This window comes from Ferrovibrio sp. MS7 (genome assembly GCF_038404985.1).
Lineage (GTDB): Bacteria > Pseudomonadota > Alphaproteobacteria > Ferrovibrionales > Ferrovibrionaceae > Ferrovibrio > Ferrovibrio plantarum.
Window position 1 is genome coordinate 284,218 of sequence record NZ_JBBKBA010000001.1, and the last position, 110,783, is coordinate 395,000.

Sequence of the window (110,783 nt, forward strand, 5' to 3'; positions counted from 1 at the left end):
GACGGCCTCTTCATCATCTATACCAGCGGCACCACCGGCCTGCCCAAAGGCGCATTGCTGAGCCAGCGCGCCATGCTGGCGCGCCTGATGGTCTATGTCACCGATTATGGCGTCGATGGCGGCGACACTTTCCTCGCCTGGTCGCCGCTCTTTCATATGGCTTCGGTGGAGCTGGGCCTCGGCACCCTGCTGCTTGGCGGCAAGGTGGCGGTGCTGGATGGTGCCGAGCTGCCGGTGATCTGCGACTATCTGGAACGCGAGCCGCTGAGCAACCTGATCTTCTTCCCCGGCATGGTGGAGCAGACCCTGGCCTATCTGCGACAACGACGGCCCCAGGTGAAGCGGCTGAAGAAATTCGGCGCGCTTGCTGATCTGTTTGCGCCGCGCGAGATCGCGGAAATGACCGCGCTGCTCGGCGTGCCTTTCACCAACACCTTCGGTTCCACCGAAACCGGCATGCCCCCGGCCTCCGCTGGGCGCCTGGCCGCTGGCGTGGCACCGACCGATTTCGCCAAGACCGAAAGCCTGCTCTGCGACGTGCTGCTGGTGGATGAAGCCGGCCAGCCGGTGCCGGATGGTGAACCGGGTGAATTGCTGATGCGCGGGCCGACCCTGTTCAGCGGCTACTGGAACGCGCCGGAAGCGACAGCGGAGGCCTTCGCCGGTGGCTGGTATCATACCGGCGACGTGTTCGTGCGCCGCCCGGATGGCCGGCTCGATTATGTCGACCGCCGCAAATACCTGATCAAGTCCGGCGGCGAGAATATCTATCCCGCCGAGATCGAGCGGGTGGCGCTGCTGCATCCCAATATCGCTGAAGCCGTGGTGGTGCGGCGGCGCGATGCGCGCTGGGGTGAAGTGCCGGTGCTGGTGGTGGCGGCGGAAGGCGAGGCGCCGGCAGCCGAAGAACTGATCGCGCTCTGCCGCCAGGAACTGGCGCCCTACAAGCGCCCGAAGCAGGTGTTGTTCGTGCCCAAGGGCAGCCTGCCGCGCAACAATACCGGCAAGGTGATCCGCCCCGAGGTGGAAAGCTGGGTAGCGGCGCAGGCGGCCGAGGAAATCAGTGCCTGAAGGCGTTCAGCGCGGGCGCCGCTTGTACATGATGGTGACTTCCATTTCCTGCACTTCCTCATTGCGCTGATTGAGGAAGGCGCGGGCGAAAGTGACCACGCCGCGATCCGGCTGGCTGGTCTCCTTCTTGGCGGTAACCGTGGTGCGCACGCGGATCGTGTCGCCATGCTTCACCGGCAGCTTCATGCGCCACTTGTCGATGCCGAGCAGCGCGATCAGCGTGCCGTCATTGATGCCGGAAGCGTAGTTCAGGCCGGCGGCAACCGCGAAGACCAGCGGGCCATGGGCGATGGGCTCGCCGAACGGCGTGTTCCTGGCATATTCGAAATTGGTATGCACGTCGTTGAAGTCGCCGGACAGGCAGGCGAAATTCACGATATCCGTGGAAGTCACCGTGCGCTGGCCGGTATAGAGCACCTCGCCGATGGTGAAATCCTCGAAATAGCGCCCACGCGGCGCCGGCTTCTGTTCGCTCATCGTCGGTCTCTCCTGCCCCATACGCCTATCCGTATTATAGGCCCATCAGCTTGGCGATGATATTGCGCTGGATTTCGTTGCTGCCGCCGCCGATCGGCCCAAGCCGCGAATCGCGGAACAGGCGCTGCATGTCATGCTCCATGGAATAGCCGGCGCCACCCATGATCTGCATGCCAATATTGGCACAGTCAAAATCGTTATCGGTGGCAACCAGCTTGCAGATGGCGGTTTCCATCCGCGCATCATAACCGGCATCGAGCATTTCCGCCGTGCGGTAGGTGACCAGGCGCGCCACCTCGGCCTTGATCCGCATATCGGCCAGCTTGTGCTGGATCACCTGATGACTGCTGATCGCCTGGCCGAACTGCACGCGCTCCATGGCATAGTTCTGCGCGATATCGATGGCCTTCTGGGCATTGCCGGCGCCACAGGCGGCGATGCTCATGCGTTCGAGATTGAGACCGCGCATCAGCTTGCGCCAGCCCTTGTTCTCCTCGCCGATCAGATTGCAGGCCGGCACCCGCACTTCGTCGAAGAAGATCTGGTTGGTATGGGTGGTGTGGCGGCCCAGGGTCTCGATCGGGCGGATGGTGACGCCCGGCGCCTTGGCATCGACCAGGAACATGCTGAAGCCGTTATAGGCCGGCTGCGCATCGGGATCGGTCTTCACCACCAGCACGATATAGTCGGCGACATGGGCCGAGGTGATGAACCATTTCTGACCGCGGATGATGTAGTCGTCGCCATCGCGCACAGCGTAGGTCTTGATCGCGGCGGCATCCGAACCAGTCTGCGGCTCGGTCAGCGCGAAGGCGATGTAGATCTCGCCCTTGATCATCGGCATCATGTATTGCCGCTTGAGATACTCGCTGCCGTTATGCAGCAATTGCAGACCGGCATAGATCACGCTGGTCATATACGTGGTGCCGAGGCAGGCATAATGATAGGACAGCGTTTCCAGCAGCACCGCGATATCCTTGTAGCCGCCGCCGAGGCCGCCATATTCCTCGGGATAAGGCAGGCCGAGCCAGCCATCGCGGGCCATCGCCTGATAGGCCTCGGTGGGCCAGCCGGCGGTATTGTCGAGTTCGCGAATCTTCTCGTTCGGCAAATGCTTTTCGGCCAGCGCCAGCAGGCTGCGGCGCATCATCTTCTGCTCGTCAGTGAAGCCGAAATCGTTAAATAAAGGCATTTTCCTTCCCCTTACGTGACGTACTGGCGCGTAATTCCCGGGCGCATAGCGTACTGGCTGGCCGCTTAGCAGCCTACATACACCGGCCATCTCAACATGTCATCTGCTTACTGTTGACATTTTGACCCTTGCCCGTTACCAAGGCTAAGGGATCGAAACGCCGTGATGTGCCGGGAGTCCAGCCTTTGACCACGCCAGAGCCTGACCGCCGCATGGGCGGCTGGGAGGGAACCGGTTACGACGCCATCGCGGTCGGCCAGACTTTTCCCCCCTATCGCCTGGCCGTGGACGCCACCGCCATCGCCGATTTCCGGCGCTGCCTGGGCGAAAAAGTGGACGGCATCGGCCCCGGCACCCGGATTCCGTCCTTCCTGCTCAACGAGCTGCGTGCTTTCAAGAGCAATGTCTACTTTCCGCCCGGCGTGCTGCATGCGCAAGAGGAACTGGAGATGCGCGGCGCCGCCCTGCTCGGCGAGGGATTGATCACCATCGTGCGGGTGGCCGACAAATACATCCGCAACGGCAAACGCTTCATCGTCATCGAACAGGCCGTGCAGGCTGGTACTGAACGCCGCGACGTGCTGCTGGTGCGCCACATCCTGTATTGGCCATGCTGAACCCCGCCAGCCTCACCCCCATCAGCCTCACGGTCGGCCAGCGCCTGGAGCGCCCTGGCCCAGCGCTTACCCAGTGGAGCTTCACCACATTCGGCCGCCTGCATGGCACCGATGCGCCAATCCATACCGATCCGGAATACGCAGCGAAAACACCGTTCGGCGGCACCATCGCCCATGGCATGATGCTGCTGGCGGTATTCGAATCCTGGCTCTGCGACCTGTTTGGTGCTGCCGCCTGGGATAATGGTGCCAATTTCCGCGCCAAGCTGCTCAACACCGTGAAGGCCGGCGAGCCGACCACCTACAGCCTGGAAGTGACCGGCCGCGATGCCACCGGCATTACCCTGGCACTGGCGCTGCATAGCGGCGAGCGCCTGCTGGCCATCGGCGAGGCACGGCTGGCATGGCCGGGAGGCGAACCATGATGAAAGCCAATCTGCCGCGCCTGATGCGGCCGCGCTCGGTGGCGGTGATCGGCGCCTCCGAGAATGCCACGCGCATCGGCGGCCGGCCGATCCGCTACCTGCTGGATGCCGGCTTTGAAGGCCCGATCTATCCGGTGAATCCGAATTACCAGACCGTGCAGGGCCTCACCGCCTATGCCTCGCTGCGCGATGTGCCGGGCCCGGTCGACATGGCGATCATCGCGCTGCCCGCCGTGCCGGCTATGGCGGCGATCCGCGATTGCGCCGCGAAACAGGTGGGGGGTGCTGTACTGTTCAGCGCCGATTTCGCCGAGGCCGGCGCAGAAGGCCGTACGCGGCAGGATGAGCTGAGCCGCATCCTGCGCGACGCCGGCATCGCGCTGCTGGGGCCGAACTGCCTCGGCGCCTTCAATGTCGCGCACCGTTTCTATGCCAGTTTCTCCGCGATCTTTGAGAGCGGCTTTCCGCAAGGTGGCGATGCTGGCATCATCAGCCAGAGCGGCGGCTTCGGCAGCCATCTGGCGAAAATCGCGTTGCAGCGCGGCGTCAAGGTCGGGCAATGGCTCACCACCGGCAATGAAGCCGGCATCGATGTCGGCATGGGCATCGAATGGCTGGCCAGCCAGCCCGATATCCGCATCATCATGGCCTATGCCGAGGGCGTGCATGCGCGCGAGACCCTGGTGGATGGCCTGGAAGCGGCACGCCGCGCTGGCAAGCCGGTGCTGTTCATGAAATCCGGCACCAGCGCTGTGGGTGCGGCGGCGGCGCAGACCCACACGGCGGCGATGAGCGGCAGCGACGCGGTGTTCAGCGGCATGCTGGAACAATATGGCGCGGTGCGCATCCCGCATACCGAGGCGATGGTGGATGCCGCCTACCTGCTGCAGCGCGCGCCGCGCCCGCGCGGCAACCGCGTCGGCCTGATCAGCATTTCCGGCGCCGTCGGCGTGCAGATGGCCGATACCGCCGCGCAATGCGGCCTGGAGGTGCCGCCGTTGCCCGATGCAGCCCAGGCCGCGCTCAAGGCGATCAATCCTTATGCCGCAACGCGCAATCCGGTGGATGTGACGGCGCAGGCTTTCAACAATCTCGATCTGGTGCGCGACAATCTGGATGTGGTGCTGCGCCAGGAGGGGCTGGATGCCCTGGTTGCCTTCTTCACCGTCACCGCCGGCTCCAAAAGCATCGCGCCGAAACTGTCACAGATTCTCTCGCCGCTGCCGCACCAATATCCCGACAAGCCGATGGTGCTGTGCATCGTTGCCGATACGGAAACCGTGGCGCGCTATGAAGCCGCCGGCTTCGCGGTATTCGAGGACCAGTATCGTGCGGTGAGCGCGCTGGGTGTGATGGCGCGGCTGCGGCCCGCACCCGAACCGACGCTACCCACGCCCGATTTCGCGGCGGCAACGGCTGCCCTGCGCCGCCATGACGGCACCGAATTCTCCGGCAAGGCGGTGCTGGCGGCACTCGGAATCAATGTACCGAAGGGCGGCGTTGCCAGCGATAGCGGCCGCGCTGTAGGCATCGCGCTGGAAGCCGGCTTGCCGGTGGCGGTGAAAATCCACAGCGCCACGATCCTGCATAAGAGCGATATCGGCGGCGTGGCGCTCAATCTCGCCACGCCCGATGCCGTGGCGGCGGCGGCCTCCGGCATGCTCGACCGTTTCGGCGGTGCCGTGCTGGTGGAAAAGATGGCGCCGAAAGCCGCGGAAGTGATTCTGGGTTTCCAGCATGACGCCGAACTCGGCCCCATCGCCATGATCGGCATCGGCGGTGTGCAGGCGGAAATCTACCAGGATGTCGCCTGCCGGCTGGCGCCAGTGAGTGCGGCGGAAGCCTTGCGCGCATTGCAAAGCCTGCGCGGTCGGCGGATTTTCGAGGGCTTCCGTGGCCTGCCGGCGGCCGACCTGCCGGCATTGGCCGCGATGATCGAGCGCCTGTCGCTATTCTTCGCCGCCCATGCCGCCGAGATCGACTCGCTGGAGATCAACCCGGTGCGCGTGCTGGCGCCGGGCCAGGGCGCCATCGCCTGCGACGCCGTGCTGCTGCGGCGCTAGCTTAAATTTTCGAAAGTACCTTGACGATCTTGGCGGCGTCGTTGCCTTGCTCGTTATCCACCAGCTTGTCCTGCGCCTCGCGCACATCGATATGGGCGCGGGCATTGCGCAGGTGGCGGCGCATTGCCGCCTCGGCCATGTCCGGATCGCGGCTGGCAATCGCCTCGACGATGGCCTTGTGCTCGTTCAACGCCTGCTGCGCGCGGCCGGTGCGGGTGCTGGACTTGAAGCGGTAGACGCGAAGCAGGTCGTAGAGGCCATCGCACAGCATCTCGGTGAGCCACTTGTTGCGCGAGCCCTTGGCAATGCAGAAGTGGAAATCCTCATCCTTCGGATTCTGGTAATAACCGGTACCGCCCTGCAGGCCCTTCTGCCGCTCATGCTCCGAGAGCAGGTTCTTCAGTTCCTCGATATCGCTATCGGTCATCTCGGTGGCGGCAAGGCGGCAGGCCATGCCTTCCAGCGCCTCGCGCACTTCCAGCAGCTGCTTCAGATCATGGATCGAGATATTGGCGACGCGGACACCGATATTCGGCGTGCGCTCCAGCAGGCGGCGGCCTTCCAGGCGGCGGATCGCCTCGCGCAGCGGGCCACGGCTGACGCCGAGCGCACTGGCCAGCGCCTGCTCGCTGATGCGGCGGCCGGGCTCAAGCTCGCCGGCAACGATGGCGGCTTCCAACCGTTCGGTCACGGTATCCACCAGCGATTGCCGCTGAACCTGATTGGTCAGAATACTGCTCATGGCTGTATAACCACTTCATTGTCCCCCGCGTCGCGGTTGGGTCCGCCGACCGCGCCGATTCCTGGTCGAGTATATAGTACCCTTGTCGGCAGTTTGCACCCTGTTTCGGTCACATCCCAGTCATCAGGCCTGCCGCATCACACCCGGTATAACACCTCGCCCTGAAACAGCCGGCGTGCCGTGCGGTAAAGGCTGGCCTGCGGCACGAAGGCAGCGCCGTCGCGCAGTTCCGCCGCCGCATCCACCAGCAGCATGCCGGAGGGATGGCCGACCCGCAGCGGCCCGGACTGGTCCGGTCGCAGCATCTGTTCCGCCAGGCTGCCTGGCACCCGACAGGCCGCCGCCAGGCAGAGCCCGCCGGTGATCGGCACCGCGCGGTGCGGCTGGCCGACCGAGATCATCCGCACCAGGATATCGGTTTCCTGGGCGCCATAGACCCGACCCGACAGGGCGGTGAATGCCTGGCTTGGCGCAATCGCGGCGATCTTCGGAATGCTGGGCATACGCGCCGCCGCCGCCAGGTCGGGCGTCAGCCCCATGGCCACGGAACCGGCCAACCGGATCGCCTCCAGCCGCTGCATCAGCGTGGCATCCTTTTCGAGCGCCGAGGGGGTTTCGGTGCCACTCAAGCCGAGATCCGCGGCACGCACGAAAATGCAGGGATTGGCGGCATCGATCAGGCTGGCCTCGATTACACTGCCATCCGAGAGGGTCAGGCGATCCACCGCATTGCCGCTCGGCAGCAGCTTGCCGGTCTTGGAACCGCCGGGCGCCAAAAAATCCAGACGGATCGGCGCACCGCTGCCGGCCACGCCATCGATCTCGCAATCGCCATCCACCGCCGCCATGCCGCCCTGCACCGGGAAGGTGGCGACAATGATCTTGCTGGTATTGGTGTTGTGCACACGCACGCTGACCATGCCATCGGCCGGGGCGCGGATGATGCCTTCATCGATGGCGAAGGGACCGACCGCGGACGACATGTTGCCGCAATTGCCGGCATAGTCGACCACTGCCTGATCCACCGATACCTGGGCGAAGGTGTAGTCGATATCGGCATCGGGTCGGCTTGGCGGGCCGATGATGCAGATCTTGGACAGCGACGAGACGCCGCCACCCATGCCATCGAGCTGGCGCCCATTCGGATCCGGCGAACCGATGGCGGCGAGAAAGATCGGCGCCCAGTCGTCGCGCCGTGCCGGCAGGTCGGCCTGGTGGAAGATCAGCGCCTTGGATGTACCGCCGCGCATGAAAACCGCCTTGAGCCGCCGCTGCATGCCCGCCTCCGCTTCAGCTTTGCGCGTTGCGCCAGGCAATATAGCGCCGGATGCCTTCCTTGGCATCGATCTTCGGCTTCCAGCCGATTTCCTTCTCGGCCTTGGCGCGACTGAAATTCAGCTTGTCCACCGCCGAGGAACGCACCGCGCGCTTGTCTTCCTGGTAGACCGGCTTGAGATTCTTGGCGCCATAGGCATCCAGCACGATGGACACCACCTCGGTCAGCGTGGTGTCGACACTGGTGCAGATATTCAGCACATGATTGCACGACTGGCTGATCATGGCATCGCGGCAGGCCTCGGCCACGTCGGTGACATAGATATAGTCATGCACTTCGCTGCCATCGCCGACGATCACCGGCGCCTCGCCACGCCGCACCTTCTCGCAAGTCTCGGCAATGAACACGGCATTCACCGCGCGCCAATGCTGGCGTTCGCCATAGACAGAAGAGAAGCGCAGCGCATTGAACTGCAGGCCATGGCTGCGGGCATACTGCGCGCAGAGCCCCTCACCCATGATCTTGCTGGTGCCGTACATGATCGAGGCTGGCGGCAGGCCGGCCATGGTGAAGGGGGTTTCCTCGGTGATGACATCGGCGGTGGAGCCGCCATAGGTGGAAACCGAGGACGAGAAGATGATGCGGCGCACCTTGGCAATGCGGCAGGCTTCCAGCGTGTTGACCAGGCCGCTGGTATTCACCGCGATGCCGAGCGACGGGTTCTGCGACATCGGCAAAGTGAGGAAGCCGGCCAGCGCGAAGACGCCATCGACACCCTGCAGCGCATCAATCAGTTCGTTCAGCCGCAGGATATCACCACGGATCAGCTTGACGCGCGGATCATTCAGCAGATGCGCAATGGTCTCGGGCGTGCCGAGCGAGAAATTGTCGAATAGCCGCACCTCACGCGCGCCATCGGCGAGCAGCACATCGGCGATATGCGAGCCGATCAGGCTGGCACCGCCGGTGATCAGATAGACGGCATCCTTGACACTGTAAGCCATTCCCGTTTCTCCCGAACCTACTGCTTTATGCTGTCTTACTTCTTGTTTTTATCCTGAGGCATGCCCTGCGGCGTGATGGTCTTCACGATGCTGGCATCCAGGGCTTCATACTCATGGTAGCCGATGGCGTCGTAAAGCTCGGCGCGGGTCTGCATCTTGTCCATGATCTTGTGCGTGCCACCATCGCGTTGGATCGCGGCATAGAGTTCTTCCTGGGCCTTGGCGGCGACGCGCAGTGCGCTCACCGGCCAGATCACCATGCGGTAGCCCATCTCCTCGAATTCCTTCGCGGTGAAGAAGGGCGTGCGGCCGAACTCGGTCATATTGGCTAGCAGCGGCGCCTTCACCTGGCGGGAGAATTCGCGGAACATCTCGGCGGAAGTCAGTGCCTCGCAGAAAATCGCGTCGGCGCCGGCCTCAAGATACATCTTGGCCCGCGCCACGGCGCCATCCAGGCCTTCGCTGGCCACCGCATCGGTGCGCGCCACAATCACCAGGTGCTTCCGCGCCTTGGCCGCCGCTGCGACCTTGGCCGCCATGTCAAAGGCGCTGGCCAGCTTCTTGTCATTCAGGTGGCCGCATTTCTTCGGCAGTAACTGATCTTCGATCTGCACCGCGCCGGCACCGGCTTCCTCGAAATTCTGCACCATGTGCATGACATTGAGGACTTCGCCATAGCCGGTATCGCCATCCACCAGCACCGGCAGGCCTGAAGCCCGGGCAATCTGGCGCAGGAAGAAGCAGACATCGTTGATCGAGATGATGCCGAGATCGGGCAGGCCCATCGAGGCAGTCATGGCCGCGCCGGAGAGATAGAGGGCCTCGAAACCGGCAGCCTTCGCTTGCAGGGCGGCGAGGCCGTTATGGGCGCCGGGAATCTGCAGGATCTGCGGCCTGGCGAGCAGGTTGCGGAATGCCAGGCCAGCCGGTGTATCGGGACGTTCGGCGCCGATCAGATAGGGCATGAAGCGTCTTCTTTCGCTGATTTCACGTCTTGAGCACGAATGGATCGCGTTCCTGCGACGAGAAATCGATCATCACGTTCTTGGTCGTTGTGTATTCCTGCAAGGCCTGTTCGCCGCGCTCGCGGCCGAAGCCGCTTTCCTTCATGCCGCCGAACGGAGCCTGCGCCGCCAGGGCACGGTAGGTATTCACCCACACCACGCCGCTTTCCAGTGCCCGCACCATGCGGTGCACGCGGCCGACATCGCGGGTCCAGACGCCGGAAGCCAGGCCATAGGCAGTACCGTTGGCAATCTGAATCGCCTCGGCCTCATCCTTGAATTTGATGATCGCCAGCACCGGGCCGAAGATTTCCTCCTGCGCCAGGCGGGCATCGGGCGCCACGCCGGTGAAGATGGTCGGCTGCACGAAGAAGCCCTGCGCCAGGACGCCATCGCGCGCCGCGTCGCCGCCAGCCACCAGCTTGGTGCCGGCCTGCTTCGCCGCCGCAATGAAATCCAGGATGCGGTTGAACTGCTGCTCATTGGCAGCCGTACCCATCTCGGTCGCCGGATCCATCGGATCGCCGAGCTTGATCGCGGCGGCACGCTTCACCAGGCGGTCCACCACCTCGTCATGCACCGCCTCATGCACCAGCAGGCGCGAGCCGGCGATGCAGGTCTGGCCGGTGGCACCGAAAATGCCCGCCAGCGCGCCGGCCACCGCCTTGTTGAGATCGGCATCCTCGAAAATGATGTTCGGCGATTTGCCGCCGAGCTCCATCGTTACCGGCACCAGGTTGCGACCGGCGGCGGCGGCGATCTGGCGCCCGACCTGGGCGCTGCCGGTGAAGCTGATGCGGTTGAGCCCCGGCAGTTCGGTGAGTGCACGGCCGGTTTCGCCATCACCCGTCACCACATTGATCACGCCCTTGGGAAAACCGGCCCTCTCCGCCAGGGCAGCGAATTCCAGGGTCGTCGCCGAGGCATGTTCGGACGGCTTGATCACGGCGCAATTGCCCGCCGCCAGCGCTGGCGCCAACTTGTTGGCGAGCAGCGAGATCGGCGAATTCCAGGCGGTGATCAGCGCCACGACGCCGATCGGCACCCGCATCACATAATCGAATACATCCGGCTGATCGAGCGGAATCACGCTGCCGTAGATCTTGTCGGCATAGCCGGCGAAGAAGCGGTATTGCCGCGCTGCGAACAGCATCTGCGGCTTGGTCTCGCGGATCACCTTGCCGTTGTCGGTGGTTTCCAGCCGCGCCATGCGGTCGGCGTCCGCCTCCAGCAATTCAGCCAATTTCAGCATCAGGCGCTGGCGCTCGAGACCAGAGCGCGCACTCCAGTCCGGAAAGGCACGCCGCGCCGCCGCCACCGCATCGGCCACATCGCTGGCCTCGGCCTGGGGAATCGATGCCCAGGCCTGGCGGTTGAAGGGATTCACCGCTGGAAAGCGGCGCCCCTTCGCGCCATCGCGCCAGGCGCCATCGATGAATAGCTGATACTGCTTCGGCTCACTCATAACGCGGCGTCCCGTGCCTCAGTTCTTGCCCTGCACATAGGCAGAAGCGCTTTCACCGGCCAGCTTGCCGAACACCGAGCCCGACATCAGGCCGGTGCCACCCGGATAATTCTCGAAGAACAGGCCGCCCACCAACTCACCGGCGGCATAGAGGCCGGGGATCGACTGATCGGTCATATCCTGCACTTCGCCCTTGGTGTTCACCTGCAGGCCACCGAAGGTGAAGGTGATGCCGGTGGTGGTGACATAGGCGACATAGGGCGGCTTGTTGATCGGCAAAGCCCAGTTCGACTTCGGGACCGGCAGACCGGTGGTCTTCTTGCCGTCCAGAATCGCCGGGTTATACGGCTCCGGGCCGCAGGCGGCATTATATTCGTTGATGGTCTTTTCCAGCGCCGCCGGATCGAGGTCGAGCTGCTCGGCGAGGCCGGCAATTGTGTCGGATTCCGCCTTGGTCACTTCCTTGATGCGGTATTCATCGCGCAGCATCTTCACCGTCTGCTGGTCGAAGATCTGGATCGCGGTGCGGCGCGGCTGCTTCATGATCTCGCGGCCGAACTTGGCGTAGGTCAGGTTGCGGTAATTCTCGCCTTCATCGACGAAGCGCTCGCAATCGAGATTGACCATGATGCCGAGCGGGTAGGAATGCTTCTGGAAATTATCCAGCACCCAGCGGTCGCCATAGGGCGGTGCCGAGATATCCCATTCGCAGGCATGGCAACTCGACCAGTTGCCATAAGGGCGCGCGCCGATCGCCAGCGCCATGTTGATGCCTTCGCCCATATTATGCCGGGTGCCGCGCACGCGGCAGAGGTCCCAGCCCGGGCCGAGATAGCGCACGCGCATTTCCGGATTGGATTCGAAGCCACCGCAGGCCAGGATCACGGCCTTGGTCTTGATCTCGGAATAGCCATCCTTGCTGCGCACCTTGACGCCGGTGATGACGCGGTTCGGCTCCTGGATCAGGCCCACCGCCGCGGTGCCATAGCGGATTTCGATGCCGAGCTTCTCGGCGCGGGCGATTTCGGCTTCCACCAGGCCGGCGCCGCCGCCCACAGCCTCGATATTCACACCGCCGTAGAAGTGATGCTTGCCATCGACAATATAGGACTGGCGGCCGAACATCGGCACGAACCGGATGCCATGGCTGCGCAGCCAGGCCATGGTCGGGCGCGAGCGGTCGACCAGCAGGTTGGCCAGCGATTCATCCGACTGGTGATGGGTGATTTCCATGAGCTGATCGTAGAAGAACTGCCGCGTATGCTTGGGCAGCACGATCTGGTTGCGCTCGGCATCGGAAAGGTCGGTCAGGATGTCCTGGCATACATCCTCAAGGCCATCATGGGCGAAGCGGAAACCGCCGGCGGTGAAGTAGGAATTGCCGCCGCGCTCGGACTCAGGCGCACGCTCCAGCACCAGAACCTTGGCGCCATTCTCGCGTGCCGACAAAGCCGCGCACAAAGCCGCATTGCCGGCGCCAGCCACAACTACATCATACTCCATCGCTTCCTCTCCCTTTCGTCGCTTTCTCCGAGCCCCGGTGCAGGATAGGCTCGCGCAATTCGGTGATTCCGGATACTAGAACAATATCGCAAACTGTCAACAGTTTTCAGTCTGTCGGTCCTCTGGCGGGCCAGGCAGTGAAACTCTCCCGCGTCGCCGGGCCATCGCCGAGCGCCGCCAGCATGGTTTTCAGCTTCGCCTTGGCGATCTTCTCCACATTGGCGCGGGGGAATTCCTCCACCACATGCACTTCGCGCGGCACCTTGAAGTCGGCCAGGAGCTTACGGCATTGCGCCGTCACCAGGGCCGCCACCGTATCCGGCGCTGCATCGGCCAACGGCCCGCCGAGGCGAACGAAAGCCACCGGCACCTCGTCCAGCATGGCATGGGCCTTGGCCACCACCGCCACTTCCTCCACGCCCGGGATGCCGGCAATAACCCGTTCGATCTCGGACGAGGCGACATTCTCGCCACCGACCTTCAGCATGTCCTTGAGCCGGTCGGCGAAACGCACCGAGCCATCCTCCAGCAGCGTCACCTGATCACCGGTATTGAAGAAACCCTCTGCATCGAAGGCCGCCGCGGTGGCCACCGGGTCGCGGTAATATTCCTGGAACAGCGACACGCCGCGCTGGCCGGCGATATGGATCGTGCCGGTCTCGCCGCGCTGCACCGGACGGCCATCGGCATCGAGGATGCGGATCGAGTATTCCGGCGCGGCGCGGCCGATGGCGCCATAGGTCACTGGCAGATGCGGATAGCCGATGATACCCTGGGTCAGGGTCTCGGTCATGCCCCACCAGCTCAGCGGCTTGATGTTGAACTTATTCACTACCAGGGGATCGGAGAAAGCCACACCCCAGCAGCGGAAGTAATGCGCGCGCGGCACTTCCACATTGGCCAGCGCGCGGTAGCAGAAGCCGGTGATCGAACTCCAAGTGCAGCGGTTCTTCAGCGCCACCGCCCAGAAACGGCTGGAACTGAAACGTGGCTGCAAGACCAGGGTGGCACCCGCCCAGAAACTGGCCAGCCAGGAATAGGACAGCGCATTGGTATGGAACAGCGGCAGCACACAATGATGCACATCGCTCGGCAGCAGGCCTTCATGGCTGGCACTGACCCGCGCCGCCCAGAGTGCATTGGCATGGGTCCACAGCACCGCCTTGGGCCGGGACGTCGTGCCGGAGGTATATTGCACCGCCAGCGGCGATGAAGGCAGGACCGGGGCGCGGCTTTCCGGTGTGACCGCAGACAGCAAGCTGTCGAACCGTTCCGAACCGGCCTGTCGCGCGGCGAAGCTGGCCGGCTCGCCGGAGTCATTGTCCGTCACCACGATCCAGCGCGCGTCGCGGCAGGCGGCCTGCACCATGGCGGCATGGCGTGGCTGAGTGATCGCCGCGATGGTACCGCTATGCTCGAAGAAATAGCCCAGTTCCTCGGCCGAACAGCGCGTGTTGGTGGTCACCGCCACGGCGCCAGCGATGCCGCAGGCACACCAGCTCAGCAGGAATTCCGGGCAATTGTCGAGATGCACAATGATGCGGTCGCCCGGCCGTACGCCGCGCTGGCGCAACCCTTGAGCCAGCCGCTGCGCCAGGTCGTAGAATTCGGCATAGCCGATGCTGCGGGCCGGACGCTCGAAGGGCTCAAAGACGATGAAGGGGTGATCGCCGCGCTGCTTCGCCTGGGTGGCGAGCAGCCATTCCAGATTCTGGCCCTCGAAGGGGCTGAAGCAATCGGCGAAAGGTCCCACGGTGTGACTATGCTCTCAGGCTTCAGGCATCCGGCTCGAAGACCGGCAGCTTGCCACCTTCGAAGGGCAGGAATTGCAGCCGCACCCGCTGGCCGATGCGCAGCGTATCGAAATCGCAATTGACGATATTGCTCAGCATCATCGCGCCTTCATCCAGCGCGATATAGGCCATGGCATAGGGCACCGGCGCCTTGCGCATCACCGAGAGCGAGTAGATTTCGCCCTTGCCGGCGCTGTCGCGCCATTCGGTCTGGTCGCTGAAGCAGAGCGGGCAGATCGAACGCGGATAGTAATGGTACTGCTGGCAGGCGTTGCAGTAGCGCAGCACCAGGCGTTCCTCGCGCGCAGCAGCCCAGAAATGCTCGGTCTCCGGGCTAAGCGTCGGCACCATGATGTCGCGGATGGCAGCGGCTTTGCTCATGGCTGGTTCACTCCCGCTCGAGGATCAAGGTGGCACTGCAATGGCGGTTGGTAAGTGCCGAACCGCCGATGGCATTGGCCAGGGCCAGGCGGCAATCCTTCACCTGCACCTTGGGATGCGCCTCACCGCGCAACTGGCGCACCGCTTCGATCACCTTGGTCATGCCGCCGCGATTGGCCGGGTGGTTGTTGCACAGGCCGCCGCCATCGGTGTTGAACGGCAGCTTGCCAATGCCGGAAATCAGGTTGCCATCGGCAACGAAGCGACCACCCTCGCCCTTGGCGCAGAACCCGAGATCCTCGATCTGGATCAGCGTGGTAATGGTGAAGCTGTCGTAGAGCGAGGCATAATTGATGTCGGACGGCCTGATGCCAGCCTCGGCGAAAGCGGTGGCGCCAGACTTGGCCGCCGCCGAGACGGTGGCATTAATGCGACCGCCGGCGCTGTGCTTCACCGACTCACCGGTGCCGCGCACCTTGATCAGCGGCCGCTTCAGGCTGCGGGCGATTTCCTCCCGCGCTACGATCAATGCACCACCGCCATCGGTGATGACGCAGCAATCCAGCCGGCGCAGCGGATCGGCGATCACCGGCGAATTCACCACATCCTCCACCGTCACCACCTCGCGCAGCAAGGCGTTCGGATTGTGCTGGGCGTGATGGGAGGCCGCCACCTTGACCCAGGCGAGTTGCTCGCCGGTGGTGCCGAATTCATGCATGTGGCGCGCCGCCGACATGGCATACATGTTGACGACGGTGGCACCGAAAGTGGCCTCGAACGGCACATCGGGCGAAGAGGCATTATAGATGCGCGGCGTGGTGCCAGTGGCGACGCCTTCCGAACGCGGCCGGCCGCCCAAAGTGATCAAGGCGACATTGCACTTGCCCGCCGCGATTGCCTCTGCGGCATGGCCGACATCCATGACATAGCTGGCGCCGCCGGCCTCGGTGGCATCGAAATGCCGCAGGTTGAGGCCGAGATATTCCACCGTCTGCAGGCCGCCCGGCGTATCGCCGGCGCAGAAATAGCCATCGACATCAGCAATCGACAGGCCGGCATCGCGCAGCGCACCTAATGCCGATTCGGCATGCAGTTGCACCACCGACTTGTCGGCGGCCTTGCGCGTCGGGTGCTCATAAATTCCCGCGATATACGAGGCGCTGCGTAAGCTCATGGGCAATGGCCTTGTGCAAGCCCCGCTCCGATGCGGGAGCGGGGCATGTGGGGAGGGAAAGACTCAGATCGGATCCCAGCCGATGACGTCGGCGGTGCGGCTGAGGGGCAGGAAATTCGCCTGCATCGCCGGCATGCCATGCTCGGCAATGGTCTGCGGCGTCCAGCCTTCGCCGCGATGCACCGAGCGGATCGGGCGATGCTGGCTGAAGAGATAAATCTCGTTCATGCGCGAGGCAAAGATTTGCCCGGTAACATGGATGGAAAGATCGCTGGCGAGATAGACCGCCAGCGGCGCGACCTTCTCCGGCCCCATCTGCTGCAGGCGCTCGACGCGGCGTTCCTTCTCCGGGTCTCCCTCGGTGGGGATGGTGCCGATCAGGCGGCTCCAGGCGAACGGCGAAATGCAGTTGGAGCGCACGTTGAAGCGCTGCATATCGAGCGCGATGCCCTTGGACAGGCCGATGACGCCGAGCTTGGCGGCGGCATAGTTGCTCTGGCCGATATTGCCGATCAGGCCCGAGGTGGAGGTGAAATGCACATAGGAGCCGCTGTTCTGCTCCTTGAAATACGGCGCGGCGGCACGCGCGACATAGAAGCTGCCGAGCAGATGGACCTTGATCACCATCTCGAAATCCACCACCGACATGCGGTGGAAGATGCGGTCGCGCAGGATGCCGGCGTTGTTCACCACGCAGTCGATGCGGCCAAAATTGTCGATGGCGGTCTTGATGATGTTGTTGGCGCCAGCCGGCTCGGCGACGCTGTCGGTGTTGGCGGCGGCAATACCGCCGGCCTTGCGGATCTCATCCACCACCGACTGGGCCGGCGAGGCATCGGCACCATCGCCTTCCGGCGAACCGCCGAGATCGTTCACCACCACCTTGGCGCCTTGTTCTGCCGCCAGCACGGCGATGGAGCGGCCAATGCCGCGGCCGGCGCCGGTAACAACGATCACCTTGTCCTTGAGACACTGCTCGGATGCCATGTTTTCCTCCTCACGCATCGTTTGGCCGGCAACAGAAGCATATCCGTCCGGCTGTATTGTAAACTGTAATCTGTCTACAATCTTGAATCCTGTCAACCAATCGACTGCTCAAATCCGCCGCTCGGCATTCTGCCAATAGGGTTCACGCAGCCGCCGCTTCAGCAGCTTGCCGGCATCGTCGCGCGGCAGGTTGTCGCGGAACTCGATCACCTTGGGCAGTTTGAAGCGGGCCAGGCGGGCGGCGAGGATGGCGCGGATCGCGGCCTCGCTGCTGCTGCCGTCCTGCACCACGATGGCCATCAGCGCCTCGCCGAATTCCGCATCCGGGATGCCGAACACGGCACAATCCTGCACGGCGGGAATCGAAAGCAGCGCCGACTCGATCTCGGTCGGGTAGATATTGACGCCGCCGGAAATCACCATGTCCTTCTTGCGGTCGCAGAGGAACAGGAAGCCATCGCCATCGAGATAGCCGATATCCCCGCCGGTGATCAGGCCATTGCGGCCGATCTGGCGGCGGTCTTCATCGCGGTTGTGGTAGGTGAAGTCGGGCAGGAAATCGAGGCCGACATAAAGTTCGCCCGGCTGGTCCGGCGGCAGCAAAGCCCCATCCTCGCCCACCACCTCGATCCGCGCACCGGCAATGGCGCGGCCGACCGTGCCGGGATGCGCCAGCCATTCGGTGCTGTCGCAGACCGCGACGACACTGGATTCGGTGGTGCCATACCATTCATGGATGATCGGGCCGAACCAGTCGATCATCGCCCGCTTCACATCCGGCGGGCAGGGCGCGGCGGCATGATGCACGGCGCGCAGCGAACTGAGATCGTAGCGCCGCCGCACCGCTTCCGGCAGCCGCAGCAGGCGCACGAACATGGTCGGCACCATCACGATATTGGTCAGGCGGTGCTTTTCCACCAGCCGCAGCAAATCCTCGGCATCGAATTTCGGCATCAGCACCAGACAATCGGCCACCTTTGCACCGGCGATGGCGAATACATTTGGCGCGGCATGATAGAGCGGTGCCGGCACCAGCAGGCGGATGCCGGCGCGCAGGCCATAGACCTCCTCGCGCATCCGCTCGAGCCGCGCGCGCTGCTCAGGCGTCGGTGGATTGCGCCGCACACCCTTCGGCTTGCCGGTGGTGCCCGAGGTATAGATGATGCTTTCCGGCGCCGGCACTGGCGGCTTGTCCCATACTGGCTGCGCCGCCAGCCATTCCTCGAAGCGCGTCATTCCGGCCGGCGCTGCAATCTTGGCGGCCGGTACGCCATAGGCCTCGCGCACTTCCGCCGGCACATCCGCGACAATCACCGCGAAACGGCCACTGTTCAGCACAGCCGCCGGCACCAGGTCGAGCAAGTCGGCATGCACCAGCAGCACCTTGGCGGCGCAATCGCCCAGCACATACTCGATTTCCGGCGGCGCCAGATGCCAGTTCAGCGGCACGGCCCAGGCACCGAGCATGGCGGTGCCGAGACTGCATTCGATAAACGAGATTTCATTGCGCATCAGGATCGCCACCGCCGTGCCCGGCCCGATGCCAAGCGCGGCAAGACCGGAAGCGATACGCGCCGCGCGCTCATTCACCGTCGCTATCGGCCGAACCGTGGCGCCTGAAACAATCGCCCTGGTCATGCGTAGACCATCTTGCCGTTATCCAGCACCACCACATTGCGCTCGACCACGCGGCAGCGGAAACCGGCCAGGCCGCTCTCCTGCTTCCAGATTTCGGTGCGGATCGTCTCGCCCGGATAGACCGGGGCCGAGAAACGCACATTGAGCTGCTTCAGCCGCGTCGCATCATTGTCGCAAAGGCTGCGGATCAGCGCCCGACCGGCCACGCCATAGGTGCAGAGGCCATGCAGGATCGGGCGTTCGAAACCGGCTGCCGTGGCAATCGCCGGATCGGCATGCAGTGGGTTGTAGTCGCCATTCAGGCGATAGATCAGCGCCGAGTGTTTCCAGGTCGGCAGGTCGCAGACCAGATCCGGGGTGCCTTCCGGCAGCTTGTGCACCGGCTTGGCCGGGCCGGACGGACCACCGAAGCCGCCATCGGCGCGGGCGAAGCTGGAAAGGCCGACGGTGCAGACCAGTTCGCCGCTAACGGCATCGCTCAATTCACGCTTGATGTAGATCAGCGCCCCACGGCCCTGGCCCTTGTCGATGATCTCCTCGATATGCTGGCGGCCGACCAGCTTGCCGCTCGGCGGCAGCGGACGATGGATGGTGAGGAACTGCTCGCCATGCAACACATGGCGCCAGTCGACACCGGTATCGGGCTGCTTCAGCCAGAAGCCCGGCGAACACAGCACTGTCGCCATGGTCGGTAGCGCCTGGATATTCTCCTCATAGGCAAAGCGAAGGTCGCGCGGATCGGTGGGATCATCGCCGCAGCAGGTGCCCACCGCATAGAGCAGGGTGTCGCGCGTGCCGTATTCCTGCACGATCGGCTCAAATTTGCGGTTCTTCAATGCTTCGTAGGAAATCGCCATGACTATAGCCTCGCCTTACACCGCTGCCTGGATCGCCACCTTGTCGTCGATCAGCGCCTGGATCTCGTTTTCCGGGATGCCCCATTGCGCCAGGCCGGCGCGGGTTTTCTGCCCGGCACGCGAAGCCGGACCGGCGATTTCCGGCTTGGTGCGACTGAAGCGCGGCGCCGGCACTGGCTGCAGCACACCATCCACCTCGGTGAAGTTGCCGCGCGCCACGTTATGCGGATGCAATGGCGCCTCCAGCGGACTCAGCACCGGCGCGAAACAGGCATCGGTGCTTTCCAGCAACGCGCACCATTCGTCGCGCGTGCGGGTCTTGAACAGGGCCGTGAAACGCTCGCGCAAAACCGGCCAGCTGGCGGGATCGTTCTGGTCCGGCAGGCCGGCATCGGCAAGGCCGACCTTCTCCAGGAAAAGCTGGTAGAACCGCGCCTCGATGGGGCCGATGCAGATATAGCCGCCATCCTTGGTCTCGTAGCTGTCGTACCACGGGCGGCCGCCATCCAGCACATTCTTGCCGCGCTCGTTGACCCAGCCTTTGCGTGCCAGGGCGCCGAACAGGAAACTGGCCAGCGAATTGACACCATCGACGATGGCGGCATCCACCACCTGGCCCTTGCCGGAACGCTCGCGCTCCCACAGGGCGCAGAGAATGCCGAACAGCATGTAGAGCGAACCGCCACCGAAATCGCCGATCAGATTGAGCGGTGGCACCGGGGCGCCGCCGGCGCGGCCGATGGCATGCAGCGCGCCGGTGATGGCAATATAGTTGATGTCATGGCCGGCGGCCTGGGAGAGCGGCCCATCCTGACCCCAGCCGGTGATGCGGCCATAGACCAGCTTCGGATTGACCTTGGCGCAATCCTCCGGTCCAAGGCCGAGACGCTCCATCACACCGGGACGGAACCCTTCGATCAGCACATCGGCCTGCTGCACCAGGCGGCGCACCGTTTCCACCGCCTGCGGCTTCTTGAGATCGAGCGCGATGGACGGCCGGCCACGGTTCAGCACTTCGAAACGCGGATCGCGCTCGCCCTTGGCGCCGACGGCATCGGCGCGGTCGATGCGCAGCACCTCGGCGCCCATATCGGACAGCATCATGGCGCAGAACGGCCCCGGCCCGATGCCGGCCATCTCGATCACTTTCAGCCCTTTTAACGGTCCCATACGCTTCAAGCTCCTCTGGAAAATCAGGTGACGGCGCCGGGCAGGACCAGTTCGCGCGCGCGGAAGCAGCGCACGCGGCCCTGGTCCAATGCCTCGATTTCAGGCCGCGCCACGCAGGCCGGCTGGGCATGGCCGCAGCGTTCGCGGAAACGGCAGCCCTGCGGCATGTTGGCGAAACTCGGCACCCGCCCGCCGATGGACGGCAGTGGTTTGCCGCGCAGGCTCAAGCGCGGCATCGACTGGAACAGGGCCGAGGTATAGGGATGGCGCGGCGTGCGGTAGACGCTCTCGATCGAGGCATCCTCGACGATCTGGCCGGCATAGAGGATCAGCACGCGGGTGCAGAGTTCCGCCACCACGCCGAGATCATGGGTGATGAACAACAGCGCCGTGCCGGTATCCTCGCTGATCTTGTAGAGCAGATCGATGATCTGCGCCTGCACCGTCACGTCCAGCGCCGTGGTCGGCTCGTCGGCGATCAGCAGCTTGGGCCGGCAGACCAGCGCCATGGCGATCATCACACGCTGCTGCATGCCGCCGGAAAGCTGGTGCGGGTAATCATCATAGCGCCGCGCCGGCGACGGGATGCCAACCTCGGCCAGCGCCTCGATGGTGCGGGCGCGCGCCTCGCGCCTGCCGATGCCGGTATGGGCGCGCAGCGTTTCGGTAATCTGCTCGCCGATGGTGAAGACCGGATCAAGCGCGCGCATCGGCTCCTGGAAGATCATGCCAATGCGCGAGCCAGAAATCTGGCGCAGCTTCTCGCGCGGCATGTCGAGCAGGTTCTGCCCATCAAAATCGGCCCGCCCAGTGACGCGGGTGATCGGACGCGGCAGCAGGCCAAGCAGGGACAGGCCGGTGACGGTCTTGCCACAGCCGCTTTCGCCGACGATGCCGACGCGCTCGCCGGCATGCACCGTGAAGCTGATATCGTTGGCGGCCTGCATCAGGCCATGGGCCATGTCGAAATAGATATTCAGCTTGTCGACCACCAACAGGGGATCGGCGGCGCCGGACAAGGAAAGAGAGGGCGGGGTGTGTATCTGGCTGCTCATGGCTGCCTCAGCGCCGCTTCTGGGTGGGATCGAGGATCACGCGCAGATTCTCACCAAGCGCGTTGAAGGTCAGTGCCGTCACCAGGATGGCAATGCCCGGCGCATACATCTGCGAGGGCGCGATTTCCATGTAGTGGTAAGCCCGGGCCAGCATGGCACCCCAACTCGGCTGCGGCGGCTGCACACCGAGGCCGAGAAAGCTGAGGCTGGCTTCCGCCAGCAGAGCGGTGGCCAGCAGCAAGGTCACCTGCACGATCACCGGCTGCACGGCATTCGGCAGAATGTGGCGCACGATCAGACGCGTGTTGCTGGCGCCGAAGCAGCGCGCGGCATCGACATAGAGTGCCTCGCGGCCGATCAGCGTCTGGCCGCGCACCAGGCGCGCGATGGTGGGCGAGAACACGATGCCGATGGCGATCATGCTGTTGGTCTGACCGACACCGAGCACGCCGGTGACGCCGATGGCGAGCACGATGGCCGGGAAGGACAGCATGGTGTCGATGGTGCGGCTGATGGCGGCATCAATCCAGCCGCCGCTGAAGCCGGCGATGAGGCCGAACGGCAAGCCGATGGCACAGGCCACCAGCACCGCCAGCACACTGCCATACAATGTCAACGGCGCGCCCCAGATCAGGCGGCTCAGCACGTCGCGGCCGAGATCGTCGGTGCCGAGGATATAGACCGGACCGGCCGGAAGCAGCACATTGGCCGGGTTCTGCAGTGTCGGCGAGAACGGTGCCACCCAGGGCGCCGAGATCGACAGCGCCACCAGGAACAGCAGATAGGCGATGCTGAGATAGAAGCCGGCGCGGCGCAGCACGGCATAGACGCCCGGCATCAGGCTGGCATTGCTCTGCAGCGTAGTGGGCTGGTTCATTTCTTCAACACCCGGGGGTCGAACACGGCGTAGAGGATTTCGATGATCAGGTTCACGGTGATGACGATCAGCACCATGGTGAGCATCACGCCCTGGATCACCGGATAGTCCTTGCCGGTGGCGGCACTCACCACCAGGCTGCCCATGCCGGAGATAGCGAACACCGCCTCGATCACCACGGTGCCGCCGAGCAGGCGATTGAACAGCAGTCCGATGACGGTGAGCAGCGTGACGCTGATATTCTTCAGGCCGTGCTTCCAGAAGATCAGGCGGCGCGGCAGGCCCTTGGCCAGCAGCGTGCGCATGTATTGCGAGGATTGCACTTCAAGCAGGGCCGACCGGGTCTGGCGGGCGACTTCGGCGACGCCGCTGGCGGCCAGCGCGATGGCTGGCAGGATGGCATGCCACACCGCGCCCCAGGGATTCACCGCCGGGCGCACCATGCCGGAAACCGGGAACCAGCCAAAGCCCATGGCGAAGATCGACACCAGAATCATGGCCAGCCAGAAGCTCGGCAACGCGATGCCGAGGGAAGCGAAGACCGTGACAAAGGAATCGACCGCCGAGCGCGGCCGCACCGAGGCGGTGATGCCGAGCGGGATACCAACCACCAGCGACAGCAGCATGGCCAGCGACACGACCAGCAGCGTGACCGGCAGGCGGCGCAGGATCGATTCCAGCACCGGCTCGCCAGACAGCATGGAGACAGACATGTCTCCCTGCATCATCTTCCAGAGCCAGCTTGTGTATTGTTCCCAGAGCGGCCGGTCGAGGCCGTAGAGTACGCGGATTTCCTCGACACGCTCGCGGGTGGCATTCTCACCCGCGAGCGCAATGGCAACGTCGCCGGGGACAAGTTGCATCATCGCGAAGACCAGGAATGTCGCCACGATCAGCACCGGCCCGGCCTGGAACAGGCCGTGCAGGAGCAACCGTGCAATTCGCTTCGCTTTCATGCCGCTTCCCTCCCCGGTATCCGGTCAGCCTTCGAGGGAGACGTCTTCGAAGCGTGGCTTGCCGAGCATGTTCGGCTTGTAGCCGCGCACCTTGGGCTGCATCGCCGCGATATCGGTCTGCAGGATCACCGGCACATAGAGCGCGTTGTCGCTGATGATCTTCAGCGCCCGGCCGATGGCTTTCTTGCGCTCTTCGAGATCGAAGGTGGTGCGGCAATCCGCCATCGCCTTCTCCAGTTCCGGCACGCCCCACTTGCGCGCGGCGTTGATGAACGACTTGGGGTCGAACATGATGGAGAAGAACTGGCTCGGATCGGTGCGGCCGGTATAGACCGAGAAGGCGGCATTGCCGAGCTGCTCGCCCATATACTTGGCGCCAAGTTCGTTGCCGGGCACGGCGCGGAGCTGGATGCGGATGTTGGAGCGCTTGTACTGCTCCACCAGCACCTCGCCGCGCTGCTGCGAGCGCTGGTCGTTGTAGATATACATCTCGATATCGACGCCATTCGGATAGCCGGCTTCGGCCAGCAGCTTGCGCGCCAGTTCGGGATCGTACTTGTAGGTGCCATCCAGTTCCTTGTTATAGGCCCAGTGCGAGCGCGGCAGGGTCTGGATGGTCGGCTCGGCGACCCCGGCCATGGTCAGCTTGTTGAACTCGTCGCGGTCGATGCCGTGGCACATGGCGAGGCGGACCTTGACGTTATCCAGCGGCGGCTTGGCGTAGTTGAGATAAAGGTGATAAGTCGCCACCGTCTGGCCCATCGCCAGGGTGAGGCCGGAACGCTCGACAATCGGAATCTGCTGCGGCGCGAGCTGGAACACGAAGTCGTTCTGCTTCGAGGTGACGGTGCGGAGCGCGGTATTCACTTCCGGGATGATCGAGACCACCAGTTCGTCGACCGGCGCTGCCTTCTTGTCCCAGTAATCGGCGAAGCGGGCATAGGTGATCTTCTCGGCGTCGAGCCAGCTCGTCACGCGCCAGGGGCCGGTGCCCACCGGATTGCGGTCGGAGCGGTCACCGGATTCCTTCACCGCCTTGGGCGACGACATCATGCCCGGACGGTCCGAGAGCACGGCGAGCAGCACCACGTCCGGCTCGGACAGCCTGAGCGTGATCTGGTAGGGACCGGTGACTTCGATGCTCTTGACGAAGATCAGGTCGATCTTGACGCGCGAGCGATCGTCGGTGCGGGCCCGTTCCAGGTTGAAACGCGCGGCTTCGGCATCGAATGGTGTGCCGTCATGGAACTTCACGCCCTGGCGCAGGTTCAGCACCAGGGTGGTGGGATCGGGATTGGACCAGGAAGTCGCCAGGCCCGGCTTCGGCATCAGGGTGTCGAGATCGATATTGATCAGCGACTCGAAGGCCGGGAACAGCAGGATATGGTCGCTGCCATGGCGCCCGGTGATCGGATCCATGCTGGTGGGATTATGCGGCGAGGCGATCTTCAGCGTGCCGCCGCGCTTCTGCGCCTGGGCGTCACCGCCGAAGATCGGCAGGCCGCCGGCCATGCTGCCGCCGGCGGCAAGGCCGAGCACCTGGAGCCATTGCCGGCGCGTCATGCTGTAGCGGCCAACGACTTCCTGCTCACCTGTGAAATGCTGTTCGTTGCTCGACATGTTCCTCTCCTTGATCCGTTGTTTGGTTGTTATTGGTCAGTTACGACTTCAATTGGCCCCGGCGGACGGGGTACTCCCTGCGAAATGACAGGCAACCCAGCGGCCAGGCGCAGCATTCTCCCAGGCCGGCACTTTTTCCTCGCAAAGCTGCACTGCCTTTGGGCAGCGGGTGCGGAAGCGGCAGCCCGATGGCGGCGCCAGCGCGCTTGGAATCTCGCCCTTCAGGGTCATGCGCTGGGTGGTGCGCAGCGAGGCCGGCACCGGATCAGGCCGCGATTGCAGCAGGCTGAGCGTGTAGGGATGCAGCGGCTGGGCCAGCAATTCCTCCACCGGCCCCAGTTCCATGATGACGCCGAGATACATCACCGCGATGCGGTTGCTCATATGCGCCACGATGTTGAGATCGTGCGAGATGAATACATAGGTGAGGCCGAGTTCGCGCTGCAGCTTGGCGAACAGGTTGATGATCTCGGCCTGGATCGAGACATCGAGCGCCGCCACCGCCTCGTCGCAGACCACCACGCGCGGTTTCATGGTCAGCACGCGGGCGATGATAACGCGCTGCTTCTGGCCGCCGGAAAGCTGATGCGGATAGCGGCTGGCGAAACCCGGGCCGAGGCCGACCTGGTCGAGGCATTTCAGTGCCGCGCGATTACGTTCCTCCAGGCTGGCACCGCCCTCGATATCCAGCGGCTCGCGCACACTTTGCAGGATGGTGAGGCGTGGATTGAGCGCGCCATCGGGATCCTGGAACACGATCTGGTAGGCACGGCGGCGCTCGCGCAACGCGGCGCCCTTCAGCGCGCCAAGCTCGGTGCCGTCGCAGAGAATCCGGCCTGACGTAATGCGTTGCAGCGCGACGATGGCACGGCCCAATGTCGACTTGCCCGAGCCGGATTCGCCGATGATGCCGAGCACTTCCCCTTCCAGAACCTGCAGGCTGACGCCATCGATGGCGCGCAGCACATCGCGGCGCCCGACCGGGAAATGCACTTTCACATCTTCGACGCTGACCACCGGCTGTTTGCCCGTCACGCCCATCCCTCCCTCAGCCGACCCAGGCCGAGCCGAACGGCTCCGGCTCTTGCAGGGCACGCCGGTGTTCCCCAAGCGCGCCGCGCTGGCGCACCACCTGCAGGCCACCGAGCAGCCAGCGGCGGGTGTCGAGTGGGTCGATCACATCGTCAATCGAGAGATATGGCGCGGTGTTTAGCGCGCTGCCGCGATCATGCAGGTCTGCCACCATCTGCCGGATGCGTGCCTCGCGTTCGGCTTCATCGGCGATGGCATCCAGTTCCTTGCGGTAAGCCAGCTTGACCTGGCCTTCCAGGCCCATCTTGCCGAAATGGCCGGTGGGCCAGGCGACGCAGAAGAGTGGCTCGAAGGAATTGCCGCCGACCATGGCCAGTGCGCCGAGGCCATAAGCTTTGCGCACCACGATCATGAATTGCGGCACCGTGCGCTTGGAGCCGCTGACGAACATGCGGCCGGAGCGGCGTACCAGGGCTTCCTTCTCCGCATCAGGCCCGACCATGAAGCCGGGCGTGTCGCAAAGCGTGAGTAAAGGCAACCGCAGGGTTTCCGCCAGATCGGAGAATTGCGCCGCCTTGTCGGCAGCCTCGGCATCGATCGCGCCGGAAAGATGCGCCGGATTGTTGGCGATCACCGCGAAGGGCTGGCCCTCGATGCGGATCAGCGCGGTGATCATGCCATGGCCGAAATTCGGTCGCAGTTCCAGCACCGAATCAATATCGGCCAGCGCCTTGATCACTGCACGCATGTCATAGGCGCGGCGCGGCTCTTCCGGCACCACATGGCGTAGCCAGCGCTGGTCCGGCGCCTGCCAATCGGTCGCCACGCCCTGGAAATAGCCCATGAACTTCTTAGCTGCCGCCACCGCCTCGGCTTCGTCGCGCACCACGATATCGACAACGCCATTGCGCGCCTGCACCGATACCGGCCCGACTTCCTCCGGCGCGAAAACGCCCAGGCCACCGCCCTCGATCATCGCCGGGCCACCCATGCCGATGGAGGCATTCTCGCAGGCAATCACCACATCGGCACAGGAGGCCAGCGCGGCATTGCCGGCAAAGCAGCGGCCAGACACGATGGCGACGATCGGCACTTCGCCATGCAGCCGCGCCAGCGACCAGAAGCTGCCATTGTAGAGCTTGAGATGGCCGTGATCGTCGGTATCACCCGGCCGTCCGCCACCACCCTCGGCGAACATCAGCACCGGCAAGCGCCACTTGGTCGCCAGGCGGAAGATGCGGCGCTTCTTGGCATGCGCCATCACACCCTGGGTGCCGGCGAATACTGTGTAATCATAGGCCAGCACCACGCATTGCGTGCGGTCGGTACCGAAAGTTTCCGCATTCACGGTGCCGACACCGGTGATCAGGCCATCGGCCGGGCTGATGCGCTGCAATTCCTCGGGTTCACGGCGGCTGGTCTGCGCCGCCACGGCAAGGCCACCATATTCGCGGAAGCTGCCGGCATCGCAGAGGTCGGCGACATTCTCGCGTGCGGTACGCTGTCCGCTCTTGCGCCGGCGGGCCACCGCGTCGGGGCGGGCCGCATCCTCCAGCTTTGCATGCGCGGCCAGCACCTCGGCAAGATCCTTGCGGATCAGGTCGAGATCCTGCTCCGCCTCGCTGCGCACCGCGCCGTCATCGGCATTACCATCGGGCAGCAGGAACAATACAGCGCCGCCTTCCGCCACGGCACCGCCCTTGGCGACCGCAAGCAGCGCCACCGTGCCGCTGCATGGCGCCTCGACGACGAATTCCATCTTCATCGCCTCGGTGATCGCCAGTGGCTGCCCGGCCCGCACCACATCACCGGCCTGCACCAGCAGGTCCATAACGCGGCAGGTCATCGGCACCGTCACCGGCTGGCTACCAACCGGGCCCTGCAGCTCGGCCACCGCCACCGCCTGCCGACTCGTCGCGGCATTGGCGAAATAGAGCGTCGGATGCGGCGCGGCGGCTGCCGCCACCAGATCGGCCACATGCTCGTCGATGAAACGGGTATGGATATGGTTGGCGGCCAAATCGGGATGCTGCAGCAAAGCCTGCAGAAAAGAGAGATTGGTGGCGACACCATCGATGCGCATTTCGCAAAGCGCGCGATACGCCTTGCGCACCAGGGCGGTGAAGTCACCAGCCCCGGTATGCACGATCACCTTGGCCAGCAGCGAATCGAAGCTGACGCCGGATTGATGCCCGACATAGGCGGCGGTATCGACGCGAATGCCGGGCCCCGCCGGCATCTCGAAGGCGCTGAGCGTGCCGAGCGAAGGCGAGGCCATGCCATCGGACCGCATCGTCTCAGCATTGATGCGCAACTGCATCGCCATGCCGCGTGGCTGCTTCGGGTCCGGCAATTCCTTCGGGTTCACCTTGACGCCGGCAGCAATACGGAGCTGCAACTGCACCAGATCGATGCCAGTGACTTCCTCGGTCACCGTATGCTCCACCTGCAGGCGCGGATTCACCTCCAGAAAACGGAAATACTCCATGCCGGCTTCGCCGCGCGTGCCAACCAGGAATTCAAACGTGCCGAGGCTGCGGTAATTCACCTTCCTGGCCATGCGCAGCGTGGCCTCGTAGAGCTCGCGACGGATTTCCGCCGTAAGGCCCGGCGATGGCGCCACCTCGATCAGCTTCTGCTGCCGGCGCTGCAGGCTGCATTCGCGCTCACCCAGCACCGCCACATGGCCCTGGCCATCGCCGACGAGTTGCACTTCCACATGCCGGGCATGCTCGATCAGTTCCTCGGCATAGACGCCGCCATCGCCAAACGAAGCCCGCGCCTCGGAGCTGCAGCGCTCGAAATCATTGGCCAGGCTGGCTGCGTCACGCACGATGCGGATGCCGCGTCCGCCACCGCCGGCCGCCGCTTTAAGCATAATTGCCGGGTTTTCACCCAGGCTCTGCATGAAGGCCAGCGCCGGCTCGGGCGATGGCAACAGACCGGTGCCGCGCGGCAACGGCACGTCGCAGGCGGCGGCCAATTGCCGCGCCGCCGCCTTGTTGCCGAAGGTCTCGAGGGTTTCCGGCTGCGGGCCGACGAAGATCAGCCCGGCCTGCTCGCAGCGGCGGGAGAAGTCGGCACGCTCGCTGAGAAAGCCATAGCCCGGATGGACCATGGTGCAGCCCTGCTGGCGGGCAACGGCGATCAGGGCATCGATATCGAGATAGGCGGCACTGCCAGCGCCGGCCAAAGCAACGGCCACATCGCCCTTGCGGCCATGTAGCGAGGCGGCGTCGTCCTGGGAATAGACCACGACGCTGCGCCAGCCCAACTCGGCCACTGCACGGCAGATCCGCACCGCGATCTCGCCGCGATTGGCCACCAGCACTGTATGCGCGGTCTGGCTATCCCGAACTGCCTTACTCATACCCGATTGCCTGCCTTATCGGTGCCGCATGCTTTGGCGACGCGGTTGGTTTCCTCTCCAGTTGCAGAGGAAAAAAACACAGCAGGCGCATAATGTCAACAGTTTACATACTACTGTCGGATGCCAGGTAACCCTTCCGAAAAACTACAAAATTCAGCCTTAAAGAACCTGTCAACAGTGATACAGATTGGCAAAGCAGTGGCCAAAACTGGCCATGAAAAACCCCGGCGACCAGGGGCCGCCAGGGCAATTTGCCGGCGAACTGCCGGCCCAGGATGAGGAAAGCACCTGCTTTGGCGTTACGGCTTGGCCGCCTGCTTTTGTTTGTTCTCTTCATACAGGCGCAATACCGCCTCGCGGACCAATGGATCGAGTCCTTCGCCGCCATTCTCCAGATGCGCGAAAATCTGGGCGCGCATGCGGGGATCCCAGAATTTCTTCAAATGATCGACAATGCCATCGACCGGGTTCATGGCAGCCTGCGGCGCGAAGAAACGGCCGATCTGGTTCGCCATCATCACCAGCTTGTCATGCGACATGATCACTCACTCCGGGCAGCAGTCGGTCCGGCCGCGAGAACACCTCGAATTCCGCGCCGCGCGCCACGGCGATCAAGGTGATACCAGCCGCTGTCGCCATGCTGAGCGCCATCGAGGTCGGTGCCGATACCGCCACAATCGCCGCCACGCCAAGCCGGGCCGCCTTCTGCACCATCTCCACCGAAACCCGGCTGGTCAGCAGCAGCAGGCCGCGTTGCGCAGTCTGCTCGTCGCGCGCCAGCGCGCCAGCCAGCTTGTCGAGTGCATTGTGGCGACCGACATCCTCGCGTAACGCAACAAGACCGACGCCGGGTTCCCAATAGCCGGCGGCATGCATGGCGCGGGTTTCGGCATTGAGCCGCTGTGCCGCCGGCAGGCTAGCCAACGCCTCGGCGATCATCTCCGGCGTGAAACGCGGCTCGGCACTCACTGCCGTTGGTGGCTTCACCGCCTGCTCCAGACTCTCGATGCCGCAGAGACCGCAACCGGTAGGCCCGGCCATGAAGCGACGCCGTGCCGCATGAAGCTCCGCCAGGACCGGATTGAGCCACATTTGCAGGTCAATGCCATGCGGCCCCTCGACCGGCCGCAAATCCTCGATATCGCCCGGCGCATCGATGATGCCTTCCGCCAGGCTGAAGCCGATGGCGAAATCCTCGAGATCGGCAGGGCTTGCCATCATCACCGCATGCGTCGAGCCGTTATAGGTCAGCGCCACCGCGCTCTCCACCGGCAGGGCGCGATAGCTGTCATGCAGCCTGCCGTCGCGCCAGGCCAGGCCCGGGACTCGCAGCAAAGCGGGCATGCGCAGAATGGCGCGCGGCGTGCTCATTCCGCCGCCTCCTTGCCGCCTGTTGCCTTGCCGGCAATGCGGCGGCTTTTCTCGGTCATGCCACGGTATTCGGTCTGCCATTCCGACGGGCCGTTGGAGAGCCCGACCTGCACCGCCGTCACCTTGTATTCCGGGCAGTTGGTCGCCCAGTCGGAGAAATCGGTGGTGATGACATTGGCCTGCGTATTGGGGTGATGAAAGGTGGTGTAGACCACGCCCGGCGCCACCCGGTCGGTGATCAGTGCGCGCAAGGTCGTCTCACCGGCGCGGCTTTGCAGCTTCACCCAGACGCCATCGCGGATGCCGCGCTGTTCGGCATCATGCGGATGAATTTCCAGCGCATCCTCGTCATGCCACACCACATTCTCGGTCCGCCGGGTCTGCGCACCGACATTGTATTGCGACAGGATGCGGCCGGTGGTGAGCAGCAGCGGGAATCGCGCCGTCGATTTCTCGTCGGTCGGCACATAGGCCGTGATCATGAAATTACCCTTGCCGCGCACGAAGCCATCCACATGCACGATTGGCGTGCCAAGCGGCGCCTTCTCGTTGCAGGGCCATTGCACCGAGCCCATCTTCTCCAGGTAGTCATAAGAGACGCCGGCAAAACCCGGCGTGGTCCTGGCGACCTCGTCCATGATCTCGGCTGGATGCTTGTAGGTCATCGGGAAGCCCATGGCATTCGACAGCATCATGGTGATCTGCCAGTCGGCATAACCGCCATTCTTCGGCGTCATCACACGGCGCACGCGGTTGATGCGGCGCTCGGCATTGGTGAAAGTGCCGTCCTTCTCCAGGAAGGTGGAGCCGGGCAGGAAGACATGGGCGTAGTTCGCCGTCTCGTTCAGAAACAAATCCTGCACCACCACGCATTCCATCGCCTTCAGGCCGGCGGCGACATGTTGCGTGTTGGGATCGGATTGCACGATGTCCTCGCCCTGCACATAGATGCCCTTGAAGCTGCCATCCACGGCGGCATCCAGCATGTTCGGGATGCGCAGGCCAGGCTCGGGATCGAGCGTGCGGCCCCAGAGATCTTCGAAGATGGCACGGGTGGCATCATCCGACATATGACGGTAGCCAGGCAATTCATGCGGGAAGCTGCCCATGTCGCAGGCGCCCTGCACATTGTTCTGGCCGCGCAGTGGATTCACGCCGACGCCTTCGCGGCCGATATTGCCGGTAAGCATGGCGAGATTGGCAATCGCGATGACAGTGGTGGTCCCTTGGCTATGCTCGGTGACGCCGAGACCATAATAAATCGCGCCGTTGCCGCCGGTGGCATAAAGCCGGGCGGCGCCACGAATGGTTTCCGCCGGCACGCCGGAAATCTTTTCTACCGCCTCCGGGCTGTTCTCCGGCTGCAAGACAAAATCGACCCAGTACTGGAAGGCATCGAGATCGCAGCGCTCGCGGATGAATTGCTCGTTCTGCAAGCCTTCACTGACGATCACATGCGCCAGGGCGTTCATCACCGCCGCATTGGTGCCGGGGCGCAATGCCAGATGATAGGCCGCTTCGATATGCGCCGATTTCACCATCTCGGTGCGGCGCGGATCGATCACGATCAGCTTGGCGCCCTGGCGCAGGCGCTTTTTCAGCCGCGAGGCGAAAACCGGATGTGCCACGGCCGGGTTGGCGCCGATCACCACCGCCACATCGGTATGTTCCACCGAATCGAAATTCTGCGTGCCGGCGGAGGTGCCGTAGGTCTTGCTCAAGCCATAGCCGGTGGGCGAATGACAGACGCGGGCGCAGGTATCGACATTGTTGTTGCCGAAGCCGCCACGGACCAGCTTCTGCACCAGATAGGTTTCCTCATTGGTACAGCGCGACGAGGTGATGCCGCCGATGGAACCCTGGCCATACTTGGCCTGGATGCGCTTGAATTCGGCAGCGGCATAGGAAATCGCCTCCTCCCAACTCACCTCGCGCCAGGGCTGGTCTATGCTCTCGCGGATCATCGGCTTGAGGATGCGTTCGCGGTGATTGGCATAACCCCAGGCGAAGCGGCCCTTGACGCAGGAATGGCCGCGATTGGCCTGGCCGTCCTTGTAGGGCACCATGCGCACCAGCTCCTCGCCGCGCATCTCGGCCTTGAAGCTGCAGCCGACACCGCAATAGGCGCAGGTGGTGACCACCGAATGCTCCGGCTGGCCGATCTCGATCACCGATTTTTCCATCAATGTCGCCGTCGGGCAGGCCTGCACGCAGGCACCACAGGAAACACATTCGGAATTGAGGAAATTTTCCGCCATGCCGGCGGAGACCTTGGAATCGAAGCCGCGCGCCTGGATGGTCAGCGCGAAGGTGCCCTGCACTTCCTCGCAGGCCCGCACACAGCGCGAGCAGACGATGCATTTGGACGCATCGAAGGTGAAATAGGGATTCGACTCGTCTTTCTGCTGCTTGAGGTGGTTCTCGCCCTCATAGCCATAGCGCACCTCGCGCAGGCCAACCGCACCGGCCATGTCCTGCAATTCGCAATTGCCATTGGCCGGGCAGGTCAGGCAATCCAGCGGATGATCCGAGATATAAAGCTCCATGACGCCCCGGCGCAGTTTCGCCAGGCGGTCATTCTGCGTCGTCACCTTCATGCCCGGTGCCACCGGCGTGGTGCAGGAAGCCGGCGTACCGGCGCGGCCTTCTATCTCCACCAGGCAGAGGCGGCAGGAGCCGAAGGCATCCAGCATATCCGTGGCGCAGAGCTTGGGAATCTGGGTACCGGCCTGCATCGCCGCCCGCATCACCGAGGTGCCTTCCGGCACAGTGACCGACACGCCATCGATGCTGAGCGTGACCATCGCTTCGGAAGCGCTGGCTGGAGTGCCGTAGTCGATTTCGTCAATCAAGGGCATGAGGGGCGCCTCGCTATTCCGCAGCAGCGTTTAAAGGGTCACGGCCGAAATCCTCGGGGAAATGTTTCAGGGCGCTGAGTACCGGATAGGGCGTGAAGCCACCCAGCGCACAAAGCGAGCCGAATTTCAGTGTCTGGCAGAGGTCTTCCAGCAGTGTCAGGTTTGCCTCGCGCCGCTCGCCGCGCAGCACGCGGTCCATCACCTCGGTGCCACGCGTCGAGCCGATGCGGCAGGGCGTGCATTTGCCGCAGGATTCGATGGCGCAGAATTCCAGCGCGAAACGGGCCATGCGCGCCATGTCGACGCTATCGTCGAACACCACCAGGCCGCCATGGCCGATCAGGCCGTCGCGCGCCGCGAAGGCTTCGTAATCATAGGGCGTGTCGAACAAGCCGACCGGGAAATAGGCGCCAAGCGGGCCACCTGCCTGCACCGCGCGGACTGGCTTGCCAGAGGCAGTGCCGCCGCCGATATCTTCGACGATCTCGCCCAGGCTGAGCCCGAATGCTGCTTCGAACAGGCCGCCGCGCTTCACATTGCCGGCAATCTGGATCGGCATCGTGCCGCGCGAACGGCCCATGCCAAAATCGGCATACGCAGCAGCTCCGTCGCTCAAGATCACCGGTACAGTGGCGAGTGAGATCAGGTTATTGATCACGGTGGGCTTGGCGAACAACCCCTTATGCGCCGGCAGCGGGGGTTTGGCGCGGACCATGCCGCGCCGGCCTTCGATGCTTTCCAGCAAGGCGGTTTCCTCGCCGCAGACATAGGCGCCGGCACCAACCCGGATTTCGAGATCGAAGCTGAAACTGCCGCCCGCCACCTTGGCACCGAGATAGCCGGCCTCACGGGCAATGCCGATTGCCTGGTCCATCACCCGCACCGCATCGGGATATTCCGAGCGGATATAGATGAAGCCCTTGGCCGCACCAACCGCAAAACCGGCGATGGTCATGCCTTCGATCAGCACGAAGGGATCGCCTTCCAGGATCATGCGGTCAGCGAAAGTGCCGGAGTCGCCCTCGTCGGCATTACAGACAATGTATTTGCGCTCCGACTTGGCCTCGGCCACGGTTTTCCATTTGATGCCGGTGGGGAAGCCGGCGCCACCGCGCCCGCGCAACCCGGATTTGGTCACTTCCTCCACCGTCGCCGCCGGGCCGAGGCTCAAGGCGCGCTGCAGGCCGCGATAGCCGCCATGCTTGCGGTAATCCTCCAGCGAGAGCGGATCGACAATGCCGCAACGGGCAAAGGTCAGGCGGTTCTGGCGCTTGAGGAAGGGAATATCCTCGGGCCGGCCAAGCCGCAGCGGATGCGCGGCGCCGATCAGCAGCCCGGCATCGAACAGGCTCGGGACATCGGCTTCGCTGACCGGACCATAGGCGATGCGGCCAGCCGGCGTTTCCACCTCGATCATGGTTTCAAGCCAGAGCAGGCCGCGCGAACCGGTACGCACAATCTCGATATGTTGACGGCGCCTGGCTGCGGCGGCCTTGATCGCGGCCGCCACCTTCTCGGCACCCACCGCCTTGGCGGCGGCATCGCGCGGGATATAGATGCGCGGTGTCATCGCCGCATCTCCCGCGCCAATTCATCGAGCCGGGCATCATCCAGCCGCCCGACCACCTCGCCATCCAGCATCGCCGCTGGGGCGCAGGCACAGAGCCCGAGACAATAAGTGGCCTCGATGGTAAGCCTGCCATCGCGCGTGGTCTCGCCCCAGCCGAGCCCGAGCCGATCCAGGAATTGCTTGGCCATCGCCTCGCTGCCCATCGACTGGCAGGCTTCGGCGCGGCACAGCTTGAGCACATGGCGGCCTGCCGGCTGCTCGCGGAAATCATGGTAGAAGCTGACCACACCATGCACTTCGGCGCGCGAAATGTTCAGCGCCTCGGCGATCAGCGGCAAGGCTGGCTTCGGCACATGACCGAATTCCGCCTGCAAGGCATGCAGGATCGGCAGAAGTGGCCCTTCCAGGCCCCGCAGATGGTTAATGATGTCCCCGGCACGCGTCGGGTCCCAAGTGGCGTACATTGCTGGTGTCCCACACTGCCTGTTCACCGGGGAATGATGGGGGCAAGGGCTGGGCACGGCAATAAAGCTATTATGTGCTGCGATAGAACATATCTATCAAAAAGCACCAGTTGCCCAGCAAAAGCAGGGTAACTCCCCCGTATCAGGCCAGTTCGGCGGCCAGCAGCTTGGCCTCCGCCACCAGGGCGGCAGTAAACGGCGTCATCGGCTCGCGGCTCGGCACCACCAGGCCGATCATGTGCACCGCCGCCGGCTCAATGATCGGGATCGAGCGCAGCTTCTCGGTCAGGCCCAGAGTGTCGGCAAGCTTTTCCGGCATCACGCTGGCCCAGCGTCCGGTACGCACATGGGAGAACAACACGATCATCGAATTCGATTCCAGCGTCGGCTCCGGCTCGCCGCCGGCAGCGCGCAGCAGGCGGTTGATGATGCGGCGATTCTGCATATCCGGCGTCAGCAGGCAGAGCGGAATCCTGCTCACCTCTTCCCAGGTCACCGTGTCGCGGTCGCCAAGCGGGCTGCTTTCAGATGTCAGCAGGCGGTATTGCTCTGGATAGAGCGGCACGCTGCGAGCCCGGCCCAGCGGCTCGTTATCGACATAGGTGAGCCCGGCATCAACCTCCAGATTCTCAAGCATGGAAAGAATCTCGACCGAGGTGCTGGAGAGGATGGTGAATTTCACATTCGGATGCTTGGCGCGGTAGGGCGTGGTAAGCGCCGAGACCATGGCCAGCGCGGTAGGAATCGCCGCAATCCTGAGATGCCCGGCCAGACCATGCTTCAATGCCGCGACTTCCTGGCGCATGGCGCGGGTGTCGCCGACAATACGCCGCGCCCAATCCAGCACGCGCTCACCCTCGGCGGTGAAGCCGAGGAAGCGTGAAGAGCGCTGCACCAGCATCACGCCCAGGGTATCCTCAAGGCTCTTGATGCCGGCAGAGAAAGTCGGCTGTGTCACGCCGCATTGCTCCGCGGCCTTGCCGAAATTCTGCTCGCGCGCCAGCGCCATGAGGAATTCGAGCTTGTCGATCATGCCGGGATTGTGGCGCCAGAGCGACGAGAATTGCAATCGCCTTGCAGCGCGCCCGGGCCACAGCCAAAGCCCCTTGGGCGGAAACCGCACCCTTCCGGACCACTTCGGCCAGGGCGGTCGCCGTGACGCCAAGATAATCAGACTGATTCGTGACGCTTCTTCTAGGCGTAACGGGACACGGCCAGATCGGCGATATCGATCTCGGGTTTGCGGCCACTGATCAGATCGGCAATCACGCGTGCCGAGCCGGCAGCCATGGTCCAACCCAGCGTGCCATGCCCGGTATTGGTGAACAGGTTGGCGTAGCGGGTGGCACCGACAATCGGCGTGCCATCGGGCGTCATCGGCCGCAGGCCGGACCAGAAGCTGGCGGATTTCACATCGCCCGAACCGCCAAACAGATCAGAGACGGAATGCTCCAGCGTTGCCCGGCGCCGCTCCGGCAGGTCATTGGTATAACCGGAAATTTCCGCCATGCCGCCGACGCGGACACGGTCCCCGAGCCGCGTGATGGCAATCTTGAAGGTCTCATCCATCACCGTGGATTCCGGCGCCCGCGTTGCATCGGTAATCGGATAGGTGAGCGAATAGCCCTTGACCGGATAGACCGGCAGCGAAACGCCGATATCGCGGCTGAGCCGGGGCGAGAAACTGCCCAGCGCCAGCACATAGGCATCGGCCTGGAGCGGGCCGGCCGAGGTTTCCACGCCGCTCACCCGGCCCGCTTCAGCGCGCAGGCCAAGGATGGTACGGCCGAAATCGAACCTCACGCCAAGCTCGGCTGCCATACGGTACAGCGCATTGGTGAATTTGAAGCAATCCCCGGTTTCATCATTGGGCAGGCGCAAGCCGCCGGCAATCTTCTCCCGTACATGGGCCAATGCCGGCTCGGCGCGGATGCAGCCGGCGGCATCGAGCAGTTCATAGGGTACGCCATCGGCCTTCAGCACCTCGATATCCTTGGCGGTGCCATCAAGCTGTGCCTGGCTGCGGAAAAGCTGCAATGTGCCCTGCATGCGCTCGTCATAACCAATGCCGGTCGCGGCACGCAGCTCGATCAGGCAGTCGCGACTGTATTCCGCCAGCCGCACCATGCGGCTCTTGTTGATGGCATAGCGGGCAGAGGTGCAGTTCAGCAGCATCCGGGCAATCCACTCGACCATGTGGACATCGATCTTCATGCGCAGAATCAGCGGCGCATGCTGCATGAACAGCCACTTCATGGCCTTCACCGGGATACCGGGAGCAGCCCAGGGCGAGGCATAACCTGGCGATATTTCGCCGGCATTGGCGAAGCTGGTTTCAAGTGCAGGACCATGCTGGCGGTCCAGCACTGTCACGTCATGGCCCTGACGGGCCAGATAATAGGCGGTGCTGACACCAATGACACCCGCGCCCAGGACAGCGATTTTCATCTCACGCCTCGCTGAATTTCATACCCCGACTCTCACGCCGCACCTGATACCTTGATCAAGCATCCTTCAAGGAGTCACATGCTTCGTCCAGCAGAGTATCGCTGATATTGAGGGGTATCTGGAAGTGGATTACATTGCCATTGACACCACAGGACAGGATGATCTAGCCGTCATCCATGGCCTCGCGGGTGAGGCGTGTCGTCATCTGGCCGTCCGGCTCTCCCGTTTCATTGCCCGCAAACCGGTATGGCGAGCATGGCATGCGCTTCGATATCGCCAAGGGCGAAATGATGACGCTGCAGGGCCGCCTGTTCCGGCAGCCCTAACGTTTGGGATCAGTCTTCGCCCCCAGCGCTCAAGCGGTTTGCTCGATCAAACGGGTGCGGCGGTCGAGGAAGCGGCCAAAGGCGGTAATGAAGGCTGAGCAATCGTCATCCGTCACCGGCAGGCTCAGCGCGATCATGGCTCGGCGGGCAAACCAGAAACGTTCGGTCAGCAGATCGAAGAACAATAATTCCTTCAACAGTTGTTGCGTCTCGGCTGCCGGCGGCGCACTGCTGAACGGCTGCGCACTGAAATGCACCGTCATCAGCGAACCGAGGCCAGTGACCTGCACCGCCAGGCCGCGCTGTGCCGCTTCCGCATTGAGGCCATGGCGCAAGGCATCGCCACGCCGATTCAGGGCAACCAGCGCTTCTTCGGTGAGAATTTCGCTTAAGCCGACGATGCCGGCAGCCATCGAGAGCACGTTGTTATTGAACGTGCCGGCATGGGGCAGTGCGCCGGGCCGCGTCGGATCGTAATGCTCCATGATGGCCCGCTTGCCACCGAAAGCACCAAACGACATGCCGCCGCCGAGATATTTGCCGAAGCTGGTGAGATCGGGCTTGAGGCCATGCAGCGCCTGCAGGCCGCCCGGATGCAGCCGCGAGGTCATCACCTCATCCAGCACGAACAAAGCCCCAATACGCTGCGCGGCATCCTGCAGCATGTGCAGGAAGGCAGCATCAGCGGGAATAGAACCGCCGGCGCCCAGCATTGGCTCCACCAGGATGGCGGCGATTTCGCCGGCATGGCGCTGGATCAGCGCAGCAGTGCCGGCCTGATCGTTATAGCTGCCGACAATGAAATGATAGGGCGCGTTGATCGGACTGCCGCCGCCGGCGAAGGAGAACACACCGCCATGATAGCCGCCTTCGAAGACCAGAACGCCACGCCGGCCGGTGAGCGCTGACGCCGTGGCCAGCGCCATCAGATTCGATTCCGTACCCGAATTGGTGAAACGGACCAGATCGAGCGATGGGAACCGCGCGCAGAACAGCGCCGCCAACTGGCCTTCGAGCAGATTATGGCCGCCAAAGCTGATGCCATTGGCCAGCACTTCATGCAGGGTCTGCATGATGCGCGGATGCGAATGGCCATAAAGGCCAGCGGTGTAGTCGCCGAGGAAATCAGTGTAGCGATGGCCATCCGCAGACCATAGGTGGCAGCCCTCGCCGCGCTCGAAAGCCAGCGGAAACGGCGCGTAATGCAACACGCTGCGGGTGTTGCCACCGGGCATGTGAGCCGCCGCTTCCTGCTGGCGCTCGGCCGATTTCGGGTTTTCGGCGCGGTAGCGGTCATGCGCTTCCGCCACCGCCTGCCGCAAAGCCGAGGCGGTGTCGATGGTATCCAGCATGGTCATGCCTCGTTTGTCTCTGTCTGCCGCAGCAACGCCACCATCTTCTCGCCGTCCGGCGTGTTGTGGTCGCGCGCCAGATGCTCGGCGGCCACGTCGTCGCCGGCAGCAATCGCCTCCACCAAGGCGCGGTGGATGCCGAGGATTTCCGGGAAATCGTAATCCAGCCCGGCGGTATGGCGCAGATAGAGCTGAGTCTGGCCTTCCAGCAGCTTGTATTCCGCCTGCAGCCGGCTGTGGTCGGTGAGGCCGAAGATGCAGCGGTGAATGCCATAATCGGCGTCGATCATCTCACCACGCTGGCCACTGGCGGCGGCACGTTCCATCACCTGCAAAGCGGCGCCGAGCGCTGCCTTGCCGCGGCCATCGATGCGCCGCGCCGCGAGCCGCGCCGCCATCGCCTCCAGCGTGTTGCGCAGGGTGTAAATCTCGTAGGCATCGCGCGCACTCAGCGCCGCCACGAAGGTGCTGTGGAAACGCTTCTGCACGATCAGGCCTTCGAAGGCGAGTTGCTGCAGGGCGGCGCGCAGGGTGCCACGGCTGACGCCCAGGTCCTGCGCCAGTTCGACTTCCACCACCCGGCTGCCCGGCGGCATCTCGCCGGAGAAGATGCGCTGCTTCAACAGCAGGGTGACCTGGTCATTGAGGGCGCCGATCACGCTGAGATGCTGTGCCAATTGCCAACCTTTCGAAATTTAGATTGTTGACAATCTTATAATCTGGCCGGATAGTGGGGTCAAGGCAAAAGCGGGGGCGCAATGCAAAAAGTCGAAAAATGGGTGAGTTTTGATTGCTTTGGCACGCTGGTGGACTGGCAGACCGGGTTCCGCCGCCTGCTTCAGGGCATTGCCGGCGAGCGTACCGACGCCCTGGTCCATGCTTATCACGAGGCCGAAATCGCCACCGAAGGCGAAGCGCCCTCGCGCTCCTACAAAGAGGTGCTGCGGCTGACCATCGAGCGTGCCGCCCTGGCCATCGGCCTGGAATTGAAGCCCGGCGATTCCTCGGTGCTGGCGCGGCAATGGGGCAGCCTGCCCTTCTTCGCCGATACCGGCCCTGCCCTGGCCGCCCTGCGCGCCGACGGCTGGCGCCTGGCGGTGCTGACCAATTGCGACGACGACCTCTTCGCCGAAACCCGCGCCGTTTTCCCGGTGCCGCTCGACCTGGTGGTCACGGCACAGCAGGTCGGTAGCTACAAGCCGGCGATGGGGCATTTCGAGCGTTTCGAGCAGATCACCGGCGTCGCCCGCGAACGTTGGGTGCATGCCGGCGTGAGCTGGTGGCACGACATGCGGCCGGCGCATGAACTCGGCATCCGCCGCGTCTGGGTCGACCGTGAAAATTCCGGCCACGATCCGGCACTGGTCACCGCCCATATCCATGACATGGCGAGCCTGCCGCCGACGCTGCGCGGCTTCGGCGTCACTTAAATCCAGTTGTCCAATCCCCAGACATCCACTCCCCAGGAGAAAGCCATGCAACGACAGTCCATGCTTGCCCTGATGTTCTGTGCAACTCTTGCCACAGGCCTCAATTCCGCCGCCCAGGCCCAGATTTCCGGCGATGCGGTGATCATCGGCGTGCTCAACGACCGTTCCAGCGTCTTCGCCGATGTGACCGGCGAAGGCTCGGCCATCGCGGCGCGGCTGGCGGTGGAGGATTACGGCGGCAAGGTACTGGGCAAGCGCATCGAGGTGGTTTCCGCCGACCACCAGAACAAGCCCGATATCGTCGGCAGTGTTGCCGGCCGCTGGATGGATGTGGATGGCGTCGACGCTATCCTCGATGGCGGTTCCTCGGCCGCTGGCCTGCTGATCCAGAAGATGGCGCAGGATCGCGGCAAGATTGCCATTCTCTCCGGCCCCGCCACCTCCGACCTCACCGGCAAGGCCTGCTCGCCCACCGGCTTTCACTGGACCTACGACACCTATGCCCTGGGCAGCGGCACGGCCCGTGCCTTGACCACACAAGGCGCCGATACATGGTTCTTCGTCACCAGTGATTATGCCTTCGGCCACGCGCTGGAGCGCGATGCCACGCGCTTCATCACCGAATCCGGCGGCAAGGTAGTGGGTGGCGTGCGCCATCCACTGAACAATCCCGACTTCTCCTCTTTCCTGCTGCAGGCGCAAAGCTCGAAGGCCAAGATCATCGGCCTGGCCAATTCCGGCGATGATGCGCTGAACGCGGTGAAACAGGCGGCGGAATTCGGCATCGCACAGGGCGGCCAGCGCCTTGGCGGCCTGCTGCTGCTGATCAACCAGATTCATGGCCTGGGCCTCAAGGCGGCGCAGGGCGTGATCGTTTCGGAAGCCTTCTACTGGGATCAGAGCGACCAGACCCGCGCCTTCACCGCGCGTTTCGAGGCGCAGGCGCGCAAGAAGCCAAACATGCTCCAGGCCGGCGTCTACAGCGCCACGATGCATTTCCTGAAAGCGGTGGAGAAAAGCGGCACCGATGACGGCGTGAAGGTGGCCGATGCCATGCGCGCACTGCCGGTGAACGATTTCATGAGCAAGGATGTCGTCGTCCGCGCCGATGGTCGCGTGATGCGCAACATGTATCTGTTCGAGGTGAAATCGCCGGCCGAATCCAAGGCGCCGTGGGATTACTACAAGCAGATCGGCGTCATTCCCGGTGACAAGGCCTTCCGCCCGGCGGCGGAAAGCGAATGCCCGCTGCTGAAGAAATCCTGAACTAACAAAACAGGCCAAATGACAAGATAGGCCGAGTGAAAGGGCTGCCGTTCCGCACGGCAGCCCTTTTTGGTTTCACCGCTTGGCGGCTGCCCGCAAGGTGCGGGCGATGAAGTTGGCGTAGGAATCTTCCGCCACCTGGAACCACGGCGTGGTCAGGGCCTGGAACGCACTGTAGGAAGCCAGAAGCGTCTTGAACTCGGGATTCTTCTCCGCCAGTTCGGCATAGAGCGCCTGCGCTGTGCGGTAGGCGGCATCAATCAGGTCGTTGGGATAGGCGCGCAGCTTGGTGCCACCGGCCAGCAGCCGGCGCAACGCCGCCGGATTCTCGGCATCGTAGCGCGCCGTCATCCAGGTATGCGCTTCCGCCGCCGCCGTCTCCACCACCGCCTGATAGAGCGGCGGCAGGGCAGCCCAGGCTTCCTGGTTGACGAACAGGTGGATCACCGTGCTGCTCTCGTTGAAGCCCGGATAATAATAGAACGGCGCCACTTTCTGGAAACCGAGTTTCTCGTCATCGTAAGGCCCGACCCATTCGGCGGCGTCGATAGTGCCTTTCTCCAGGGCGGTATAGATATCGCCCGCGGCGATCTGCTGCGGCACCAGGCCCAGCCTGGCCATGATCTGGCCGGCAATGCCGCCGACGCGCATTTTCAGGCCGTTGAGATCGGCGGCCGATCTCAGTTCCTTGCGGAACCAGCCGCCCATCTGTGCCCCGGTATTGCCCAGCGGAATGGCGTGGATCTTGTATTGCTTATAGAAGGCATTGAGCAATTCGTTGCCGCCGCCATGGTAGAGCCAGGCATTATGCTGGCGCATGTTCATACCGAAGGGGATGGCGGTGCCGAAGGCAAAAGCCGGATTCTTGCCGATATAGTAGAAACTGCCGGTATGGCCGCATTCCACGGTGTTGGTCGAGACTGCGTCCATCACCTGCAAGGCCGGCACAATCTCGCCGGCGGCGAAGGGACGGATCTCGAAACGGCCCTCGGTGAGCTGTGCCACCCGCTTGGTGAAATACTCGGTGGCGCCGAAAATCGTGTTCAACGACTTCGGAAAACTGGAGGCAAGGCGCCAGCGCAGGCGCGGCATTTCCTGTGCCCACGTGACGCCGGGCAACAGCGCGGCACTGCCCGCCCCGGCACCCAGCAGCGCCAGGGCGGTGCGGCGGTTGGTATTGGTCATGGTGATTTTTCCTCCCGGATTTTTGTGAGGCCACCAGAAACCGGTATATCGCGGAGGCTGTATTGGCCCGGATTGCTTGCAAGGCGGCAATTTTCGCCAATACCCCCACCGGCTGGCCTGCTATTTCCCGGTGCTGGGAGCCCCTCCGGGAAACGGGCCGGGCCATATCGGGAAAGACGCCGGGATGTCATCGATTTACGGCCTGATGCAGGACAGGCCCCTGCTGATCAGCCAGTTCCTCACCTACGCCGAAACCTATCATGGCGGCCGCGAGATCGTGTCGCGCGACGGCGAGGGCAATGAATTCCGCTACGATTACCGCCAAGCGGCCCGCCGCGCCCGCCAGCTCGCCAAGGCGCTGATCCGTTTAGGGATAAAGTCCGGCGACCGCGTTGCCACCCTGGCCGCCAGCCATCACCGTCATTTCGAGATGTTCTACGGCGTTTCCGGCTTCGGCGCCGTGCTGCACACGGTCAATCCCCGCCTGCATGACGATCAGATCGTCTATATCTGCGAGCATGCCGAGGACCGCATCCTGTTCCTCGACCCGGAATTCCTGCCGCTGGTGGCGCGCATCGCGCCACGACTGACATGTATCGAGCATTTCGTGTTGCTGGGCGGCAGCGATGAGATTCCCGCCGATTGCCCGCTGCCGCTGAATGACTACGAGTCAATGCTGGCCTGCTTCGACGATGATTTCGCCTGGCCGGATTTCGACGAACGCACCGCCTCCTCGCTCTGCTACACGTCGGGCACCACCGGCAATCCCAAGGGCGTGCTGTATTCGCACCGCTCGACATCGCTGCATGCCTTCGCCGTCTGCCAGAATGCGGCGATGGGCCTGAGCTGCCTGGACGCGCTGATGCCGATCGCGCCGATGTATCACGCCAATGCCTGGAGCCTGCCCTATCTCGGCCCCATGCTGGGCGCCAAGCTGGTGCTGCCGGGAAGGCGGCTGGACGCGGAATCGCTGCATGGCCTGATCGAACGCGAACAGGTGAGCTTCTGCGCTGCGGTCCCCACCATCTTCATCAGCCTGCTTGATTACCTGGAGCGCAGCGGCAAACGCATCGACAGCCTGCGCAAGGCGACCATCGGCGGCACCGCCGTGCCACCCGACATGATCAAGCTGCTGCGCGACAAATATGGCTGCTTCGTCGCCCAGGTCTGGGGCATGACCGAACTCAGCCCGCTCGGCACCATGACGACGCTGACCCACGCAGTGGCCAGCCTGCCCGAGCCGGATCGGCTGCGTTTCCTGGCCCTGCAGGGCCGCGTGCAATTCGGCCTCGAGATCAAGCTGCTGGACGATGCCGGCCAGCGTGTGGCGCATGACGGCACTACGCCGGGCGCCATGTGGGTGCGCGGCCCCTGGGCGGCAGCAGGCTATTTCAAGAATGAAGGCGGGCCGGTGCTGGATGGCGATGGCTGGATGCCCACCGGCGATGTCGGCACCATCAACCCGGAAGGCTATCTGCGCATCACCGACCGCATGAAGGACATGATCAAGTCCGGCGGCGAATGGATCAGTTCGGTGGATCTCGAGAATGCCGCCTACGCCTTGCCGGAAGTGCGGCTGGCCGCCGCCGTGGCGGTGCATCATCCGCGCTGGGATGAGCGGCCGCTGCTGGTGCTGCAACTGCATCCCGGCGCAAGCCTGGACAAGGAAACCGTGCGGCACCAGTTAGCCGGGCGTTTCGCCAAATGGTGGCTGCCCGACGACGTGGTATTCATCGACGACATGCCGATGACCGCGACCGGGAAGATCCGCAAAGCCGATTTGCGCAGCCGTTTCGCCGACCATCTCAGCCAGGCCGGCCTGATCGAAACCGCCGGCTGACTTGCATCAGGACAAAAACAGATGACCACCCCACAGATCAGCACCCATGAAGTCCTGAACCAGTCCGGCGCCTTCACCGGCGTGAACAGTTTCACCAAGGACCGCATCCTGAGCGCCGCCGTGACGCGCGAGGGCGGTGGCTGGGTGGCCGAGCGCGCGACACGGCTGGGCGCTGCCGTGGCCGATCCAGCCTGGCAGGAGCATGCCCATCTCGCCAACACCCATACGCCCGAACTGCACAGCCATGACCGCTTCGGCCATCGCGTCGACCGCGTGGATTTCCACCCCAGCTATCATGCCCTGATGGGCCTGGCTTTCGGCTCCGGCGTGCATTCGTTGGCCTGGACAGCCCAGCGCAAGGGCGCGCATGTGGCCCGCGCCGCCCTGAGCTATCTCTGGAACCAGCTCGAAAACGGCATCGGCTGCCCCACCGGCATGGCTTATTCCTCGATCCCGAGTCTGGGCCGCGTGGCGCCGATCCGCGAGCATTTTCTGCCCAAGGTGCTGGCCGAGGATTATGACCCGCGCATTCTGCCAGTGGCAGAGAAACGCGCCGCCACCATCGGCATGGCACTGACCGAGAAGCAGGGCGGTTCGGACCTGCGTGCCAACATGACCCGTGCGGTGCCGGTGAATGGCGGCGGCGAGGGTGGCGAATACCGCCTCACCGGCCACAAATGGTTCTGCTCGGCGCCGATGAGCGATGCCTTCCTCACCCTGGCGCAGGCGCCCGGCGGATTGGGCTGTTTCTTCGTACCGCGCTCGCTGCCCGATGGTAGCCGCAACCGCTTCTTCATCCAACGCCTGAAGGAGAAATGCGGCAACCGCTCGAATGCCTCCAGCGAGATCGAATATGCCGATACCTATGCCATCCTGATCGGCGAGGAAGGTCGCGGTATCCGCACCTCGCTGGAAATGGCGCATCTCACGCGGCTGGATTTCGCCATCGGCTCGGCTGGCCTGATGCGCCAGGCGCTGAACCTCACCTTGCACCATACATTCAACCGCCGCGCCTTCCAGCGCACCCTGGCCGACCAGCCGCTGATGCAGGCGGTGCTGGCCGATCTCTGCCTGGAATCCGAGGCCGCCACCTTGCTCGCCTTCCGCGTCGCACGGGCCGTGGATGAATCGCCGGACTCCGAGAATGCCCGCCTGCTGGAACGCATCCTGACCCCGGTGGCGAAATTCTGGAATGCCAAGCGCGCGCCGCCTTTTGTCGCCGAATGCGTCGAATGCCATGGCGGCAATGGTTTCATCGAGGAGCAGCCGATGCCCCGGCTTTACCGCGAGGCGCCACTGAACGGCATCTGGGAAGGCGCTGGCAACCTGATCTGTCTGGACGTGCTGCGGGCGCTGGAACGCGAGCCGGATTGCGCCGAGGCATTGATGGCCGAATTCCTCCTGGTGAAAGGCGCCGACGCCACGCTCGATGCCCATATCGCGGCGCTGGATGCATCGCTGCATGACCGCCAGGATTGGGAACGCCGGGCCCGGCATATCACCATCGCCATTGCTACCGCCATGGAAGCCGCGCTGATGGTGCAATTCTCGCATCCGGCGGCAGCACAGGCGTTTATCGACTCACGCTGCAGCGGCCTTGCCAACCGCGCCTATGGCAGTCTGGCCGCACAGGCGCGGCTGCGCGACATCGTCGAGCGTTCGCGCCTGGATTGACGGGGGAGAAAACATGCCGCGTCTCGATCAGGACAACCGCACGCGCTACTGGCGGCATCGCGGCATCGCCGGCCTCAGCCTGATGCAGGCGGATTTCACCACCCATGAATATGCCCCGCATAGCCATGATGCCCTGGTGGTGGCGATCACCGAGCTGGGCGGATCGGAATTCAAGAGCGGCGGCGTCAGCCAGGAGGCGCTGCCCGGCGAGGTATTGGTGTTCAATCCGCAGGAGCCGCATTCCGGCCATATGGGGCGGAGCAAGCGCTGGCGCTACCGCAGCTTCTACCTCACCGAACCGGCGCTGGCCGCCATTGGCCGCCTTACGGGCTGCGGTGCCCTGCCCTATTTCCGCAGCAACCGCCTGGCCGATCCATCGCTGGTGCGGCTGCTGGCGGCGCTGCATGAGCAGATGGATATTGGCGGCGATGCCGAGCGCGAGGAGGAATTGCTGGTGAGCAGCTTCGGCCAGCTTTACCAGGCGCATGGCGAGGGTGACCGCAAGCCGGACCTGATGTTCCGCGATGAAGGGCTGTTGCGCCGGGCGATGCGGATCATGGACGAACGCCACAGCGACACGGTGCGGCTTGAACATGTGGGCGATGAACTGGGCCTGACGCCGTTCCAACTCATTCACCTGTTCAAGCGTGGCATTGGCCTGACGCCGCATACCTATCTCACCAAGATACGGTTGCATGCGGCAATCAAGGCAATGAAAGACGGCCTGCCGATTGCCGATGCGGCAACCCAGGCCGGCTTCTACGACCAAAGCGCCCTGACACATCATTTCAAGCGCGCCTATGGCCTCACCCCCAGGCAATACGTTCTGGCGGCACGACGCATCCTGCCACGCCGGAGCAATTTCTATCAATAACCTGGCCCCGCAATACGGGTCATTAGGAAGCAACCGATGTCACCAGTTACAAGCCAGCCCGATGATGATGCGCGTATTGTCGCGGTCGAGGTCGGCTTCAACATCAAGCGGCCAAACCTGCGGCCAACAGTATTCGCCAGCGAATACATGGCCGCCACTGCCGACACCGCGCCCAGCGGCTTCACGCTGCTTGATTGCAGCGACGTGCTGCTCTGCGACTATCCTGCCACCACGCCGACCCTGCTGGCACGCTATCTCCGTCTGCGCCCGGGCGGTAGCGTGACAGAATCCAGCCGGTCCAGCGGCGACATTTTCTATGTATTGCGTGGTCAAGGGGAAAGCAGCCTGGGCGAGAGCAGCCAAGGTACTGATCGTATTGCCTGGAATGCCGGAGACATCTTCTGCCTGCCGGGCGGCACCGCTACCCACCAGGCGATGCCGGGCAGCGATTGCCTGCTCTACACCGTCGGCAATCAACCGATGCTGGCTTTTCTTGGCGCCGATGCGGCAACCGGTGCGATGCCGGTGGTGCGCTACCGTGCCGCGATGCTGAATGCCGAGATCGAACGTCTGCGCCGTCGCCAGTTGGAGGCCGATACCGCCGGGCGGGCGGTATTCCTCACCAGCCTGGCGATGCAGAATCACCAGACCTGCCTGCCGGGCCTAACCCTGACCCTCAACCTGGTGCTGCCCGGCGAACGCCAACGGCCGCATCGCCACAATGCCGCCGCTCTGGTGCTGGGCATGCAAGGCGGCGACGTACATTCCACCATCGACGGCCAGCGTTTCCCCTGGCACGAGGGCCAGGTGCTGCTGACGCCGCCCGGCGCGGTGCATGATCATGATAATCCCGGCAGCCAGCCGGGCCTGGCCCTGATCGTGCAGGATGGCGGCTTGCATTATTACATGCGAACCATGGGTTTCGCTTTCGCCTGAAGCAGTAAACTCAGGCGAGGCTGCCGCGATAAAAAAAGAAGCGCGGCCCGCATGAGCCGCGCTTCCCATAAAACCGTCTTGATAATCAGCGGATCGGATAGGCGTATTGCAGGCCGCCCTGATTCCACAACGCGTTATAGCCACGGTCGAGCTTCAGCGGCGAGGACTTGCCGACATTGCGCTCGAACATCTCGCCGTAATTGCCGAGCTGCTTGATCACGTTGTAGGCCCAGCTTTCCGGGATGCCGACCGCCTCGCCCATGCCCGGCGTCTTGCCGGTAAGGCGCTGAATGGTTGGATCGGTGCTATCCTTGAAGCTGTCGATATTCTTGCTGGTGACGCCACTTTCCTCGGCCTGGATCAGCGCATGGATCACCCAGCGCACGGTCTGGGCCCACTGGTTGTCGCCGATCCGCACGGTGAAGGCCAGCGGCTCCTTGGAGATCAGTTCCGGCAGGATGATGTATTCGTCGTCACCCTTGGCGAAGCGGGCACGGGTGGAGCCGAGCTTCGCCGCCACCGTGGTATAGGCATCGCAACGGCCGGCGAAGAAGGCATTCTCCACTTCGTCCAGCTTCTCGATCACCACCGGCTTGAAGGTCATCTTGTTGGCGCGGAAATAATCGGTGACATTCAGTTCCAGCGTGGTGCCCGGCTGCACGCAGATGGTGGCGCCGTTCAGTTCCTTGGCGCTCTTCACGCCCAGCTTCTTCGGCACCATGAAGCCCTGGCCGTCATAGAAGGTGATGGCGGAGAAGAAGATGCCGAGCGTGGCATCGCGGCTCATGGTCCAGGTGACATTCGGCGCCAGCACATCGACTTCGCCGGACTGCAACGCCGGGAAGCGCTGCGCCGCAGTGAGCGACACGAAGCGCACCTTGTCGGCATCGCCAAACACCGCCGCCGCCAGGCTGCGGCAGAAATCCACATCAAGGCCGGCCCACTTGCCCTGGCTGTCCAGCATCACGAAGCCCGGCGTGCCTGGGCTGGCGCCGCATTGTACGTAGCCACGCTGCTTGATCGCATCCAGGGTGGCGCCGGCTTTGGCCGGCTGAGCGGCGAAAGTGGCGGCGAACAGGCCGGCAGCCAGCGTGAGAAGGCGGAAAGGTGTCACCGTTAGTCACTCCTGTTGATTGATTATGCCAATATGATGATACTTATAATTTCTGCCGTCTAGTATAATTTTCGACATTATTGGCTTTTGCTGAATTTCCATTCGAATGTCGTTGACACGCCTGATAATTGAGCCGATACAGAATCCATATCGCGCGATATCTGCCATCGGAGCCTCTTGTGCAAGTTTTACGAATGATTGACCCGGGTCGTGAGGCTGCCGAGCTGGAGCCCAAGACTCTGGTCGAGGCGATCTACAAGCAGATTCGCCAGGATGTGCTCAGCGGCAAGCTAAAGCCCGGCAGCAAGCTGCGCTTCACCGACCTGAAAGCCAATTACGACGCTGGCACCAGCACGCTCCGCGAGGCGCTCTCACGCCTCACCGCCGACCGGCTGGTGACCGCCGAAGGCCAGCGCGGCTTCCGCGTTGCGCCGATCTCGCTCACCGAATTGTGGGACATCACCAAGCTGCGCTCGGAAATCGAATCCGCAGCCCTGGCCGATGCCATCGATGCCGGCAACGATGCCTGGGAGGCCAATATCCTGGCCTGCCTGCACCGCTTGTCGAAATACGAGGAACGCGACGCCACCACGCCGGCCCTGCTGGGCGAGGAAGGCGCGCTGCTGCATAAGCTGTTCCACATGTCGCTGCTCAGCGCCTGCCCTTCGGTGTGGCGCCTGCGCGTGGTCGACCTGCTTTACGATCAGTCGGAGCGTTATCGCCGGCTGCAGACCTCCTACCTGCCCGATTACCGCAATTCACCGCAGGAACACCGCGAACTGATGGAGGCCACCATCGGCCGCCATAAGCAGCGTGCCGTGGCCCTGCTCACCCTGCATCTGGAGAAAACAGCGCAGAGCCTCTCCACGGTGGAGGAATTGTGGGGCAGCGAAGCGCGGCGCTAGCTCAATCGTAGATTTCCGGATTGGCGAAATTGTGCGGCCGTTCGCCGCGCAACATGCGCAGCATCTCGGCCACCGCGCCCTGGCTCATCTGGCGCAGGCTGTCGCTGGTCAGGCCGGCGATATGCGGTGTCAGCAGCAGATTCGGCAGGCCGAAGAACGGATGATCCGGCGCCAGCGGCTGCATGGTGAACACATCCAGCGCCGCGCCGCCCAGTTGCCCGCTGCGCAGGGCATCGGCCAGCGCCGCCTCATCCACCACCGCGCCGCGCGCCACATTCACCAGCACCGCGCCCGGCCGCATCTGGCGCAGCAAGGCCGCATCCACCATGCCGCGCGTCTGCTCATTCAGCGGACAGCACAGCACGATCCGGTCGGCCTCACGGAACAGTTCGGGCAGTTCGGCTGGCAGCACGCCTTCCGGCAGCAGGCCGGGCCGTGGCGTATGAACCATAACCCGCAGGCCGAAACCGGCACCGATAGCGGCAACACGGCGGCCGATATTGCCGAAACCGACGATGCCGAGCGTACGGCCCGAAAGCTCACCCGCACCATCGGCAAGCTGCCGCGCCGCTCCCCAGCCATCGCGGCGCAAGACGGCATCGATACCGCCCAGCCGACGGTTCAACTGCATCAATGCGGCAAAGCAGTATTCCGCCACGGCGGCGGCATTGGCGCCGGGTACAAAGGCCACCGGAATCCGCCGCGCCGTCGCTGCCGCCATCGGGATCATGTCGAGGCCGGCGCCATGGCGCGCGATGGCCCGCAGACTTGGCGCATGATCGATAATATCCGGCGGCAAGGCGACCCGCACGATCAACCCCTCCGCCTCGCGCACCAGGCGGTTGAGCGTGGCCGGTGAGGCATCGGGGGCCACCAGCAAGCGGGCATGGCCCTGCAGCATCGCCTCACCACTGGGATCGAGCGGGTTGGTCGCCAGCACCAGCGGCAGTTCAGCCATGCCTATTCGACCGCGTAGCGTTTCACGGTGGCTTCGTTCAGCGTCACGCCGAGGCCCGGCCCTTCCGGCACCGCGATCTTGCCCTTCTCCGCCATCAGCGGCGGATCGGTAAGCTCGAAGCGGATCGGATCGAAGGCAACCGGGTATTCGCAAAGCTGGTAGTTATCGATGCTGGCCAGCACCTGTACCTGGGCGGCGAAACGGATCGCCGGGCCGAAGAAATGCGGGATGCAGGGAATGTCCCAGGCGCTGGCGAGATGCGCGATCTTCACCACTTCGGAAATGCCTTGGCGCAGATCGGGCTGCAGAATATCGGCGGCGCCGGCCAGCAGGATGTCGCGGGCATCGTAGCGGTTGAAGATTTCATGCTCGCCCATCGCCACCGGCGTATCGAGATTTGCCGCGAGATGGGCATAGCCGGTAAGGTCATAGGGCGGCAGTGGCTCTTCCAGCCAATGCAGCTCATGCTTCTCCAGCCGCTTGCCATACTGCACGGCATGGGCGCGGTTCCAGCCGGAATTGGCATCAGCCATCAGCTTGGTACGGTCGGTCGGCTTCAGCACGCCGCGCGCTTCCGACACGATGGCATCATCCTGCTCGGGCTGGAAACCGATGCGGATCTTCACGCCGCTGAAACCTTCCTCGGCCCGCTTGCCGACTTCCTCGGCGATCTTGCCCAGCGGCAGCTGGCCAAGGCTGGCATAGAGGTTGATCTCGCTGCGCCGGCTGCCAAGCAGACGGTGAATCGGCTGGTTCGTCACCTTGCCGAGAATGTCCCACAAAGCGGTGTCGATGGCGCCGAGTACATAGGATTCCAGGCTGCGGTAGCGGCCAAGCTTGTCCAGAACGTAGAACATGTCCTTGTTGCGCGCGCCGATATCCAGCGGATCCTTGCCCACCAGCAGCGGCTTGAAGGTATCACGGATCAGCTGCACGCAGGCCATGTCGCCTGCCGGCGGGCCATCCACATCGGCCAGGCCGACAACACCCTGATCGGTATAGACCCGCACCAGGATAATGCGCCGCTCGGTCAGTTCCATATGAGCGAAATGGATCGGTCGGTCGTAGCGGCTGGCCAGCACGGTGGCCGTGACATCGGTAATCTTCATTGCTGTTTCCTCGTTACTGCCCGATCAGCCCAGGGCTTCAGCCAAGGGCCTGGGCCGCGGCCAGCAGTTCTTCGTAATTGCCCACGGTCTCTTGCGGAATCCGCACCTGCTTGGCGATCTGATCGAAATCCTTGAAGCCCGAGCCGGTGACAACACAGACCACGCGCTCATCCGGCGAAGCTTCGCCGGCGGCGATCATGCGCTTGATGCCGGCAATCGCCACGGCGCCGCTCGGCTCGATGAAGATGCCTTCCATGGCCAGCAGGCGCATCGCTTCCAGCGTCTCCTCGTCGGTAACGCCCACGGCCGCACCGCCGGATTCGCGCATCGCCACCATGGCCCGGTTGCCGAGCAGGCCGGGATCGGCACCGGCCAGCGCGCTGGCAATCGTCGGCCCCTTCTCGATCGGCGCCACGGTATTGGCACCGGAACGCATGGCACGCACGATGGGATCGCAATTCGCCGCCTGCACGCCCACCATCTTCGGCAGGCCCTTCAGCCAGCCGATGCGCTGCAATTCATTGAAGCCCTTCCAGGCCTTCACGATCGACATGCCGCCATTGGCCGGATGCACAACACGGTCCGGCGCCTGCCAATTGAAATGCTGGGCGATCTCGTAGGCGTAGGATTTCTTGCCTTCGTAACGGAAGGGATTGTCCGTGCCGCAATCATACCATTTCACCGCACCGCTATGGATCAGCTTGCGGTACATGGCGTTGATCTGCGAGTAATGCCCGCGCACGCGGATCAGCTTGGCGCCGAAATAAAGCGCCTGCGTCACCTTCGGGATTGGGGTGTCATCCGGGCAGAAGACCACGCTTTCAAGGCCGGCGCGGGCCGCATAGGCAGCCACCGATGACGCCTTGTTGCCGGTGGAATCGCAGGACAGTATCTTGTAGCCGAATTCCACGGCCTTGGTCGCCGATACGGTGATCGAGCGGTCTTTCAGCGATCCAGTGGGATTGCTGGCATCGGACTTCACCCATAGTTCGCGCACGCCAACCGCCTTGGCAATACGGTCGCAGCGCAGCATCGGCCCATCGCCTTCGCCCAGCGACACGATTGCATTGTCATCCAGCACCGGCATGAATTCGCGCCAGCGCCACACGCCAGGGGAGCGCGCGGCCACGGTTTCGGGGCGCAGATCGCGGGCGATGGCGGCATAATCGTATTGCGCGTCGAGCAGATTATGGCAGGCCGGGCAAAGCAGTAGATCCTGGTTCGGCTGATACTCGGCGCCACAGCCGAAGCAGGTAAAGCCGGTGAAGTACATTCAAGTCACCTTTGGTTGACGAGACGAATCGAGGCGCTGGCGGAGCAGCAGCAGGGGCAGCAGCAAGGCCAGCGTTGCCAGGATAACGAGGGTGGAAATCGCCGGCAGGATCGGCGTGATCTCATACTGGATCGCATCCCATACCTTCACCGGCAGGGTCTTGCTGCGCACGCCACTGATGAACAAGGTCACCACCACCTCGTCGAACGAGATGTTGAAGGCGAACAAGGCACTGCCGATCAGCGACAGGCGGATCTGCGGCAGGATGATGCGGAAGAAGGTGGTGACCGGCCCAGCGCCCAGGCTGCGCGAGGCTTCCACCAGGCTGCGGTCGAGACCACGCAGGGCACTGCCGACGAACACCACCACGAACGGCGTCGCCAGCACGCTATGGGCCAGCACCAGGCCGAGTACGCTGCCGACCAGGCCGAATTTCAGGAATACGCTGTAGGCCGCCACGGCAAAGACGATAGTGGGGACAATACGCGGCAGGATCAGCACGGCCTCGATCAGCATGCGCCAGCGTGGCGCAAGGCGCGACAGGCCAAGGGCGGCGGCGGTGCCGATGACAGTGGCCAATACCGTGGTGCCGAGCGCCACCTGCACCGAGATCCACAAAGCCGTCATCCATTCGGCGCTGGAAAAGAAGCGGGTATACTGGCTCCAGGTCGGCTTGTCCGGAATCAGCATCAGCGGCCCGGCCGAGCCGAAAGACATCGGGATCACCGCCAGTACCGGTGCCGCCAGGAAGAACAGCACCAGTGCGCCGGGCGCAGCGACCGAGATACGGCGCAGCTTCTCCATTGCCTGCCTGCGTTTCATGGCAGGACTCTTCATGGCATGTTGGCGCGGGTGCCGCGCCCCTCCACCAGCCGCACATGGAAATAGTAGATCACCAGCGTGCCCCAGAGCAGCACATTGGCGAGCGCGAAGGCGAACGGCCAGTTCAGCACCTCGCGCACATTGAAGTCGATGAGATTGGAAATCATCATCTGCTTCGGACCACCGACCAAAGCCGGTGTGATGAAGAAGCCGAGCGCAACGATAAAGACCAGCAGGCCGCCGGCGGCAACGCCCGGCATGCTGAGCGGCAAGGTGATACGGAAAAAGCTGCGCAGCCGGTTGGCCCCTAAGCTGGCCGAGGCATTATGCAGTTCCGGCGGTATGGCCAGCAGCGAGGACAGAATCGGGAAGATCGTGTAGGGCAGCAGCATGTTGGTCATCGTCACCAGCATGCCGAATTCATTATACATCAGTGCCAGCGGCGCATCGATCACGCCCCATTCCAGCAAGTAGCGGTTGATCAGGCCGGAACGCTGCAGCAGGGCCATCCAGATATAGTTGCGGATCAGCATGCTGAGAAAGAACGGGATCACCACGCAGAGCATGAGATATTGCCGCGCGCGCGGACCGCATTGCGCCAGGAACAAAGCCGCGGCATAGCCGAGCAGCACGCAGAGCCCGGTGGTACAGAAGGCGACATAGAGTGTGCGCCAGAAAACCTGCAGATAGACCGGTGTGTTCCAGATGCGGGCGTAATGCGTCGGGGTGAAATTGGGCGTGAATAGACTGCCCCAGATCACCTGGGCCAATGGCACCAGGAACAGCAGCAGGATGAACAGCAAAGGCGGCCCGAGCAGGATCAGACGATCCAGCTTCGCCGCACCAAGTCGCCGGGTGAAAGCCGTGTTCATGGCCGGGCCGCATTCATGGCTGACCCTCACTCATGGCTGAATGGGCAGGCAATGCTCGGTGCGCCAGCCAATCACCGTGCTGTCGCCCACCTGCCAGGGCTGGCCGGCAGAAGCCAGCGCCTTGATGCTGAATTGCGCGCCGGTTTCCGTCTCCACCCGATATTTCAGCAGATCGCCGACATAGAGTGCCTCGCGTACACTGGCGCGGTAATGATTCGGCAACGCCTCGGCACCGGCACCGATCTGGATATTCTCCGGTCGCACCACCAGCCAGGATGCCGCGGCAGCATCGGCTGCTGCGGGTGCCGCCAGGGTCTCCAGGCCATTGCCCGCCCGACAGCGCAGGACACCTGCCTCGGTCACCGCCGAAGCGATATCGATCAGATTGGATTCACCCAGGAAGTCCGCCACGAAGCGGTTCACCGGCTTCTGGTAGACTTCCAGCGGCGGCCCGAGTTGCTGCAACACACCGCCATCCAACACGGCGATGAGATCGGACATCACCAATGCCTCTACCTGGTCATGCGTGACCGACACGGTGGTGATGCCGAGCTGGCGCTGCAACTGGCGGATTTCCACCTGCATCAACTCACGTAGCCGCTTGTCCAGCGCGCCCATGGGTTCATCCATCAGCAGCAGGCGGGGCTCGAACACAATGGCGCGGGCCAGCGCCACGCGCTGCTGCTGGCCACCGGAAAGTTCGCGCGGCAATCGGCCCTCGAAGCCGCCAAGCCGCACCATGGCCAGCGCCTTTTCCACCCGGCTGGCGATTTCCGCCTTGCGCAGCCCACGCATCTCCAGCGGATAAGCCAGGTTACGGAATACGCTGAGATGCGGGAACAGGGCATATTGCTGAAACACCACGCCGATATCGCGCTTATGCACCGGGCGGTCGACAATGCTTTCGCCGGCAACCCGCACATCGCCCGCCGTCGGTTCCTCGAAACCGGCGATCATGCGCATGGTGGTGGTCTTGCCCGAGCCGCTGGGGCCGAGCAGGGTCAGCAATTCGCCGCCCTTGAGCGAGAAGGACACATCGCGGACGACAACCTGTTTGTCGAACACCTTCATCAAATGCTCGACATCGAGCGTGGCAGCCTGCCCCTGCATCGCCTACGGATCTCCTAACTAACTATGCTGGTCGGACTCAATCGGCTTCGAAAACAATCTCGAGTTCGACCGAGACATTGGATGGCAGCGCATTGACGCCAATGGCCGAGCGGGCATGGGCGGCGCTGGCGCCGAACAGCTTTTCGATCAGATCGGATGCCCCATTGATCACCTGTGGCTGCTTCTCATAGCCATCGATGCAATTGACAAAGCCGGTCACCTTGATCACGTCGCGCAGCCGATCAAGCCCACCGGCGGCCCAGGCACCACAGGCGATGCAGTTCAGCGCCGCGTCGCGGGCGGAGAGATAGGCCTCTTCGTCGTTCACGTCCCGGCCCACTTTGCCGACATAGCGCCGCACGCCATTGATGCGGGCGGTCTGGCCGGAGGTGAAAATCAGGTTGCCGCTGCGCTTGGCCGGACGGTAGGTGCCGACCGGCTGGGGCAGGTTGGGCAATTCCAGGCCCAACGCCGCCAGCTTTTCCAAAATGCTCATCGCGTCACTCTTTCGCACTACAGGCCGATCAGCGCAGGCGCCACTCGTTCCAGCGCTCGGTCACCTTGTCCAGATTCGGACCCCAGTAATCGCCGCTGAGCAGGAAGCCCTTGGCGGCATTCTCCGGATTCGATGACAGGAACGGCCGCGCCTTCGGATCGATGAAATCGGTGGCTTCGGTGTTGGTCGGGCCATAGGCGATATACTTGGTCAGTTCCGCCTGCGGCCGGGCCTGCAGTGCGAAATTGATGAACTTCATCGCATTGGCGGCATTCTTGGTGCCCTTCGGCACCACCCAGGCTTCATAGGTCAGCGCCGCGCCGTCATAGCTCACACCCAGCGGCTCGCCGGCCAGCATGGCGGTGATCGCACGCACCGAGGGAGTGAGATGAATCTCGCCCGCCGCCAGCATCGGACCAGGCTGCGCCATCTGGCTCCACCAGATCAGCTTCGACTTGATCTTGTCCAGGCTGCGGAAGGCACGGTCGAGATCCAGCGGATAGAGCTTGTCCTTCGGCACGCCATCGGCGATCAGCGCGAATTCCAGCGTATAGACGGCGCCGTTATACATGCCGCGCTGGCCCGGAAAGCCACCGATATTCCAGTAATCGAACCAGGTCTTCGGCGCCTTGTCCGGGGTGTAGTACTTGGTGGAATAGGCCATCAGCATGGGAATAGTGACGCAGCCCACGGCATGCGGGGTTACCAGCGCCTTCACGATCTTGCTGGCGTCGATCACGCTGTAATCCAGCGGCATCACCAGTTCATCGCGCACCGCCGTGTAGCGCAGCCGGTCCGGCAGGGCGAGGAAATCCCATTCGAGATTGCCCGACTGCACCTGGGCGCGCAGCTTGGCCAGGTCGACGCCGGTGGTCTGCACGATCTTGATGCCGGTCTGCTTCTCGAACGGCTCAAACAGGGCCTTGGCCTGGCCTTCCTGATAGGCGCCACCGAAGCCGGCGAAGACCAGCTGCCCGGCGGCCCGGGCCGAACTGGCGATAAAGGGGGCGCCGAAACTGGCGGCAGCGCCGAGCGCGCTGGCGGTCTGGATAAAGCGGCGGCGATTCGGGCGGATAATCGGCATGGCTGGCTCCCCTCTCTGCGGTTGATAAGACACAGTAGAGAGGAGAAATGTCGACTGTCAATATAATTTCGACATTTTATATTTTATCTGCAATATCAAATATTACCTGGAGCGATTCAGCCGGCGCGGCAGGACAGGCCGCCATCCACAGGCAGGGCAATGCCGGTGATATAGCGGGCCTCGTCGGAGGCCAGGAACAGCGAGGCTTTGGCGACATCCCAGGCATCGCCCATATGCCCCATCGGGCAGGCGGCATGGCGCTTCGCCACCATGTCGTCGATGCTGTTATAGACCCGCCGGTAAGGCTCGATGATCATCGGCGTATGCATCAGGCCGGGCAGCACGGCATTGCAGCGGATGCCATGGGCGGCATGTTCGATGGCAATGGTCTGGGTGAACTGGTTGATCGCCGCCTTCGAGGCCGCGTAGCTGCCGGCGGCGACGCTGAAGAAACGGATGCTGGCCACCGAGGAGACGTTGATGATGGCGCCACCGCCCTGGCGCTGCATCACCGGCAGCACGGCGCGGCAGGACAGGAACACGCTTTTCAGATTGACCCGGATCACCCGGTCCCAGCTTTCCTCGCTGGTTTCCTCGGTGGGGCTGATCTCCATGATGCCGACATTGTTGTGCAGCAGATCGATGCGGCCATGCTTCGCCACGGCTTCCGCGACAAACCCGGCCACCGCCTCGGCCTCGGACACATCGGCGGCAACCGCCTCGGCGCGGCCGCCTTCGCCCTGGATGATCGCGACGGTCTCTTCCGCCGCCGCCAGATTGCGGTCTACGGCCACCACGATCGCGCCTTCGCGCGCGAAGGTGACTGCCGCCGCCTTGCCATTACCCCAGCCTGGCCCGATGGAACCGGCGCCCAGCACCAGCGCCACCTTGTCCTGCAAGCGCCCCAAAGCCGCCTCCTGTGGTTTCACCGCTTCAGACGGAAGCGCGGCAGCATCTGCGCTTCCGCGCCTGCCTCCCAGACCAGTTCGAGTTCAGTGCCGACCTGCAAAGTCTGCGGCGTTGCATCAATGACGTTGCTGACCAGCTTGACGCCGCCGCATGCCGGGAACTGCACCAGCACGACATTGTAGGGCAGGCTGCCGCGCACCTCCGGGTGCGCCGGATGATGCACCCAGGTATAGGTGAAAACCCGCATCGGGCCGCTGGCTGGGCGCCATTCATGGCGCTCGCTGTGACAATGCGGGCAGATCGGCATTGGCGGATGGCGGAAGGCGCCGCAATCGCTGCAGGCCTGGAAACGCAGCGACTGCGCATTGCAATGCTGCCAGAAGGCGCGGTCATCCAGGGTGGGTTGCACCGCCGGCAGGCTGGTGGGCAGATAAGCCATGATCACGCACTCCCGAGAATGATGCCGCTGGTCGGCGTGACACTAGGGCCGCCGCAGACCAGGCAGAGTTCCGCGTCCGGCACTTGCGACGTGGAGGAACCACGAATCTGCCGCACCCCTTCCAGCACCAGATTGAAGCCGTGGATATAGGCTTCCGCCATGTTGCCGCCAGACGTGTTCACCGGCAGGCTGCCGCCACGCTGGATATGGCCATCGGCAACGAAACGCCCGCCCTCGCCGCGTGGGCAGAAGCCGTAATCCTCCAGTGCCATCAGCACCGTGCAACTGAAAGCATCGTAAAGCTCGGCGACATCGATATCGGCGGCCGTGACACCGGCGCGGCGATAGAGATCGCCGGCAAGCTGTACTGCATTGGCCGAAGCATAGATGGGATCCGGCATGTTATGGCCGGCCAGCAGCCCCGTGCCCCAGCCCGGCTCACTGCCCTGGCCATAGGACAGGATCTGCACCGCCTCGCCTTTGAGATCGCGCGCCCGCTCCAGCGTGGTAACGATCACGGCACAGGCGCCATCGCTTTCCAGGCAGCAATCATACAGGCCCAGCGGATCGGCGATCATGCGGGCATTGAGATAATCATCCATGGTCAGCCGGCGGTCGCGCATCACGGCATGCGGATTGCGGCTGGCATTGTCGTAGGCCGAGAGCGAGATACGGCCAAGCTGCTCGCGCGTGGTGCCGAATTCCGCCATGTGTCGCCGGGTGAGCAAAGCCGCCATCTGCGGCGGTGCGAACAGGCCGAAGGGTGCAATGAAATTGCTGTCGGGCGTCCAGGGATGGAACTGGCCAAAGCGGAAATACTGGCCCTGGCAAAGGCCGCGATAGGCGACCACATATTCCGCCATGCCGGATTGCACCGCTGCCGCCGCCTGTGCCACGGCACCACAGGCACCGCCGCCGCCACCGCCCCAGACCATCGACGCGAAACGGAGCTGCCGCGTGCCAAGCGTGGCATGCATCACGGATGGTTCGTTGCGGTCGCCGGAATAGGAAGCGAAGCCATCGATACGATCCGGCGCCAGGCCGGCATCGCGCGCGGCGCCCAGGATAGCACGGGCGGCAAGGTGAAATTCGCTGACCTCGGTGATGCCGCCCCATTTGGTGAATTCGGTATGACCAATACCGACGATGCAAGGTTGATTGGCGCTACTCACTCCGCACTCCTTCGCGATCTGGGGGATGTTTGTTTCTTGCTTGTCGGCTTGTCGCCGAGAAAATTGCGCGTGCCGCTGCGGAATTCAGTACTATCGAAGGCGCCAAGCAAAAGCCGGCGCAGTTGCCGGCTTTCGCGCGGCAATTGCTGCGCCGCCAGCAAAACCGCCTTGGCCTTGGCATAGGCAGGGCCAGCGGCTGCAATGCAATCCGCAGCCAGGGCATCAACCCTGGCATCCAATCGCCGCAGCGGCACCACGTCATCCAGCAGGCCGACACGCAAGGCTGCCTTTGCATCCAGCTTCTCGCCACGCAGGATCATGGCGCGCAGGGCCGGCAGGCCGGCGATATGCAGCAGATCGGCGGCTTCGGTTACAGGGTAGACCAAGCCACGCCGCACCGCCGTGATACCGAAGCTGGCCTTGGGCGAGCCGATGCGGAAATCGCAGCAGGCGGCAAGCGCCAAACCTGCGCCAAGGCAATGGCCCGGAATCGCGGCCATGCTGGCAAAAGGCAGCGCGCGGATATTGGCGAATACCTCGCGATAAAGATCATGATAGGCAGCAGCGCGCGGCGCATCCTCGGCCAAAGCAGCGTATTCAGTGATATCGCCGCCGGCACAGAAGGCCAGATCGCCTTCGCCGCGCAGGCAAAGTACCGCCACATCGCGGCGTTTATGCAGCGACTTTATCGCGCGCAGCAGCTCGCCCCAGGATTTCTGGCTCAGCGCGTTCATGCGTTTCGGATTATCGAGCCGGATATCGGCCCGGCCATCGGCGACGCTGAAATGGATCATGCCGCCGCCTCCAGGCTGGCACCGAATAGCGGCCCATCGCTGTATTGCAGCACCACCAGCGAGATACGGCGGCCGATGGCGCTTGGCCCGTCATCGGGCAGCGGCTCCAGCAGCGGCAACATCAGGCGCAACCCGGCATCGAGATCGACCAGGGCCAGGCTATAGGGCGCCTCGATACGGAAGCGGCGCGGCACGATATGCACCGTGGTGTGGCTGTAGATGCGCCCGCCTGGCGGCAGGTCTTCCCAGGCCACCTGTTCCGACCAGCAATGCGGGCAGAAATCCTTTGGCGGGAAACTCAGCTTGCCGCAGGCCTGGCAGCGTGTGGTGCAGAAACGGCCCTGCTCCAGCCCTTGCCAGAAAGGCTGGGTGATGGCGGAAACGCGCGGCGGCATCGGGCGGGCATATTCGCGGCGATGAATGGCGAGCCGGGTCATCGCACCGCCTCCAGAATCTGCACCAAAGCGGCGTTGTATTTGCCCAACTCGCAGACCGCCATGCCGAAACGGGCATCGCGCACCTGTCGTGCGCCGCCACGGCCAAGCAACTGCTCGCAAACCTCGACGATATCGTAAAGCGGCGTAGCCTCGGGTGGATGGCCGCGCGACATGGCACCGCCGGACGTATTCAAGGGAATACGGCCGCCGAGCGTGGTGTCGCCGGCCAGCGCAATCGCGGCGCCCTGGCCCGGCGCGGCAAAGCCCAGCGCCTCGCTGGCCAGAGCCTCGACGATGGTGCAGGGCGCATAGATTTCCGCGAGGTCGATATCCTCGCGGCTGATCCCGGCCATGGCGAGAGCACGGTCGAAGGCGATGCGGGCCGTCTGGTAATACAGCGGCTGGCCGGCCTGATCATCAAGCTGATGCAGGCCTTCATGCTGGAAACCACGGCCGCGCAGCAGCAGATAGGGCTTGCCCAGGCTGCGCGCCACCTCGGCATCGGCCAGCACCAGGCAGACGGCGCCATCGGCACGGCCCGGCACTTCCAGCAAACCAAGCGGGCTGACGATCAGGCGCTGCGCCAGGATGGTATCGACATCGATTGGGTCGCTGAACTGGGCCAGTGGATTGAGTGCGGCATGGCGACGGTTCTTCACCGCGATATGCGCCAGTTGGCGCCGCGTGACACCATGGTCATGCATGTAGCGCTGCGCATCCATGGCATACCAGGCAATCGGCACGCAGCCGAACACGGACTGGAAATTGATATCGCCGGTCAGCCGGATGCTGTTTTCAAGATGCAGATCGGTTGGCGTACCAGTCTCGAAATGCGCCGCCACGGCCAACGCAACACGGGCCTGGCCAGAGCGGATCTGCTGCGCCGCCTGATCGAAAGTATGGCCGCCAGTCATGCCGTTGCCGATCACTTCCAGCGTCACCGCCCGCGTCGGCAGCCGCAGGTAATTGGCCAGGAAGGTGTTGAAATATCCCTGGCGCGCATAGGCGCCCGGGAAAGCCACCACCAATGCCTCGATATCCTTCCGCTCCAGGCCGGCATCGCGCACCGCCTGGCGGATCACCCGGGCGCCGAATTCATGCTCCATCGGGCCGATGCCGGCATCATTCGCCGCGCCGGCAGGGGCTTCATAGCGCCCGACCGGCGTGGCGGCATAGCCGATGATTGCAACGTCACGCACGCGCCTGCTCCCTTGCCAGCACTTACTGAGCCGCCGCCAGTTTCTTGGCGCGATCCTGGTCGCGCAGCGTGCGGCGCAGGATCTTGCCCGTGGTGGTCATCGGGAAATCGGTGACGAATTCGATTTCGCGCGGATACTGATAGGCCGCCAGATGCTTGCGCACATGTTCCTGGATCGAACGGATCAGGTCGTCGCTGCCGCTCTCGCCTTCGCGCAGCTTCACGAAGGCCTTGACGATTTCGCCGCGCACCTTGTCCGGGCTGCCGACCACCGCAACCAGCGCCACCGCCGGGTGGCGCATGATGCATTCCTCGATCTCGGTCGGCCCGATACGGTAGGCGCCGCTGGAAATGATGTCGTCGTCGCGGCCCTGGAACCAGAAATAGCCATCGTCGTCCTTGTAGCCGACATCGCCGGTGAGCAGCCAATCGCCCTTGAATTTCTTCGCCGTGCCTTCCGGATTCTTCCAGTAGCCGAGGAAGAAGATCGGATCCGGGCCGCGCGCCGCCAGCACGCCGGGCTTGCCCGGCGGCAGGATGTTGCCCTCCTCGTCCAGCACCTCGACATGGTGGCCCGGAATCGGGCGCCCCATCGAGCCGGCCCGCGCCGGCATCACGATGGCGCAATTGCCGGTGAGCAGGTTGGCCTCGGTCTGGCCCCAGAATTCGTTGATCACCAGGCCGAATACCTCGCGGCCCCATTCCAGGGTTTCCGCACCCAGCGCCTCGCCACCGCTGGCAATCGAGCGCATGTTGAGCTTGAAGCGGCTCGGGTTCGGCACCTGGCGCATCATCTTCAGGGCCGTCGGCGGCATGAAGGAATTGCGGACATTGTGATCCGCAATCAGTTTCAGCGCCTGCTCCGGATCGTATTTGCGGAAGCGATGCGCCACCACCGGCATGCCGCATTGCCAGCTCGGGAACAGCGCGTCGAACAAGCCGCCGCCCCAAGCCCAGTCAGCCGGCGTCCAGAAGCAATCGCCCTTGTGCGGGAAGAAGTCATGGGTGAAGGAGATTGCCGGCCGGTGCGCAAACAGAAACCGGTGGGCATGCAAGGCGCCCTTCGGATTGCCGGTGGTGCCGGAGGTATAGATGATGATGGCCGGATCTTCGGCATGGGTATCCAGCGGCGTGAGCTGGTCCGAAGAGCGCGACAGCAGATCCCAGAATTCCAGATCCGGCGACGTGCCCAGCGGCTGCGTGACGATGATGTGCTTCAGGGCCGGCAACTGGTCGCGGATCTGCAGCACCTTGTGCACGTTCTCGCCATCGGTGACCACCACCTTGGCTTCGCTATTCGAGAGCCGGAAAACCAGACCATCGGGTCCGAACTGGGTGAACAGCGGCAGCGAGATGATGCCGGTCTTGAAGCAGGCGGTATGGGTGATGGCAGTTTCAGGCCGCTGCGACAGGATGATGCCGACGCGGTCGCCACGCTGCAGGCCGAGGCCGAGCAGGGCATTGCCGAGCTGGTTGGAATAGCGCTTGATCTGCTGGAAGGTATATTCCTTCACTGAACCGTCGATATCGACATAGATCAGCGCCACACGCGACGGATCGTCGGCATGGCGGTCGCAGATTTCCACGCCCATATTGTAGCGTTCCGGAACCTGCCAGCGGAAGTTGTTGTAGATTTCGTCGTAAGTCTTGGCATTGCCGAACATGATTTCACTCCGGGGACATCAGGTTGAAGTGCGCAGCACCGTCGTGATTTCGGGAAACACGATCAGGATGCCGATAACGATGATCTCGAGCAGGATGAAGAAGCCGCAGCCACGGAAGATTTCACCGAGTGGTATCGATGGCGCGACATTCTTGACCACGAAGGCATTCAGCCCCACCGGCGGCGTGAGGCAGCCGATCTCCACCGTCTTGGTGACGATGATGCCGAACCAGATCGGATCGATGCCGGCCTGTTTGATCACCGGAAACACGATCGGCATGGTGAGCAGGATCATCGAGATACCATCCACGAACATGCCGAGGATGATGTAGGGCACCAGCAGGATCAGCAGCAGCAGCAGCCGGTTATCGGTGAACGACACCATCCAGGCGGCAAAGCGGGTTGGAATCTGCGTAGTGGATAGGCCCAGGCTGAAAAGCCCGGCGCCGATGATCAGCAGGAAGATCGCCGCCGTAGCGGAGCCGGTTTCGCGCAGCCCCTCGGCCAGCAGCGCCTTGCGGTTCTTGCTGCGACGGGCGGCGATCAGCAGCGCGATTAGGGCTCCGACGGCCGCGGATTCGGTTGGCGTGGCGATACCGAGATAGATCGTGCCCATCACCACGGCAAATAGCAGCATCACCTCCCAGGAGGAGAAAGCGACCCGGAACGCGCCTCTGACGCCGAGTTTCTCGCGCCGCTCGGCGCGCGGCGCCAGTTCCGGCTTCCATTGCGTGATGCCCCAGATGCCGATGGCATAGATCGCCGCCGTAACCAGGCCGGGCAGGATGGCGGCGAGCAGCAGGTCGACCATCGAAGCCTGGGTGACGATGGCATAAATCACCAGGATGCCGCTCGGCGGAATCAGCACGCCCAGCGTACCGCCAGCGGCGACGCAACCGGCGGCCAGGCGCGGCGCATAGCCACGCTTGAGCATTTCCGGCATCGCGACACGGCCCATGGTGGAGGCAGTGGCGACGCTGGAACCGCAGACCATGGCGAAGGCAGCGCAGCCGAAAACGGTGGCGATGGCGAGGCCGCCTGAGATATGGCCGATCAGCTTTTCAGCCGCCGCGAATGCCTTTTCCGAGATGCCACTGACAAAGGCCATATGGCCCATGAACAGAAACAGCGGCAAGACGATGTAAGAGAGGTTGGCGGTATAGGAATAGGTGAAGGTGGAGAGCAGGAATTCCAGCGGCATGAAGCCACGCGTCATCGCCAGGCCGGAAATGCCGGAGATGGCCAGCGCCAGTCCAATCGGTGTGCCGATCAGCAGCAGCACGCCGAGGAAGGCGATCATCAGAATGCCAGCGGTAGTGATGTCCATGATGGCGTTTTCTCGGGCAATGGGTCTATTGAGGGGAAATCAGGCGGAGCGGACGGCGGCGGCGTGGCCGAGACTGGCGAGCGCTTCAAGCAGCAATTGCAGGGTCAATGTGGCCCAGCCAAAGGCGATCAGCACGCGCGCCGGCCAGATCGGGAATGGCACCACGCCATAATCCACCTCCCATTCCAGCAATGAATCGATCGCCTTGATCCAGGAGAGATAGCAAAGCAGACCGATGGCTATGGCCGAGAGCAGCATGGCAATGCCATGCAGCAGATGATTCGCCCGCACCGATAATAAGCGGATCAAAATGTCGACATTGAAATTCGCCTTGTCGGCCTGCGCCCCGCCCAGTCCGAAGAAAATGAGCGTCACCAGCATCACCACGGCAAGTTCGCTGGCGCCCTGGATCGAGAAGCCAAGCACCGACCGGCAAAAGATATCGGCCAGGATGGCCACCATCATCAGGCCAGTGGCGATGCCGGACCATACCGCCAGCAAGCGATTGGCATTCGACACCCAGGACAGAATCTGAGTCATTGCGGAACCTCGGGGGCAGGGAAATGGCCGGCCGGCGCAGTGCCGGCCGGCCAGCAGGGTCAGGACTTCGGCGCCGTAACGCGGGTCAGGCCCGGCCTATGCGTGGAGGTCTTGTTGTACTTCTCCACCAGCGCCAGATATTGATCCAGCAGCTCCTTGCCATCGACGCCGGCTTCCTTGGCTACGGCATACCATTCCTTCCACAGCTCGCTGCCGATGGTGTCGCGCATCTGCTTGGTATCGGCGTCGCTGAAGCTGGAAACCTGGAGCTGACCGGCGGCAACCCGCACCGCCACCTTCTTCGCCGCACTGTCGAACACTTCGTCGACGAATTTCAGATATTGCTCCGGCACTTCCTTGGCGACATCGAGCATCACCTTCTGGGTATCCGCATCCAGGCTGTTGAAGGTCTTGAGGCTGACCGCCGTCAGCGCCATGGCATAGACGCCCATGCGGCCGATATCGCTGGCGTATTTCGCCACTTCATGCAGGCCGGAATCGACGCCAGTATCGAACGGCGCACCAGACATGGCGTCGACCACGCCGCGCTGCATGCCTTCCACCGCATCCGGCCACGGTATCGCCAGAGTGGAGGCACCAAGCTTGTTCAGCGCATCGCCGATGCCAAGCACGGCGCGGACCTTGAGGCCCTTGATATCCGCCGGCTTCAGCAGCGGCTTGTTCGACCAGATGGTATTTTCGCCGAAGCCCATGGCATAGAGCAGCCGCAGATTCTTGCTCTCGAATTCCTTGCGCAGCGCGGCATTGGCGCCATAAAGCTCGGTGAAAGCGCGGGTGGCGGTGTCCACCCGGTCGGTGGTGAACGGCAGCGTCACCTGGCTCAACGGATAATTCTTGCGGTTATAGGCCGTGGGCGCACCCATGCCGATATCCGCCGCACCGCCGCTGATACCCGGCATCACGTCGGACGCCTTGAGCAGCGAGCCGCCGTAATAGGTTTCGAACTTCACCTTGCCGTTGGTGCGCTTTTCCACTTCACCCATGAACCATTTGTCGGCGCGGGTGACGGCATAGACGTCGGTGAGATAGGTGGCATAGACCAGCTTGCGCTGCGCCTGGGCATCATTGTGATAGCCGAAAGTTGCCAATGCCGCTGCGGCAAGGGGCAACATGCGGAGTACGAGACGCTTCATGATTTCCTCCTGATTTGGTTCTTGTTGTGTTGTGAAAGAGTTATTTTGTCGCCGGCTTCCCGGCGCCGGCTGTGGCGCGCCGGCCGATCCCGTCGAACAGGGTATCGGCATATCGGCGCGAGACTTCCTCGAGGTCGAACTTGCCCTCGCGGTACCACTCGATGGTCCAGTTCATGAACCCGAAGATGTAGAGGCTGTATGACAGGCTATCCTGGTTCGCCTCGATCTCGCCGTTATCGACACCAGCCTGGATGAGCTGGCGCCAGTAGCGCTCATAGGGCCGGCGGGTGCGCTTGTAATGCTGGCGAATCGCTTCCGGCAGCGTGTTGGTACAGCGGATGTTGACCTTGGTGTAATGGCCAAGCGCCAGCGCCGAGAAAAGATGCGCATGAATCGCTGCCGCCAGCTTCGCCCGCACACTGCTTTCTGGCGGCAGGCTGTTCACGGCGATCTTCACCTGATCAAAAACCCGCTCGACGCCGATTCGCATCACCTCGTCGAGCAATTGTTCCTTGGCGGAGAAATGGTAGTAGATGCTGCCGGCCTTGATTCCGGTTTCCTCGGCGATGTCACGCATCGTGGTGGCGACATAGCCATGCTCGGCGAACAGCTTGGCGGCAGCATCAAGGATGTGCTTGCGCGCGTTTTCCGGCGGCGCCTTCACCTTTGCTATCTTGCCCTGTGCGTTCATGCCGAGGCGTCCTCCATCCCTAACTATTGTTAGGTTGGATGCATCACCTCGCTTCGTCAAATTCAAAATTCTAACAAGAATGTACCGCAGCGCAGCGCGAGACGGCTTCGCGACGCAATATGCCTACCTGGCCGCGCAGCCAGCTGTATCGGTACTGTGTATCGGTATGGAAAATCGCCGGCGATGGAACGGCGCGGCCGAAACAGCAGCCACAACAGCCCAAGAAAAAAATGCCGGACGCATTCGCCGCGGTGGAACTTCAGCGCCTGGCGGATCCGCGCCGCGCCAGCAAGCGGAGAGGGCGGCCGCAAAACAAAAAAACGCCGCCGGGCGAAAACCCAGGCGGCGTTTTGATTTGGTTGCGGGGGCAGGATTTGAACCTGCGACCTTCAGGTTATGAGCCTGACGAAAACTCATTTTTGGCCATCATCGCCAACAAGCCCCAACACGAAAACCCAATGATTTCAGCACTCCGGCTCTTGACGCCTGTTGGCGGGAGTGGCCAGATATTGGCGTCAACTGTCCCCAAAGTGTCCCCAGAGGGCACTTTTCATGGCCCTTCAGGTTGGCTTTCCTGAAGGTCGCACGAGGCCCCTCATGGCAACCATCGAAAAGCGTGAGCGCAGGAACGGCACGGTTTTCAAGGCGGTCGTCCGCATTCACGGGTTCCCGCCTCAGCGGCGGACCTTCAAACGGCTTACGGACGCCAAAATCTGGGTTCAGCAGACCGAGGCGGACATCCGGCGCGGAGAATTCCGCAACGTGATTTCGACCGCGAAGAGCAAGACGCTCCAGGATGCCATCGACCGCTACCGATCCGAGGTCTTTGCTCGGAAAGCCGAGACGACCCAGCGGGCCGAAGGCTCCTTTCTGGCTTATTGGGAGCGGGAGCTTGGCGAGTACGCCCTCGCCTATATCGACGCGGAACTGATCTCGAAGAAGCTGGGCGAACTCGAAACCGCCGGCGATCAGCGCCGGAAAACCGCGCCAGTTGCGACAACCGAAGGTGCCGACACCAAGCAGAAGCGCGGTCGCAAGGCGACACGCCCGGCGCCGGAAAAATTGCCGCCCAAGAGCCCGAAAACGATGAAGCACTATCGGGACATGATTGCGCTTCTCTTCAAGTACGCCCGGCAATGGGGTTGGACCGGGAGCAGCCCGGTCGATGGCGTGAACAAGATCACAAAAATTCGGAACGAGCGGACCCGCTTCTTGGGCGATGACGAGCGCGCTGCCCTGCTGGCGGCCTGCAAGGCGAGCGAGAACGAACACCTCTATCCCGTCGTGGTGTTCGCCCTATCGACGGGCGCGCGGAAAGGCGAAGTCCTGGACCTCACCTTCAATGATCTCGATTTGAAGCGGGGGTCGGCGATCCTCCGGGACACGAAGAACGGCGAAACGCGGGCCGTTCCCATCGTGAAGAGTCTGAACGGTCTCCTGGAGGATCATCTGGAGAAGGTGAAAGCCGCCTACGAAAAGCTCGAAAAGGCCCCGCCCCAACGCTGGGTGTTCCCCCGCGCGGACGGCCAAGCGCCGATCGACATCCGCACGGCCTGGGAAACGGCGCGTGACAGGGCGAAAATCTCGGATTTTCGGTTCCACGATCTGCGGCATTCGACGGCGAGTTATCTCGCCATGAACGGCGCCAGCCTCGTCGAGATCGCCGAGGTCCTCGGGCACAAGACGCTTCAGATGGTGAAGCGCTACGCCCATCTATCGGAAAGCCACGTCAAAGACCTGGTCGAACGGGTCAACGACAAGATACTGCCGAACCAGCTTTAGCTCGCTCGCCAGCTCGACGCAGCTCCGCACGATCTCGGCGCCCGAGCGCGGAATAGATGCTTAAGCTCGATCATTCGATTACTATCAGATTAAGAAAGGATCGAAAGGGAGTGTAGTCGTTGAACCAAATGACTTCAGGAGAACCGTTGAATTCGGGCTCACGGTGGCACCGTTGGGAGCCGCATATCCACGCACCCGGCACACTCTTCAACAATCAGTTCAAGGGGCCGAACGCCTGGGCCGACTATCTCAGCAGCCTTGAACAAGCGACCCCGGTCATCCGGGCTATCGCGGTCACCGACTACTACTGCACGGACACGTATCAACACGTTGTTCGTGAAATGAAGGAAAGCCGCCGCCTCCCCCAGGTGGCGCTCGTATTTCCCAATGTTGAACTTCGCTTGGACGTGGCGACCGTCAAGGAGCGCTGGACCAACATCCATTTGTTGGTTAGCCCTGATGATCCGAATCACGTCGCGGAGATCGACCGCTTCCTGAGCCGACTCCGCTTCGAGGCGTTCGGCGACAATTTCGCCTGCACGCGCGCCGACCTTATCAAGTTGGGGCGCAAGTCGAAGCCGGAGATGAGTGACGAGCGTGCCGCGTTCCGTCATGGCGCATCTCAGTTCAAGGTCAACTTCGCGCAGCTTCGCGAGGAGTTCGGCAAGAGCGATTGGGCGCAAGCGCATATGCTGATTGCCGTCGCCGGCGCAGAAACGGATGGAACGTCCGGTATCCGCGATACGGCCGATGCGACGCTCCGTCAAGAAATCGAGAAGTTCGCTCATGTCATCTTCGCTAGCAGCCCAGCGCAACGTGATTTTTGGCTGGCTCGCAAGGCCGGCGTTGGCGAGGACATTCTGCGCGAGCGATACGGAGGCTGCAAGCCGTGCCTGCATGGCAGTGACGCCCATGATCAGGGCGCCGTCGCTAAGCCTGACGGAGACCGCTTCTCTTGGATCAAGGGCGACTTAACGTTCGATGCTTTGCGCCAAGCGTGTATCGACCCCGCCGGAAGGGCGTATGTCGGCGTGCGTCCGCCGTTCCGCGCCACACCAGCACGGGTGATTTCCACAGTCGAATTGAAGGACGCGGATTGGGCGCAGACGCCGAAGCTGGCCCTCAATCCTGGCCTTGTCGCGATTATCGGCGCGCGCGGGTCGGGCAAGACGGCACTCGCCGATGCAGTCGCCGCAGGCTGCGACGCGACCGATGATCGCCTGAGCAGCGCATCATTTATCGTTCGTGCCCGTGAACATCTCGATGGTGTCGGCGTTCGGCTGTCTTGGGAGACTGGAGATCCGTCGGAGCGAAACCTCTTGGATGGTAGGCGTGATCCGTCGATTTATCCCCGCGCGCGATACCTTTCACAAAAGTTCGTAGAAGAACTTTGTTCGGCGGACGGTATCAAGGATGACTTGTTGACGGAGATTGAACGCGTCATCTTCGAGGCCCATACGACCCTCGAACGCGACGGCGCCACCGATTTCAAGGAACTTTTGAACTTGCGGACGACTGTCCTCAGGGACAATCGCGCTCGCGACGAAGAAGCCATCGCCACTCTTTCGGACGAAATTGGCATAGAGCGAGAAAAGCAGACCCAGATCGCCGGACTCAAGTCTCAGATCACCCAGAAAGAAGTCTTGCTCGCCGGGTACATGAAAAGTCGCGACGCTCTGGTGACGGCTGGGAGCGCCGACCGCGTCGCACGCTTGAACGCCCTCACCGAGGCTGCCGACCATGTGCGGAATCAGATCCGCCTATGGTCGCTCGAGAGCCAGGCACTCCGCTCGTTGCAGAATGACGTGTCGGATTTTCGAACCAACCGCGCGCCGATGGCCCTGCGCACAGCAAGGCAATCCTTTGCCGGTGCACATCTGGAAGACAAGGAATGGGAGGTCTTCCGGCAGACCTACTCGGGCAACGTCGATGGCACCTTGACCGAGCGCTTGGCAAAGGCCGAACGCGCGGCCGCAGGTTGGCGCGGGACAGAACAGCCGAGGAAGGCTTCTGACCAGGAGCCTTATGTGGCCGCCGACGCGACTTTGAATCAATTGTCGCTCGGCGTATTGGAGGCGGAAATCGGCCGTATCCAACGCCTCATCAACATCGACACTGACACCGCCAATCGGCTGCGGACCATCACGGCAAAGATCGGCGATGAAAACGCGGCGCTCAAACGGCTGCGGGACTCACTGGCCGATTGCGAAGGCGCGGAAGAGCGCACGAAGCAGCTCGCCGCCGATCGGGAGCAAGCCTATCTACGCGTGTTTGAATCCATCGTCGGCGAGGAGCAGGTCTTACACGAGCTGTATCGCCCCCTCATGGATCGGCTCGCAAAAGCGTCCGGCACACTTCGCAAGTTGTCCTTCTCGGTATCACGACATGCCGATATCCACCGCTGGGCGACCGAAGGCGAGGGGCTCTTCGACAAGCGTCGAACCGGGCCCTTCAAAGGCGTGGGAACCCTGGAAGGCTGGGCGGAATCGCTGTTGAGACCAGCGTGGGAGTCCGGCGATCCCGCCGCTGTCGCCGCCGCCATGGCGGAATTCCGCCAGGCGCATCAAACGGAATTGCTGGAGTTATCGGAAGTGCCGCGTTCGCAGCAATCCGATTATCGGTCTTGGCTGCGGCGGTTTGCGAAATGGCTCTATGGCACGAGCCATATCGAGATTAGTTATAGCATCGACTACGAAGCCGTCGATATTCGCAAGCTGTCACCGGGCACACGCGGCATCGTCTTGCTGTTGCTCTATCTCGCGCTCGATGATGCGGACGATCGTCCGCTAATCATCGATCAGCCCGAGGAGAACCTGGACCCGAAGTCGATTTTCGATGAGCTGGTCGAGTTGTTTATCGCGGCGAAGAATACGCGGCAAGTGATTATGGTGACGCACAACGCAAACCTCGTCGTCAACACGGACGCCGATCAGGTCATCGTCGCGTTTGCTGGCACTCATACACCCGGCAAGCTGCCGCCCATCCGCTATCTGTCGGGCGGTTTGGAAAGCGCAGAGATGCGCAAGCATGTCTGCGATATCCTCGAAGGCGGCGAGCGCGCATTCAAGGAGCGCGCTCGCCGCCTGCGGGTACGCCTGGAGCGGTGATGTAATGGCAAATCGCCCTACATCACGCCAGGAGACATGAACTGCTTGAAACGGGCATTCCCCGGGCATACCCTTTCGGCCTCCTTCTCTTTTTTTCATCCGAGAGACGAAGGGGTAATCGCTTGGTCGATTATCAGGAGCTGCGCACGGTCAGGCAGCTTGCGTCGGAGGCTCCGTGGCTCACGGAGAATAAGCTGCGGTGGTGGATCTTCCACGCCGAACGGAACGGCCTCGCGGCCGCTCTGATCAAGATCTCGGGGCGGGTCTATGTGGACCGTGCCGAGTTTAACAAGTGGCTTGAACGCCAGCGTATGATGCCTCTCAAGGGCACCAAGGCCGCCTGAATCACGCAACACCGGAGGGCCTCGTCGCAAGACGAGGCCTTTTTTTCATGCTAACGTCATCAAGGTGCTGCTCGGTGCTCTTCAAGCCAGGCTTCCAAGGCGACGCGATCGATGAAAACTCGGCCGCCGACGCGGATCAGGCATTTATTGAAGCCGTTGACCTCAGCATTGAATATCCACCAGCGAAGTGTGGCTTGGCTTAGCGCGGGGTTCAACTCTTCGACTTGTGCGACAGTCAGTAAATCTCGCAGTTCCATATGTGCTCATGCTGGCTCCCCTCGCCTAGCCGAACATCCTCTTGTTCATTCGCGCTACGACGGCTGTCGTGTGTTGTTCGCTCAGGTGGGCGTAACGCTTCACCATCTGAAGTGTTTTGTGGCCAAGAACCTCGGCGATCTCCGCGACCGTCGCCCCGCTCATTGCAAGATAGGAGGCAGCCGTGTGCCTGAGGTCATGAAAGCGGAAATCTTCGATACCGGCGGCAGCTAAAGCGCGCTTCCATTCCTTTTGGATATGCATGGGCTTCTTGCCATCGGCACGGGCGAAGACGTACTTCGAGACGATGACGCGGTTCCGAGAAAGTTCGGCTATCAACTCGTGGGCATGGCCAACGAGGGGAAGCGCCCGTCGCTCTCCGTTCTTGGTTACATCCAGAACAATGATGTTGCGGGCCAAATCGACGTTCTTCCACTCGATGGACATGATTTCACCGTAGCGGGCCCCCGTGGATAGGGTCAGCACGACGATCGGATAGAGAAATTGGTTTCGGCTCTTCTTGCAGGCCGCCAATAGCGCATCCCGCTCGCTGTCGGACAAGAATCGAACCCGCCCTCTTGGTTCCTGCGGTTTGCGGACACGCTCGACCGGGTTCTCCCGCGTCCATTCCCATTCGTTGACGGCCGTCGTGAACATCACCGACAAGCTCGCAAAATAGCGCACCACGGTAGATGCCGATCGCAGCTTCCCTTCCTCGCCGTTCTTGGCCTCTAAGGGTTTACCGACCGAGTTCAACGGCGGGGTGCTGAGTAGGAGGTCACGACATTCGATAAGCCGCGCGGGTGTCACGTCGGTGATGAAGCAGTCACCTAGTTGGGCTTTCCACCAAAGCAGATGTTTGACGACTTTGCGCTTCGCTGTCGGATTTTTGTGGCGAACCGGCACGACCGTGGCGATGTATCGATCAACCATATCGGCGAGTGTTTTTCGGCGCGCTTCCGGGGTTTTGATATATCGCCCCTCGCGCATCGCCACTTCGGTCTGCTGCGCCCACGCCTTCGCATCGGTTTTCCGCTCGAAGGTCGCTGTTTGCGAGGGATACCCCTTGATTCTTACAATAGCTTGATACCGAGTTCCCTCGTCAGTAACACGCTCACAAATCGTCGCCAAAATACTTTACTCTATAGATATACTAATACTCTTATTGTAATCTTCTTATACTGTTAGTTCAACTTTGGCGCTGCACTTTTGCTGCACTTAGTATTGATTTTCTACTGATTTATACATAATTAATTACATAATACATACTTTTTACTATTGTATTTCAATGAGATAATTTTTTACAGTAACCAGTGGAAACCACCCTCACCGATTGAAAATCCCCGTGTCGGCGGTTCGATTCCGTCCCTGGCCACCACTCAAAACCCCCGGAGTACCGGGGGTTTTGACGTTTCCGGGAAGGCGGCGCTCACCATTTAGAATGGCCCGGCGCTGCACTTTCGCTGCACTAGCTTCAAAAGGCTACATGTCGGCAGCTCAACCATTCTACGGGCCTCAAGTATGTTGCAACTTAGCGCCGGGCAATGCTCAACCGAGCGAACTTCATAAATATAGCGAATTGTCACGACCGCCTCACAATTACCCCAGTGGTAATTAAAGCATTTAGATGCTTGTTCAGGGTGGCCGGCAATTCACCACCCTTTATCAATACTCCCGCCTCAATGTTTCTTTCCATCGCGTAGCCGGTCAGATTCGCACTGCTCAAAAATGCAAGTGCTAGATCTGCAACAGCAACTTTAGCGTGGACTTTGCCCCCAAGAAACCTGCCTTGTTTATCAACCCAAGTATAAAGCCTCGCAGCAGGGACACTCGATCTCATCGTAGCGATCGGGTCGACTTGCAGTGACCCCCCATCGCTATTAGACGCTTCCAGCAGAATATCAATATCGACACCCCGCTCTGCGGCCAGGTTGAGCTCGCCCGCTATCGCGGGCACATCGTACGCAACAAAGCTAACTAAGAATATCTGGGTGTGGGCCGCGCGGATCAAATCCAATAAGACCTGCTCAGTCCTGCGAACGGCAACAAATGGCGTGGTTGGTCCAGTCCAAACAAGGTCTACATGCGTCTCATCTAGGGTACGGAGACGTGCATGACAAGCTCCCAAGAGCATACCTGCCAGTACTTCGTCAGAGACGCTAGATTCCCTCCACTCGCGACAGAGTGTCATCAAGGAACTCTTTGCTGAAGGTGTTGCCACCAATTGACGCAAAGCTTTCTCTGCATCTGCGGGAGCTACGCCTTTGACTGCATGAGCGATGGCAATCAGTCTTTCCGGCGGGAGCAAAGCGGCAAGATCGCATACCGAATTAAGTAAGCCTTTCATCATCTGCACTCAAAAAACGCTGCGCTGGCATTCTCTAAAGTCGGAACGACCAAGGCGCGATCAAGGTATCGGTTGCCGCTCTCACAAGAAGTTTCGGAAACAAAGGAGCAAGCGTGACAGGCGGCGCCATGTACAGATTGATCTTTGCCAGGATCATGCTCTGCACAGAGCGGATCGGACGCACAGATGTGTGCGCGGTCAAGCGCTTGTCGCAGAAGCCGTTCAAGATTCTCAGGCTTGCCTAGCTCTACGAGTCCCCCGAGAGTTCCGTCGGAGTCCGCCGCAGCAGTATAGATGAGAAGCCCCGCTTGATCGTTTCCATCTTCGACGTCCGCATAAATGCGCTCACGAATACTTGCGGCATTGTAACCGCACTCCAATGCCAGCTCTCGGATCAGCATGTGCGCGAGGGTGTGTAGCATGGCATAACGAACCCCCGGATATCCTTGGTCTGGGTTTAGGTTCCGTTTGTGTCGCCATCCGCGATGGCCTCTATTCAGACGCGCGTCGAGTAGTTTCACGGGATCCTTATCCGCCCAAGTCCGCAAAGCACCCGTATCGAACTGAATAAAGATACCTTCCCCGTGCACTTGTGTAGCTGGCACCCAGTTCGGTGCGGTGCGTGCAATAGGAGCCCTTGGCGCAGCCTCGTCCTTCGTGCCTTCGCTAGGGGATTCGACTCGTGTGAAACCCAGGAGGGCGTTCACCTCACGAAGCCGCTCCAGCAGCAGAACGCGTGTGATCACCGCACCGAAACCCGACGGCACGCCAACCTTCTTGCTCATGAAATGCGGATAGTCGGTGGGTGGGTTCTCGGCCGTAAGCACATCCCATTCCGGGCCTTTGAGGTCGCTCTGTTCGACGCCCGGTCCGCCATTGCGATGGGTTTCGATTGCGGACCAAATCTGATCGTAAGTGAACTGCTCGATGCCAGGCAGTTGCGCCGTCTTCTTCAGGGTCTTGACGACGAGCGCCACTTCGGTCGCCGAAGTGACGTCTTCAAAGAACGTCCAGCCATCCGCGACCAGTTGCGCCAGAGGGCTTCCCACTTGTGGGATCGCGAGAACCGAGAGTGTGACCGGGAACCAGCTATTGGTTGCGCCTAGGAGAATTGCGCGAGGTTCCTCGGCGCAATCGTCCTCAAAGCGATCCACGTGCGGATGTCGCCCTCGGCAAGCTGGAAGGTTCTCTCGACCTGCCTGACCAAAAGCCTGCGCCATGTTCTTCGATGCGCCGCAGTCATCGCATTTAACCCACAGGTTCTCGGTTTGCAGTGATGCGCCGCTCTCGAAAAACCTCAGCGTCGCACGACAGATGCTAGGCCCACCGTGAACGAACCAGTGCCAGGCAAAATCGTCGAGGTGGCCAGCCCGACACGCCATGAGAAAGCGTGCCGGGACAGCATCGGCATCCCTGGCCCTTTGATCATTGTTCGATCCACGACAGCCCTCATGGACGAAACGCGTCAATTCAGGGCGATATCTGTTTTCCTTGAGCTTGAACAAGCCGGCGTCATAGGGTGATAGCAAGCCACACTTGACGCAGCGCAGCCACCTCGGGAAGGGCTTGACGGGCACGCCGATCAGTGCGGCGGCCGAAAATGGGTCTACTATGTCCCTATCGCCCACGGGCGGCATGCGCAACGATTCGACTTGAGGCCCGAGCACGCTCCGTACGTTGGAGAGTAGTCGTGCCTCTTGTATCGGCTGGCACCTGTCTTTCTCCCAGCGGTCGATCCCCATCGTGACCACCGACATGTTCGGGAGATCGATTAGAGCTCCCGGGCCGTAGGTCCAAAGCAACTGGCTCGGTCGAATTTCTCCAACGGGTGTCTTGCTCATTGCTGATCCTCCTGAGGCTCAGTCACCCGCACCCGCCAAGTCGGATCACTTGTCGATCGGTCGTCCTCCATCACGAGCCTTACACCAGGCTCGACTTCGCGCATGGACATCGGGACCGTCCAATCGGTCCAAGGCCTGATGCCCGGCGCCGAAAGCAGCGGATAGGCGGTGGGTCCTGCGCCATGCTTCTGGTATACGAGCGTGCGGCCGCCGACGCCCGCTTCATTAGCCCAATCGTCAGCGCGGCTCTTCATCTCGGCTTCGGTCAGGGTCTTCTTTCCCGAGTCTTCCGTGACTTCCCAGGTGCGAGCGGCGACGGCACCTATCGTATCCAACATCTCTTTGCGGCTAGGACTGTTCATGGCGCCAGCGCCGTCATTTGCCGCGAAGGGATCGTAGGAGTGACGCATGATGGAGAGCATCGCGCCGGTGAGCCCTCGGTCCAACGCCCGTGGCGAGAACGGGGTGACGGATTGAGCTTCGACGTGTTGATAGAAGGTCGCGTGGTAATGCTCGAAGGTCTCGTAGTGCGACAAGTCCCGAGGCCGCGCCCATGTCAGCACAGTGGCCACCAGTCCTGGCGGCGTTCGGCCCACACGGCTCGTCGCCTGGATGTACTCGGCCGTTCCCTTGGGTTGGCCGTTTACGACCATCACTCCGAGACGATTCACGTCGACGCCGACCGACAGCATGTTCGTGGCGAGAACGGCATCAATCGGCCGGGCCTCCCCTGGCTTCCTGTTGGTCACCCATTTGCCTAGTGCCGGATCGAAGGTGCCATCGAAAGGAACCTCGAGCTGATCGAGGTACCTCGGGATGTCCTGACTGGAGACCCGCGATGTCAGTTCGCTGATTTCCTCGACCCGCCGCTGCGCGAGCCCCGGTCGGTCCACCAGGCTCATATCGACACGGAAGGAACGCGTTTGAACGTCGTCCTCGGCCAAGCGCTTCATGCCACCGAGTTCTCGCAGCGAGTTGAAGTAGCCGACGAGAGTCATATAGGGGTCGGCCAGCGGGCCGAACCGATCGAACAGCGCCTGCGCAGCGGTGAGGAACGCCGTGTAGGTTCTGATCAGCACCGCAGGGCGAGAGCTGCCGGGAGCGCAGATTCCCATGTACCGTCGGCCGGGTTTCTCGCGGATGGGTCTCTGGACCGAGAAGAAATTGTCTTCGACGTCCAGGCCGGAAGGCGGAAACACGGAAATGCGGCGCATGAAAACGTTGCGCACCTGGTCGTCGGCTCGCCGCACGGTCGCGGTGGAAGCGACGACCTTGGGACGAACCCTCTCGTCGCCCAGAACCCAGCTGCTCAGCTCGTCGACAGCTGTTTCGTAAAGGCCCACCATGGTGCCCAGCGGACCGCTGATAAGGTGGAATTCGTCCTGGATGATCAGATCTGGTGGTCGGATTGCGCGGACCGGCTTCACAATGGCGGCCGGATATGCCCCCCTCGCTCGGTGCCCCGTGCCGCAGTCGTGGCTCGGCCAGAGCAAACCATGTCGTCCGCATTCCAGCTCGACGCGGCCGAAAAGGTTCCGAACCTCGGGACGCCACGCCATCATCGCGAACTTGTCCACGGTTGCGATCATCATCGTCGGCGGGCGGTGATAGATTTCCTCATCGACGACTTTCACGGGAAGCCCCGGGTGAGCCTGCCCAGTGGATTTCGCCTTCGAGAAATCGCAGCTGCCCAGCTTGTCGCCGCAGTGGATCAGCGTTCGGCCGGCGATCCTGTCGACCTCAATGTCACGACCACCGGAGATCTCCGAACCGCACCAAGGGCAGCTGGTCAGCTGTGCAGGCGATGCAATTCCCGCCTTGTTGCGATCGTTGTTTCGAATGGCCTCGACAGCCTGGTGAGACGCGTCTGTTGTGCCCGGTGTCACGCGATTGCCGACCCAGAGACCGAGCGTGAAAGGTTCCTTGCCCCAGGTCTTGTCGTCTGCACGACGGATGACCTCCATAGCGCAGAGCAGCGTCGTCGCCCTCTGAAACTGCTGCAGAGTCAGCAGTCGCAGGGTGTAGCGCATGATTACGGCGAGACCACGTGATGCGTCGAGGCCGCCGAGATCATTCTTCAGTCGGCGCATGGCCATGGCGAAGGCCGCCACACCGAGATAGGCCTCGGTCTTGCCACCACCCGTCGGGAACCAGAGGAGATCGGCGAACGCCTCGACCGGCTTCGTCCGGTCCGGGTGTGTCGGATCGGCGAGCGACGGGATCGACAGGAGCAGGAACGCCAGCTGGAACGGGCGCCACGATCTGTTCTTCGGCACGTCCAAAGTGGTCACGTCGACGGCTTCGTTCCGTCTGCGCTTCAGAGCGTAGATGCTTCGGACACGCTGCATCGCCATGGACCGGTTGGCAAAGCGGAACGCCTCCATCGCTTTCGGGTCGGCGAAGAGAGTGTCCATGCCCTCTCGGAGACGGCGCAGGATCTCCTCGCAGCGCTGAATGACGTCCTTGCCCGGATCATCGAAACCGGTGATCTCCGACCCCAGCCGGGTTTTCTGTTCGCCGATCCAAACGGCGTAATCGTCGACGAGGCACAAAAGAGCGGCGCGCAGCGCGTCCGGCGCCATCTCCGCCAAGCGCGTCATGTCGAGCCAGCCCTCGTCGACCATGCGCCGCATGGCAGGGCGGTCCCTGGGATCAAGGCCCGGCGTTTCGGTGACGGCGACTTCGTAGCGCGGGATGATCTCTGTTCTGACGCGATGGGCCTTCGTAGGGTCCTCGGGCGTCGTATCGGCGTGAACGGACACCCCGTGTCCGACCGCGAACTCCAGCTTGTTACGATAGATGAGCGCGAGACGGTCGCGTTCCGGGTCGTCGACGACCACTTCGTTGGTTGGGCGACGCCGAAAGACCGACTTGTCCCCGTGATCTTCGGGGGGCTCGACGGTGATCTCCGGCTGAAACAGCCAGGCGCGGTCCTTGTTGTCTTCAGGTTCCAACTGCCCGTTGACGAGGAACAAAGTGACCAGGCGCTCCCCCTTGTTGTTCGTCCGAACCGTCCCCTGCAAGCGGACGTCCGGTTGATCGGGGTCGGGAGTGGACGGCTTGATCGGCCCGTCGACGAGCGGAACCGTGACAACGCCACCGCACGGGATGCGCTGCCAGACCCTGACCTTCACCTCCTCCTGGTGACCGGTCTGGCGATTCTTTCGCGTCTTGACGATCTCGTGCTCATCGTTCGGGACCCGCTCGTACCGTCCCCACCGTGCATCGACGGCCAGCTTCCCGACATCGGGCGCCACGCAGAAGGTGAGGCCCATGCTGGAGGGAACCAGCGACTGATTGTTCGTGGTGTCGATCTCGTCCAGCGCGTCGTCTTCGGGCTCCACCCGGCCCGATGCACTCGCGAACTCGGCGCCGGGTTCGTGGAGCGGCGCCGCCCGCTCGTCTTCGAGGTCGCCAGCCTCATCGGCTGCCGAGGCCGGTTCGACCCGTGCCGCTTGGTCGTCATCCGGCCGCCGCGGCGCCAGCTTGCCGACCAGATAGCGGTCGCGGACGCTCATGTCCTTGATCAGCTCATGGGGGCCACCGGCGGGGCCGAGCAGATCGTCACGCACGGCGAGTTCCAGGAGGTCGCGGGTGTAGACGACATCGTCGATCAGAGGCGCTGCGGCGGGGTCAGGAACACCGACCGGCGGCAGGATGCGGAGGAATTCGTCCCATGGTAGCCGCGCGGCTGGTCCAGTCGGCGCGGTTAGGCCGAGGGCCGCGAGCGGCACGGTTGGATCCACGGCGTGCCAATGATCAAAATGGATCGTGGCGCCGTCGAGGTCCGAGCGAATGCGAAGGATACGACCCACCCCAGCGACGTTGCCGTCGTCGTCCAAAACGACCACCCAGTGACCCTCTTCAATTGCGCCGTCGGTGGTCGACCCGACGGCGATACGCACGGAATAGCGTGGTGAGCTAGACGGCCGCTTGACGATCCAGGCGCTGACGGATTGCTCGGTAGTCGCGGTCAGATCGGCCATGGTCAAGCACCCCTATCATCGATTTTTACGAGAACATCGTCGAGGTCGAGCGTAAAATCCGGCGTTTCAATATTTCTTCTGCGGCGCCCGCGCGCCTTGCCCGACCCGGACTTTCCAGCGTCGGCTCGCTTGGCGATTTCTTCCTCATGTTGAGCTTTGTTGAGGGCGACGAGTCTTGGAAGTAGCTCTTCTCGGATTTCTTCGCTGAGCGAATAGCGCCACTGTGCGCTACCAGAAGATGCATTCACTTCATGGAAGTCATAACTGACGTCCAGATCGGCCCAGCCAAAAGCTGCTGCCACATGCCTATCTAGGGTCTCGAAAAGCACCCTGAGTTCTGCAATTCGAGGATCATCGTTGTCGGGCGAATGAACCGCGTTCATGAGATCGGTGAGGCCGCATTGATGTTCCGCGCTCCAAGCGACGGCGATGTCGTTGAAGCGAAGGGCCGCATCGACTCCCTCTTGGGACACCGCCCCGCTCGGCAGCGGGAACTTTGCTATCGATTCGCTGATGGATAGCTGAAGGGTTACTCCTAAGCCTGCGCCGCTGTAGGCTTCAAGCCATGATCGGAATGGGGTGCTTAGGCATATAGGAAATAAATCATCCCTTTCGATGCCGATCAAAACCACCTTGTTGGTGTAGATCCAATCTGAGGGAGCCAGCATGCATATGGGATGTTTGGTCACCTTGGAATATGCGATGAACCTTTCTCTCTGGCGAATCCTGCGCATCAAGTCAGCGCGGTGATTCCAGAACTGCCACCAACGATCGATAAGACCTTTGTAGCTTTTCAAGGCTTCTGGCGTCCGGGTCGGTTGCACGACCTCAGTAATGAATTGATAAGCCTCGGGCCAATCGCGTTGGATGTCGTCGAGTTCACGATCGGCAATATCAAGCGCCCACCGCGCTACGTCATTCAAGGCCGAACTGGTGATGTCATCGCCGGTGACGTAGGGCCTTAACAGGCTGTTTGGTTCATCCTTCAGGCGTTCGAACCAAGGATGGTCCGGGGTGATAACGAACGCCAGTCCCTTGCTGTTATTCACACCCTCGAAGCTGAATATTCCGTCCGACAGCGCGACGGGTGCCCAGCTATTTGCTTCTTCTGGCTCAAGGCGAGGTCCGATGCGATCGCAATCATGGCCGTCTGCATCGTTCCGTCCGTTCCACTCGCCCTTGAAGAACCCGACAACTGCAACGACGACGGCAGCTGTGCCCGGCCATGGCATTCCCTTTCTTGCGAAGTAGATACTACCTCGCTTGACTATCTCTCCGAGCCCAAGGTCGATCGCACTGCCTTCTGCAATGTTGCTCGTAGCAAGCAGGCCGTAGCTGCCTCCTCGCCTCATGAGATCGGCAGCGCGTCGGTGAAAGACGACACAAAGGTCGATTTTTGCGGGAGAGACTCCGAGAACCAGTTGGCACTGCCATTGGAATCGTTCGCCCAAAGCTCCCTTCCACAAGCGGTTGCCCAAGAACGGTGGGTTCCCGACGATGGCGTCAAAACCTCCATTTTCTCGGTCAAAGACCTCTGGAAATTCAAGCGGCCAATGGAATGGGTGCCGCGCGGTGCTGTCTAGGGAGTCTTTTGCCAAGTCAGTTGATGCATCGCGCCGGAGCCTATCTTTCTTTGAGTTTTCGCCACTTACCATGGCGTCGGCGAATGCAGCCAGCGTCTCGATCCTGGCTGTCCGTTCTCCAGCCCGATCTTCAGCCAGAATAATGCCGACGAACGCATCGGCAATGAGCGTCGGCAGTGCCAGCTCGCCGCGCGATTGCGTGTCGAGTGCCGCCATCGCTTCGACATCCTTTATGTCGCGAATGGGGATATCCCGCAGACGCGCGCGAAGTTCGAGTGCCTTGTCGATCGCTAACCGGATCGTCCGACCGAATAGTCGAAGCTGAGTCTTTCCCTTCGGGCTCATGTCGAGCTCGACCAGCTGACCAAGATCGTGAATGCCGAGAAGGCTGTCGCCACTGCGCAGATTGTGGTCAAGGAAGCCGAAAGGCCGCCCCTTGGACATGGTCGTTAGCCAAAGCGAGAGCTTGGCCAGCTCCACGGCCAGCGGGTTCTTGTCCACACCATAGAGGCACCGCTCCGCCACGAGCCGTCGGGCGACGATGGCGCGTTCCTCCGCGTCCTTCGACAGGGGATCGAAGCCTCCGGCGGCGGCGTCGACGATGCGCCCTTCGCTGTCGATCTGCTTGCCGCTGGCCTCCGTCACCGACCAAGCCTCGACCAGACGATCCGAAAGCCACCGGCACGCCTGCACCAGGAATGCTCCGGACCCCATGGCAGGGTCGCAGATCTTCAGATCGAGCAACTCCTCGGCGCTCCTCAGGTCCCAATCCTCGGGCGCCTTGCCCTCGGCCGGACCGCGATAGGCGACGGGCGTCAGCGTCTCCTCGACGATCTTCTCCGTCAGGCTCTTGGGCGTGTAGTGCGTGCCGCTCTCGCGCCGTTCGGCGCCGAGAACGACGACGAAGGCGTCCGTGTGGTGGACGAGCGGATAGCCCCAAGGGTCGGTCCGCAGGAGGGGCGCGTAGGGCAGGATGCGGTCGCGCAGACCGATGTCGCCGCGGCAAACGGTGAGTAGGCGCGCGCCGAGACGATCGTCGGCAGCCCGCTCAAGGGCGTTGCGGATGGCCGACTCCGAACGCTCGCTGCGTTCCTTTAGCAATTCGGTGACCCTCGCTGTGCCATCTAGGCGCGCCGACTCCATCTCGCCGAGCGTCACGCGCGGGCTCTTGGCATTCGCGCCGCTGTCGAGTTCCAGCGTTACGTCGTCGACGCGCTTCACCGTGCGTTCGAGGAGGCCCTCGTAGACGTGGCCGATCTGCTCCACGTCGAGTGCGCGATAGGACAGCGTGCGGCCTTCGAAGGTCTGGATCGCTTCCAGCAGGAGCAGAACGGTACGGTCGTCGATCGGCAGCGGTTCGGCCGGATCGGTTCGCCAGCTCGTGCCCTTCTTTCGTCCTTCGAGGAAGGGATAGCGATCGGGGTCGAACAGCGAACCGCCGAGAGCCGGAAGGCGCAGCGTCGGATGATCGATGCCGCCATACACGCCACGAAACAGGGCGAGCAACTGCGACCATGCGGAACGGCGACGCTCTAGAATCTCTTCGGAATCCGCGCGCAGCTGCATTCGCAGGCTGGAGATGGCGTAGAAGGAGTCGTAGCGCGGATCGCCGAGCAGGAGCAGGGCGCGCTCCTCGGCCGCCAACAGGAAGACGAGCCGCATCATGACCGTCAGTCCGGCCTCGTAGAGGTCTCGCGGATCGACGTCGCGCAAGAGCTCGCGATTGCGGTCCTGGTCGGCGCGGTCGAGAGCCTGGACGAGCACTTCGACGGCGCGCCGAACCTGCTCGCCGAGCGCTTCGGTCACGTCGTCCTGGTGCTTCAGAGACCGCTCATAGAGCGCCGGTAGCTTGCCTTCGTCGGGCCCGAAGAAACGGCGGACGCCCAGAAGACTGACGAAGGCGCGCAGCGTTTCCGGTTCCTGGCCCCAGAGCCGCGCATACCAGCTCGCGAAGCCTGCCACGGCGCCGGCAGGCGCGTGGACGAGCATCCAGCGCTCGCCATTGGTGACGATGCCAGTGGGGCATCCCGTCGACCTGAGCAGAGCGACCATCCGGTCGGCCGGGGTGATCGCGAGGCCATCGAAACGGCGCGTCGCGTCGAGATCGGTGTCCGGCTCATAGACATGGATGAGCAGGAGTGGTTCGTCGGAGTTCGTTGGATTCACGACGGCCAGATCGGGCGCGACCGTGACCCCGTGTTCAGGCATCGAGACAGTGAGCTGCTCAGGCAGTGTCGCGCCTTTGCGCAGCACCGTCTCGTCCATTTCCAGCGCGGTGACCAGCACGTCGTCGATCCAGGCCGCGTGCAGCGCTGGAAGGTCGAGGTCGTCCATGTCGACGGCATCGCGCCATTCCTCATAGGTTCGACGAAGCCGCTGAGGCCGCCCGGAAGGCAGAGCTTCGAGGCCTTGCGGGAAGACCTCCCGCAGCACGGGCACCGCCAGAAAGGGCCCAGAGACTTCGATGAGGTTCAGCCACTCGTGATCGTTGTTCATCCGCGCTTCTCCGTCGCGAGGGAGTTCGGAACCAGCAGCACCACGGCCACGGGGAAGGTATGCTCGACGGCATTGGAGTGCCGTTCCTCGATCGCGCTTAGCTCCTGCTCGCGCTCTTTGGGGATCCGGGCCAAGCGTGCTTCGAGGGCCGCTCGGTCACGCTTGAGCTGAGTGCGTTCGTCCTCGGAGAACAGAGAAAGCTGCAAGGGCTGCTGTTCCGCCGCAATCTCGGTCTTCAGCGCTCGTTCGAGATCGTCCAGGACTTGACGAATGTCCTCGGCCTCCTTGCGTTTCCGGGTCTCGATCGTGTTCACGAGGAAGCGTAGCCGGTCTTTCGAGCGTGCCTCGACGGCCGCCAGGACGGCATCACGATGCTTGTCGAAGCGGGTACGAAGGGCTTCGAACGTCGAATCCGACAGGGCCGCAGGCTGCGAGTCTTCCAGCCAGCGACGAACTTCCGTAACCCGCTCCTCTCGCCGGAAACCGGCATCGCGCAGATAACCGCCAGCCTCCGTGAGCTCCTCGTGCAGACGATGATGGTTCCCGCCGGTCACGACGAGCCGCGACATCACCACCACGGCCGGCCCCTCTATCCGCCCATCCGGAAGCGACCGGACGGTCACGCGGTGAAGCTTCTTCACGTCGTCACGGGCCCAGATCTCCGCGCGCAGGAGCCGCAGACTCATCTGTACGAGCCGGTGGTTCAGGTGGACGAGGACGACGTCGTCACGGCCCTTGGCGACCTCGTGGTCGAAGGTGATCGGGCGAACCTTCTGTGAGTAGGGGTGTTCGAGACCCTCGAGGCATCGGGACCAGGAACCCGAGAGCGGCGGCATTCGGAAAACCGTGCCATCCGGAGCGCCGGCTAGAGAAACGGGCTCCAAGTCTGGTTTGTCCGTTAGACGCAACGCGGTGCGTACCGCTCTCTCAATGTGGTCGGGCACGAGGCTCTGTTCGCGCCGGGTCTCGGTCAGCCGCTCATGGAGTTTGGCCACACGTTCGCGAAGGTTGCGCTCCGCCTTCACGAAGCGGCGAGATTTCTCCATCCGGGCTTCGGCTTGTCTCGTGTCGAGATCGCGGCGGCGCCCCTCCAGCAGGTCGGGCAGTTGAGGCGCGATGACGGGGTTCACGCTCCCCATGTCGGCGCGCATAGCTTCCAGCTTGTGAAGCGCGCGCAGGATATCGTCACCGTGGCCACCTTCGGCATCCACTGGGTGCCAGATGACGACCTCGCTGGCGCGTTGCCCATGGCGGTCGATGCGGCCGTTCCGCTGCTCCATCACATTTGGGTTGTACGGAATTTCGAGGTGGATCATCAGATGGCAGTGGTTCTGGAGGTCGATGCCCTCGGAGGCGGCATCGGTCGCCAGCAGTATCCTCACCGGAGATTCCGAGGGGTTGGCCTGGAACGCGGCTTTCACGCCCTCGCGTTCTTTCGGGTCCATGCCGCCATAGATGAGAGCCAATCGCTCGCCCCCGAAGCCGTGAGATGCGAGGATCTCCTGCATCCATTGCTGAGTGGCGCGATACTCGGTGAACAGGATCACCCGCTCGTTCGTCCACCTGTCACCGTCCTTCAGGTGACTGGCCAGCCAACCCAGCACGGCAGTGGCCTTGGCATCGGCCCGACGAGCCGCCTGTTGGGCCCAGGATCGCAATCGGTCGAGCATCCGGCGTTCTTCGTCGGTCGGTGGCCGGACATGCTTGCCCGCTTCCTCGATCGCTTCAGCCTCGGCGGCATCCCGCTGTGCGTCGTCTGCGTAGTCTTCCTCGGTCTTCGCTATCGCCCGCCGAAGGATGCGGTCATCGAATTTCTTCTGGCTGCGCTCGCCAGCCGCGCGGCCCTCGATCGTCGCGATATGCCGTTCGAGTGTCGCTGCGAACGCTGCAGGAGACGATGACAGGCGTTTACGCAGCAACTGGTGCACGAAGTGATCGACGGCGCGCCCTCCATCAGCACCGCCTTCGCGGCTCTTGATGTATGCCTCCAGCTGCCGCCTGGCGTCCCTCTCGTCCTCGCCATACTCTACCGGCAGCGCCTCGAGCCGCCGTTGGGGGTAAATGCGCTTACCGTTCGCATCGACCAGATCGCTCTTCAGCCGACGGACCATCACCCGGGCGAGTTGGGGATCACTTGGGAGAACGTTTCTCGCGAACCGCTGATCATCAAGGAGTTCGAGGAGCGCGGTGAAGGATTCGGTGTACCCGTCGTGCGGCGTGGCTGTGAGAAACAGTTTGTGCTGGAAGTGTGGCGCGGCCAGACGAACCAGACGGGTCCTGAGGCTTTCGACAGCGTAGCGCCCGACAGTCGGCGCGACGTTGTGAGCCTCGTCGATGATCAGCAGGTCGAACTTCCTGGGATGGCTGACGTGCGGGGGCAATGCGTCCCGCAGAAGACGCAAGCCTTCACCCTGCTTGGCCCAGTCCATCGACGTGATGAGACGGGGAAAAGACGTCCACGGATTGGCGTGGAGACCTCGCTCACGGCGCAAACGCTTGACGTAGCCCGTATCAACGATCCGGAACTCGAGTCCGAACTTCTCCTGCATCTCGACGCGCCACTTTTCCTGCAACGAGGCAGGGCAGAGCACGAGGACCGTGCGGGCGCGGTGACGCAGGAGCATCTCTTGAACGACGAGCCCTGCCTCGATGGTTTTCCCGAGGCCGACGTCGTCGGCGATCAGCAGATTGGTGCGGGCCATATCGATCGCGCGCACGAGCGGATCCAACTGGTAGTCCTCAATGCTGACGCCGCTGCGGAATGGAGCCTGCAGATATCCGCGATCGGCGTTCGTCGCAGCCCCCCAAACCACTGCATCAAGGAAGGCTTGAAGTGTCGAGGGGTCGTCCAGGCCAGTCATGCGAGGCAGCCCAGCCCGCTCGATTACATGGGCACCAGACTCAAGCTCCCAGAGAACTTCGATCTCTTCACCCAGCGCGTCCTCGTCGATCGAAGCCAGCCGGACGAGATGCCGCTTGGGGAGTCCGGGGGCGACAGAACCGCCGTCGACCTCGGAGACGATCCACTGGCGGCGGCGAGCCTCGACCAGCTGGCCCGGCTCTGGGGCAGTGGCATGAGCGACATTGGCCGCCATTTGATCCCCAGTCATTGACATAGGTCGGCCCTATTCTTCTGGCGCGCATCGACGAACTCGGCGATGCGGTTGGCCGCTTTGCGGGCGTCTTCGTGTTCCCAGATCCGGACCGTCTTCCAACCAAGAGCGTTCAGCCGCTGATCGGTATCGGCATCTCTGGATCGATTGGTTTCAATCTTCTCCCGCCAGAAGTCGGCATTGCGCTTCGGCCAGGAAGCGTGCTCTGGACATCCGTGCCAGAAGCATCCGTCGACGAACACGGCTAGTCTCGCGCTCGGGAAGACGATATCGGCGACGCGTCTGGGCTTCGTCAGGAGCGGAACGTGGAGGCGATAGCGCAACCCCTTGGCATGCAGAACTTTGCGGAGGTCGATCTCCGCTTGCGTGCCCTTCTGTCGCACGCGGGCCATCCGACGACTGGCATCATGCGACGAGGGACTTACGCGCGTCATCCGCGACGGCTCCCTTCTTCTTCCTTTTCGTTTTCTCGGTTTCGATCCCGAGATGGGCTACGATGCTCTGGCCGATCACCTCGCCGAGCGTGACGGGAACCGCGTTCCCGATCATGCGGCCCAACGCCTTGAATTGTACCGGCTGCCCATCGGGGACGAAGGAGTAGCACTTCGGGAAGCCTTGGAGTATCGCCCCTTCCCTGAGAGAAATGGCTCGATTCTGCTCAGGATGACCAAAGCGACCGTTGCCAAAGCCATAAAATTGCGTCGTCAATGTCGGCGCGGGCTTATCCCATTCCATTCGGCCGTAGACACCCGGATATGTCGATCCGCTTTCGCGTTTGTGGCAATCCGCCACGAGCTTAGCTGGCCAATCTCGCCATGTTCCCCCTGGCACTGAAGCTTTGATCCGCCTGAGATTCAAATCGGAAAGTCTCGACGCCGCATGTAAAGGATCTCTTGGATGTACTGCTCCGTGCTCAATCGGAGGCAATCGCGAGATTGCTTTACGTACGGTCGTCGTACCGTAGCCTTTGGATGCAACTAGACCAATTTTTCCAATCCGCGAGGCAATCAACACCATACGCCGCCTACTCTGCGGCAGCCCATACTCACTGCAATCCAAAACGGTCTGTTCGATGGCGTAGCCTAGTGATCGCAGAGAGCTTTTGAAGTCACCGAAAACGGCGTGCTTCTCGATACTTGGAACATTCTCAATGGTGATGATTTCCGGTAGTGTCTGACGGATTAGGTGGGAAAATTTATAGAGCAGCCCCCATCTAGGACTTCCAACAACATCATAACGCTGAGAGTAGGTTGAGAAAGGCTGGCAAGGAGCACAACCCGCAAGAATACGGACCTCGGCGCTACCGAAGAGCGCTTTGACCCGCTCGGGAGACAATCGCGCGACGTCGTCCAGTATGAAGACAGCGCCATTGTTCTTCTCAAACGGAAATCTGCATGCTGGGTCGATATCGACTCCGGCGACGACATTAATCCCTGATGAGATCAATCCATTCGTGAGGCCTCCCACCCCACAGAACACATCGATGCACGCGACTGTCGTCATAAGTTCATCCCTACTTGCGAATTCGCTTCCCGACTTGCTCTAAATCTTCAGCCCTCAAGGTAGCAGCGGCAGCACTAAGGCGAACGAACTCTTCCATTGCAAGGACGACCACGAAAGGCTTGTCGTACTTCGTGATCGCCACCGGTGCGATTCGCGCCGCGTCGACAAGCTCTCCAAAGTGGTTCTTGGCGTTCGCTGAGGAAAACGTGCGCATTGATCTACTCCGCCTTCAATTTTTCAGTGTTGGCCAACATGGACATTTTTGCAAGCGGCTTAGCCGCGCGTCGAGAGATCGGTGAACTAGCTTTAAGGAACAACGCTAGACGGGGCCGATGCCTAACTTGCCCCCTCCCCGTGGCTCCCGCAGCCGCCCCGGCGAGGGCCTTTCGTTCGCAGGTGCACAGCTGAAAAAGATATGACGACTGGCGGCTTGACATAACGCTTCCTACAACAAGGGAAGGGATATTGGCCCGAAGAGCGCCAACTCTGGGACCTTAGGAGGTCTGGAACGGGCCAATATCTGTGACTTGTTATGTGACCGCTGGACCGTTTTTTTGAAGTCTCGAACGACGCGTTGACCTCCCTGGCGGCAGTCAAGGTCAACGACCATGGAACATCTACGAACTCTCTGGAGGGCCTCCCGTGCCCTCTGGCTCACCCTGCCCGCCTGGCTACCAGCGGGCGGATACTTCATCTACAGCGCCGATCCGCGCGAAGCCCTCGTCATGGCGACGCTACTGCTTTGTATCGCCCTCGTCCTTCGGCGACTCGCCGGGCAACTCGGCGAGCTTCTAGCGACGACTGGAAAGACACTCGGCTCGGCCGAACTGGCTAGTACGAATGAGATCGCCTCGGCCGGCTTGCTGGGGCAATGGTTCGGCCGCCCCGGCCTGATGCTCGGCCGTCACGAAGGACGGACGCTTCGTTATGCCGGCGACGGGCACCTGCTGACCTTCGCGCCGACCCGAAGCGGCAAGGGTGTCGGCTGCGTCATCCCCAACCTCCTCGACTTTCGGGACTCGGTGTTCGTTCTCGATATCAAGGGCGAGAACCATGACGTCACGGCTTCATGGCGCCGTGGCGTCGGGCGCGTCCACACGCTCGCCCCCTTCGACCCGACGAAGGCGACCGACCGCTTCAATCCCATCGATTTCGTCCGGGCGGGTACGCCCTACGATGTCGATGACGCGCGACTCATTGCCGAGATGCTCGTCGATACGAACGGTCTCGATCCGAACCATTGGGATCGCGAGGCGCGTAGCCTGCTCACAGCCCTCGTTCTGTTCGTGATCTACCACCGCAATCCGGCGCGACGGACCTTGCGGGAAGTCCGGACACTGCTGATGCGCGACCGGGATGGGTTCGATGCCGTCCTCGAAGCGATGCGCCAATCGGAGCATCCGAGCATCGCCAGCGCGGCCGAAGGCTTCCTTCAGAAGGAGCCGAAGGAGCGGTCTTACGTCGTTTCGTCGGCGCAAAGCCGGACGGAAATCTTCGAAAGCCCGCAGCTCACGGCGATGACGGCCGATTCGACGTTCCTGCTCGATGCCTTGAAGGCGACGCCGACGACGATCTACCTCATCATCCCGCCGGAGTATCTGGGGGTCTACCGGCCGTTCCTGCGTCTCATGACGGGGATCACCATGGCGACGCTGCTGCGCCAGCGCCGCCGGACCGACCGCCGGGTGCTATTCCTGCTCGATGAGTTGCCGGCGCTTGGGTATATGCGCCCCGTCGAAGAGGGCATCGGCTATCTGGCAGGGTTCGGCGTCCAGCTTTGGCTCTTTGCCCAGGACCTGGACCAGCTCGAAAAGACCTACCCGAAGGCACGCTCGATGATCGCGAACTGCGCGGTCCGTCAGGCTTTCAACCCGCAGGACCCGTCGACGGCGCGTTTGCTCTCGGACATGCTCGGCGTCACCACCGTAACGACGACGTCGGAAGGACGCACGGCCGGACTTCCGTTTGCAGCGCTGGCCGGATCGTTCCAAATGGGGACGTCTCATGCGGCCCGCCCGCTCATGACCCCCGACGAGGTGATGCGGCTGCCCAAAGACAAGCAACTCATCTTCGTCCAAGGCGCCAAGCCGATCCTTGCGTCGAAGATCCGGTACTTCGCCTGGAGCGAATGGCGCCTGCGCTGGCGCGCGCGCAAGGGCTGAGCCCTCTCGACGCCACGACGCCCTGACGTCGTGACGCCACGCCATCAAGACGCCGCCCCCGTGCGGCGTCTTGGCATTTCAGTCGTCGTCGATGTCGCGTTCCACGGTGCGCGTCTTGGATTTCTTGCGCATACGCCGTTCAAGCTCTTTCTCGAAGCCCGGTGCCGGCTTCGGCTTCTCGAATATCTCCCGGTAGATGACGCCCTCCCGTTCGAGTTCGCGGGTTCGGTTAAGGTTGCGCTTGCGCTCGGCGTGGCGTCGGAGCGCGAGGTAAAGCTCTTCCTTGCGCTCGTCCGCGAGGATGCTGCGGCGGATCATGTCCGCCGTCACCCGCTCAAGGGCCTTTATGCGCTTGCGGATGATCGATCGAAGAATGACCGGCAACGGCTCCACAGCCTCGGGATTGAAGGTCAATGTGGCATAGCGCGCCCGCGCGGCTTCGAGCAGCACCCGCGTTTCGCGGAGCTGGTTGCGGTTCGCTTCGAGGCTCGCCAACGCCACCTGATACTTGAGCCGGAACTCGCCCAACCGGCGCCAGGCGACTTCCGCGAGACGGCGCTCGGGCGATTTGAGGCCAGGGAGATTCCATCCCTTCAAGTCACCGAAGGCGGCCGGATCGCGCGCCATCAGACGCAAAGCCTCGTCCCGTCCGCGCGCCTTCTCGATCCGGTCCCAGCGGGCCATGGCGGCATTGGCGTCCTTGAAGACGAGACTCATGGCGGTGATGAAGCGGTCCTCGTGACGGGTGCGCCAGCGGCCGTCGCGTTCGTCGCGCCCGATCAGGCGCCTCTCGTCGCGCTCCAGATCGCGGACACGCTTCTTGGCGTGCGTGTGGGCGGCTTCGGCATCCGTCCAGACGCGATACTCGATATCGACCTTGTCCAGATCGAGAACCGGATCGTCCGTGAATTGGTCGCGCCCACGCCGCTTCTCGAACACCTCCATCCGATTGGCGTGCACGATCTCGGCTTGCCACTTCTGCGCCGGCGACATCCGGGAGGTATCTGGCATTTCCGGGGGGCGCGGCGCCTTGGCCTTGTGCTCGCGCTCCACCGCCCGCGCCTTGGCTTGCGAATGGTCGAGGAAGGTCTGCCCGAAGCGGCGTTCGAGATCGGGTAGCCGGACGGCTTTGCCTACCTCGGAGAGTTTCAAGTAGCTCGTGCCGTCGGACAGGATGAGCCCCTGCCCTTTGGCCCGGAGCGATAGGCCATGGCCTCGGAGCGCGTCGGCAAGGGCATCCCAGCTTCGCGCCCGTGCGAAATCCTTCTGCAAGGCCGGACGCAGCCGCTCGATGACCTCGCGGGTAAAGAGGCGTTCCGGAGCACGCTGCTCGCGCTTTGCCTTCCACGCTTCGCCGTCCGGGATCGGCCCAAGTTCTTCGACGATGGCCTTGGCCTCGGCCGTCATCCACTCGAGTTCGCGCTCCATCTCGCGGGTACGTTCGCGGGCGACGTTCAGCCCGTAGACGCGAGCCTGGTCGCGGGCGATCGACAGGAAGCGCTCGTAGTCGTGGCTCCGGCTCCACGCCTTGCCAGTTTCCGGATGCACCCGATTGACGAGGAAGTGCATGTGCGGATGCGGCTCGTCGTTGTGGGCGTAGATGAGCATCTGGTGCTCGGCGAGCCCCAGCCGCTCGATGGTCACGGCCGCGACCTTCTTCATGATCTCGGGCGTCACCTTCCCCGCTTCGGCATCCTTCGGATCGAAGGCGATGATGGCGTGGTAGGCCGGCGTCTTGCAGCGCGTCGACTTGGCGGCCGTCGCCTCCATGATCTCGGCGGCCAGGTCCGGGTCGGTGGTTTCGAGATTGCGGGCTTCCATCCAGGCGACGCGCTCGGGCGACATGCCGCGCGAAAGCCCGGCGAGATAGCGGGCCGTTCCGGTGAATCCTTTTGGCTGACGTTCGAGAACCTTCACCCTCATGACGGCCGCCGTCCTTTGGACTGCCAGCCGCGATAGGGCGTGCCTCGGAAGCGGCGCTTGGGCGGCGGCGGGAGCTTGCCGTCGGTGAAGCGGGCGAGCGGTCCGAAGGCCGTCCGCAACGCGTCCATCGCCATGGCGACATCCTCGCCCGTCGGCCGCTTGCCCATGTTCGCCCGCCGGGCGATACCGTTGACGAGGACCCCGGCGCCGTTGATGGCGTCGAGCTGGGCCTCGATGACGGGCAAGGCCTCCGGCCGCCGGTAGACGGCTTTGGGTAACTCGCCCCCGACATAGCTCGCCGACCGGCCATAGACCTTCAGCGGAAATTGCGCGTCGATCTGGCGGAGATTGCTCGCGATGGCCGCCGTCTCGCGCAGGAAGGTCTGGAGCACGAGAACCGGCTGCGGCTTCGACCGGGGGCGGCGCCCGAGACACGCCTCGCGGATATAGCGGGCGTAAGGTGCCCCCGCCGCATCGGCGCGCCGCCGGATGCTGGCGAAGTCCGGGGCCGTGAAGCGGATGTGGAGTTGCACCGTGCGCTGCGGGCGAAGACGCGTCATCTTGGCCGGAGCGGCCGTGTCCAGCCGTCGGCTGAGCAGATGCTCGCGAAGCTGCTGGCGCGCCTCGGACGTAAGCCGCGTCGATCGATCGGCGAGCGCTTGCAGGCGCACAAATTCGGCCAGCGGCAGACGGGCGATCTTGGCCCGGTAGGCGATCTCGTCGGCTTCGGCGGGCGTGCACTGAACCGGCACCTTGACGGTGCGGACCTGGTCTTCCGGCTTACGTGGTCGCCCCATGGAGACCTCGTGATGCCGGCGCTCCCGGCAGGGCAAGATTGGCCCCTTGAGCCCCGAAGGGGCGAATGGCGGCCCACGCTTTCCGAACGAAAAAACCCGATCCTGGACGCGTCCGAAGGACCGGCCGGGCGCCGTCAGGCGAGGGGGTTTTCGTGGAGGAAAGCATATCTTGCCGGTCCATTCGGTGCACACTATTCGTTTTTGGCTCTCTGCCTCGCTTTTTCAAGCTCGGCGTCGCCAAAGCACCTTGGACCGGACGCGCCGGAGTCGGCACGTCAATGCACCATCATCCCGCAAAGCGCTCGATGCCGCAATCGGAAATGAGGTCAGCCGCGCCATGGCGAACGGGCCGATGGCGCTGCCCTGCGCGGCTGGCGTTCTGAGACTTTTCGCCGGCGCCGTCGAACGTCTTGGTCGAGTTGCGCGCCAAACAAGGACCGCCGCCGGGCCATTCCGCCCCGGCGGTCCAATGACGCAGCGAAGCCCCCGCCGGTCGCCCGGCAGGGGCTGTCGGAGCCGTGCGGCGTCAGTAGCCGCGGGCGGTATAGAGGATCGCGTTGCGCGGGGTGGCGGCGTAGATGCCGTCCATCAGCTCGTCGTGGCTGATGAGTTCCAGGCCCCACTCGTCGTCGATGACGTAGTGGTCCTCGCCGGTGGTTTCGGCGCGCTCGTCGGCCTTGGCGGCGAGTTCCCGGAAGCGGTGGTTGTCCATCATGGCGCGGCCTCCTATCGGGCCTTCGCCGCGAGATAGCGCCGGAAGCGGATGTGGCGGTAGATGCGGCGCGCAAGTTCGAGATGCATGCCGAGAGTCGCGACCAGCAAATAGGTGTAGGTGACGGTAAGAAGCAGTTCGGTGAGGGTCATAGGATGTGTCCTCCTTTTTCCGGTTTTGGAAGTCCGCGCCCATCGCGGCCTTCCGTTGGCAACCCGACCGGCAGCCGATGAAGACGGGGGGCGCACCCGGAGGGCCGGAACGAAGTGGAGGACGGCGGCGGCGCTGTTTTTTGGAGCGAAGCGGGCGCGAGGAAGCCGGCCGAAGGACGGCGGGGAAAAAACTGCGAAGACGCCGTTGCGCGCACCGGCGCGGCTGCCAGGGTTTGCCACGCAGAGGAAGGACGTAGATGGCGTCGGCTAAGTGCCCCCGGAAAAGGACCAGCGCGCCCGACACCCGATGACGCGCAAGGTCTGCTTCGCCGCTCGGAGGGGTCACACCGCCTGCCCTCGAATGAGCGCACGCCTCCAGCCTGCAACGTGGGTTCCTCCGCCGCACGCAAGGCTCGCGAGAGGCGACATCATGACGACGAGACGCCGAGATCGACGCCTCCGATGTACGGCATGAAAAAGCCCCCCTGCACGAGCAGGGAGGCAGACGCTAAGGGGATGAAGGTGTCGTTAGCTGCGGACGCAACGGATCGCGTGGGCATTCCGCTGCGTCGTGTAGGTCAGCATCCCGGACTGGAAGCCGAAATACCAAGCGGTACCGCCATGGTTCTCCGTCGCGGACCAGTACGCGGCCGTGGTGAACCCACGGATTGCGATGCGGTTCGCGAAGAGCAGCTTGAGCTCTTCCTTCGTCGGCAGGCGCCAGTTCTTGTAGCCGCCGAAGTCTTCGCGCCATGCGATGTCCATCGCTTTGGCCCATGGGTACTCGCCGTAAAGGTCGCTGGGCATGACGTACAACGCGCGGTCGGTGGTCGGCGAGACGCCGGCATAGACCGTGCCGTCGGGCATCGCCTCGCCCGGCAACGGCGTGTTCGGATCGACCGTCAGGCCAATCTTGGCACGTTCCAGCGGGCGGAGCTTCGCCTTCAGGTTCGCGATTTCGACATCGACGGCGGAGAGGATGACTTTGGACATGAAGAATTCGCACCGCTTTCGCGGCGTCCTCTGGTTTTGGAGTGGGGGGAGCGGCCGAAGCCGGTGACACCGCCCATAAGGGCGGGGGCATAGGACGAAACGGTTAGGTGCGTCGGTACTCCCCAAGGTGTGGGAAGCCGAACGGCGGACATAAAGTGGTTACCGAAAGAAACTCCCCCTCCCGAGGGAGAGGGAGTGTGTTGCGCGCGTCAGCCGATGACGATCTCCGTCGGGGCATCGACCGTCCGCTCCACGGCGCAGATGAAGTGCCCGAGCCGGTCGCAGCGACGGAAGCCGGGTACGATCGCGAGGACATCGTCTTCGCAGATGAGCGTCCAGACGCGCGTCTCGGGCTTGCCGACGACGTGGGCAGTGGCCTTGTTTGAAGTGTCGAAAAGGAACCCGCCGAAGGGGGCATCCGGGCGGTCCGTCGCCTTCTTGGGCCGGTAGGCCGCGACCCAAGCGGCGAAGGCGTCCGAGTGCCGCGACCCGGCCACGCACGCCTGCGCGGTGGCGATGCGCTCGTGCAGCGCTTCGATAGTCGCGTTGAGATGCCCGACGAGTTCGATGAGATCGAGACCGGCAAGCGCGGGCTTCGCGCGGGCCATCGCGACGAAGCTGCCGACTGCGCAATCGACCGGCGCAAGGCCAAGGGCGGGGATGCCGCCATAGGTGAGCGTGCCGTTGAGTTCGTTGACGTAGTGCACGATGTCTTCGGCGTCGGTTCGCATGTCGGCGAGACTATCGAGCCAGGTCTCGCGCATGGCGTCGTCCGGCGCTTCGACGTGAATGGGAGCAGATGAAATCGTCATGGTCGTTTCCTCAATTGATTTGTTTGAAAGGGCCGCCGCCCGGCCGGAGCCGGGCGGCGGGTCGTCCCGTTACTGGCGCGACCAGATGAGCTCGTGCTGGCCGTCGACTTCGACGAGGTTCGCGTAGATCGGGGCGGCGAAGCTGGGATCGTCGAGCTTCACGCTGACGTATTCGCGGTCGTTCTTGCTCTTGCGGACCCAGCCCGCGCCGATTTCGACCTTACCCGCGAACACCCGGTAGTCGGGGGCGGTGTCGCCCGTCTTCTCGACGGGGCTGATGCTGGCCTTGGCCTTGACGCCGAGGGTCTGGATCTGGCCGGTGAAGCCGGTTTCGTTCTTGGTAAAGGTGCCGATGGTCGCCATTGTCAGTGTCTCCTTGTCTTACGAGAGCCGCACCATTGCGGCCTCGATGGACACCGAAGGGGACGACCCGGCGACTGCCGCACCCGAAGGGCGGAGCGAAGCGGCAGATGGCGGCGGCGCAGTTTTTTGGAGCGAAGCGGGTGCGAGGAAGCCGTCCGCAGGACGGCGGAGAAACAAACAGCGCCGCCGCCATTGCGGAACAGGCGACGGCGTCGTCCATTGTCCATCGAACAAGAGGCCGCATGGTGTCGGCTCTTCTTTGGCTCAAGGAGACACCGGCGACCGAGGCCCGATATCTGGCCACGAAACCGGCCCGGCCCCTGCCCGCCTCGGCAAAGGCCAAGCACCCTCTTTATCCCGTCGAGTGCGCACCCGCCTCGGTCGAGTCCGTTCGCGGCACAAGACTTCATCGGCGCGCGGGGTCCGGGTCAAACCACGACCGCGCTCGGAGTGCGGCTCGGCTATCGATCACAGCCGCCCCGACGCGACAACGCCACGGCGTCATGACGGCACGACGCCATGACTGCGCCCGTAACGGGACGACCCGCCGCGCGGATGCGCGGCGGTCTTCAAACACGGAGCCAAGCCGAAAGATGCCAGGTGGTTCATCGCCCTGCCATGCGACGATGGCGGGGTCGGAACTACGCTCTGCAAGTCACCTTGGCGTATGTCAAATTATAGCAAAGATTGACATACTGACCGGATGCGCCCATATTTGAGGAAGAGGTTATGTTGCCATGAATGTGTCGTTGACACCGGAGCTGGAGAAGTTCGTGCGCGAGAAAGTCGCCACGGGCCTCTACAACAATTCGAGCGAGGTCGTCCGCGAGGCGTTGCGCCTACTCTATGAGAAGGTCGGCCGCTCGTCGGCGCCGACGGTGGAAGATGTCGCAAGGTCGATTCGGCGGATCGAGCCCCAGTTGCGGGCGCAAGGGATCAAGAGTTTGTCGCTCTTCGGCTCGGTGGCGCGGGGAGAAGCGACGCCTGAAAGTGACGTCGATGTCTTGATCGACGTGGACCCGAAGGCGGCGTTTGGTCTTGTCGAGCAAGCGGGCGTTCAAATCGATCTTGAAAAGGCACTCGGGCGCCGGGTGGATGTCGTGCTGCGAAAATCCCTGAGGCAGGAACTCCGAAAACAGGCTCTTGCCGACAGCGTTAAGGTCTTCTGATGGCCAAGACGCCGACGATTTATGTCAACGATATATTGGCGGCGATCCGCCGCATCGAGACGTATACCAAGAATTTGACGCGCGCGGAGTTTGGGCGAGACGAACTTCGCCAGGACGCGGTCATACGTTGCTTGGAGATCGTCTCTGAAGCCAGCCGTCGTGTTCCTGATGCCTTCAAAACCAAACACAAAGAGATCCCCTGGGCCAAAATCGCCGGGATTGGGAATATCCTGCGTCACGAGTACCAATCCGTTTCGACGGACGTGATTTGGGATGTAACGCAGACGCATCTCCCGGAGCTTCGGCGTGTCGCTCTTGCCCTCAAGAAAGAGCTTGAGAAGGCAAAGCGTCGGCAGCACGACATGGACATGTAAGGTCTGTGCTTAGCGAGACGGGAGGCCGTCGGTCTCTCCAGGAAAGCCTTACACCTTCATCCATACACTTTGACACTCCGGAATTAGGCGCGGATGCGCCCGAAACGGCTGGCCTCGGCGGCGTAGGCCGTGAGGGCTTTGCAGGGCCGGAAATGCAGGTCGCGCTCGATGGCGAGGCCGCCGGGGCCGCGCACGCTTTCCAGTTCGGAAATCCGCACGCTCCCGAGCTCGGGGCATCCGAAACCGAGGTCGCAAAGCCCGAAGGCAATGTCCTCGTCCTCGAGGTCGAGTTCGGACAGCAGCCAGGTGGCGGCGCCCCACGGCACGAACAGCTTCACGACGGGGAACACGTCGGGCGTATTCCCATCATCCGCGACGGCCTCGGCGGCGGCGCGGCCATTGGCGAGCATTCGGGCCTTCTGGTCCGGCGTCAGCAAACCCGACTGGCGGGTGTCTTGGGTGTTCTCGGTCTCGGTCATGGCACTCCTCCTTGATTTGCGCGAGCAAGCCCGCGTGCTTGCTCGCCTGCCTCGCGGCGAGCAGCGGGGGAGGACGGGTCAAGGCCAAGGGGGGACCACCCGGCCTGCACGGAGCGCAGCGGAGGAAGGCTGGGGGAAAGCGCCTTGACGCGGCCGGGGGTAAGGCCCCCGCCCTTCAGTGACCGGAGGGAACGCTCATGGGCGAGACGCAAAACCGGGGCGTTGCGGGGCGCCCCCGCAGAAAGGGGTGCGCCGAAGACGTTTCGGCTGAGGCCAGGGGGAAGGCGTTCCCCTCAGAGAATCCTGTTAGGCTTTATGACGCTTGAAATATTTCACATAGCTCGTGCCATCGACTACACGATGCCGACCGTCAAAACGTGGCGATACGCTGAAGTGATGGCAGATCAGTGCAGGTCAGCCCTGAACAAGGCGATGCAGGGGCGCGGTACCTAGGCGTCCTAGATTTTTTCATGCGGACTGACTGGTGGATTTTCTTAGCTAATGCCTCAACTTTAAGATATTATTTTCTGGTCTTTTCGTACATGATGTTTTCCAGCGATTTAGTCCGCCGGACACACCGAACGCGGTGCGGATCGTGCTTTCCCGTAAGAATTTGGCTGGGCACAACAAAAGACTGGAGCCAAGCGTAAGTACTATTTCCCTCGTTTAACTCCGTTGAAGACCAGTAATAAGAAGCGGAAAAATTCCCGATTTTATCGCGGTAAGAGAAGAGTAGGTTAAGTTCATCCTTTGCTGGCAGATACCAATCTTGAAAGCCCCCCGATGATAAATTCGCGCAGTAGGCGGCCGCTGGATGTGCGCTGGCTCCAAAGGATGCCAGCAAAGCTGTATTGCCGGAACCATTGTTAGCATCAGCCGTGCCGCGCGGAGTGTTGTGGCTGCCCCAAGCATAGGCGCTTGGGGAATCACTTGTGGAAGCGATAAGGGCGTTTGTGCCAACGGAAACGCAAACGCCTCCTTCAAGCGTCTGGCCGATTGACTCGCACCGTTCGGGCATGACTGTGTCTGAAATGGTGTCCGTCGCACTTATGGCGACGACGGTTCCGCATATGATTGTCCCGTCAGACCCCACCGCCTTCACGAAAGAATTGGTGCCATTGCAACTACCACCGACGATACGCAAAAATACAGTTATATCTTGGCGTATCGCACCAATTTCGGCTTCAAGCTGGATAATTTTCTGTGTCAGGCGCTGGTGCTCGGGGCTGCCCGTATTCCCTTGGGCTGAAAGGGCCTGGCCGACGGCGTCGGGCGTCCAAAGAGCCACAAGCCCAGTAAACAAAATGGCGGAAAGTCGTAGCGTCACGGCGGCCCCCACTAAGTGATTCAGGAACTTATGGATGGGCGCGGGAGCCGGTCAGCTGACCCGTCAGGCACTTCGGCGCCTGACAGGTCATCTACGGATCAAGAGGGGCAAGCCGGTCGCCGGACATGATCCAGGCGCGCGCATCGATCATGACATGACGTCGCTGCGCCATGACGTCATGACGTAGTGCCGCCTCGTAAGCGATGAAGGCGCCAAGAACGACGATCCGGTCTTCCTGAACGCGTAGCACGTCGATCGCGCACCCGCGCGAGCCGCAGAATGCCGGATGGTCGAGGCGGACGATGGCTTCCGGCTGTCCATCGCCATCGAGGTCAACGAAGGTCAAATCGAGACGAAGCGGCTCGCCGTTCATGGCGCGCGCGGCCTTGTCGTCCTCGGCATAGTGGCGAACGAGATGTTGGCGAAAGGTGGCCTCAATGTCGTGCTGTCGCGGGGCGCACGCGCTCGCCATCATCGTGATCATGATGCTGCTGATGATGATCATCATCGACCGGCGCATGGTCATCTCCTTTAGGATGAACGCGTGACGGTGGCCGCTTATGCGGCCACCTCCAGCGCGTCGGCATCGGATTCGGCGGTTTCCTTGGGCTGCAAGTCGTCAAGGTGATCGACAGCCTGGGCGGCCTTGGACGCGGCGGTGAAGATCGCTTTCTTGTCGGCCTTGAGGACCGTCAGCCAATGGCTGAGGTACGCCGCATGGTCGGGGCGCGGGCTGTTGGTGATCCCGAGATCGGCGCAGAGGAACGCCGCCCCCAGCTCGGCGACGAGCTCTTCCATGGCGTAGGCGTTATCGCCGAAGCGCTTGCCGAACTCCCGGTCACAGCGGGTCTTGATACCCGTCCAGTGCGTCAGCTCGTGGAGGAGCGTCGCGTAGTAGCACTCGGTCGCGGAGGACGTTTCCGTGCCCGTGAAGCGGTTGCGGTCGGGCATGTGCACGGTGTCGGTCATCGGCCGATAGAAGGCACCCTCGCCGCCGACGGCGATGCGCGCACCCGTGGCGGCGATGAAGCGCTCGACGGTGGCGAGTGTCTCGGCGGGATTTGCGGGGGCTTGCGGCTCGGGAAGGGCAAAGCCGTCCACCTGGCTGGCGTTGAAGACGTAGCTCGCCTTGGCGATCATGCGTCGGCCGCGCTCGGTCTCGCCGGTCTCGGGATTGGCCTCGTTGACGGAAAGCTCCTTGAAGAAGACGACAAGAGAGGATTTCTCGCCCTTGCGGACCTGCGCGCCCTTCTCCTGCCATTGCTTGTAGGTGCCCCAGATTCCGGTCGAGAAGCCGCGCGCTTCGGCGGCGGCCCAGAGGGCGAGGACGTTGACGCCCCGGTAGCGTTTGCCCGTCAGGGCGTTGGAGGGTCGGGAATGGGCGACGCCGTGGCGGTGCCAGGGCATCTGCCAAGCGCCGGCGCCGGCCTCGATGGCGGCGATGAGCGTATCGGTGACCTGGGTGTAGACGTCGCGGGGGGTCGTGGTGGCGTTCATGGGACGGTGCTCCTTCCGGTTGTCGCCGGAGGCCGCGCCCATCGCGGCCTTCCGACGGCGAACGAAAGGCCCCGGCTAGGCCGGAACCCGCACCCGAAGGGCCGGAACGCCAGAGGAGGACGGCGGACGCCCTGTTTTTTGCTGCGCGAGGAAGGCCGCAGGCCGGGGAAAAAACTGGGCGGCTGCCGTTGCAGGAACGGCGCCGAGGGCCAGATTCGTCCGCTCGGAAGGACAGAAATGGGCTGGCTCCCGTCCGGAAGGACATTTCCGTCCCGCCGCCACGCCGCCGTGGCGTCATGCCGTCACGACGCCATGCCGTCAGGCCGGATAGAGGCGATGGATACCCAGCCCGACAGCGTGAAATCCCGACACTGCCAACGGTAGAAATCGCCCTATTCTTTGGGGCAGGCTCGACAAAAGGAATGCCGACAACGGCACGGATCGAACGGGCACGAGGCAACCATGGCGGACAACAAGGGCAAGGAAGGCGGCAAGAGCGAACCGTTCCTGACGCCGAAGGGACAAGAAGTCGTCGATAAAGCGACGGCCAAAGCGATTGAGACCGGCAAGAAAGCGGCGGGCTTCTTGGGCGGCATGTTCAAGAAGCTCGATGCGGCTTGGAACGCCCCCGCCCCTGAGAAGCCCCCTGCCCCGCCGGCGCCCGTTGTCCAAAAGCCGCCCGTCGCCACACCGGTCCCGGGGCCCGTAAAGGCGAAGTCGGTGCCGCCGCCGGTGGTCTATCCCGATCTGGAAGAAGGTGGGAAGTACGCCCACCTCCCGAGCGAACATAAGCAACTCATCGCGTTGATTCGCCGACTGCCCATCGATGCCGATGTTCGGCATGTGCTTTGGAGTCACATTTTCCGAGGCGAGATCAGCGAAGCGAAAGGCCGCCTCGAACGGCACGTGTTTCCGACACTAGGCCCGGAGTGGCGCGAAGAACTCGCCAAGCTCGGCACGGGCGCACGCTGGGCGACGACAGAGGACATCATCAACGCAGAACTTGTGACGCACAAAGGCCAGCCAGAGCGCGAGGACGGGCTGTATCTCGGCAAAGCATCGATCTCTGGCAGCGATGTCCGACCGGACCTGTTCATCGGCGGCGAAGGCCATTTGCTGACGGTGGCGCCGACCGGCGCGGGCAAGGGCCAAGCCCACGTCATGCAGAACGTGTTTCTCTACGATGGCCCCATCGTCGTCCTCGACCCGAAAGGCGAGTGCTACCGGGAACTCGCCTGGATACGCCGCCTGAAAGGCAACGTCTTCAAGTGGGCGCCGTTCGACGATTCGATCGAGAGCGACAAGATCAATCCGTTGGATTTCGTCTGCTCGTGGGAGGACGCGCTGGCGCTGGCAACGACGCTGATTCCGGCCGAACGATCCAGGGACCCGTTCTGGGAGATGTCGGCGCGGGACATGATCACGGGGATCATCTGGTTCCTGGTACGCCACGGCGAGCCCGGCGCGCGCACCATGACGGAAGTCCATCGACTGGTGACCGCGCTCAACGCCAAAGTCCCGGCGAACCTGCGGCGCGGCGAGGACGAAGGCGAGACATGGGGCAGCCGGCTCATAGAGGACATGCTGGCCTCGCCGGACGTCAATCTCCACGGCACGGCGAACGCGCTCCAGGAAATGCACGAAAACGAAAAGATGCGAGCCTCGATCTTGGCGGTCGCACGGGTCTATCTGTCGGTATGGGCAAGCCCGGCGATCGCGCGCACGACCGACGAAACAAGCCCGAAATGGAACCCGGCCAGCCTTCGCGACAACATGGCGGCCTACGAACGGCGGCAAGACGGGATTTTCTTGGATGAGCGGCGAATCGACCGCCAAGGTGCCGACGCCGTCTTCCTTATCGTCCCGCCGGAACTGATCGCCAGTAACGCTCCGGTGCTGCGGACGATTCTGGGCCTGCACATCAAAGAACTTCTGGAAGCGTCCAGCCGGGCGGCGCGCATCCCGCACGAAAAGGACTATCCGAGGAAATCCACGCTCTTCCTGCTCGATGAGTTGCCTCAGCTCGGCTATGTGGACCAGGTCGAGAAAGCCATCGCGATCGTTCGGGCAGCGAAGATCCGTCTTTGGCTCTTCGCCCAGGACCTTTCTCAACTCCGAGTCGTGTATCCGCAGGCGCAGACGATCATCTCGAACTGCCGCGTGAAGAGCTTCTTCGCGATCAACGACGCGAAGACGGCCGATGAGGTGTCGGACCTGCTTGGCCAGCGGCAGGAGCTGTTCGGCCGGGGCAAAGAACCGCTTGCGACCTCACAAGCCCTGCGCGGCCCCGACTTCAAGGGCCAGCAGGTGCTCCTCGTCTCCGGCAACGTGCCGGTCCGCTCGACGCTCGTGCCGCTCTATGCCGACGAGACCTATCAGGCCTTCAAGGCGTCGAAGAAACCCATCCTCGATGCGATGCCGGATGTCGAAGAGGACGATTGAGGATCGGCGAGCGGCGGGCTTCTCATCGAGCCGGGGCTAATCGCCCCCGACGCCATCGCTCAAGAGGTCCATGAAACCCTGGTAGCAGTAAACGCGCCCCCGCTTCTTGCCGGTGATCTCCGTGACGATCGCAAGGCGCTGAAGCTCAGCGAACGCGGCGTTGATCGTGGGCAAGGTAAGGCCGGTTTTCTGGGTTGCCTTGGCGGCCGTGATGAAGGGACTCTTCTGGAGGAGTTCGTGAACACGCAACGCGGAGCCTGCCCTGTCGCCGGCTTGGCTGATTCTGGCTCGATCGTTCTGGAAGAGGCTTACGACTTTCGTTGCGGTGTCGAAGGCCTGCTCGGCCGTGCGCGTCACTCCGTCGAGGAAGAATTCGAGCCAAGCCTCCCAGTTCCCGCGCTCCCGAACTTCCTGAAGAAGGCGATAGTAGTCGGATCGATGTTGCTTGAAGTAGAGGCTGAGATAGAGGAGCGGCTGCTTGAGCACCCCCTCATGACACAGGAAGAGGGTGATCAGGAGACGGCCGAGGCGGCCATTCCCGTCCAAGAATGGGTGGATGCTCTCGAATTGGAGGTGGATGAGCCCCGCCTTGATGAGGGGGGGGATATCCGGCGTCGCTTGATGAATGAATTTTTCGAAAGCGTCGAGGCACGGCATGAGCTCATCGACCGGCGGCGGAACATAGAGCGCGTTGCTCGGCCGAGTCCCGCCGATCCAGTTTTGGGTCCGCCGAAACTCGCCCGGGCTTTTGGTTTGGCCGCGTCCGCTCCTCAGGAGCCGCTCGTGCATTTCCCGGATCAATCGCAATGAAATCGGCAACGTCTTGAGCCGGTCGAGGCCGTACATCATGGCGTCGACGTAGTTCGAGACTTCGCGGATATCGTCGATCGGCTGCCCCGCGACGGCGTCCGTCTCGAATCGAAGAAGATCCGAGATCGTCGACTGCGTGCCTTCGATCTGGGAAGACAGGACCGCTTCCTTGCGGACATACATGTAAAGAAAAAGGGCCTGGTCGGGCACGAGAACGGTGATGCCGTCGAGTCGTCCAATAGCCCGGTCAGCCGCGCTCAGCTTTCCGAGCAAGCCCGCGATGTCGATCGGGGGCTCTGGCGGCAACGGAGGCGGGACGAACGCACGGACGCGTTCGTCTTCGTAGGTTGCCTCCTTGAATCGGCCGAGTCGTGTCATGGCAGCAGCGTTCATAAAGCAATCTTACCTTAGCCACGCCATAAATAAAAGTTAAGGCCATTTTCTTTATTAGCGGCAGCCGTTAAGAAAGCGGGCTTTAGTAAGCCCCATCGGAATAGCCGGCCGGCCAGCACCGCCCACGACTGTCCCCAAAATGTCCCCGAAACGAGAAAAGCCCCGATCCGAAGATCGGGGCTTTTTCGTAGAACGCTGATTTCTCAGCGTTTATCTGGTTGCGGGGACAGGATTTGAACCTGTGACCTTCAGGTTATGAGCCTGACGAGCTACCGGGCTGCTCCACCCCGCGGCAAAGAAGTAAGGGGTGCTTGATCCATGGGATCAGGCACCCCTTTGATGTTGTCTCGTGAAGTCTGCATCGGTTGGGCCGGTCTTGGCAGGCCTGGCAGCGACCTACTCTTCCGCGTCTTAAGACGAAGTACCATTGGCGCTGAGCATTTTCACGGCCGAGTTCGGGATGGGATCGGGTGTTGCACACTCGCTAAGGCCACCAGGCCAGCTAAGACCGGCGGAACCGGATGCAGTGAACTATCCTGACACAGCACCGCTCGAGAGCGGGCTAATTGCGTCTGCGCTTGATTGAGTATCGTCCTGGCAGCTTCTGACCGCTGCACATGACAGATTTGGCTGAGATCAAGCCGATCGAGTGATTAGTACTGGTTAGCTCAACGCGTTGCCGCGCTTACACACCCAGCCTATCAACGTGGTGGTCTTCCACGACTCTCAGGGATACCTTGTTTTGAGGGGGGCTTCCCGCTTAGATGCTTTCAGCGGTTATCCCGTCCGTACATAGCTACCCGGCAATGCGACTGGCGTCACAACCGGCACACCAGAGGTACGTCCACCCCGGTCCTCTCGTACTAAGGGCAGCTCCTCTCAAGTATCCTACACCCACGGCAGATAGGGACCGAACTGTCTCACGACGTTCTGAACCCAGCTCACGTACCACTTTAATCGGCGAACAGCCGAACCCTTGGGACCTGCTCCAGCCCCAGGATGTGATGAGCCGACATCGAGGTGCCAAACGATTCCGTCGATATGGACTCTTGGGAATCATCAGCCTGTTATCCCCGGCGTACCTTTTATTCGTTGAGCGATGGCCCTTCCACACGGGACCACCGGATCACTATGACCGACTTTCGTCTCTGCTCGACTTGTTTGTCTCGCAGTCAAGCGGGCTTATGCCATTGCACTCAGCGACTGATTTCCGACCAGTCTGAGCCCACCTTCGCACGCCTCCGTTACTCTTTCGGAGGCGACCGCCCCAGTCAAACTCCCCACCATGCAGGGTCCCACCGCCGGATAACGGCGGATGGTTAGATGCCAAAAACCAAAAGGGTGGTATTTCAACGGCGACTCCACAAGAGCTAGCGCCCCTGCTTCAAAGTCTCCCACCTATCCTACACATTCAATTCCTGGCACCACTGCAAAGCTAGAGTAAAGGTGCACGGGGTCTTTCCGTCTAACCGCGGGAACTCCGCATCTTCACGGAGAGTTCAATTTCACTGAGCCTATCTTGGAGACAGTGGGGAAGTCGTTACGCCATTCGTGCAGGTCGGAACTTACCCGACAAGGAATTTCGCTACCTTAGGACCGTTATAGTTACGGCCGCCGTTTACTGGGGCTTCGATTCGGAGCTTGCACCCCTCCTCTTAACCTTCCAGCACCGGGCAGGCGTCAGACCCTATACGTCCACTTCCGTGTTCGCAGAGCCCTGTGTTTTTGTTAAACAGTCGCCACCCCCTGGTCTGTGCCCCCACACCGAGCTTGCGCTCAGCATGGGCCCTCTTCTTCCGAAGTTACGAGGGCAATTTGCCTAGTTCCTTCAAGATAGTTCTCTCAAGCGCCTTGGTATTCTCAACCAGTCCACCTGTGTCGGTTTCGGGTACGGTCTATACGCTAGGGCTATTTCCTGGAACGACTACACCGCCCGGACAATCCAGTAAGTCCGAACAATTATCGTCATCCGTCACCTCTAGCAGGCCCACGAATGTTAACGTGGTTCCCATCGACTACGCCTTTCGGCCTCGCCTTAGGGACCGGCTCACCCTGCGCGGATTAACCTTGCGCAGGAACCCTTGGACTTTCGGCGGGAGTGTTTCTCACACTCCTCTCGTTACTCATGTCAGCATTCTCACTTCCGATACCTCCAGGAGCCCTCACGGGTCTCCCTTCACAGGCTTACGGAACGCTCCGCTACCGCGTGCATTGCTGCACACCCGCAGCTTCGGTGCATGGCTTTAGCCCCGATACATTTTCGGCGCAGGATTGCTTAATTAGACCAGTGAGCTATTACGCTTTCTTTAAAGGATGGCTGCTTCTAAGCCAACCTCCTGGTTGTTTTGGCCTTCCCACATCCTTTCACACTTAGCCATGACTTGGGGACCTTAGCTGGCGGTCAGGGCTGTTTCCCTCTCGACTACGGACCTTATCACCCGCAGTCTGCCTGCCGTGTATTACTCATCGGTATTCGGAGTTTGGTTAGGTTTGGTAAGACGGTGAGTCCCCCTAGCCCATCCAGTGCTCTACCCCCGATGGCATTCGCACGACGCTCTACCTCAATAGATTTCGCGGAGAACCAGCTATTTCCGAGTTTGGTTGGCCTTTC

Annotated in this window: 92 protein-coding genes, 1 tRNA gene and 2 rRNA genes (2 of these 95 only partly in view); 19 read left to right on the forward strand and 76 right to left on the reverse strand. The window is 62.6% G+C overall.

Going from position 1 to position 110,783, the window contains the following annotated elements; translation table 11 throughout:
* On the forward strand, nt 1-1,071 hold the 3' portion of the coding sequence (locus V6B08_RS01280) for a class I adenylate-forming enzyme family protein (RefSeq protein WP_341977302.1). 474 nt of this gene lie to the left of the window's left edge; the window shows 1,071 of its 1,545 coding nt (coding positions 475-1,545); its start codon lies beyond the left edge, outside the window; the stop codon is at nt 1,069-1,071.
* Between the two features lie 6 nt (nt 1,072-1,077).
* Here the strand turns inward: V6B08_RS01280 and V6B08_RS01285 are convergent, their stop codons facing one another.
* The gene (locus V6B08_RS01285; protein WP_341977305.1) at nt 1,078-1,548 is read right to left on the reverse strand and encodes a MaoC/PaaZ C-terminal domain-containing protein; all 471 of its coding nucleotides are present in this window, start codon (nt 1,546-1,548) and stop codon (nt 1,078-1,080) included.
* Between the two features lie 34 nt (nt 1,549-1,582).
* Nucleotides 1,583-2,740, reverse strand: a complete 1,158-nt coding sequence (locus V6B08_RS01290) for an acyl-CoA dehydrogenase family protein (RefSeq protein WP_341977307.1) — start codon at nt 2,738-2,740, stop codon at nt 1,583-1,585.
* Nucleotides 2,741-2,925: 185 nt separating this feature from the next.
* On the opposite strand from V6B08_RS01290, the gene V6B08_RS01295 reads away from it, so the two are divergent.
* The 3 genes from V6B08_RS01295 to V6B08_RS01305 are packed head-to-tail and all read left to right on the forward strand — an operon-like array spanning nt 2,926 to nt 5,845.
* The gene (locus V6B08_RS01295; RefSeq protein ID WP_341977309.1) at nt 2,926-3,357 is read left to right on the forward strand and encodes a hypothetical protein; all 432 of its coding nucleotides are present in this window, start codon (nt 2,926-2,928) and stop codon (nt 3,355-3,357) included.
* The gene (locus V6B08_RS01300; protein ID WP_341977311.1) at nt 3,351-3,782 is read left to right on the forward strand and encodes a MaoC family dehydratase; all 432 of its coding nucleotides are present in this window, start codon (nt 3,351-3,353) and stop codon (nt 3,780-3,782) included. Before V6B08_RS01295 ends, V6B08_RS01300 begins: the two co-directional genes overlap by 7 nt.
* Nucleotides 3,779-5,845 carry an acetate--CoA ligase family protein gene (locus V6B08_RS01305; RefSeq protein WP_341977313.1) on the forward strand — a complete coding sequence of 689 codons (2,067 nt, stop codon included), beginning with the start codon at nt 3,779-3,781 and terminating at the stop codon, nt 5,843-5,845. Before V6B08_RS01300 ends, V6B08_RS01305 begins: the two co-directional genes overlap by 4 nt.
* A gap of 1 nt (nt 5,846) precedes the next feature.
* Here V6B08_RS01305 and V6B08_RS01310 read toward each other — a convergent pair whose 3' ends face one another.
* The 28 genes from V6B08_RS01310 to V6B08_RS01445 form a co-directional block, all read right to left on the reverse strand.
* Nucleotides 5,847-6,587, reverse strand: coding sequence for a GntR family transcriptional regulator (locus V6B08_RS01310; protein ID WP_341977315.1), 741 nt, complete (start codon nt 6,585-6,587; stop codon nt 5,847-5,849).
* 137 nt (nt 6,588-6,724) lie between these two features.
* Nucleotides 6,725-7,864, reverse strand: a complete 1,140-nt coding sequence (locus V6B08_RS01315; protein WP_341977317.1) for a 2-methylaconitate cis-trans isomerase PrpF family protein — start codon at nt 7,862-7,864, stop codon at nt 6,725-6,727.
* A 13-nt stretch (nt 7,865-7,877) separates the two neighbouring features.
* Nucleotides 7,878-8,867, reverse strand: a complete 990-nt coding sequence (locus V6B08_RS01320; protein ID WP_341977319.1) for a GDP-mannose 4,6-dehydratase — start codon at nt 8,865-8,867, stop codon at nt 7,878-7,880.
* A 35-nt stretch (nt 8,868-8,902) separates the two neighbouring features.
* The gene (gene prpB, locus V6B08_RS01325) at nt 8,903-9,832 is read right to left on the reverse strand and encodes a methylisocitrate lyase (RefSeq protein ID WP_341977321.1); all 930 of its coding nucleotides are present in this window, start codon (nt 9,830-9,832) and stop codon (nt 8,903-8,905) included.
* A gap of 22 nt (nt 9,833-9,854) precedes the next feature.
* Nucleotides 9,855-11,336: an aldehyde dehydrogenase gene (locus V6B08_RS01330; RefSeq protein WP_341977323.1), complete on the reverse strand. Its 1,482-nt coding sequence runs from the start codon at nt 11,334-11,336 to the stop codon at nt 9,855-9,857.
* An 18-nt stretch (nt 11,337-11,354) separates the two neighbouring features.
* Nucleotides 11,355-12,839: an FAD-dependent tricarballylate dehydrogenase TcuA gene (gene tcuA, locus V6B08_RS01335; protein WP_341977325.1), complete on the reverse strand. Its 1,485-nt coding sequence runs from the start codon at nt 12,837-12,839 to the stop codon at nt 11,355-11,357.
* 106 nt (nt 12,840-12,945) lie between these two features.
* Nucleotides 12,946-14,592, reverse strand: a complete 1,647-nt coding sequence (locus V6B08_RS01340) for an AMP-binding protein (protein WP_341977327.1) — start codon at nt 14,590-14,592, stop codon at nt 12,946-12,948.
* A 22-nt stretch (nt 14,593-14,614) separates the two neighbouring features.
* Nucleotides 14,615-15,013 (reverse strand): Zn-ribbon domain-containing OB-fold protein, encoded by a 399-nt coding sequence (locus V6B08_RS01345; RefSeq protein ID WP_341977329.1) that lies wholly within the window; start codon nt 15,011-15,013, stop codon nt 14,615-14,617.
* Nucleotides 15,014-15,020: 7 nt separating this feature from the next.
* Nucleotides 15,021-16,187, reverse strand: coding sequence for a thiolase family protein (locus tag V6B08_RS01350; RefSeq protein WP_341977331.1), 1,167 nt, complete (start codon nt 16,185-16,187; stop codon nt 15,021-15,023).
* Between the two features lie 63 nt (nt 16,188-16,250).
* The gene (locus V6B08_RS01355) at nt 16,251-17,174 is read right to left on the reverse strand and encodes an SDR family NAD(P)-dependent oxidoreductase (protein ID WP_341977333.1); all 924 of its coding nucleotides are present in this window, start codon (nt 17,172-17,174) and stop codon (nt 16,251-16,253) included.
* Nucleotides 17,175-17,282: 108 nt separating this feature from the next.
* On the reverse strand, nt 17,283-18,812 hold the full coding sequence (locus tag V6B08_RS01360; RefSeq protein WP_341977335.1) for an acyl-CoA synthetase: 1,530 nt from the start codon (nt 18,810-18,812) through the stop codon (nt 17,283-17,285).
* Nucleotides 18,809-19,669 carry a MaoC/PaaZ C-terminal domain-containing protein gene (locus V6B08_RS01365; RefSeq protein WP_341977337.1) on the reverse strand — a complete coding sequence of 287 codons (861 nt, stop codon included), beginning with the start codon at nt 19,667-19,669 and terminating at the stop codon, nt 18,809-18,811. The genes V6B08_RS01360 and V6B08_RS01365 overlap by 4 nt, the downstream gene beginning before the upstream one ends.
* Before the next feature lie 15 nt (nt 19,670-19,684).
* Complete coding sequence (locus V6B08_RS01370) at nt 19,685-20,839, reverse strand: CaiB/BaiF CoA transferase family protein (protein WP_341977339.1); 1,155 nt, start codon at nt 20,837-20,839, stop codon at nt 19,685-19,687.
* A gap of 23 nt (nt 20,840-20,862) precedes the next feature.
* A complete protein-coding gene (locus V6B08_RS01375; protein WP_341977341.1) occupies nt 20,863-21,894 on the reverse strand; it encodes an ABC transporter ATP-binding protein in 1,032 nt (343 codons plus the stop codon).
* A 7-nt stretch (nt 21,895-21,901) separates the two neighbouring features.
* On the reverse strand, nt 21,902-22,771 hold the full coding sequence (locus V6B08_RS01380) for an ABC transporter permease (protein ID WP_341977342.1): 870 nt from the start codon (nt 22,769-22,771) through the stop codon (nt 21,902-21,904).
* Entirely contained in the window at nt 22,768-23,727 is a 960-nt protein-coding gene (locus tag V6B08_RS01385; RefSeq protein WP_341977344.1) for an ABC transporter permease, read from the reverse strand. The genes V6B08_RS01380 and V6B08_RS01385 overlap by 4 nt, the downstream gene beginning before the upstream one ends.
* A 24-nt stretch (nt 23,728-23,751) precedes the next feature.
* Nucleotides 23,752-25,347: an ABC transporter substrate-binding protein gene (locus tag V6B08_RS01390; protein ID WP_341977346.1), complete on the reverse strand. Its 1,596-nt coding sequence runs from the start codon at nt 25,345-25,347 to the stop codon at nt 23,752-23,754.
* 48 nt (nt 25,348-25,395) lie between these two features.
* The gene (locus tag V6B08_RS01395; protein WP_341977348.1) at nt 25,396-26,382 is read right to left on the reverse strand and encodes an ABC transporter ATP-binding protein; all 987 of its coding nucleotides are present in this window, start codon (nt 26,380-26,382) and stop codon (nt 25,396-25,398) included.
* 13 nt (nt 26,383-26,395) lie between these two features.
* Nucleotides 26,396-29,749, reverse strand: a complete 3,354-nt coding sequence (locus V6B08_RS01400) for an acetyl-CoA carboxylase family protein (protein WP_341977350.1) — start codon at nt 29,747-29,749, stop codon at nt 26,396-26,398.
* A gap of 299 nt (nt 29,750-30,048) precedes the next feature.
* Nucleotides 30,049-30,288 carry a formate dehydrogenase subunit delta gene (locus tag V6B08_RS01405; RefSeq protein WP_341977352.1) on the reverse strand — a complete coding sequence of 80 codons (240 nt, stop codon included), beginning with the start codon at nt 30,286-30,288 and terminating at the stop codon, nt 30,049-30,051.
* Nucleotides 30,278-31,120, reverse strand: a complete 843-nt coding sequence (gene fdhD / locus V6B08_RS01410; RefSeq protein WP_341977354.1) for a formate dehydrogenase accessory sulfurtransferase FdhD — start codon at nt 31,118-31,120, stop codon at nt 30,278-30,280. The genes V6B08_RS01405 and fdhD overlap by 11 nt, the downstream gene beginning before the upstream one ends.
* The gene (gene fdhF / locus V6B08_RS01415) at nt 31,117-33,978 is read right to left on the reverse strand and encodes a formate dehydrogenase subunit alpha (protein WP_341977356.1); all 2,862 of its coding nucleotides are present in this window, start codon (nt 33,976-33,978) and stop codon (nt 31,117-31,119) included. Before fdhF ends, fdhD begins: the two co-directional genes overlap by 4 nt.
* Nucleotides 33,979-33,991: 13 nt before the next feature.
* Nucleotides 33,992-35,548, reverse strand: a complete 1,557-nt coding sequence (locus tag V6B08_RS01420; RefSeq protein ID WP_341977359.1) for a formate dehydrogenase beta subunit — start codon at nt 35,546-35,548, stop codon at nt 33,992-33,994.
* A complete protein-coding gene (locus tag V6B08_RS01425) occupies nt 35,545-36,012 on the reverse strand; it encodes a formate dehydrogenase subunit gamma (protein WP_341977362.1) in 468 nt (155 codons plus the stop codon). Before V6B08_RS01425 ends, V6B08_RS01420 begins: the two co-directional genes overlap by 4 nt.
* 142 nt (nt 36,013-36,154) lie before the next feature.
* Nucleotides 36,155-37,045 (reverse strand): LysR family transcriptional regulator, encoded by an 891-nt coding sequence (locus V6B08_RS01430; RefSeq protein ID WP_341977364.1) that lies wholly within the window; start codon nt 37,043-37,045, stop codon nt 36,155-36,157.
* Nucleotides 37,046-37,206: 161 nt separating this feature from the next.
* Nucleotides 37,207-38,460 (reverse strand): D-amino acid dehydrogenase, encoded by a 1,254-nt coding sequence (locus tag V6B08_RS01435; protein ID WP_341977366.1) that lies wholly within the window; start codon nt 38,458-38,460, stop codon nt 37,207-37,209.
* 355 nt (nt 38,461-38,815) lie between these two features.
* Complete coding sequence (locus tag V6B08_RS01440) at nt 38,816-40,144, reverse strand: aspartate aminotransferase family protein (protein ID WP_341977368.1); 1,329 nt, start codon at nt 40,142-40,144, stop codon at nt 38,816-38,818.
* Nucleotides 40,141-40,815 carry a GntR family transcriptional regulator gene (locus tag V6B08_RS01445; protein WP_341977370.1) on the reverse strand — a complete coding sequence of 225 codons (675 nt, stop codon included), beginning with the start codon at nt 40,813-40,815 and terminating at the stop codon, nt 40,141-40,143. Before V6B08_RS01445 ends, V6B08_RS01440 begins: the two co-directional genes overlap by 4 nt.
* 81 nt (nt 40,816-40,896) lie before the next feature.
* Here V6B08_RS01445 and V6B08_RS01450 point away from each other — a divergent pair, with 81 nt between their 5' ends.
* Nucleotides 40,897-41,568 carry an HAD family hydrolase gene (locus V6B08_RS01450; RefSeq protein ID WP_341977372.1) on the forward strand — a complete coding sequence of 224 codons (672 nt, stop codon included), beginning with the start codon at nt 40,897-40,899 and terminating at the stop codon, nt 41,566-41,568.
* Between the two features lie 45 nt (nt 41,569-41,613).
* Nucleotides 41,614-42,834 carry an ABC transporter substrate-binding protein gene (locus tag V6B08_RS01455; protein WP_341977374.1) on the forward strand — a complete coding sequence of 407 codons (1,221 nt, stop codon included), beginning with the start codon at nt 41,614-41,616 and terminating at the stop codon, nt 42,832-42,834.
* A gap of 75 nt (nt 42,835-42,909) precedes the next feature.
* Here the strand turns inward: V6B08_RS01455 and V6B08_RS01460 are convergent, their stop codons facing one another.
* A complete protein-coding gene (locus V6B08_RS01460) occupies nt 42,910-44,019 on the reverse strand; it encodes a TRAP transporter substrate-binding protein (protein ID WP_341977377.1) in 1,110 nt (369 codons plus the stop codon).
* Between the two features lie 184 nt (nt 44,020-44,203).
* Between V6B08_RS01460 and V6B08_RS01465 the strand changes: the two genes are divergently transcribed.
* From V6B08_RS01465 to V6B08_RS01480, 4 genes are read left to right on the forward strand one after another with little or no spacing between them, the layout of a single operon-like run.
* The gene (locus V6B08_RS01465; protein ID WP_341977379.1) at nt 44,204-45,859 is read left to right on the forward strand and encodes a long-chain fatty acid--CoA ligase; all 1,656 of its coding nucleotides are present in this window, start codon (nt 44,204-44,206) and stop codon (nt 45,857-45,859) included.
* Between the two features lie 21 nt (nt 45,860-45,880).
* Entirely contained in the window at nt 45,881-47,533 is a 1,653-nt protein-coding gene (locus V6B08_RS01470) for an acyl-CoA dehydrogenase family protein (RefSeq protein WP_341977381.1), read from the forward strand.
* A 13-nt stretch (nt 47,534-47,546) separates the two neighbouring features.
* A complete protein-coding gene (locus V6B08_RS01475) occupies nt 47,547-48,407 on the forward strand; it encodes a helix-turn-helix domain-containing protein (RefSeq protein WP_341977383.1) in 861 nt (286 codons plus the stop codon).
* 36 nt (nt 48,408-48,443) lie between these two features.
* A complete protein-coding gene (locus tag V6B08_RS01480) occupies nt 48,444-49,343 on the forward strand; it encodes a cupin domain-containing protein (RefSeq protein WP_341977385.1) in 900 nt (299 codons plus the stop codon).
* Nucleotides 49,344-49,428: 85 nt separating this feature from the next.
* Here V6B08_RS01480 and V6B08_RS01485 read toward each other — a convergent pair whose 3' ends face one another.
* Complete coding sequence (locus V6B08_RS01485; RefSeq protein WP_341977387.1) at nt 49,429-50,457, reverse strand: amino acid ABC transporter substrate-binding protein; 1,029 nt, start codon at nt 50,455-50,457, stop codon at nt 49,429-49,431.
* 194 nt (nt 50,458-50,651) lie between these two features.
* Here V6B08_RS01485 and V6B08_RS01490 point away from each other — a divergent pair, with 194 nt between their 5' ends.
* Nucleotides 50,652-51,362 carry a GntR family transcriptional regulator gene (locus tag V6B08_RS01490; RefSeq protein WP_341977389.1) on the forward strand — a complete coding sequence of 237 codons (711 nt, stop codon included), beginning with the start codon at nt 50,652-50,654 and terminating at the stop codon, nt 51,360-51,362.
* Nucleotide 51,363: 1 nt separating this feature from the next.
* Here the strand turns inward: V6B08_RS01490 and V6B08_RS01495 are convergent, their stop codons facing one another.
* From V6B08_RS01495 to V6B08_RS01585, 19 genes are all read right to left on the reverse strand, one after another.
* A complete protein-coding gene (locus V6B08_RS01495; protein ID WP_341977391.1) occupies nt 51,364-52,320 on the reverse strand; it encodes a hydroxyacid dehydrogenase in 957 nt (318 codons plus the stop codon).
* Between the two features lie 2 nt (nt 52,321-52,322).
* Nucleotides 52,323-53,429: a mandelate racemase/muconate lactonizing enzyme family protein gene (locus V6B08_RS01500; RefSeq protein ID WP_341977393.1), complete on the reverse strand. Its 1,107-nt coding sequence runs from the start codon at nt 53,427-53,429 to the stop codon at nt 52,323-52,325.
* 37 nt (nt 53,430-53,466) lie between these two features.
* Nucleotides 53,467-54,702, reverse strand: coding sequence for a threonine synthase (locus V6B08_RS01505; RefSeq protein WP_341977395.1), 1,236 nt, complete (start codon nt 54,700-54,702; stop codon nt 53,467-53,469).
* Entirely contained in the window at nt 54,703-55,524 is an 822-nt protein-coding gene (locus V6B08_RS01510) for an ABC transporter permease (protein ID WP_341977397.1), read from the reverse strand. It abuts the gene before it with no gap.
* A gap of 11 nt (nt 55,525-55,535) precedes the next feature.
* Complete coding sequence (locus V6B08_RS01515) at nt 55,536-56,396, reverse strand: ABC transporter permease (protein ID WP_341977399.1); 861 nt, start codon at nt 56,394-56,396, stop codon at nt 55,536-55,538.
* Between the two features lie 30 nt (nt 56,397-56,426).
* A complete protein-coding gene (locus V6B08_RS01520; RefSeq protein ID WP_341977402.1) occupies nt 56,427-57,506 on the reverse strand; it encodes an ABC transporter ATP-binding protein in 1,080 nt (359 codons plus the stop codon).
* A 37-nt stretch (nt 57,507-57,543) separates the two neighbouring features.
* On the reverse strand, nt 57,544-58,002 hold the full coding sequence (locus V6B08_RS01525) for a RidA family protein (RefSeq protein WP_341977404.1): 459 nt from the start codon (nt 58,000-58,002) through the stop codon (nt 57,544-57,546).
* 28 nt (nt 58,003-58,030) lie between these two features.
* Nucleotides 58,031-59,086, reverse strand: coding sequence for an ABC transporter substrate-binding protein (locus V6B08_RS01530; RefSeq protein ID WP_341977406.1), 1,056 nt, complete (start codon nt 59,084-59,086; stop codon nt 58,031-58,033).
* Nucleotides 59,087-59,202: 116 nt separating this feature from the next.
* Nucleotides 59,203-59,994 carry an SDR family NAD(P)-dependent oxidoreductase gene (locus V6B08_RS01535; protein WP_341977408.1) on the reverse strand — a complete coding sequence of 264 codons (792 nt, stop codon included), beginning with the start codon at nt 59,992-59,994 and terminating at the stop codon, nt 59,203-59,205.
* A 17-nt stretch (nt 59,995-60,011) separates the two neighbouring features.
* Nucleotides 60,012-60,434 carry a Zn-ribbon domain-containing OB-fold protein gene (locus V6B08_RS01540; protein WP_341977409.1) on the reverse strand — a complete coding sequence of 141 codons (423 nt, stop codon included), beginning with the start codon at nt 60,432-60,434 and terminating at the stop codon, nt 60,012-60,014.
* A 2-nt stretch (nt 60,435-60,436) separates the two neighbouring features.
* Nucleotides 60,437-61,606: a thiolase C-terminal domain-containing protein gene (locus tag V6B08_RS01545; protein WP_341977411.1), complete on the reverse strand. Its 1,170-nt coding sequence runs from the start codon at nt 61,604-61,606 to the stop codon at nt 60,437-60,439.
* A complete protein-coding gene (locus V6B08_RS01550) occupies nt 61,603-62,400 on the reverse strand; it encodes an enoyl-CoA hydratase/isomerase family protein (protein WP_341977412.1) in 798 nt (265 codons plus the stop codon). The genes V6B08_RS01545 and V6B08_RS01550 overlap by 4 nt, the downstream gene beginning before the upstream one ends.
* Nucleotides 62,397-62,837: a Zn-ribbon domain-containing OB-fold protein gene (locus tag V6B08_RS01555; protein ID WP_341977414.1), complete on the reverse strand. Its 441-nt coding sequence runs from the start codon at nt 62,835-62,837 to the stop codon at nt 62,397-62,399. Before V6B08_RS01555 ends, V6B08_RS01550 begins: the two co-directional genes overlap by 4 nt.
* A complete protein-coding gene (locus V6B08_RS01560) occupies nt 62,834-64,036 on the reverse strand; it encodes a thiolase family protein (RefSeq protein ID WP_341977416.1) in 1,203 nt (400 codons plus the stop codon). The genes V6B08_RS01555 and V6B08_RS01560 overlap by 4 nt, the downstream gene beginning before the upstream one ends.
* A 22-nt stretch (nt 64,037-64,058) precedes the next feature.
* A complete protein-coding gene (locus tag V6B08_RS01565; RefSeq protein WP_341977418.1) occupies nt 64,059-65,699 on the reverse strand; it encodes an acyl-CoA synthetase in 1,641 nt (546 codons plus the stop codon).
* Between the two features lie 18 nt (nt 65,700-65,717).
* Entirely contained in the window at nt 65,718-67,025 is a 1,308-nt protein-coding gene (locus V6B08_RS01570; RefSeq protein ID WP_341977419.1) for a TRAP transporter large permease, read from the reverse strand.
* Between the two features lie 39 nt (nt 67,026-67,064).
* Entirely contained in the window at nt 67,065-67,565 is a 501-nt protein-coding gene (locus V6B08_RS01575; RefSeq protein WP_341977420.1) for a TRAP transporter small permease subunit, read from the reverse strand.
* A gap of 59 nt (nt 67,566-67,624) precedes the next feature.
* Nucleotides 67,625-68,719, reverse strand: coding sequence for a TRAP transporter substrate-binding protein DctP (gene dctP, locus V6B08_RS01580; protein ID WP_341977422.1), 1,095 nt, complete (start codon nt 68,717-68,719; stop codon nt 67,625-67,627).
* Nucleotides 68,720-68,759: 40 nt separating this feature from the next.
* On the reverse strand, nt 68,760-69,410 hold the full coding sequence (locus V6B08_RS01585; RefSeq protein WP_341977424.1) for a TetR/AcrR family transcriptional regulator: 651 nt from the start codon (nt 69,408-69,410) through the stop codon (nt 68,760-68,762).
* A gap of 119 nt (nt 69,411-69,529) precedes the next feature.
* On the opposite strand from V6B08_RS01585, the gene V6B08_RS01590 reads away from it, so the two are divergent.
* From V6B08_RS01590 to V6B08_RS01605, 4 genes are all read left to right on the forward strand, one after another.
* A complete protein-coding gene (locus V6B08_RS01590; RefSeq protein ID WP_341977426.1) occupies nt 69,530-69,988 on the forward strand; it encodes a hypothetical protein in 459 nt (152 codons plus the stop codon).
* A gap of 19 nt (nt 69,989-70,007) precedes the next feature.
* Nucleotides 70,008-71,192: a site-specific integrase gene (locus V6B08_RS01595; RefSeq protein ID WP_341977428.1), complete on the forward strand. Its 1,185-nt coding sequence runs from the start codon at nt 70,008-70,010 to the stop codon at nt 71,190-71,192.
* A gap of 128 nt (nt 71,193-71,320) precedes the next feature.
* The gene (locus V6B08_RS01600; RefSeq protein WP_341981557.1) at nt 71,321-74,299 is read left to right on the forward strand and encodes a TrlF family AAA-like ATPase; all 2,979 of its coding nucleotides are present in this window, start codon (nt 71,321-71,323) and stop codon (nt 74,297-74,299) included.
* 122 nt (nt 74,300-74,421) lie between these two features.
* Nucleotides 74,422-74,643, forward strand: coding sequence for a DNA-binding protein (locus V6B08_RS01605; RefSeq protein ID WP_341977430.1), 222 nt, complete (start codon nt 74,422-74,424; stop codon nt 74,641-74,643).
* A 59-nt stretch (nt 74,644-74,702) separates the two neighbouring features.
* On the opposite strand, the gene V6B08_RS01610 is transcribed toward V6B08_RS01605, so the two are convergent.
* From V6B08_RS01610 to V6B08_RS01655, 10 genes are all read right to left on the reverse strand, one after another.
* Nucleotides 74,703-74,900 carry a helix-turn-helix domain-containing protein gene (locus V6B08_RS01610; RefSeq protein WP_341977432.1) on the reverse strand — a complete coding sequence of 66 codons (198 nt, stop codon included), beginning with the start codon at nt 74,898-74,900 and terminating at the stop codon, nt 74,703-74,705.
* A gap of 25 nt (nt 74,901-74,925) precedes the next feature.
* Complete coding sequence (locus V6B08_RS01615) at nt 74,926-76,029, reverse strand: tyrosine-type recombinase/integrase (protein ID WP_341977434.1); 1,104 nt, start codon at nt 76,027-76,029, stop codon at nt 74,926-74,928.
* 451 nt (nt 76,030-76,480) lie between these two features.
* Entirely contained in the window at nt 76,481-77,248 is a 768-nt protein-coding gene (drmC, locus tag V6B08_RS01620; RefSeq protein ID WP_341981559.1) for a DISARM system phospholipase D-like protein DrmC, read from the reverse strand.
* Nucleotides 77,245-79,086, reverse strand: coding sequence for a DrmB family protein (gene drmB, locus V6B08_RS01625; RefSeq protein ID WP_341977436.1), 1,842 nt, complete (start codon nt 79,084-79,086; stop codon nt 77,245-77,247). Before drmB ends, drmC begins: the two co-directional genes overlap by 4 nt.
* Nucleotides 79,083-83,072: a DISARM system helicase DrmA gene (gene drmA / locus V6B08_RS01630; protein WP_341977438.1), complete on the reverse strand. Its 3,990-nt coding sequence runs from the start codon at nt 83,070-83,072 to the stop codon at nt 79,083-79,085. The genes drmB and drmA overlap by 4 nt, the downstream gene beginning before the upstream one ends.
* A 2-nt stretch (nt 83,073-83,074) precedes the next feature.
* Nucleotides 83,075-87,151, reverse strand: coding sequence for an Eco57I restriction-modification methylase domain-containing protein (locus tag V6B08_RS01635; RefSeq protein ID WP_341977440.1), 4,077 nt, complete (start codon nt 87,149-87,151; stop codon nt 83,075-83,077).
* Nucleotides 87,148-90,246, reverse strand: a complete 3,099-nt coding sequence (drmD, locus tag V6B08_RS01640; RefSeq protein WP_341977442.1) for a DISARM system SNF2-like helicase DrmD — start codon at nt 90,244-90,246, stop codon at nt 87,148-87,150. The genes V6B08_RS01635 and drmD overlap by 4 nt, the downstream gene beginning before the upstream one ends.
* A gap of 11 nt (nt 90,247-90,257) precedes the next feature.
* A complete protein-coding gene (locus tag V6B08_RS01645) occupies nt 90,258-90,698 on the reverse strand; it encodes a very short patch repair endonuclease (protein ID WP_341977443.1) in 441 nt (146 codons plus the stop codon).
* Nucleotides 90,670-91,767 (reverse strand): DNA cytosine methyltransferase, encoded by a 1,098-nt coding sequence (locus V6B08_RS01650; RefSeq protein ID WP_341977446.1) that lies wholly within the window; start codon nt 91,765-91,767, stop codon nt 90,670-90,672. The genes V6B08_RS01645 and V6B08_RS01650 overlap by 29 nt, the downstream gene beginning before the upstream one ends.
* A gap of 10 nt (nt 91,768-91,777) precedes the next feature.
* The gene (locus V6B08_RS01655; protein WP_341977447.1) at nt 91,778-91,981 is read right to left on the reverse strand and encodes a type II toxin-antitoxin system Phd/YefM family antitoxin; all 204 of its coding nucleotides are present in this window, start codon (nt 91,979-91,981) and stop codon (nt 91,778-91,780) included.
* A gap of 511 nt (nt 91,982-92,492) precedes the next feature.
* Here V6B08_RS01655 and V6B08_RS01660 point away from each other — a divergent pair.
* Entirely contained in the window at nt 92,493-93,929 is a 1,437-nt protein-coding gene (locus tag V6B08_RS01660) for a type IV secretory system conjugative DNA transfer family protein (RefSeq protein ID WP_341977450.1), read from the forward strand.
* 78 nt (nt 93,930-94,007) lie between these two features.
* On the opposite strand, the gene V6B08_RS01665 is transcribed toward V6B08_RS01660, so the two are convergent.
* The 7 genes from V6B08_RS01665 to V6B08_RS01695 form a co-directional block, all read right to left on the reverse strand.
* Nucleotides 94,008-95,852, reverse strand: coding sequence for a relaxase/mobilization nuclease domain-containing protein (locus V6B08_RS01665; RefSeq protein ID WP_341977452.1), 1,845 nt, complete (start codon nt 95,850-95,852; stop codon nt 94,008-94,010).
* Nucleotides 95,849-96,649, reverse strand: a complete 801-nt coding sequence (locus V6B08_RS01670; RefSeq protein WP_341977454.1) for a plasmid mobilization protein — start codon at nt 96,647-96,649, stop codon at nt 95,849-95,851. Before V6B08_RS01670 ends, V6B08_RS01665 begins: the two co-directional genes overlap by 4 nt.
* Nucleotides 96,650-97,175: 526 nt before the next feature.
* Nucleotides 97,176-97,364, reverse strand: a complete 189-nt coding sequence (locus V6B08_RS01675; protein ID WP_341977455.1) for a hypothetical protein — start codon at nt 97,362-97,364, stop codon at nt 97,176-97,178.
* 11 nt (nt 97,365-97,375) lie between these two features.
* A complete protein-coding gene (locus V6B08_RS01680; protein ID WP_341977457.1) occupies nt 97,376-97,513 on the reverse strand; it encodes a hypothetical protein in 138 nt (45 codons plus the stop codon).
* 528 nt (nt 97,514-98,041) lie between these two features.
* A complete protein-coding gene (locus V6B08_RS01685; RefSeq protein ID WP_341977459.1) occupies nt 98,042-98,506 on the reverse strand; it encodes an Lcl C-terminal domain-containing protein in 465 nt (154 codons plus the stop codon).
* 209 nt (nt 98,507-98,715) lie between these two features.
* Nucleotides 98,716-99,318: a hypothetical protein gene (locus V6B08_RS01690; RefSeq protein WP_341977461.1), complete on the reverse strand. Its 603-nt coding sequence runs from the start codon at nt 99,316-99,318 to the stop codon at nt 98,716-98,718.
* A 69-nt stretch (nt 99,319-99,387) separates the two neighbouring features.
* Nucleotides 99,388-99,681 carry a DUF736 domain-containing protein gene (locus tag V6B08_RS01695; RefSeq protein WP_341977463.1) on the reverse strand — a complete coding sequence of 98 codons (294 nt, stop codon included), beginning with the start codon at nt 99,679-99,681 and terminating at the stop codon, nt 99,388-99,390.
* A gap of 737 nt (nt 99,682-100,418) precedes the next feature.
* Here V6B08_RS01695 and V6B08_RS01700 point away from each other — a divergent pair.
* Nucleotides 100,419-100,850 (forward strand): type II toxin-antitoxin system ParD family antitoxin, encoded by a 432-nt coding sequence (locus V6B08_RS01700; RefSeq protein WP_341977465.1) that lies wholly within the window; start codon nt 100,419-100,421, stop codon nt 100,848-100,850.
* A complete protein-coding gene (locus V6B08_RS01705) occupies nt 100,850-101,224 on the forward strand; it encodes a HepT-like ribonuclease domain-containing protein (protein WP_341977467.1) in 375 nt (124 codons plus the stop codon). Before V6B08_RS01700 ends, V6B08_RS01705 begins: the two co-directional genes overlap by 1 nt.
* 83 nt (nt 101,225-101,307) lie before the next feature.
* Here the strand turns inward: V6B08_RS01705 and V6B08_RS01710 are convergent, their stop codons facing one another.
* The 4 genes from V6B08_RS01710 to V6B08_RS01725 all read right to left on the reverse strand — a co-directional run bounded on the left by V6B08_RS01710 (nt 101,308) and on the right by V6B08_RS01725 (nt 104,527).
* Nucleotides 101,308-101,703, reverse strand: coding sequence for a DUF2958 domain-containing protein (locus V6B08_RS01710; RefSeq protein ID WP_341977469.1), 396 nt, complete (start codon nt 101,701-101,703; stop codon nt 101,308-101,310).
* Nucleotides 101,704-102,223: 520 nt separating this feature from the next.
* Entirely contained in the window at nt 102,224-103,030 is an 807-nt protein-coding gene (locus V6B08_RS01715; RefSeq protein WP_341977471.1) for an Lcl C-terminal domain-containing protein, read from the reverse strand.
* Nucleotides 103,031-103,121: 91 nt separating this feature from the next.
* Nucleotides 103,122-103,550 carry a hypothetical protein gene (locus tag V6B08_RS01720; protein ID WP_341977473.1) on the reverse strand — a complete coding sequence of 143 codons (429 nt, stop codon included), beginning with the start codon at nt 103,548-103,550 and terminating at the stop codon, nt 103,122-103,124.
* A 38-nt stretch (nt 103,551-103,588) separates the two neighbouring features.
* The gene (locus V6B08_RS01725; protein ID WP_341977476.1) at nt 103,589-104,527 is read right to left on the reverse strand and encodes an ArdC family protein; all 939 of its coding nucleotides are present in this window, start codon (nt 104,525-104,527) and stop codon (nt 103,589-103,591) included.
* Nucleotides 104,528-104,989: 462 nt separating this feature from the next.
* Between V6B08_RS01725 and V6B08_RS01730 the strand changes: the two genes are divergently transcribed.
* Nucleotides 104,990-106,969, forward strand: coding sequence for a type IV secretory system conjugative DNA transfer family protein (locus tag V6B08_RS01730; protein ID WP_341977478.1), 1,980 nt, complete (start codon nt 104,990-104,992; stop codon nt 106,967-106,969).
* Between the two features lie 36 nt (nt 106,970-107,005).
* On the opposite strand, the gene V6B08_RS01735 is transcribed toward V6B08_RS01730, so the two are convergent.
* From V6B08_RS01735 to V6B08_RS01750, 4 genes are all read right to left on the reverse strand, one after another.
* The gene (locus tag V6B08_RS01735; protein WP_341977480.1) at nt 107,006-108,172 is read right to left on the reverse strand and encodes a Fic family protein; all 1,167 of its coding nucleotides are present in this window, start codon (nt 108,170-108,172) and stop codon (nt 107,006-107,008) included.
* Nucleotides 108,173-108,387: 215 nt separating this feature from the next.
* Nucleotides 108,388-108,464, reverse strand: a tRNA-Met gene (locus V6B08_RS01740).
* Nucleotides 108,465-108,555: 91 nt separating this feature from the next.
* Nucleotides 108,556-108,670 (reverse strand): 5S ribosomal RNA (gene rrf, locus V6B08_RS01745).
* 134 nt (nt 108,671-108,804) lie between these two features.
* Nucleotides 108,805-110,783, reverse strand: a 23S ribosomal RNA gene (locus tag V6B08_RS01750) (it continues 761 nt past the right edge of the window).

What these genes read in the sequence shown, in the direction of transcription:
- V6B08_RS01695 (WP_341977463.1), bottom strand. Translation starts at nt 99,681, where the DNA reads ATGGCGACCATCGGCACCTTTACCAAGAACGAAACCGGCTTCACCGGC.
- V6B08_RS01290 (WP_341977307.1), bottom strand. Translation starts at nt 2,740, where the DNA reads ATGCCTTTATTTAACGATTTCGGCTTCACTGACGAGCAGAAGATGATG.
- V6B08_RS01515 (WP_341977399.1), bottom strand. Translation starts at nt 56,396, where the DNA reads ATGAACACGGCTTTCACCCGGCGACTTGGTGCGGCGAAGCTGGATCGT.
- V6B08_RS01440 (WP_341977368.1), bottom strand. Translation starts at nt 40,144, where the DNA reads ATGACCATGCTGGATACCATCGACACCGCCTCGGCTTTGCGGCAGGCG.
- V6B08_RS01320 (WP_341977319.1), bottom strand. Translation starts at nt 8,867, where the DNA reads ATGGCTTACAGTGTCAAGGATGCCGTCTATCTGATCACCGGCGGTGCC.
- V6B08_RS01520 (WP_341977402.1), bottom strand. Translation starts at nt 57,506, where the DNA reads ATGCAGGGGCAGGCTGCCACGCTCGATGTCGAGCATTTGATGAAGGTG.
- V6B08_RS01435 (WP_341977366.1), bottom strand. Translation starts at nt 38,460, where the DNA reads ATGAAAATCGCTGTCCTGGGCGCGGGTGTCATTGGTGTCAGCACCGCC.
- V6B08_RS01345 (WP_341977329.1), bottom strand. Translation starts at nt 15,013, where the DNA reads ATGAGCAAAGCCGCTGCCATCCGCGACATCATGGTGCCGACGCTTAGC.
- V6B08_RS01505 (WP_341977395.1), bottom strand. Translation starts at nt 54,702, where the DNA reads ATGTACTTCACCGGCTTTACCTGCTTCGGCTGTGGCGCCGAGTATCAG.
- V6B08_RS01735 (WP_341977480.1), bottom strand. Translation starts at nt 108,172, where the DNA reads ATGAACGCTGCTGCCATGACACGACTCGGCCGATTCAAGGAGGCAACC.
- V6B08_RS01375 (WP_341977341.1), bottom strand. Translation starts at nt 21,894, where the DNA reads ATGAGCAGCCAGATACACACCCCGCCCTCTCTTTCCTTGTCCGGCGCC.
- V6B08_RS01455 (WP_341977374.1), top strand. Translation starts at nt 41,614, where the DNA reads ATGCAACGACAGTCCATGCTTGCCCTGATGTTCTGTGCAACTCTTGCC.
- V6B08_RS01680 (WP_341977457.1), bottom strand. Translation starts at nt 97,513, where the DNA reads ATGACCCTCACCGAACTGCTTCTTACCGTCACCTACACCTATTTGCTG.
- V6B08_RS01650 (WP_341977446.1), bottom strand. Translation starts at nt 91,767, where the DNA reads ATGACGACAGTCGCGTGCATCGATGTGTTCTGTGGGGTGGGAGGCCTC.
- V6B08_RS01645 (WP_341977443.1), bottom strand. Translation starts at nt 90,698, where the DNA reads ATGACGCGCGTAAGTCCCTCGTCGCATGATGCCAGTCGTCGGATGGCC.
- V6B08_RS01720 (WP_341977473.1), bottom strand. Translation starts at nt 103,550, where the DNA reads ATGCGCCGGTCGATGATGATCATCATCAGCAGCATCATGATCACGATG.
- V6B08_RS01460 (WP_341977377.1), bottom strand. Translation starts at nt 44,019, where the DNA reads ATGACCAATACCAACCGCCGCACCGCCCTGGCGCTGCTGGGTGCCGGG.
- V6B08_RS01665 (WP_341977452.1), bottom strand. Translation starts at nt 95,852, where the DNA reads ATGAGGGTGAAGGTTCTCGAACGTCAGCCAAAAGGATTCACCGGAACG.
- V6B08_RS01550 (WP_341977412.1), bottom strand. Translation starts at nt 62,400, where the DNA reads ATGATCCATTTCAGCGTCGCCGATGGCCGGGCCGATATCCGGCTCGAT.
- V6B08_RS01595 (WP_341977428.1), top strand. Translation starts at nt 70,008, where the DNA reads ATGGCAACCATCGAAAAGCGTGAGCGCAGGAACGGCACGGTTTTCAAG.
- V6B08_RS01540 (WP_341977409.1), bottom strand. Translation starts at nt 60,434, where the DNA reads ATGGCTTATCTGCCCACCAGCCTGCCGGCGGTGCAACCCACCCTGGAT.
- V6B08_RS01525 (WP_341977404.1), bottom strand. Translation starts at nt 58,002, where the DNA reads ATGAGCATTTTGGAAAAGCTGGCGGCGTTGGGCCTGGAATTGCCCAAC.
- V6B08_RS01555 (WP_341977414.1), bottom strand. Translation starts at nt 62,837, where the DNA reads ATGACCCGGCTCGCCATTCATCGCCGCGAATATGCCCGCCCGATGCCG.
- V6B08_RS01685 (WP_341977459.1), bottom strand. Translation starts at nt 98,506, where the DNA reads ATGTCCAAAGTCATCCTCTCCGCCGTCGATGTCGAAATCGCGAACCTG.
- V6B08_RS01500 (WP_341977393.1), bottom strand. Translation starts at nt 53,429, where the DNA reads ATGAAGATTACCGATGTCACGGCCACCGTGCTGGCCAGCCGCTACGAC.
- V6B08_RS01350 (WP_341977331.1), bottom strand. Translation starts at nt 16,187, where the DNA reads ATGAGCTTACGCAGCGCCTCGTATATCGCGGGAATTTATGAGCACCCG.
- drmB (WP_341977436.1), bottom strand. Translation starts at nt 79,086, where the DNA reads ATGAGCAAGACACCCGTTGGAGAAATTCGACCGAGCCAGTTGCTTTGG.
- V6B08_RS01400 (WP_341977350.1), bottom strand. Translation starts at nt 29,749, where the DNA reads ATGAGTAAGGCAGTTCGGGATAGCCAGACCGCGCATACAGTGCTGGTG.
- V6B08_RS01570 (WP_341977419.1), bottom strand. Translation starts at nt 67,025, where the DNA reads ATGGACATCACTACCGCTGGCATTCTGATGATCGCCTTCCTCGGCGTG.
- V6B08_RS01655 (WP_341977447.1), bottom strand. Translation starts at nt 91,981, where the DNA reads ATGCGCACGTTTTCCTCAGCGAACGCCAAGAACCACTTTGGAGAGCTT.
- V6B08_RS01380 (WP_341977342.1), bottom strand. Translation starts at nt 22,771, where the DNA reads ATGAACCAGCCCACTACGCTGCAGAGCAATGCCAGCCTGATGCCGGGC.
- dctP (WP_341977422.1), bottom strand. Translation starts at nt 68,719, where the DNA reads ATGAAGCGTCTCGTACTCCGCATGTTGCCCCTTGCCGCAGCGGCATTG.
- V6B08_RS01330 (WP_341977323.1), bottom strand. Translation starts at nt 11,336, where the DNA reads ATGAGTGAGCCGAAGCAGTATCAGCTATTCATCGATGGCGCCTGGCGC.
- drmA (WP_341977438.1), bottom strand. Translation starts at nt 83,072, where the DNA reads ATGGCCGATCTGACCGCGACTACCGAGCAATCCGTCAGCGCCTGGATC.
- V6B08_RS01425 (WP_341977362.1), bottom strand. Translation starts at nt 36,012, where the DNA reads ATGTACGCCACTTGGGACCCGACGCGTGCCGGGGACATCATTAACCAT.
- V6B08_RS01475 (WP_341977383.1), top strand. Translation starts at nt 47,547, where the DNA reads ATGCCGCGTCTCGATCAGGACAACCGCACGCGCTACTGGCGGCATCGC.
- V6B08_RS01285 (WP_341977305.1), bottom strand. Translation starts at nt 1,548, where the DNA reads ATGAGCGAACAGAAGCCGGCGCCGCGTGGGCGCTATTTCGAGGATTTC.
- V6B08_RS01510 (WP_341977397.1), bottom strand. Translation starts at nt 55,524, where the DNA reads ATGAAACGCAGGCAGGCAATGGAGAAGCTGCGCCGTATCTCGGTCGCT.
- V6B08_RS01565 (WP_341977418.1), bottom strand. Translation starts at nt 65,699, where the DNA reads ATGTTCGGCAATGCCAAGACTTACGACGAAATCTACAACAACTTCCGC.
- V6B08_RS01690 (WP_341977461.1), bottom strand. Translation starts at nt 99,318, where the DNA reads ATGACGATTTCATCTGCTCCCATTCACGTCGAAGCGCCGGACGACGCC.
- V6B08_RS01315 (WP_341977317.1), bottom strand. Translation starts at nt 7,864, where the DNA reads ATGCAGCGGCGGCTCAAGGCGGTTTTCATGCGCGGCGGTACATCCAAG.
- V6B08_RS01495 (WP_341977391.1), bottom strand. Translation starts at nt 52,320, where the DNA reads ATGGCTGAACTGCCGCTGGTGCTGGCGACCAACCCGCTCGATCCCAGT.
- V6B08_RS01465 (WP_341977379.1), top strand. Translation starts at nt 44,204, where the DNA reads ATGTCATCGATTTACGGCCTGATGCAGGACAGGCCCCTGCTGATCAGC.
- V6B08_RS01360 (WP_341977335.1), bottom strand. Translation starts at nt 18,812, where the DNA reads ATGACCAGGGCGATTGTTTCAGGCGCCACGGTTCGGCCGATAGCGACG.
- V6B08_RS01710 (WP_341977469.1), bottom strand. Translation starts at nt 101,703, where the DNA reads ATGACCGAGACCGAGAACACCCAAGACACCCGCCAGTCGGGTTTGCTG.
- drmD (WP_341977442.1), bottom strand. Translation starts at nt 90,246, where the DNA reads ATGGCGGCCAATGTCGCTCATGCCACTGCCCCAGAGCCGGGCCAGCTG.
- prpB (WP_341977321.1), bottom strand. Translation starts at nt 9,832, where the DNA reads ATGCCCTATCTGATCGGCGCCGAACGTCCCGATACACCGGCTGGCCTG.
- drmC (WP_341981559.1), bottom strand. Translation starts at nt 77,248, where the DNA reads ATGATGAAAGGCTTACTTAATTCGGTATGCGATCTTGCCGCTTTGCTC.
- V6B08_RS01590 (WP_341977426.1), top strand. Translation starts at nt 69,530, where the DNA reads ATGCCTACCTGGCCGCGCAGCCAGCTGTATCGGTACTGTGTATCGGTA.
- tcuA (WP_341977325.1), bottom strand. Translation starts at nt 12,839, where the DNA reads ATGGAGTATGATGTAGTTGTGGCTGGCGCCGGCAATGCGGCTTTGTGC.
- V6B08_RS01385 (WP_341977344.1), bottom strand. Translation starts at nt 23,727, where the DNA reads ATGAAAGCGAAGCGAATTGCACGGTTGCTCCTGCACGGCCTGTTCCAG.
- V6B08_RS01300 (WP_341977311.1), top strand. Translation starts at nt 3,351, where the DNA reads ATGCTGAACCCCGCCAGCCTCACCCCCATCAGCCTCACGGTCGGCCAG.
- V6B08_RS01470 (WP_341977381.1), top strand. Translation starts at nt 45,881, where the DNA reads ATGACCACCCCACAGATCAGCACCCATGAAGTCCTGAACCAGTCCGGC.
- V6B08_RS01450 (WP_341977372.1), top strand. Translation starts at nt 40,897, where the DNA reads ATGCAAAAAGTCGAAAAATGGGTGAGTTTTGATTGCTTTGGCACGCTG.
- V6B08_RS01725 (WP_341977476.1), bottom strand. Translation starts at nt 104,527, where the DNA reads ATGAACGCCACCACGACCCCCCGCGACGTCTACACCCAGGTCACCGAT.
- V6B08_RS01480 (WP_341977385.1), top strand. Translation starts at nt 48,444, where the DNA reads ATGTCACCAGTTACAAGCCAGCCCGATGATGATGCGCGTATTGTCGCG.
- V6B08_RS01635 (WP_341977440.1), bottom strand. Translation starts at nt 87,151, where the DNA reads ATGAACAACGATCACGAGTGGCTGAACCTCATCGAAGTCTCTGGGCCC.
- V6B08_RS01370 (WP_341977339.1), bottom strand. Translation starts at nt 20,839, where the DNA reads ATGGGACCGTTAAAAGGGCTGAAAGTGATCGAGATGGCCGGCATCGGG.
- V6B08_RS01670 (WP_341977454.1), bottom strand. Translation starts at nt 96,649, where the DNA reads ATGGGGCGACCACGTAAGCCGGAAGACCAGGTCCGCACCGTCAAGGTG.
- V6B08_RS01705 (WP_341977467.1), top strand. Translation starts at nt 100,850, where the DNA reads ATGGCCAAGACGCCGACGATTTATGTCAACGATATATTGGCGGCGATC.
- V6B08_RS01600 (WP_341981557.1), top strand. Translation starts at nt 71,321, where the DNA reads ATGACTTCAGGAGAACCGTTGAATTCGGGCTCACGGTGGCACCGTTGG.
- V6B08_RS01430 (WP_341977364.1), bottom strand. Translation starts at nt 37,045, where the DNA reads ATGATCGACAAGCTCGAATTCCTCATGGCGCTGGCGCGCGAGCAGAAT.
- V6B08_RS01405 (WP_341977352.1), bottom strand. Translation starts at nt 30,288, where the DNA reads ATGTCGCATGACAAGCTGGTGATGATGGCGAACCAGATCGGCCGTTTC.
- V6B08_RS01610 (WP_341977432.1), bottom strand. Translation starts at nt 74,900, where the DNA reads ATGGAACTGCGAGATTTACTGACTGTCGCACAAGTCGAAGAGTTGAAC.
- V6B08_RS01730 (WP_341977478.1), top strand. Translation starts at nt 104,990, where the DNA reads ATGGCGGACAACAAGGGCAAGGAAGGCGGCAAGAGCGAACCGTTCCTG.
- V6B08_RS01310 (WP_341977315.1), bottom strand. Translation starts at nt 6,587, where the DNA reads ATGAGCAGTATTCTGACCAATCAGGTTCAGCGGCAATCGCTGGTGGAT.
- V6B08_RS01575 (WP_341977420.1), bottom strand. Translation starts at nt 67,565, where the DNA reads ATGACTCAGATTCTGTCCTGGGTGTCGAATGCCAATCGCTTGCTGGCG.
- fdhF (WP_341977356.1), bottom strand. Translation starts at nt 33,978, where the DNA reads ATGCCCTTGATTGACGAAATCGACTACGGCACTCCAGCCAGCGCTTCC.
- V6B08_RS01390 (WP_341977346.1), bottom strand. Translation starts at nt 25,347, where the DNA reads ATGTCGAGCAACGAACAGCATTTCACAGGTGAGCAGGAAGTCGTTGGC.
- V6B08_RS01355 (WP_341977333.1), bottom strand. Translation starts at nt 17,174, where the DNA reads ATGGCATCCGAGCAGTGTCTCAAGGACAAGGTGATCGTTGTTACCGGC.
- V6B08_RS01585 (WP_341977424.1), bottom strand. Translation starts at nt 69,410, where the DNA reads ATGAACGCACAGGGCAAGATAGCAAAGGTGAAGGCGCCGCCGGAAAAC.
- V6B08_RS01490 (WP_341977389.1), top strand. Translation starts at nt 50,652, where the DNA reads ATGATTGACCCGGGTCGTGAGGCTGCCGAGCTGGAGCCCAAGACTCTG.
- V6B08_RS01305 (WP_341977313.1), top strand. Translation starts at nt 3,779, where the DNA reads ATGATGAAAGCCAATCTGCCGCGCCTGATGCGGCCGCGCTCGGTGGCG.
- V6B08_RS01660 (WP_341977450.1), top strand. Translation starts at nt 92,493, where the DNA reads ATGGCGACGCTACTGCTTTGTATCGCCCTCGTCCTTCGGCGACTCGCC.
- V6B08_RS01530 (WP_341977406.1), bottom strand. Translation starts at nt 59,086, where the DNA reads ATGCCGATTATCCGCCCGAATCGCCGCCGCTTTATCCAGACCGCCAGC.
- V6B08_RS01420 (WP_341977359.1), bottom strand. Translation starts at nt 35,548, where the DNA reads ATGACACCGCGCATCTATATCCCGCGCGATGCCGCCGCCAAGGCGGTG.
- V6B08_RS01700 (WP_341977465.1), top strand. Translation starts at nt 100,419, where the DNA reads ATGAATGTGTCGTTGACACCGGAGCTGGAGAAGTTCGTGCGCGAGAAA.
- V6B08_RS01675 (WP_341977455.1), bottom strand. Translation starts at nt 97,364, where the DNA reads ATGATGGACAACCACCGCTTCCGGGAACTCGCCGCCAAGGCCGACGAG.
- fdhD (WP_341977354.1), bottom strand. Translation starts at nt 31,120, where the DNA reads ATGAGCACGCCGCGCGCCATTCTGCGCATGCCCGCTTTGCTGCGAGTC.
- V6B08_RS01365 (WP_341977337.1), bottom strand. Translation starts at nt 19,669, where the DNA reads ATGGCGATTTCCTACGAAGCATTGAAGAACCGCAAATTTGAGCCGATC.